Source organism: Streptomyces griseobrunneus (assembly GCF_046713465.1).
Classification (GTDB): domain Bacteria; phylum Actinomycetota; class Actinomycetes; order Streptomycetales; family Streptomycetaceae; genus Streptomyces; species Streptomyces microflavus.
Window position 1 is genome coordinate 1 of record NZ_CP177080.1, and the last position, 113,831, is coordinate 113,831.

Here is a 113,831-nt window from a genome sequence, read left to right on the forward strand (position 1 = left end):
GGGCGGTACACGCGAACGTGCACCACGCGCCATGGCCGATCTTGCCGGACCGTCATGGAGTGGCGTCGCCGCCTCGGTCGACATCTTTGAAGAACTCTCGTTGGCCGTCCAGGAATCCGTCCGCGAAGAGCGAGCGGGGCGAGAAGAGCGCAGTGAGCGTGATCTTGAGGTCCGACTGCTCGATGGACCGCTTGACAAGGGAATGCGTCGCGTCCGGGTAGCGCTTGGCCGTCAATGCACCGCCTGCGCCCAGCACCTCGCGGTAGACACGCTCGGTGTCGGCGGTGTCTACGTTGATGTCATGGCCCGCGAGGGCCAGCAGCACCGGTACGCCGCGCAGGGCGCGAAGGTCTTGCGTGGCGTCCGCGGTGTAGTTCTTGGAGATGAAGCCCCAGCGATCGGCGGTCATGCCGTCTGCGTCGCCGCCCATGGCTTTGACGTATTCCTCGAAGGTTGCGTGGCGTTCCAGGAGCCGTCGGGTGGCGTCGCTCTTGGCGATCGCCGCGTTGGTACGGCCTGCTGACGCGTCGTCGGCGCGCAGCTCGGCTAGGAGGTTGTAGCGACCCTGCTGGAGCCAGTTGATCGCGGGCGAGACGGCGATGACGAAGCTCACGGGCGTCTTGGCGGCGACCTTCGGCAGGACCCAGCCCGCCTGGCTGACGCCCCAGAGCCCGATCCGGTCGCCGTCGATGTCCGGGCGGGTGCGCGCCCAGGCGATGGCGGCGGCTGCCTCGTCGGCGCGGTCGTCCATGGACTGGCCGAGCCAGTTCCCGGGCGTGCCCGCGACGCCGGGCTTGTCCCATGACAGGGAGGCGTAGCCGGCCTCGGCGTTCGCTTCCCACATGGGCCTGTATCCGTCGTCGTGGGTGGCGTCGACGGGGCCGTCGCCGTGGACGTACACGACCAGGCCGTGGCGTTTGCGGCCGTCCTGGGGAGTGGCCAGTACTCCGGTGAGGGTGTGGCCGCCGTGGCGGATCGATACCCGCTGCTCGTCCATGGCGTAGGAGTGCTGCCACAGCACCACGCCGACGAGACCGGCGGCCACGACCAGGGCCGCGACGAGTGACCACACGGCTATGCGGAGCCCGCGCCGTCGGGGCTGGATCTTGGGATGCATGGGATCTGACCGCCTCTGTTCGGGTGAGCGAGCCCAAAACTATCAGCACAAGCACGATCGTCGCGAGAATGATAGTTTTGAGTTTCGGAGTGCAGTGAGAAAAGAGGGCACGGCATGGGACGGGACACGACGGACACCGGCACTGGACCGGTGACGGTCCGGCGGGGCCTTCCGGCCGGCGCCGAGCGGCGGGCGGCCGAGCTGTACTGGGACGCCTTCGGCCGCAAACTCGGCCCTGCCCTGAACCCGCCGGAAAAGGCGGTGCCCTTCATCGCCGCCCACCTGAACGCCGATCGCGCGGTGTGCGCGCTCCTCGACGGTCAGCTCGTCGGCCTCGCCGGCTACCAACTCGGCGGCCGCGCCCTCACCGGGGGACCTGCCTCCGCCGTGCTGCGCGCGTACGGACACCTGCGAGGACTGCACAGACTCCTGCTCCTCGCCCTGTTCGAACGCCACCCGGCCCCCGGACAGCTCGTCATGGACGGCATCGCCGTGGCCCCGGGCATACGCGGGCGTGGCGTCGGAAGCCTGCTCATCGAGGAGGTGGCCGCCGTCGCGGCAGAGCAGCACTGCCGGGAGATCAGACTGGACGTGATCGACACCAATCCGCGCGCCAGGGCCCTGTACGAGCGGCGCGGTTTCACGGCCGTGCGGACCGAGCGCACGCCCTACCTGCGCGGGCTGCTGGGGTTCGGCGCGGTGACCGCCATGCGTCGCGCCGTCGGAACGAGAGGGGCGAAAGAACTATGAGCACCGAGGCGGACCACATCGAGGTCCCCACCCGCATGCTCGTCCACGCGCTGATCCGCGAGGACGGCACCGTCGGCGCGGACGAGCTCTACACCGTCGCCAACACCCTGGGCATGAGCGACCAGCAGGTACGGCTGTGCGTCAAACGCCTCGTCGCCGAGGGCCGCTTCACCCAGGAGGGCCGCGGCCGCAAGGCGCAGCTGCACGCGACCGCGGACACCACGCGTGCCCTGGCTCCCAACACGGACTTCCTCCGGCACGCCTTCCAGCAAGACGCCGGGCTCGCTCCCTGGGACGGTGTCTGGCACCTGACCGCCTTCGCGGTGCCCGAATCGGCGCGCACGGCCCGGGACGTCCTGCGCGAGACGCTCGTCCACCTCGGCGGCGCCCCGCTCCAGGGCGGGCTGTACGTCTGCGCCAACGCCTGGGAACCGTACGTCGAAGAAGCGGCCCATCGCCTCGGCGCCCATGGTGCGCTCACCCTTCTCACCACGACCGACCTGCGCAAGGGCGACATCCACGAGCCTGTCGAACTCGCCCGCCGCCTGTGGTCCCTGCAGGAGATCGCCGACCGCTACCACCGCCTCAGCCGCATCGCCCAGCCCCGCCTCGCCCGGCTCACCGGCCCTGCCGCACTCTCCCCGTCCGAACTCCTCACCATCGCGGTCGAACTTGCCGCCGAACTCACCCGCGCCATGGAGCCCGACCCGCTGTTGCCTCCTCAGCTCCTGCCCCAGCCCTGGCCCGGCACCCAGGCTCGGGAGCTCATCGCCCGCTGCTGGGCAGTCCTGCAGGAACGAGGAGGCGGCGAAGCCCGCCCAGCCCTCTTCCGCATCTACGCCGACATCACCCGAGAAGCTGCAGATCGGACCGCGCGCTGAAGACGGGACAGAGGACGTGCACTTTGATGCGTACCGACCGGTGCATGTTCGGGTCTACGCCGACAGGTGATCGCCGAGGGCGGCAAGAGCGTGACGGATCCGGCGGGCTTCGTCGAGCCATTCATCATCGGACCAGTCGGCCCCGCGCCGTTCCATGACCAGCAGCCTGCCACACAAGGCCACCCCACCACGGAGGAGGCCACGGCGAGCGGCCCCGTGCATGGCGGCCGACCGGAGGGAGACGGCCCGTCCGGACGACGTGCGACGGGCGACCGGACGGGCTCCGCGAACCACGCTGCACCCTCCGGGCCACGGAACCAGGCAGACATGCCGCAGAGTCGCCGAACGGTCGCCCCGCTGTCCCTCGCCGCGAGAGGGACGCTCCGGCCTGATCTCACAGCGCGCTGGCGGAACGATGCAGGGCAGGCCCCAAACCTGCCGCCGATCGGGCGTGGCCCGGTAGGGGTGTCGCGTGCCGCCCGGCCTCCCAGATTCGAACAGACGTAGCATTAGAGATGTGACCAGGTACGACTTCCCCCAGGACTTGCGCGAAGCCCAGCTCGCCCGTCACCAGACCCAGGCCGAGTACGAGCAGTACGCCACGACTCTCCCGTGGTCGGCGGAGCCGATGGCCGGATGGGAGGGGGACAAGCAGCTCCACTCCGGCTACCGGTCCTCCAAGCCCGACAGCCCCGGCTACACCGAGGAGCAGCGCCAGCAGGTCGCCGCTTACCGGGCCCGGCTGCTGGAGCTCAGCACCCAGGTGCTGACCCACCCCTTCTGGGAATCGCTGAAGGGCAGCGACCTGTTTGCCGCCCGGATGCAGCTGAAGCACGTGCACGAGACCCCTGAGCCTCAGGGCGAGGCGGCGGCGTAGCCATGCCGGGCGGAGACATATCCGACCTGGACAAGAACCGGGCCCTGGTCGAGTGGCTCCGCTACCAGCTCCGGCACGCGGAGAGGAGGGTTCGCGAGCTGGAGAGCGCCGAGCAGGCCGAGCGGCGCCGGTCCGGGCGGGCCCGAGCCGAGCAGATGTGGAAGATCCAGCCCCAGCGCTCCGCCGAGACCGCCCTGCTGCACCGTGGCGGCTGCGGCCTCTACAAGTCCGGGGCGCTCATCGACCGTGAAGCGGCGACCGCGCTTTGCGAACCGGACATTGCCCCGTGCGAGGTCTGCGCCCCGGAGACAGGCCTCCGCCAGGAGTAGGCCGCGGCCCTGAAGCACACGGCTGCGGCGCTCTTCAGTCCGGCGAGCCGGAAGCGCGGGTGAGGCCGGTTGCCGGGAGGCTGACGGTCATGGTCTGGACGCTGCCCGAGCCGATGCTCGCCGAACCCGTGAACAACTCCGCCCTTGCCCCGGGCTGGGCGGCGGAGCCGAAGTTATGGACAGGGTTCAGGTTTGTCCGTTGTCCGCTGTGAGGCGGGGACTGATGAGGTCCCCGCTGTTGAGGCGGTGGGCCATGAGGTCGGTCAGGGCCATGTGGATTACGGTTTCGGAGCGGGTGAACCCCCTCCTGCCAGACCTGCGGGCGGTGATCTCCATGCCGATGCCGAGGGTGGCGGCATGCTCGGTGTGGTGCCGTCGATAGTCGCCGTCGCCCCACTCCTTGCGGCTGGCTGTGCGAGCAGGCGGATGCGGTCAGGACCGGCGAGCGGTGCTGCTGCTCTCCCGGGATTTGAGGGGGGAGCGCCGGTCCTGGCCGCAGAACGAGTAATGCTGCACTCTTGACTCTGCGGGAACACCTGTTCCCGCAGATTCGCGTCCAACAGCGCTGAGGAGCGGTCCATGCAGGACAGCAGTTCACACAGTGCTGAGAACCCGGTCCGGGTTTTCCTTCTTGACGATCACGAAGTGGTCCGGCGCGGAGTGCGTGATCTTCTCGGTGACGAACCTGACATCAGCGTCGTCGGGGAAGCGGGGACCGCGGAGCAGGCTCTGACGCGGATTCCTGCCCTGCGCCCGGACGTGGCGGTGCTCGACGTTCGGCTCCCGGACGGTAACGGTGTGGATGTCTGTCGCGAACTCCGCTCGCGCATGCCCGACCTCGCCTGCCTGATGCTCACGTCCTTCGATGACGAGGAAGCCCTGCTCGACGCCATCATGGCCGGGGCGTCCGGATACGTCCTCAAGCTAATCCAGGGCGGTGACCTCGTGGCGGCGGTACGCACGGTTGGCTCCGGCCGCTCGATGCTGGACCCCAGTGCGGCCGCCCGGTTGATGTCGCGGCTACGCGGGGACGACCGCGAGGAGTCCGAAGGGGATGCGCTGTACGGTCTCACCGACCGGGAACGTGACATCCTCGCGCTGATCGGCGAGGGTCTGACCAATCGTGAGATAGGACAGAGGCTCTTCCTCGCCGAGAAGACGATCAAGAACCATATTTCTCGCCTCCTGGCGAAGCTCGGAGTGGAACGACGGGTGCAGGCCGCCGTCATCGCTGCCCAGGTACCTAGGGGAGCGGACGGCGAGACACGCCACGGCGAGAGTCGGCCCAGACACGCTTAGCCGTCGCGGAGACCAAGCGGTACCACTGACCTGCCGGGTCTCGCCACGTGTCCGAGCGCCTGCGAGGTTCTCGTGCTACCCGCAGTTCCGAAATGAGTCTTCTCCCGCAGTCTGAGGAGTGTTGTCGGTGTCGTACACCCAAGACAGTTGTACCGAGGCGTGCGCGAAGCGACTCGCTCTCCTCCAGCACCGACTGGACGCGGCGCACAGCACCCGGGACCGGGTTCATGACTTGATGGAGGTAGTGACGTCCGTCGGCCGTGATCTGGACCTGGAACATGTTCTGCGGCACGTAGTGCAAGCGGCTACCACCCTGGTCCGGGCACGGTATGGGGCTCTCGGCGTCATCGGGCCCGATCATGAGAAGCTCGTCCAGTTCCTGACCGTCGGTATGGAAGATGAGGAGGTCGCCTCGATCGGCTCGTCGCCGTCGGGTCACGGCATTCTGGGTGAGCTGATCGCGCACCCCGAGCCCCTTCGTCTGGCGAAGCTCTCGGAGCATGAGTCCTCCTACGGATTTCCCGCCGGTCATCCCCCGATGGACAGCTTTCTGGGAGTGCCGGTTCGGATCCGTGACCAGGTGTTCGGCAACCTGTACCTCACCGAGAAGCTGGGCGGCGCCCAGTTCGATGCCGAGGACGAGTCGATCTTGACCACCCTCGCCGTGGCGGCTGGGGTGGCCATCGACAATGCCCGCCTGTACGAGAGGTCGCAGCAGCGGGAGTTGTGGGTGCAGGCGACGGCCGAGGTCACGCACAGTCTGCTCTCCGGCAGCCCGCGCGGCGCTGTGCTCGCTCTGATCGCCGACCGTGCACGTGAGATCTCCGGCGCGGACCTGGTCGTGGTGGCGTTGCCCACGCCTGAGCGAGACTCCTTCGTCGTGGAAGTGGCCAGCGGGCTGGAGTCCGAAACCTTCCAAGGCCCGTCTCCTGTGGTGACCGGCGGATTGATCGGTGCTGCGTTCGCCCGCGCGGCAGCAGTCACCAGTGAGGATGCGGACACTGTGCGGCTCGCGGCGGATCCGGCCTGGCCCGCAGCACTGGGGCCGGCCGTGGCGGTCCCCATCGGCACCGGCACCGGCGTGCGCGGTGTTCTGCTGCTTGTCCGCGCCGAGGGGCGTGAGCCTTTCATGGCCGAGGAGACCAGCCTCGTTCTCGGCTTCGCCGGTACGGCAGCTGTGGCGATGGAGCTGGCCGAACGGCGCAGGGACGCCGAGCAGATGGTGCTCCTGGAGGAGCATGACCGTATCGCCCGTGACCTGCACGACCTGGCTATTCAGCGGCTGTTCGCGACGGGGATGACGTTGCAGAGTGCCGGGCGGTTCATCGATCACCCTGAGGCGTCGGAGCGGGTGGAGCGGGCGGTCGACGACCTGGACGAGACCATCAAGATCATCCGTTCCACGATCTTCGGTCTCCGGACGGACGTGAGCGGAGACGGGGAGAGTCTGCGGGCCCGCACGGTGCGGGCTGTCGCCGGCGCGGCCGCCGCCCTCGGCTTCTCGCCGAGCCTGCGCAAGGAGGGCCTGCTCGACACCCAGGTTCCCCGGCCCGTCGCCGACCATGTCCTGGCCGCCCTCGGTGAGAGCCTGGCCAACGTCGCCCGCCACGCACGGGCGACGCGGGTGGACGTCATTCTTCAGACCGATGGACGTCAGGTGGCGCTGACCGTCAGCGACAACGGGGTCGGGATCGGTGCTGGCAGCCGCCGCAGCGGCCTGCGGAACCTGACCGACCGTGCCGAGGAATGCGGCGGCACACTGGAGTTGTCCTCACCGGAGGGGGGCGGAACCCGCCTGGTGTGGCGTGTTCCCGCGCTGAGTCGCTAGGGACGGGACACCCGTCCCCGCCACCCCCTGAGAGGAGCGGGCCGGCGTGCGGGCAGGTGACCAGCAGGGGTCAAAGACCCCGACGGTGCGCTCCACCATGGCCCGGGTCGGTGGGCCGACTACCGCAGTTCGGGTCCCGTGGTGGTGGATGCGAAGTGGGTGTTGCGGGCAGCGATCCGGCGGCCGGTGATCTGGGTGGGGACGACCGTGATCCACAGGCTGCGGTTGCCCCCAGCCCACGGCAGGGAGAGTGCCTTCTTGTCCAGCAGACTGACCTGGACGATGTCGGTGACCGCGCGTGCCACGCCGACCAGGAGGACGCTCCACCCTTGGCTGAGGGCGTCGTCCATGCGGTCCACCTCGAAGGCGATCCGGTTTCCCGCGGCGGCTGCGGGCGGGGTGTTCGGGGCTGTGCGGAAGGCGATCGCGTTTTCCAGGAGGGTGTAGTTGACCGGCAGTATGAGGGGCCCTTCGGGTGTGGAGATGCCCACCCGTCCGACGCCGTGCGTGCCCAGCAGCCGACGGCATTCTCCGGCACCGAGCTCGGTGAACTGCGGATGGTAGGGGGCCCTTCCGGTTCCGGGCGGGAGGTCTGCGGTGCCTCCCGTCAGTTCGGCCACCGTTGTCTCCAGGGCGTCGGCGAGGGTGATCAGGAACCCGATGCCGGGTGAGGTGACCGGTTGTTCCTCCAGGTAGCTGATGTACCCGGCCGCCGAGCGGCATCGGGCTGCGACCTCCTGGTGAGTCAGTCCGAGTTGCTCTCGACGTGTGGAGATGCGCCGGCCCAGGTCTCCCTGCCGGGAGTGGGACACGCTGGAAGGGGGACTGAGTGCTGTCGTGTGCGGCATGGGGCGGCCTGCCTTTCGTTGGCCGAAGCGCTGCTTCGGCGAGGTGGGGCGGTATCTGCCCCGTGCGGCATTCGACCTGGCGTCGGCCGCTGGAGTTCCCGTGCGGGATTGCGCCTGGTCAGGCGTGAGGTACTACGGCGACCGCGGTCTTGGAGTGGTGCAGCACCGCGTGTGCGACGGAACCGATGTGTATGCCGGGGGCCGAATAGCGCTCCTTGCGGCCGACGACGAGGAGACCGGCATCGAGGGATGCTTCCACGAGGTCGTGTGCGGGGTGACCCAGCTGGCATTGCTCGGTGACGCGGACGCTGGGGAACTTCTCCCGCCAGGGCGCGAGAGCCTCCGTGAGGGACTCGTTCGTCAACGTGTCCAGTTCGGTCTGGACGGAGAGCATCGCGCCTGTCGGGTCGCTGGCGAACACGGGGGACAGCCGCCAGCTGTGCAGCGCCCGCAGCGCGAGCCCGTGCCGCTCCGCGTGGGCGAAGGCGAACTCCAGCACGGCGTCGCACGGCTGGGAGGTGTCCACACCGACGACGACGTCGCCGGACGTCTGCCACTCCCGTGCGGAGGAGGTGTCCTCCGCACGGACGAGGACGACCGGTGTGGTGCTGTGGGCGATGACTGACAGCGAAACGGAGCCGAGAAGGAAACCCGCCAGTCGCCCCAGCCCTCGTGAGCCGAGCACGAGGAGTTCCTGGTCCCTCGCCGCCGCGCAGAGGACTTCGGCCGGCCTGCCGCAAACGTCATCGGTTTCCACTTCGAGGCCCGGATGCCGTGCCCGCAGGGCCTGCGCCGCCAACTGCGGTCCGCCGTAGGGCCACCCCGCCCTCTCGGAACCGGTGAGCGAAGCGCTCACCGCCGGTGATGCTTCCCGGACGTGGAGCAGCCGAAGCGGCAGCCCTCGCCGTGCTGCCTCACTGGCGGCCCATTTCACTGCTGCCAGACTCTCTCGCGAATGGTCGGTACCTGCGGTCACGGTACGGGGCATGCAAGCCTCCTGCTGGAGTCGTCTACGGGATGCCCCCACTCTTTCTCCGCCATGGGGCCTGGCAGCAGGGGCCGTTGGTCCCTGGCCACCCCCGAACGGCCCCTGCTGCCCGGTCCGCCGGGTCGCGCCCAGAGAGTGTGCGTCACCGGTCGTGTAGCGGCAGGGAGCAGGTTTCCCCCGGGGCGAGGGACCGCGTTGTGGTGGGAAGCCTGATGTCGATCGGTGACCGCTGGGACGCGGGTGCGCTGATCCGGAGGTCTCCGGCCCGCACCTGCACGGTGATCCCCACATGTCCCTGATAGCACAGGGAGAAGCCGTACTCGGAGAGCTGCGGCAGGGAGACCGGGTCGAGCCACAGCGCCCCGTTGCGTGTTTCGAGACCGGTGAGCCCGCGCTGGACCAGGTCCAGAGTGCCCGCCATGGCACCCAGATGAATGCCTTCCTGCGTGGTGCCGCCCTGGACGTCGGCGACATCACCCGCCAGGACCTCCTCGACGTACGTCCATGCATCCGCACGCCGCGCGCGGGCCAGTACCCAGCCGTGCACCAGTCCACTGAGGGTCGAGCCGTGACTCGTACGCCGCAGGTAGTAGTCGACGGTCCTGCTCCACAACGCGTCGTCCAGTTCGTAGCCCAGCCGGGCGAAGACCTGACGCAGTTCGGACGGGGAGAAGAGATAGCCGAGCATGAGGACGTCGGCCTGCTTCGACGCCCGGTAGCGGTTGACCGTGTCGCCCTCCGCCTCCAGGATCCGGTCGAGCCGGCGGATGTCGCCGTAGCGCGCCCGGTAGGCGTCCCAGTCGAGTTCGGCGAGCGTCTCGTAGCCTGCGAACTGGCTGATGACTCGATCGTGGAAGGCCACCCGAAGCTTTCGTGACACCTCGTCCCAACGGACGAGCTCGCTTTCCCGCAGACCGGTTCGCTCCCGTAGTTCGTCCTTGCGCACCTGCGGCAGTGAGCGCACCAGGTCGAGCGTCCGGGCGAGTACCCAGGAGGCGGTGACGTTGGTGTAGGCATTGTCGTCCAGGCCCGGCGCCGAGGAGCCGGGGAAAGCGTCGTGGTACTCGTCGGGGCCGACCACGCCACGGATCCGGTAGCGCCCGGTGCTCTCGTCGTAGGTCGCGAGATCCGCCCAGAAACGGGCGATCTCGGTGAGCATCTCCACGCCCTTGGTGTGCAGGAACTCGGTGTCGCCGCTGGCCTCGCAGTACTGCCACACGTTGTAGGCGATCGCCGATCCGACGTGGTGCTGGAGTCGTGAGTGGTCGGGCAGCCATCGCCCGGAGCGGGGGTTGAGGTGCAGCCGCTGGGTTTCCTCGCGGCCATCGCTCCCGCTCTGCCAGGGATAGCACGCCCCGGTCCGGCCGGCGGCGAGGGCCTCGTTCCGCGCCTGGCCGAGGCGCCGGTGGCGGTAGGTGAGCAGGGCGCGGGAGACCTGGGGGAAGTGCGAATTCAGGTAGGGCAGGACGAAGAGTTCGTCCCAGAAGATGTGGCCCCGGTACGCCTCGCCGTGCAGACCACGCGCCGGGACGCCGACGTCGAGGTCGGCTGTATGGGGGGAGAGCGTCTGCAGGACGTGGAAGAGGTGCAGCCGCAGGATGTCACCCGACTTGCCCGGCACGTCCAGCTCCGCGCTGTTCCACAGCTGCTGCCAGGCGGCGCGGTGCGAGACGAAGAGCTCCTCGAATCCCGGTGCCCGCCCGGCCCGCTCGACCGCAGCACCCAGGGGATCACCGATGGCGGGATCACGGGAGGTATGCAGAGCCACGACCTTGTCGACCGCGACCGGACGGCCCGACGCGAGGCAGAGGCCCAACACCTGGGTGACCCGTTGCGCACCAGGGTCGGTACGGCGGTGCTCGACGGAGCCGATGGTGGTGGTGAGGCGGGCGGCCATGCCGATACGGATATCGGATGTACGGGTGCGGCAGGTCAGCCAGGCCGAGTCCGCCGCGCCGCACCCGGTGCGGACATCGATCAGGTGCCTGCCGTCGAGCTGGGTGTACCGCGCCACACCGCTGTTGGTGACCGCTCCGTCCAAGGCTCCCTCGACCTCCACGACGCCCTCCCACCCGTCCGCGGTGAACTCGGTGCGCAGAGCGGCGAGATGAGGGTCACCCATGTGTACGAGTCGCAGTTGCCGCACGGACAGAACACGGCCGTCCCCCACCGCGTAGCGCATGCTCCGCTCCAGGGTGCCCGCACGCAGGTCCAGACGCTGGTGATGATCGAGCAGCGCCTCGCTGTCCGGCGTGAGCCAGGATCCGCCGTCGCTCTCCGCTTCGACCCTGAAGCGCAGCGGGAGCCAGTTGGGAAGGTTGACCATGTCCTCGTTGTCGACTTGCTGGCCGGCCACCGTGGAGGTGAGCCGGTCGTAGCAGCCCGCGGCGTACGTCCCGGGGTAGTGGAAGTCACCGGCAGGGCTCTCGGGCGCGGCGCCGCGGGTGGCGAAGTACCCGTTGCCCAGCGTGCACAGGGCCTCGCGCAGGCGTTCCGAGGCCGGGTCGTAACCGTGATACTCCCAGGTCCATCCCGTCACGGCTGACTATCCCCATCGTGGGACAACTCGGACAGGTCCCTGACCACGAGGTCGGCGCCGTGTCGCAGGAGCGCGGCGCCGGTGCCCTCGCCCGCGGTGCGGTCCACGCCGATGACGAGGCCGAAGCCACCGCGCCGTCCTGCCTCGACCCCCGCCAGGGCGTCCTCGATCACGGCGATGCGCTCGACGGGGATGGTGAGCCTGCGCGCCGCCTCCACGAAAAGGGCGGAGTCCGGTTTGCCCGGCAGCGCCAGCCGCCTGGCCTCGCCCCCGTCCACCAGCACCGTGAAGAACCCGAGGACCCCGGCGCGTTTCAGCAGTTCACCCGCGTGACGGGACGCGGAGACGGCAGCCATCGGCACGGCACGCTCGCGCAGGGCCCGCAACAGCTGGAGAGTCCCGGGATAGGCATTGATGCCGCCGCGGCGCAGGCGCTCCGTGAACATCTGCTCCTTGCGGGCGGCGACCGCCGCCACCGTGCCGGTCCCGGGGAGGTCGTCCGGGCCACCCGCCGGGAGGTGCAGGCTGCGCGATGCGAGGAACGACGCGGCGCCGTCGAGCCGCGCTTTACCGTCAACGAACTGCAGGTAGTCGTCCTGGACGTCGAAGGGCCGCTCCGCTCCAGGGCTCTCCGGCGGATGGGCGCGCAGGCACGCGTCGAAGGCGGTCTTCCACGCGCCCGCGTGGATCCTGGCGGAGTCGGTGATGACGCCGTCGGTGTCGAACACGACGGCTGCCGCATCCTGCACGGAGGCCAAATGCGGACGGCCCCGGGCCGACACGTGGCCTCGATCGGCGGCCGCCCGGCCGGGACCGGCGGCGTGGCCGAAGCTCCCCGTCGTGGTCTGCGGGTGTGCCGTCATGACGGTGCTCCTGTAGTCGATGGGCCGCAGGGCCCAGATGAAGAACGCAACAGTGATGCGCGGGCGCTGAGGGCAGGGGCTGGCACCGGGTCAGAGGAGCCAGCGGTTCTCGCGTACGAGAGGTAGGCGCGCCCAGGGCTGGCCCAGGCCCCAGGTCCGCCCGGCGAGTGACACGGCGACCAGGACGAGGACGGCGGCGTACAGCACGTGGTAGTCGATCACCGGATTCGACGACATGCTGGGGGACCCGTCGGACAGGTGCCGGGCGGGAGGCCATTCCGCCGCCCACATCAGCGCCATCATCGCCGTGCCGGCGAGAGCGGCCGGCCGTAGCGCGATTCCGCTCAGCAGCGCCACACCGATTCCCAGCAGTCCCAGCATGAACGCCCAGTCCGCCCAGGCGTCACCGGCCCAGGCATGGAAGGTGCTCTCCATTGGGCCGGCCGAGACACCGCTCAGGAAGCCCATGGTCGGCGAGCCGCCGTCCACCCACCCCTTACCGGCCCCGGTTGCGTATCCCCAGCCGAAAGCCTTGTCGAAGAACGCCCACAGGAAAGTGAACGCGGTAAGGATGCGGAGCACGGCTGCGGTACGCAGAAGAGCGGTGCCGGTCGTTCCGTCAGCGGGCGCTTGCTCCGCCGTGCCTCTGTGGGAAGCAGGGGGGTAGACGCCCGCGAGGGATCGGGGGTTTTGTTGCAGCGCCATGGTTTCTCGCCCTTGCTCGTGCCACGCGTGGATGCGTGTGCCCGTCCAGACTGTCCGGCGGCCCCGGCCCCGGCACCGGTCCGGTGGTCCTCGGACCCTGCCGAAGGTCCCTTCCCGGCAGGCCGGTTGGAGGTCGCCCGGCCGGAAGAATGGCCGAAGGGCGGTCCCCTGAGGACCGCCCTTCTCTCTTGTCCGGTCGGCTTGGTCCGGACTCGCTGATTCGGCGGAGCGGACCGCGTGCGGTCCGCTCCGGGCGAAAGCCCGCACGGGTATGTCCTCCGTAGGAGGGCGGGGCGGCCGACCGCCGGTCAGGCGTGCGGCACCACGGCTATCGGGCACCGGGCGTGATGCATAGCCGCTTGGATCACGGGCCCGGTGTACGGCCCGGGCCGTAGCCGGTTGTGCCGGCCGAGGACGAGAAGCCCTGCCTCGGACGCGGCGTGCAGCAACAGGCTCTGTGCACGGCCCGGCCGCACCGTTGCCGTCATTACTGTTTCCGGGTATTTCTCCCGCCATGGAAGCACCAGCGCGTCGAGAGCCGCCTCATACTCCGCGGGCACTTCGGACGCGACCGCGGCCCCGGTCCCCGTGGCCGTTACCGGCAAAGGACGGTAGCCGTGGAGGATGCGCAGCGGTGCGCCTCGCGAGCGTGCCGACTCGAAGGCGAAGGCGACGGCCTCGTCGCAGGGGTGCGCGAGGTCGACCCCGAGCACGATGTCACGGTACGGGGTATTCGTCGCGCTGCGGCCCTCGGCGTTCAACTGATGTGCGTCTTCGGCCTGTTCGCCTGCTCGTACGAGGACAACCGGGGTGGGGCACCGGGTGGTGAGGTGCAGCGCGACTGATCCCGCGAGGTAGCCGGTCGCCCCGCCGAGGCTCCTCGATCCGATGACCAGGTGCGCCCCGTCGGCCGACACTTCGAGGAGCACACTCGGAGCGGTCCCCTCCACGGCGTATTCCTCGACAGGAAGGTGCGGATACAGGGCAACGAGATGGTCATGGGCCTCGCGCAGGATGCGTCGCGCCCAGTGATGCTGGCTGGTCGTCGAAGGCAGAGCGGCGGAGGGGTGCGGGGACCGTGTCCAGGCGTGGACGAGCCGCAGTGCCACGTCGTGACGCTGCGCCTCCCGCGCCGCCCACCCGGCGGCGGCAAGGGCCTCGGGAGATCCGTCGATGCCGACGATGACGGGTCGGAGCATGACGTTTGCCTCCTGATAGGCGCTGGTCCGAGGGCGTGGTTTGTTCAGTTCAAGCTTCGCACCGGCCGCAGCGGGGCAAGAGAGGCCGCCCGGCTCCCGCACAGGGCCGACCGGCCCCTCTCTGCCGGCACGCCGAGGCGACCACGATGGAGAACAGCCCGAGGCCGCCCCCGACGGTCACCACGGCCGGAACCCTTGTCGGCGGGGCGGCGCCGCGTCGTCGTTGCGGCGGCCATCAGACACCGGCGGGCGGCCTGAACACCAAAGCCGGCTCGGCTCGGAATCAGTCAAGGAGCAAGACATGCCCACCCTTGTCCGGGGAGACGACCACTACCTCGACGACGCCACACTCACATCACTGGACGCGCACTGGAGAGCTGCCAACTACCTGGCCGTCGGCCAGATCTACCTGATGTCCAACCCGCTGCTCGAACGGCCGCTCCTCCCCGAGCACATCAAGCCGCGCCTGCTGGGCCACTGGGGCACCTCACCCGGCCTGAACCTGGTCTACACCCACCTCAACCGCGCGGCGCGGGAGCGCGACCAGGACACCGTCTGCGTCTGGGGGCCCGGCCACGGCGGGCCAGCCGTCCTGGCGAACTCCTGGCTGGAGGGCACGTACACCGAGACCTATCCCGATGTCAGCCGGGACGCCGACGGCATGGCCCGGCTCTTCCGGCAGTTCTCCTTCCCTGGCGGCGTACCCAGCCACGTGGCACCGGAGACGCCGGGCTCCATCCACGAGGGGGGCGAACTGGGGTACTCGCTGGCCCATGCCTACGGTGCGGCCCTGGACAATCCCGACCTACTCGTCGCCTGTGTGATCGGTGACGGTGAGGCGGAAACCGGGCCGCTGGCAGCCTCGTGGCACTCCAACAAGTTCCTCGACCCCGTCCACGACGGAGCGGTCCTGCCGATCCTGCACCTCAACGGTTACAAGATCGCCAACCCGACGGTGCTTGCACGTCTGCCCCGGGAGGAGCTCGATGCCTTCCTGCGCGGCGTGGGGCATGAGCCCCTCCACGTTGAGGGCGACGACCCGCTGCAGGTGCACAGTGCCATGGCGCACGCGATGGACATCGCGCTCGACCAGATCGAAACCGCCCAGCACAAGGCCCGCGAGGAAGGCGTGACCGGACGGATCCGCTGGCCGATGATCGTCCTGCGGACGCCCAAGGGATGGACCGGCCCGGCCGAAGTCGACGGACTGCCGGTGGAGGGAACGTGGCGCGCCCACCAGGTCCCGCTGACCGGCGTTCGGGAGAACCCCGACCACCTGCGGCAGTTGGAGCAGTGGCTGCGCTCCTACCGGCCAGAAGAACTCTTCGACCAGGCCGGACGGCCGGTGGAGGCCGTGCTGGAGAGTGTGCCTGTCGGTGCGCGGCGGCTGGGCGCGAGCCCGCACGCCAACGGAGGGCTGCTCGTCCGCGATCTGCCGGTCCCGCCGCTGGAGCAGTACGCCGTCGCCGTCGACAAACCCGGCACCACTCTGCACGAACCCACCCGCATCCTGGGGGACCTGCTCGAAGGGGTGATGGAGAACACCGCCCAGCGGCGGGACTTCCGTCTCGTGGGACCGGACGAGACCGCCTCCAACCGGCTCCAGGCCGTGTACGGGGCGACCGGCAAGGCGTGGCAGGCACAGACTCTGGACACCGACGAGTACCTGGACCCGCACGGCCGGGTGATGGAGATCCTCTCCGAGCACACCTGTCAGGGATGGCTGGAGGGCTACCTTCTCACCGGCAGGCATGGTCTCTTCTCCTGCTACGAGGCGTTCGTCCACATCGTCGACTCGATGGTCAACCAGCACATCAAATGGCTGCGCACCTCCCGCCGCCTGCCTTGGCGGCGTCCCATCGCCTCGCTCAATTACCTGCTCACCTCGCACGTGTGGCGGCAGGACAGCAACGGCTTCTCCCACCAGGACCCCGGCTTCATCGACCACGTCCTCAACAAGTCACCCGAGGTTGTCAGGGTGTACCTGCCGCCGGACGCCAACACGCTGCTGTCCGTGGCGGACCACGTCCTGCGCTCCCGCGACTACGTCAACGTCGTCGTGGCCGGCAAACAGCCGTGCTTCGACTGGCTGACGCTCGAAGAGGCCCGGGGACACTGCGCCCGCGGTGCGGGCATCTGGGACTGGGCCGGCAGTGAAAACCCCACGGGAGAGCCGGATGTCGTCCTCGGATGCGCGGGGGACGTCCCCACCCTGGAAGTGATGGCCGCCGTCCAGCTCCTGCGGCGTCACCTGCCCGACCTCGCCGTCCGGGTCGTCAACGTAGTCGATCTGGCCCGCCTGATGCCGCGGGAGGAACACCCGCACGGCATGCCGGACGCGGACTTCGACGCCCTGTTCACACCCGACAAGCCCGTCGTCTTCGCGTACCACGGCTACCCCTGGCTCATCCACCGCCTCACCTACCGGCGCACCGGCCACGCGAACCTGCACGTGCGCGGCTATAAGGAGGAAGGCACAACGACCACCCCCTTCGACATGGTGGTGCGCAACGACCTGGACCGCTACCGGCTGGTCATGGACGTTATCGACCGCGTCCCCGGCCTTGCCGTCCGCGCGGCAGCGGTCCGCCAAGATATGGCAGACGTACGCCTGCGCCACCACGCCTGGATCCGCGAACACGGCACCGACCTCCCCGAGGTCAGCGACTGGGCCTGGACCAACTGACGCCCACGAACGCGTGATGGCATTGCGCAGAGACCGGCAGCGACACGGCCTCTTTCGCCGCCCGGCCGGCCGCTCGCCGGACACCGCACCACGTCACCAAACCCTTGACGCCCAACCAGAGCCGTCGGAGCCGCCATGCCCGTATCGTCCGGTCTTCACCCCGAACCGACCCGCGAAGAGGGCCTGAGCCAGGAGGAGGCTGCCCGGCTCCTGGCCGAGCACGGCCCCAACGTTCTCGCTCCGCCCCCCGCGATCTCCCTGTGGTCCCGGGTTTTCGCGCAACTCCGCGACCCGCTGATCGTTGTGCTGCTGGCCGCGGTGGCACTGACCATCGCCACCGCGGACTACGCCGACGCGGTCATCATCAGCGTGGTCGTCCTGTTCAACACCACTGTCGGGGTGGTGCAGGAGGTCCGCGCCGACAACGCCGTCGCAGCCCTCTCCGCCATGACCGCCCCGACCGCACGCGTCCTGCGCGACGGCATGGAGCAGGAGACGCCCTCCGCCGACGTCGTACCCGGGGACGTCCTGATGCTGGGGGAGGGTGACATCGTGCCGGCCGACGCCACCCTCCTGCAGGCCGCAGCGCTCCTGGTCGACGAGTCAACACTGACCGGCGAATCCGTGCCGGCGGACAAAGACGCCCGGAGCGCGGACCCGGAAGTGGCACAGTTGCGGGCCGGCACCGTGGTGGTGCGTGGCCGGGCCATGGCCACGGTCACCGCGACCGGAGAGCACAGCGCCCTGGGCGTAATCGCAGCATCGATGCATCCCAGGCAGCAGATGACCCCCTTGCAGAAGCGTCTGGCCAGCCTCGGCAAGGTGCTGGCCCTCGTCACCGTCGGGCTGTGTCTCCTGGTCCTGGCCCTCGGACTGCTGCGCGGTCAGTCGCTGGAACTCATGGCCATCACCGCGATCAGCCTCGTTGTCGCCGCCGTCCCGGAGTCACTGCCGGCCGTGGTCACCCTCGGCCTGGCCCTGGGCGCGCGACGGATGGCCACCCGCAACGCGGTGGTCCGCCGCCTCTCGGCCGTCGAGACCCTAGGATCGGTCACCGTCCTGGCCACCGACAAGACCGGCACTCTCACCGAGGGACGCATGCTCCTCGAACGCGTCTGGACCCCCCACGGCACCGTCACATTCACCGGAACCGGGTACGAACCCGTGGGCGAGTTCCTGAACGACGACGTTGCTCCCGCTCCCGCACTGGCTGAGGCCGTGCGCGAAGTCCTCGTGGCAGGGGCTCTGTGCAACGACGCCTCGCTGGTACGGCCCACCGAAGAGACCGCACCCTGGGCCGCCCTCGGCGACCCCACGGAAGCCGCCCTGCTGACCGGCGCCGCGAAAGCAGGCTGCGCCCAGGAAGACCTCGCCCGCACCCGGCCCCGGGCCGGCGAAGTCCCCTTCGACAGCCTCCGCAAACGCATGACCACTCTCCACAGCACACCAGGAGGGCAGATCGAGATCTACCTCAAGGGCGCACCGGAAGCGGTCCTCGAACCATCACTGCTCGACGAGAAGCCCGACACGCTGGAACGGGCACGCAAGGAGGCAGCCGCCCTGTCCGCCGAGGGCTACCGTGTCCTGGCCGTGGCCGCCGGGTCTCGCGCCGACCTGCCAGGGCGCGTGGAGGAGGCAGAAAGCGGTCTGAAGCTGCTGGGCCTGGCAGCCATCAGCGATCCGCCCAAGGAAGCGGCCGAGGCGACCGTGCGCGCCTGCCGGCGCGCGGGCATCACCTCCGTCCTCATCACCGGAGACCATCCGGCGACCGCCCGCGCGATTGCGGCGCGCGTCGGCATCCTGCAGGGCGACGAAGCCACCCAGCCGGACCTGGTGGCCACCGGCCAGGAACTGGCGGCAGGCCAGGTCCCCGACCTCACCCGGATACGGGTCTTCGCCCGGACCACGCCGCAGCAGAAGCTCGACATCGTCGAAGCTTGGCAGGCACGAGGTGAGGTCACCGCGATGACCGGCGACGGCGTCAACGACGGCCCCGCACTCCGTCAGGCCGACATCGGCGTCGCCATGGGCCGCCGCGGCACCGAAGTCGCCCGACAGGCCGCCGACCTGGTCCTCGCCGACGACGAACTGACCTCCGTCATCGCAGCGGTCGAAGAAGGACGCCGGGTCTACGCCAACATCCGCCGCTTCCTCCTCTACGCCCTGGCCGGCGGGGCGGCAGAGATCCTCATCATGCTCCTGGGCCCGATGGTCGGCCTCGCACTACCCCTGCGCGCCGGACAGATCCTCTGGATCAACCTCCTCACCCACGGCCTGACCGGGGTCGCCATGGGAGCAGAACCAGCCTCCCCCGACGCGATGAACCGCCCGCCCCGCCGGCCGCAGCAACACGTCCTCGGCGACGGCCTGTGGCAGCGCGTCCTGCGACTGTCGATCTTCGTCACGATCCTGTGCCTCGGCATCAGCCTGTGGTCCCGGCACACCGGCGGACCCTGGCAGACGGTGCTGTTCCTGGCCCTGCTGGCCGCCCAGCTCGGAATAGCCCTGGGACTACGCGAACGAGTACTCACCCGCCTCAACCCCTCCCTCCCGGCAGCCATCCTGGCCGCAGCAGCTCTGGGAGTCGCCGCCGTCTACATTCCCTTCCTCTCACACCTCCTGGGCACCTCCGCCCCCTCCTTGCCGGACCTCAGCATCGCCACGGCGGCCGGCCTCGCCGCCTTCACCGCAGCACGCACAGAAAACCATTTCGCGAAAAGCACCAGCAACGCCTCGAACGCGACCACCACATCGCGCCCGGACCGCACCCCGGTCCGGTAGCAGCGTCCTGGGTGCACATGGCCAAGCCGAAGGCCGCCATTTCCGAAGCGCGCCTGTGCAGCGGAACGCGTTCAGCAAAGGTCTCCGTCAGTATGAGAAGGAGCGGCAATGAGCCTACGAAGCGAACCCCCACACGGCCACGTCGTGGTCGGAACGGACGGATCCCGAGTCGCAACCCACGCACTCGACCAAGCCGCCGGAGAGGCACACCGCCGCCAGGTGCCTCTCGAGATCGTCCACGCCTGGCCATGGGGCGGAGCCTACGAACCCTTGGACGATGATCCGCAAGACATCCTGGCGAAAGCCGCCCAGCACGTCACAGACCGTAGCCCGGGACTCCAGGTCACCACGACCGCCGTCCCGGACGACGCAGCGGAAGTCCTGGTCCAGCGGAGCCGCACAGCGGCACTCACCGTCGTCGGCACCCGCGGCAACGGGGGCTTCAAGGGCCTGCTCCTAGGCTCCGTGAGCCTACGGGTGGCCGCACACTGCCGAAGCCCGCTCCTCATCGTCCGGCACGAACCCGCGCCACAGCCGATCTCATCGCCCCCCACCGTCGTGGTGGGCCTACGGGGAGAAGAAGACGATCCGGCAGCGGCCTTCGCCTTCGCAGAAGCCCTTCGCCGGAACGCCAATCTCTCCATCGTGCACGCATGGACCTACAACCGAAACGACCGCACACACGGTGATCGTGCGTCCCGCGCGCGGCAGGAAGAGCTGACGGCTGCACGAGTGGTGAAAGCCCTCCACAGGGAGAACCCCTTTGTGCAACTGGACAGCCGATCGGTACGCGGCGCCCCTGCCCAGACTCTGATCGACGCCAGCACCACGAGTGCGGTCGTCGTCATCGCCGCACATCACCGAAAGTCCGGGCTAGGACTACAACTCGGACCGGTGACCCATGCGCTGCTGCACCACGCAAGCTGCCATGTCGCCCTCGTCCCCGTTATGGGCCTCACAGACGCCGAAGCAACTTCACCTCAGAAGCATCCGGAGGGGCCGGCGCAAGGCCACGCAGAAGAGGCCGACGGCCTCCCGTAATAGGGCGGCTCGTTCGGGCAGGACGAGGTTCACGACGTCTCGACCCGTACCTGTTCTCGTGTACGACGGCGACTGCGCCTTTTGCACGACCTCGGTGAACTTCCTGACGCGGTACGTGCGTCCGCGATGCACCGTGACCCCCTGGCAGTTCGCCGACCTGGACGCTCTCGGCGTCACCCAGGAGCGGGCCGAGCACGAGGTGCTGTGGATCTCGCCGCTCGGGGCGGTGTACGGGGGCGCGCAGGCCGTCGCCAAGTTGCTGCTGCGCGCCGGTGGGGGCTGGGCGTGGCTGGGCGGTCTGCTGACCCTGCCCCGGTGCGGTGGATCGCCCACGGCATCTACCGGCTCATCGACGCCAACCGCACCCGTATGCCGGGCGGCTCGCCGGCCTGCGCGCTGCCAGCGAGCCGCAGGCTGGGTGCAGGATTCGTGCCCTAGGTACGGTCGCGACGGGGGTGGCGGGGCTGCCTTGCTTCGGTACCGCACCACGTGGTGCCTCCGAGGCTTCGGGCGTCCTTGGGGTTGCCGCAGCCTCCGGCGCCTCTGGTGCCCCTGCCGGTGTCGGCTGCGGTTCTTCCGTACGTCCGAGTGCCCGGCGGGCCAGGCTTCCGGCCGCGGTCCAGAAGCGGTCGGGCAGGAACACCGCGTCGGCGATGATCATCGCGCCGGAGAACGGCGGTAGCCCCATGAGCATGGTCAGGACCGGTACTTGAGCCTGCCGAACAGCACGAACGGGAAGGCGACCTGGAGGAGCACGGTCAGGTAGCCGACGACCGCGATGGCGAGCGCCTGGTCGTCCGCCCAGTGGGAGAGCGCGGGCCACGGCTGGAACAGGTCGAGGTTGAGGACGTAGTGCAGCGCGGTTCCGGCTCCCCAGGTGCCGCCCTGCACCTTGTAGAGGCCGGCGGCGCCGTAGAGGAAGCAGACCTGCGCTTCCCCGGAGCGGCCCTTCCGGCCTCGGCCGTCCGTTTTAGCGCGAGGCCGATTTGGGGTTCCGTCGGGCAGCACGATCAGGGCCGCTCAGGCCGACACCAGGGACGATCGGCCCCATCGCCCTTCGCCGGCCACGTGTGAGGCTCACACCATCACGTCCGCTGGGGCCTTCCTTTCCCAGCGGCAGTATCAGGAGGCAACATGTCCGGCATCACCGTAGGACTGGACGGCACCGAACACGCTTCGGCGGCGGCCGACTGGGCCGCGGAGGAGGGGGAGCGCCGGGGATCGGCCCTGCGACTGGTCCACGCCTGGCTCTGGCGCCCCTCCGACGTGGCGTACGTCGGAGACCGGGCGGCCGAGGAGCGCTGGGTACGTAACATGCTCGACGAGGCCCGGTCCCGCGTGGCCGGGCAGCATCCGGGCCTGGACATCACGACCGAGCTGATCGTCGGTGACCCGGTGCCCACCCTCCTGGCCGAAGCCGCACGCGCCGACATGCTGGTGCTGGGGTCGCGCGGTTACGGCACCCTGACCGGCTATTTGATCGGTTCCATCTCGATGAAGGTGCTGCGCCATGCGGCCGGGCCGGTCGTCATGGTCGGGAAGCCGCATTCCGGCACGCCCCAGCAGGCTCCGGAGGTGGTGGTCGGCGTGGAACCTGGCCAGATCGGTGACGCGGTCCTGGAGTTCGCCTTCTCAGCCGCGGCCGAACGCGGAGCAGCCCTGCGTGCCGTACATGCCTGGAGCGTCCCGACGGCCCTCGCCTGGAGTCCGGGTTCGCTGTATCTGGTCGACGGGGCGAACGAGCTGGAGCAGATCAACAGAGAGGTCCTGGCCGACATCCTCAAGCCATGGCGGGACAAGTATCCGAAGGTCGAGGTCGTGGAGCAGTTCGAGATCGGCTCTGCCTCCGAGGTCCTGCTGTCCAACAGCGCCGATGCCGGCCTCGTGGTCGTCGGGCGTCGCAGCCACGAGGCGGGCCTGCGACGCCTCGGCCCGGTCACCCACGCCGTTCTGCACCACGCCACAGCCCCCGTCGCGGTCGTGCCTCACGACTGTCCCCCCGGGTAGGACTGCCACCCCCTCGCCGCGCGGCATCCGAGAAGACAGACGCGCGTGGGGAGAGATCTCATCCCCTGCTGCCTCATGCACAGGCGGGGAATGCCGGACGGTGCTCGCGGGCACCAGGGCCGTGCAGCAGCGGACCGAGCGGATTCCCGGCAGGGAGGTGCGGCTGCCGATCACCGACGACGGCGCCGGCGTACCGGCTGACGGACCGGACTTCTCTGTCACGTCGTGGTCGGCCCGATGCGGTGACTTCTCTCCCGCGTCGGCCGGAGCGGCCTGGGCGGACTGCTGGCTAGAACCGGGCCCGAGCGGTGCCTCTCCGGTGCCGCTCGGCCTGGCGCGGTTGTGGCCGTCCGTTTCCGGTCCCGTCCGCGGCAACGGAGGACCGTGGCTGAGCAACCGGCGCCTCGGACCGCCGCACACCCGCACTGATGGGGCCGGTCGGCCCCTGCCGGGGACCAGCGGCCTCTGCCCCGAGAGCCTGCCGAGCGTGAAGCTGGAATCAGAGCATCCGATACAGGAGGGGACCAATCATGGCCCGCACGATCACCGTAGGACTCGACGGATCGGCCGAGAGCGGAGCCGCTGCGGAATGGGCGGCGCGCGAGGCGAAGCTGCGTGACCTGCCGGTACGGCTGATCCACGTGTGGATGCCGGTGCCGGAACCGATGGCCCAGGCCCCTCTCCTGGGAGCAGAGACCCACCAGCACTGGACCGAGCGGGTTCCGCGCGAGGCCGCCGAAGGACTCAGGCTGCGCCACCCGGGGGTCGAGGTCAGCACCGAGCAGCGTACCGGGACGCCGGCCGAGGCCCTCGTGGAAGCCGCCCGTGACGCTGAGCTGCTGGTCCTGGGGTCCCGGGCGCTGAGCGGGCTCGGCGGCTTCCTCGTGGGCTCCGTCGGACAGGCCGTGATCGCCCGGAGCGAGGTGCCCGTGGTCCTGGTGCGCGCCGGGGAACAGGCCGTCGACGAGCACGTCATGGACCCTGCCGGCATTCCGTCCGCCGCCACCGCTTTCCGGCCCGTCGTCCTCGGCTTGGGCAGCCCCGACAACGCCGTCATCGCCTTCGCTTTCGAGGAGGCACGGCGCCGGGAGACCCCATTGTGCGTGGTCCAGGCCTGGGACACGTGGCCCTACGCCGTCTACACCATCGGGCCGGGTTTCGAGCACCACGAGGGATTCACCCGGCAGCGGGCCGACGCACTTGCCGACACGCTGCGTCCCTGGCGGCAGAAGTACCCGGACGTCGAGGTCGTCGAGATGTCCCGCCCGGGCAGCGCCGCCACTCACTTGATCGACGCCTCCCGGGACGCCTCCCTCGTCGTCGTCGGCAGACGTGTGCGCCGCAACCCCTTCGGCACCCACATCGGGGCCGTCACCCACGCGGTGCTGCACCACTCCACCGCGCCCGTCGCCGTCGTCGCACACGACTGACGCACATCCGTACACAAGAGAACGGGAACAACATGAAGGCAGCGGTCGTACGGGAATTCGGTCAGCCCCTCGTCATCGAGGAGCGCCCCGACCCGGAGCCCGGCCCCGGACAGGTCCGTGTCCGCGTCGAGGCGTCCGGGCTGTGCCACACCGACATCCACGCCGCGCACGGTGACTGGCCCGTCAAACCCACCCCGCCGTTCGTGCCCGGTCACGAAGGTGTCGGACTTGTCGAGAAGCTCGGCGAGGGGGTCACCCATCTCGCCATCGGTCAACGGGTCGCCGTGCCGTGGCTCGGCCGCGCGTGCGGACGGTGCGAGCACTGCCTGTCCGGGTGGGAGACGCTATGCGAGAGCCAGGTCAACACCGGTTACGGCTGCGACGGCGGATACGCCGAGAAGATGCTGGCCTGGGCCGACTTCGCCCAGCTGGTGCCCGAGGGCGTCAGCGCCATCGACGCCGCCCCGCTGACCTGCGCGGGCGTCACCACCTACAAGGCCCTGAAGGTCGCAGGCGTCCGGCCCGCACAACTTGTCGCCATCTCCGGCGTGGGCGGTCTCGGCCACCTGGCGGTGCAGTACGCGAAGATCGCCGGCGCCACCGTCGCCGCCATCGACGTCACCGACGAGAAGCTCGAACTCGCCCGGGAACTGGGCGCCGACATCCTCATCGACGCCCGTACCCAGGACGTCGGGGCGGAGCTGAAGCGGCACGGCGGCGCCCACGCCGCTCTCGCTCTCGCCGTCAGCCCGGCCGCCTTCGAAGCCGTGAACTCGGGCCTGCGGCGCGGCGGGAAGCTCGTCATGGTGGCCCTACCCGCGCACGGCACCATCCAGGTGCCCATCTTCGACACCGTGCTCAACGGCACCTCAGTGATCGGCTCCATCGTCGGCACCCGCCAGGACCTCGCAGAGGTCTTCCAGCTCCACGCGGACGGCCGGACGAAGGTCATCCAGGAGACCCGACCGCTCACCGCCGTCAACGAATCGATCGACGAGGTCCTGCACGGCAAGGTCAAGGCCCGCATCGTCTTCGACCTCGGCGCGGGAGGCTGAGAGCGATGAACCTGCCCCTGATCGTCGGCGTCGACGGCTCCGAACCCAGCCTGCGGGCCGTCGACTGGGCGGCCGACGAGGCCGCCCTGCGCCGGGTGCCCCTGCGGATCGTGTACGCCTCCCTGTGGGAGCGCTACGAAGGGCCCGCACTCGCGCCGGAGGTCGGCAGCACGTCCGGGCGTGTCACCGCGGCGGACATCCTAGCGGCCGCGGCCATGCGGGCACTGCGCCATCATGCCGAGCTGCCCGTGACGACCGCCGACGTGCTGGAGGAGCCTGAGCACGCCCTCGTGCGCGAAAGCCGCGACGCGTCCGCCGTGGTCGTCGGCACCCGTGGACGCAGCGGTCTCGCCGACCTGCTCCTGGGCTCCGTCAGCCTGACCGTGGCCGCACAAGCGCACTGCCCCGTCATCGTGATCCGTGGCAACCACAGCAACCGCGCTGTCGGCGGACGTCAGCACCACATCGTCGTCGGCGTGGCCGACGCGCCGACAGCGGCCGTGCGCTTCGCCTACGCCGAGGCGAAGCGACGCGGTGTGCCGTTGGAGGCGGTACGCGCGTGGCGGTGCCCCATACACGAGACGGTGGACCACCCTCTACTCGCGGGTGGTCCCGAACGGCTGCACGAGGAAGGGGCGGCCAAGGAGCTGGAGGAAACTCTCGCCGACGCCCCCATGGAGGTTCGGTTGAGGCGGCGCACAGTGGAGGGCCCCGCCCGCAGGGTCCTCCTGGCCGCCTCGCGAGACGCCGACCTCCTCATCGTCGGCCGACGGCATCCCGGCCGACTGGGGCCTCATCTCGGACGGGTCGCCCACACGGTCCTGCACCATTCCGGCTGCCCTGTCGTGGTTGTGCCGGAACCGGAGTGAAGGCACAGGCTCCGACGCCGGACGACGGGAACAGCGGACCGGCTCCTACCAGGCGGTAGGGGCAGCCCCGTTACCCGCGACACGCGGGCAGAGCACATACCGGAGAGTTCGCGGTGACGGGACAACTGGCGCGCCGGGCTGCGCGGGAACTGCTGGACGCAGGGCGCGGCAGGGGTGACGTCGGGAGGCACCACGGCGCTCAAGAAGCGCGCTCGGTCCGGACAGCGGCCGACGTCGCGGGCTCTGCGGTCACCACGAGGTTGGAACGGTAGGTGTGGCGTTCGTCGTCCCACTCGGCGCAGGTGCTCCACCGCACCATCATCGTCAACGACGAAACCGCCAAGAGCCTGCGGAACGAGAACGCCGTCGGCAGACCATCGGTCGTGTCTAGGCTGAGCCGGCCGTTGGGATGCTTGGCCGCGGAGGCCGCTGGTGAGAGACGCGGTAAGGGGTTGGGGTGGGTGTTCGCTGGGGCGCGGGCCCGGGCAGGTTGGGGCGGGTGGTGCCTACGTGGCCGCGCAGCATTTTCCTGGCCCTGGTGAGGTCCGCCCGGCGGGCTCGATGCGACCGCGGATACCCGTGCGGCGGGATCGGCCGTGAAGTTCCGGTGAACTCTCCCGTCCTAAGGGATCGGCCCTTTTGCCCAGGTCGGAGCCGGTGTTCGCTGCCTGGATGCTGAGTGTTGCGAAGGTTCAGAGGGCCAATGCGTGGCGGTACTACGTGCGCGGGGTCGCGTTTGGGGACGGTCGGCGTCCGGTGGGCCAGTCGTTGAAGGACGCCCAGGAGATGGCGGGCCTTCCCCCGGGGAGGTGGTGGGGGCGTGGCCTGGCCGCGCTCGGGCTCACCGCCGGGCAGACGGTGACCGAGCGACAGATGGAGCTGGTCTTCGGGCAGCTCCGCCACCCGGACTCCGACCGGATCGAGCGCGAGCTCCTGGACGACGGCGTTGACCCGGAGGCGGCCCGGCTGGCGACCGTCCTGGGGCAGCCGGTCGAAGAGATCGAGCGACGCAAGGCGACCCCCTTGTTCGCGCTCGACTACACCTTCCGGGCGCAGGCGTCCCTGATCGTGCTGTGGGCGCTGGGAGATGCTCACACCCGGCGGGTCATCGAGCGGGCGCACGAGCGGGCCATCGCCACTGCGCTGCGCTGGCTCGAGGACGAGGTCGCAGAGACCCGGTGGTCCTCGGGCCGTCAGAGCGCGAAGGCACCGGCCCTGGTGGTCGCGAAGTGGCGGCACTTCGACAACCGGGACGGCTTCCCTCTGCTCCACGACCACTGTCTGGTCCTCAACCGGGCCCAGCGCCCGGGAGGCTCCTGGTACGCGCTGGACACGGTCCGGCTCTTCCAGAACGTGGTGGCGGCCGGGACGCTCTACACCCTCACGATGACGACCGAGGTGTGCGAGGAGCTCGGGCTTGCAACGGTGCCCCGGGAGGTGACGCCGGGCCTGCGCCCCGTCATGGAGATAGCCGGCGTCGACCAGGAGCTCATCGACTGGTCCGCCACCCGCCGCGAGCAGATGGCGCCGGTGCTGGAGCGCATCACCGACAAGTACGTCAAGAAGCACAAGCGGCTGCCCGGCGAGCGCGGCCGCAACGGACTTGGGTGGTGGGCGGCGCAGGAGACCCGCCGGGTGAAGAAGACCCCCAAGCCCTTGCAGCAGCTGCGCGCGTGGTGGCGCACGTCCGCGGTCCTGCGCTTCGGCGAGGCGATGGTCGACGGGCTGCTGGAGCGGTGCCGTGCGGCCGGGAAGGCGATCCGGGCCCGGGTCGGCCCGGTGGTGGACACCGCCCTCGCCGCTGTCGACGTCGCCGCGGTCGTCTTCACCGTCCGCAGCTCCTTCGCTCGCCGCCATGTCCTGGCCGAGGCGCGCCGGCACCTGCTGGAGACCCTGCGCGGGCGCGCCTACGTGCCCGGCATCGACAGCTACATCGCCGAGCGGGCTCTGGAGCGCTATGGCCGTCAGCTCACCGTGCCGCAGAAGGGCCGGCGGGCCCCGGCTGCGGATCAGCTCTCCTACACAGCCGAGTTCACCTCGCCCAGCCGCTGGTGGATCGCGGGCGCCGATGGGAAGCCGCCCCGGGAGTCGACCCGGTACGAGCGGGCCCGGGTCGCCAGCCTCGCCCTGCAGAACGCGATCCGTACCGCCCTCACCGAACCGCCCGCACGGGACGAAGCCCCGGCCGCGACCGCGTCGGCCGCACTCCCGCCCACCGGCGACCACGACCAGGCCGCGCCGCACGGCGTCGACCATCCCGGCCGGGCTGCCGCTCAGGCCCCGGCACAGCGGGCCGCCGCCATCCACGCCCACCAGCAGGCCGCGATGCCGCAGGAGTACCTGGAGGGCCGCACCACGGACCCCGAGACGTGGATCACCTCGCCGCAGAACCTCGCCCACCTAGCCGCCCTCACCCGTGCCGCCGAGGCCCGCGGCCGCACGGTCGAAGAGCAGGCGGACCAGACCAAGCACGCGCACCAGGCGAAGCAGGCTCCGGCCGCCGACGCACAGCAGCAACAGCAACAGACGGCGCAGCCCGGCCAGAGCAGGGGAGCCGGCCCCGACCTGTGAAGGCCGGGCGGCGCGCGTCGGCCGGAGTGGACTCCACCCTGATGTCCATCGGCGAGGGTGGAGTCCACCGTGGCGCGCATCGAGTGGGAGTGGAGCCCACCGTGATGTCCACCGAGTGGGAGTGAGCCTCCGCCAACCTGAAGAAGCAGGTCAGAGGTCTGGTGTGACTGGTCCTCGGCATACTCCCGCTGGTCGTGGGCGGCAGTCTGCGGCGTAGATCGTCTGTCAGCGGTTGACTTCGAGGTTCGTCAGCACGAGGAGCGCCCTCAGGAGGTGGGTGGCACGGGCAGGATCGGTACGGAGTTTGGTGAGGACCCGCCAGTTCTTCAGGTGGGCGAATCCGTGTTCGACCGGTGCGCGTCCCGTGGCGAGGACCTGATTGGCGTCCTTCTGGCCGGGAGTGAGCTTGTGGGTGCGGCTGGCCATGAAGCCGGTGACGATCACAGGGTCGAGCACGTCGTTGTCCAGTCCGCGGAATCCGAGGTCCGCGAGGGCACCGAGGCCGGCGGCTCGCAGGTGGGCCACGACGTGGTCGTGGCGGGCGGCGGTGATGTCGTGAGTGCGGCCGGGGCGGGCGGCGGATATCCAGATCAGGCGGCCTCTCTCGTCGGTCAGGGCGAGGAAGTGCAGGCCGTGGTTACGGTGTTTGCCGGAGTAGTTCCGCCGGTCTGCCTTGCCAGTGCGACGCTGGGTGCGGATGAGGGTGCCGTCGATCAGGACAACCTCCCCGCCCCGTTTAGCGACCTTCTTCAGGGCGCGGTCCAGTCGTGGGGCCTGCGTTGCGAGCAGGGTGATCAGTTCGTCGCGCCAGCGGCGGACGGTGGACTCGGACACGTCGTTGCCGCCGGCCATGTCGGCCAAGCGCTGGTCGTGCCGCAGCACGGCCAAGACGATCACCGCGATCCTTCCGGGCGGCAGGATCCGCCACCTGGACCGGATCACCTTCAGATGGCGTCGCAGTAGCCCGGCGAGGTGGCTGACGGTGCGCGTGGACAGCGGTAAACGGCACTGGTAAGTGAGTGCGCAGGATTTGTCGGCAGGCTCTTCGGTTTTCGTCACACAGCCTCAACGCCATCCGGAGGGACCCCAGTTACGCCACATCTCGCCGGCCCCGACGTGGGAGAGTGACCTTTGGCCGCGTCCCGGTGTCTGCTGAAGCCGTTGAACAAGAGGCGGGGCACGATTGGAGGCGTGAGTGAAGGGCCCTGATATGTCCCGCGATGCTCGTCTGGCCGCCCACGGCGCTGTTTCCACATCGCTGGCGCTGCGCAGTGACCACAGTCTGCGCGAGTTCGTCGACGCCGGCGCACCGCTGGGGTCAGGCATCGGCGGGAAGACGGTCCTGCTGGAGGTCGAGGGAAGCCAGGTCTTCGTCAAGCAGGTACGGCTGACCGACCTGGAGCGATGGCCGGAGCATGTTCACTCCACCGCGAATCTGTTCGGACTCCCGACCTTCTGCCACTACGGCATCGGTACCATCGGCGCCCCGGGGTTCGGGGCCTGGCGGGAGCTGTCCGCGCACACCATGACGACGAACTGGGTGATCGCCGGAGACCACGAGGGCTTTCCCCTGATGTACCACTGGCGGGTGATCCCAGACTCTGGCCAGCCGCTTCCCGAGGAACTGGCCGATGTGGACCGAGCTGTCGCCTACTGGGGAGGCGGACCAGCGGTACGCCGACGGATCGAAGCTCTCCAGCACTCCACGGCAAGCCTCGTGCTGTTCCTGGAGTACATCCCGCAGAACCTGCACGACTGGCTGGGCGCCCAGATCGGGGCCGGCGACGAGGCAGCCGAGCGGGCCTGCGCCATGGTCGACGACGAGCTGAAAGCCGGAATCGCGTTCATGAACGACCGCGGGCTTCTGCACTTCGACGCCCACTTCGAGAACATCCTCACCGACGGCCGACAGCTCTTCTTCACCGACTACGGCCTCGCGATCTCCTCACGCTTCGACCTCACACGGGACGAGGCCGACTTCTTCGACCAGCACCGCACCTACGACCAGTGCTACGCCGTCACCCACCTGGTGAACTGGCTGGCCGTCGCTCTCTACGGATACACACCGGAAGAACGCAAGACGTTTGTGAATACGTGCGCCCAAGGGATGCCCCCACAGGAGGTTCCCGCGTCGATCGCGTCGCTCCTTGTCCGTTACGCGCCGGTCGCCGCGGTGATGGGCAACTTCTATCGCGAGTTTCAGCAGGAGAGCCGAGCAGCTCCCCCTCCGCTGGCAACGATCTGTCGAATGGGGCGAAGTACGTGATCAGCAGCCGGTCACAGACGGGTGGTGAACCGGCCGTCGGGTAGCTTCCGCAGCCAGCCGCGGTCGACGAGTCTGACCAGCTTCCCGCGCAGCGGTTCCAGCTTGGCCCGGACGCTGACGTCCACTCCCAGCAACTCGCCGACCTGCCGAGCCATGACCGGTCCCGCGGCCTGCCGCACGCTGGCGAGAATGCGCTGATAGTCCGGCGGGAGCACGCTCTCCTCCACATCGGAGGTGCGGTGTGGGATCAGCATGACCGCCCGCCCGCCCACCTGCGCGGGCACCGGCGAGGCCGAGACGCGCTCATCAGCGATCTGTTCGCTCACCCGCTCAAGGACCCGTTCGGCGACAGCAAGTTCGTCGCGCTCGGCCCGCACCTCCGTCAGCTGCTTGGTCAGCCGTTCTTCGAGTTCGTCCAGTTCCGCGCGTCGCGCGGTGATCCGCACCAGCAGCTCGGGATCCATGCACGGATCGTAAATGGCCGCTTGACCCCAGCGAGTAGAAACCAGCGAAACGTCCGGCTCCGTCAGATGATCTACTCCGCAGACAGCCGCCCACGACCAGCGTAAGCACTTCGAGAGCCGGTCACACCAGACCGCTGACCTGCGACTTCAAGTTGGCGGAGGCTCACTCCCACCCGGTGGGACGCGCCTCGATACGGCGCTGCGCGGCATCGTCCGCGCCGCGCACCGGCCTACGGACGGTGACGGTGCGCGGTGTGCCGGGAGGGAGACATCTCCCCTCCGCCACCAGGCATCGAGGGCCCGGTGTGTCCCACCTCCGAAGAGGTAGCGGACAAGGTCAAGGGGAAACATCGAAGGTCACGTGGAAACGCGTAGCTGGACAAGGGTTGCTTTCCACCCGATGGGCTGGGTGGAATCCGGCGGCACACCTGGTCAGGGGGGTGCATCGAGTGCACCGCATCCGATGCACCGTCACCCTCCGTACGCGCACCGGGTGGAGCGGGGTGTGGTGTCCACTCCCCTCCGTGCGGTGCGGTGGTGCGGTGGAAGTGCGTCGTCGGGCACACCGGTGCGCCGCTGAAGCGCACCGAGCCCGCCGGATGCCGGGGCGTCCCGCACTCCCTCACCCCGGTGGGGCGCGGTGGGCGCGCCGGAGTGGACCAGCCGATCCGCACCACCGTGGTCGCCACTCATCTCCGGCGGCGGCCCCGCCCGCTCCGCCACCAGTTCGGCCGTCCTCCGGGGTACTGCCGCGTACGGGAGCGGCGCCGGGCTGGTGGCGGCTTCGGCACCGGGTAGAGCGCCGTGCGCAGCCGGGCCGCGTCGGCGAGCTGCTCCAGGCGCTCGCGCTGCGCCGGTGACAGGTGCGGCAGCGTCGGGGCAACCATGAGGCCTCCGTGCTCGAAGGGAGCGGTCCCCCGCACTCTCGCTGCCCCCGGTGATCTCGGCGGTGAGGGAGCCGGTCGCGTCCCGGCGTCTGGCCCGGTGACTTCGGCGCCTGTCCCGCCCGACGGGCCCACGCGGGCTGTCACGGCTGGAAGCCTGGGCCGTGGTCCTGGCCGGACTGCCGGTGCTGCTGCTCGTGCTCCTGGCGGTGCCGGTCGATCGGACTGCCCGAGTCAGCAGCCGGGTGCTGTCGCTCCTCAATGGCGCGGCGGCGGGCGTTGGCCGCGCGGGTGAAAGCGGCGAAGCGCTCCAGGCTCTCCGGTGTGCGCAGCCACGTCGCCGGGTCGGTCGTCCGGCCTCCCAGGTACACGTCGGGCATCGCGGCCTGCTGGTGGGCGTGGACGGCGGCTGTCCGCTGCACCGAGGTGAGGGCGGCGTCCCGGCCGGGGTAGTCGACGGCGTGCGGCGGGGCTGACGCCGGGTCGTGGTGCTGCTCGCCGGTGCGCGCGGCGCGGATCACGTTGCGTAGGGCGAGGCTGGCGACCCGGGCCCGCTCGTACCGGGACGACTCCCTGGGCGGCCTGCCGCCGGTACCGGCAATGAACCAGGGGTCGGGCTTGGTGAAGTCGGCGGTGTAGAAGATCTGGTCGGCGGCCGGGGCACGCCGGCCGGGCTGGGGCACGGTGGTCTGACGGCCGTGTTCGGACAGGGCGCGGTTCGCGATGTCGTCGTCCAGGCCGAGTGTGAACGCGCGGCCGCGCAGGGTCTCCAGGAGGTGCCGGCGCGCTTCGGCCAGGACGTGGCGGCGGGCAAAGTTCCTGCGGACGGTGAAGACGACCGCGGCGACGTCGACAGCGGCGAGCATCGTGTCCACCACCGGGTCCACCCGGGCCCGGATCGCCACCCCGACCGTACGGCAGCGGTCCAGGAGCCCGTCGACCATCTGCTTGCCGAACTTCAGCACCGCAGAGGAGCGCCACCACGCGAGGAGCTGCTCCAGCGGGCGCGGGGTCTTCTTCTCGGGGCGGGTGTCCTGCGCCGCCTGCCACCCCAGGCCGTGGCGGGCCTTCTCGCCGGGCAGCCGCCCGTGCTCCTGGACATACGTGTAGGTGAGGCCCTCCAGGGCGTCCTCGATCCGCTGGCGGCGAGTGGAGGACCAGTCGATGAGCACCTGGTCGACGCCGGCTATCTCCATCACCGGGCGCAGGCCCGGCGTCACCTCCCGGGGCACCGTCGCGAGCCCGAGCTCCTCGCACACCTCGGTCGTCATCGCCAGGGTGTAGAGCGTCCCGGCGGCCACCACATGCTTGTAGAGCCGCGTCGTGTCCAGCGCGCCCCACTTCGGCTCGCCGTGTTCGTCCAGGCGCTGCACGCGGTTGAGGACCAGGCAGTGCTCGTGCAGGAGCGGGAAACCGTCCCGGTTGTCGAAATGCCGGAACGCCGCGACCACGAGAGCCGGTGTCTTCGCGCGGCCGCGGCCCGAAGCCCACCGGGTCTCCGCGACCTCGTCCTCGAGCCAGCGCAGCGCAGTGGCGATGGCCCGCTCGTGCGCCTGCTCGATGACCCGCCGGGTGTGAGCATCTCCCAGCGCCCACAGCACGATCAGGGACGCCTGCGCCCGGAAGGTGTAGTCGAGTGCCAACAAGGGGGTCGCCTTGCGTCGTTCGATCTCTTCGACCGGCTGCCCCAGGACGGTCGCCAGCCGGGACGCCTCCGGGGCAACGCCGTCGTCCAGGAGCTCGCGCTCGATCCGGTCGGCGTCCGGGTGCCGGCCCTGCCCGAAGACCAGCTCCATCTGCCGCTCGGTCACCGTCTGCCCGGCGGTGAACCCGAGCGCGGCCAGGCCGCGCCCCCACCACCTCCCCGGGGGAAGGCCGGCCATCTCCTGGGCGGCATTGAGGGACTGGCCGACCGGGCGGCGGCCGTCCCCGAACGCGACTCCGCGCACGTAGTACCGCCACGCATTGGCCCTCTGAACCTTCGCAACACTCAGCATCCCGGCAGCGAACACGCGCTCTGACCTGCGCAAAAGAGCCGCCCCCGTAAGGCGGGAGGGTTCACCGGAACTTCACGGCCGATCCCGCCGGGCGGGCATCTGCTGCGACGTCATGCCCGCCTGGCGGACACCGCCTGGGCCAGGCAAATGCTGCGCGGCCGCATGCACCACACGCCCCAAGTCGCATCAGTAGACGCCTCTATCGCCACCACGCGTACCTCTACGAACCACTCCCCCACCGACGGCCGAGAACGCCGCGCCCTGCACGACGTCACCGACTCTCCGCCCCTGGCTGCGCTGGGGGCTTCTTGCTGCCTGGAGGACCGACGTGCCGACCTTCGAGACGCTGCCCCGATTCACCACCGACCTGGAACACCTCACCCCGCAACAGCGCCGCCGATTCCGCCGGACCGTGGCGGCCTTCGTCGATGACCTGCGCACCGGCCGCCAGTTCCGCCAGGGTTTACGCGTCAAGCGCGTCCAACGTGCGGCCGGGATCTACGAACTCACCTGGTCCATGGGGACCGGGCCCGCGGGACGCGCCACGTTCGAGTACGGGACCGAGGTCCGTCCCGGCACACCGCACGTGATCTGGCGCCGCATCGGCACCCACGACATCCTCACCGGCCCGTGATCACTGGAGGAGCCGGAGGCACGGCATCGTGACTGGATGGTGGCTCTGAGCTTGCACGCCCAAGCCCCGTACGGCGGTTCAGTGCGCCGGCGAGGGCGGTCCGACGGGATGCGCCGGCGTTCGGGGGACACCCAGGCGGGGCGGTTGGCGCCTTTCGCGCGTGTAGGCCTTCTTCGGCGACCGCGGCACCCGATGGTGGCCTTCGCTGGCAATACCAAGATCACGTTCCGAATGGGTGCTCTTATCGGAATTGCATGCGGATTGCCCGTCCGATGGCGACGAAAGTGTCCGATCAGCCCGGACTTGTATAGGCAATGGGCGCATATGCCCGAATGGCGTTGGGCAGAGCGTGTCATTACGCTCACGGAGCGCGAACCCGCTCTTCTCACGGACCCGGGCTCGCGCTCCTCATGTGACGCCGACCCAGGAGGTCTCTATGCCTACGTCCCCGGATCGATCTCGAATCAAACGCCTCTGGCGCCGACTCGCAGGTGACAGTAACAAATTGGTCGCGGACAACAACATGTCTGTCAACAACTCAGAGGCCCCGGGCAACACCGCGCAGGCTTCGCCCGGTGCCGCGGCCGTCGCCTTTCCCCCGCTGATCGTGGTTCCCGGGTCGCCCGGGTACGCGGCCCTGGCCATCATGGCGGCGCCCGTGGCTCTCTGGGCGCTCATGGTGTGGCTGAACACGAAGCGCCGCTGACTGCCCTTCAGACAACACCGGGTCGCTTCTCTGACGAAACGGCCGGGCGAGCACCCGTTTTCATCACGATTCCCCGGGCGGCGGAACCCGTTTCGTCGCCCGGGGGGCGGACATGGCAGAAAGCGAAAGCAGCATGGTGGGGAACACATTTTCGCCTGACAACTGTAAATGGTGTGGGGGCCTGCGAACGGTCCGGCGCACCGGCCGGCCGGGCGAGTACTGCAGCACGAAATGCCGGCAGACTGCGCACACCCAGCGGCAGAAGCCGCCCCCCGACACCAGCCAGTTCGACACGTTCCTGCGCATCGAGCTCAGCGCGGTGCAGGCAGAGGTCCGCGACCTGCAGCGCGCCCTGAATACCCCGACGCCGGATGCCGAGCAGCCGCTGGAGCGCCTGCTCCAGCTTCAACGGCGCATCGAGCAGCTCCTGCCGCCCGTGGTCGGCCGCACGAAGCGCATGGGCGCGTCGTGGGAGGTGATAGGGCGGCTGCTCGGCATGAGCAAAGACACTGTGCGCAAGAAGTACAGCTCCTCGGTGGTGCAGCGGGCCCTAAGCCGCGCTCACGTCAGGGTGCCCGCGCCCCGTCCGGCCCCCCGGAGCTCTCCGTCGGCTGTGCTCTCTCCCTCCTCTCCCTTCGCTGTGCCAGCAGACCCCACCAAGACTTCCGAGGAGGAGAGCCCAGACCCGTCGCCGGAACCCTGTGCTCCCGGGCCTCAGGACTTCGCCTGCGTGCTGAGCAACCTTCAGCGGGCATCAGGCCACAGCCTCCGAGCCCTCAGCAAGAGAACGTCGCTCTCTCCCAGCTTCCTGTCGAGAGCGATGAACGGAGAAAGGTTCCCCAGCTGGGAAGCGACCGCAGCACTCGCCCGCGCCTGCGGCGCGGACCCCGAGGTGCTCAGAAAGGTCTGGGAAGACGCCGAGGTCCGCCGCAGCCGCAAGGCGACAAAGCCCGAAGGACTTGCCTCCGCTCTGCGGCATCTACACCTCCGGGCCGGAAGCCCGACCCCGTGGTCGGTATACGTGAACAGCGGCTACGCCCTCTCCCAGGATCTCGTCACCGCGCTGCTCGAAGGAACTACCGCAGGGTCCTGGGAAGACGTCCAGATCCTCGTCCAGACGCTCGACGGCGAGTACACCTACTTCGAACCCCTGTGGCACCAGGCCCTCAAGGCCTCGCCCGGGACCGGGTCCGAGACCGCGCCTGCGGCACTCCCACCAGTCCCCGGCTCGGGGCCCGCCGCCCGGGTCGAAGACCTCATCGCCGCCTTCGGGAAGGTCCTGAGCACAGCCGGCAACCGCACCCCCTCCCCCGGACGTCCCCGACCCGCCCCCATCCAGGCCGCAACCACCTGGACCAGCAGCTGATAAAGGAACGGGGCACCATAGCGCCCCCGCCGCTTTCACCTCCCAGAGGCGGGCCGGCCCCCGTGGCGGGAGCATTCCAAGGCCGATGCCGGGATGCGGCTGCCAGGAGTCGGTCCCAGAGGCAGGGACCACGCCTTGCGGATGGTGTCGATCAAGGACCGGGCGCTGTAGGGCGATATCCCGAGTTCCTGGCGTGCGTCGGCCAGCCGTTCAGGATCGCCGTCCTGGCCGTGCTCGGCTGCCAGTTGCGTGCGGCGTTCAAGTCCTTCGGTGCTGAAGATGTCGAGCAGGGTGAGTGAGAAGTAGGCGTATGCAGAAGCTTCGTCGATCAGTTGACGTGCGTCTTGGTTGAGGTCGGGGTCGTCCGGTGATCGGTGCGGTGAGTCGCCGGCGTTCATGGGATGTGGTTGAGGGCCGTCAGCGTAGAAGGCGAAGTGGTCCAGTGTGCGCAACACATCCGCTTCTATGCAGGGGCAGGGGTCGCGCAGGTAGCTGCTGAGAGTGCGGAAGGACGCGAGGACGCGGTTGTTGTCGTGCGTCCACTGCTGCTTGCTCAGCAGCGTCCGGAAGCCGGCGAAGGTTTCCGCGAGCTCTTCCAGGATGAGATGACGGGAGATGTCTGTGAGTTCGTAGGACTGGGCCTTCTCCTGTGTCTCGCGGAGCTGCAGTCCGTAGCGGAGCAGGTCGCGCAGGATGCCGCCGGACAGAGCGTGAGCGAGCAGGATGTGAGGGTCCTTCAGGACCTGGGAGCGTTTGGCGAGGATGGTGCGTGAGTCGCTGAGGGTGCTCGGTTGGACGTGGATGATGTCGTCCAGGGAGCTGTCGGTGGCGTCCCGGTGTGGCAGACCTCTGCGGACGAAGGCGGCTCCGACGTCTTCGGCAACGGAGATCAGGTAGTGGACCAGGGGAACGCCCAGGATGGCTTTGATCTCTCGGAGGAACGCCAGGGCATCGGTGTCCGCGCCCAAGCGGTCCACTTCGTCGATAGCGATCACGACGGTCTTGCCCGCCTCGGTTCTCTCGATGGCGATGCACCTGAGCAGGTCGCGGAATTCTGCGACAAGTTCCGGGTAGTTCGGGGGAAGTGTGGAGACGGACGCGGAGTGGTTCGTACCCAGACTCATGATCTGGGCAGTGCCCCCGGTGGTCAGCCCGTGGGTGGCCTGCTGGATCGTCTGCAGGCGGTAGAGGTGGTTCTGGCAACGCGTGACCAGTTCGGGTTCCTCCGCCTGCGGGCGCCAGTCCCCTGCCTTCGACAACAGGACTCCGGCGATGACGCCTGCCAGCCGCAGCGGGTTATCCGGATCCGCGAGAAGGGATCGTGTCTGCGGGTTGTCGATGAGCAAGAGCAGCAGGCAGATCCCGGCAAGGGCTGCGGGCAGGCGGAAGACGCTCTCCAAGGAGATGCGCCACCGTCCTAGGGGGAGCTCGACCTCGGAATCACGGGCGATACGCAAGGCCCACCACACAACCAGCAGCACTCCTGCATAGGCGAGGGTCTTGTAGAGGGTCTCGGCCTGGGTGTTGTGGAGGTGCCGGACCTGCTGGCGGATCTGTTCGTCCAGCAGGACCGTGGCGGCGGATGCGCACGCCAGGAGCAGGCCTACGGGTCTGATGCCACGCATCCACAGGCGGCCCAGAGTGCGCGGTAGCCAGGCTGCGTGCCTCGACCTCCACCAGACGATCCCGGCGATCGTGACAGTCAAACTCGCGATGACTGTGTGGCCCTGCCAGATTGCCGTCATGTCGTCGCGTATCGCGTTGGTGAAGGTGCGCACGTCGTCGGCTACAGACGGGGCGTATTGCTCGTACAGAGAGTGCACCGGGGAGGACAGGCCTAGCACCACCAGGGCGGCGGCGGGCACGGCGAAGGAGCTCCATCGGCTCAGCCGCTTTGCCCGGAGCCGCACACGCCGCAGCAGCCGGCGTGCTGGCGAGAGTCGCGCGAAGCTGGTGGGTTCGTAGTCCTGGCCGCGCATGTACTTCTCGCACAGCTGCACCGACAGTGACAGCAGGAAGTCGTGAGGTGCGTAGGTGGCTGGCGCTTGGACGATCACGCCGAAGCCGGCCTTTTCGACGCACTGTTCCAGCAGCGTCGTCTTGCCTGCACCTCGTGGCCCGCAGACGGCGATGGTGCCGTCCTCGAGATGCGACAGCTTGCCCTCCAGCTGCCGCCGAGCCACGTTCTCAACGATGTATCCCGGGGACCGGGGCGCTCGCAGGCCCCATTCGTAGTCGTCAGGGATGAAGAGAGAATCAGGGTCATCGCCCAGCAGGTGGCGGACAAGATCGGCCACCACCGGCTTGGTCCCTTCCTCCTGCAGTTCCTCACCCCACCGAGCGGCGCACGCCCCTACCTCTACGCGCTGAACCAGCCAGCCGACCCCCAGTCCCGCAGCGATCAGGCACTGTCTCAGGTCGGTCCACGCCGAGGAGCCACGCCAGGCCAGCGTGATCATCGTGACCGCTGCTACCAGAGCCGCTAGAAGCAGGACGAAAGGGCCCCCGAAGATCAACAGTGCTAGGACACTGAGAAGGGTCAGGGAGCAGGCCACCCGCCAGTCCCACTGCGTCGCACGCGCCGCTCTCTCGTGCTTCTCCCGAGCCTGATCCAGAGCCTCGATCGCTCTGTCGAAGGCGGGCGATGGGCAACGGATGGTGGTGTACCGGTGATACCGCGCTGTCCTCATGTGCCGCAGGACGGCCCTGCGGTCTACCCCGTCGCGTACATCAAGCAGTCGCTCCGTCTCGTGCGCGCTGAGTGCGGCTAGCACACACCGGTTATAGATCTCCGCCTTGTCGTCACCACTGCGGAAGTCGAGGGCCCTCGCTCCCCATAACTCCAGCCACGCCCGGAACCGCATACGTTCGCCTTCCCCCGAGTTCAGAACCTGCGGATGCTAACCCTGAGGCCTCTGCGCCGGGGAGCGTTCCGTCGAAGGTGGCCTACTTCGTGCGCTCGCTGCGGTCGACAACAGAAGTTGGGCACCCTCGGCACCACGTCCGATCGGGTGGCGCGCCCCTAGGTTCTCGGCGCGGATCACGCATCCCAAATTCGAACAGCCGTACTATTAGGTTGTGGCCACGTACGACTTCCCCCAAGACCTCCGCGACGCCCAGCTCAACCTCCACCGCACCCGTGCCGCGTACGAGGAGTACGCCCGTGCCCTGCCGTGGTCGGCGGAGCCCTTGCCCGGCTGGGAGGCCGAGAAGCAGCTGCACTCCGGCTTCAGGTCTGTCGACGATCAAGTTTTTCCCCAGCAAGGGTGGTTTGACGATCACGTAATTCCCCAGGCCGCGTTCACCGAGTTGGCCATGGGTAGCGCGGAGGCCGGGACTGGTGGACCTGGTCGTCGCGGAGGCGGCTGAGGGCCGTCGTCTCGTTGTCGGAAGGCTGATGGGCAGCCCGGATGGCGAGGAGAACGTTCGTAGTGGTCGACATCACCGAGATCTACGTCCACTGGTACGCGGGCCGCTCGAAGAGCGCTCTGGCCGCGTCCCTGGGACTGGATCGCAAGACGGTCAGGAAGTACTTGGCACCGGCGGAGGCCGCGGGGATCGCCCCGGGTGGTCCACCGATGAGTGAGGCCGACTGGTCGAAGTTGATCAAGGGATGGTTCCCGGGATTGACCGACAGACGGCTGCGGCAGCTGACCTGGCCGGACATCGATCAGCACCGCGACTACATCAAGGACCTGCTGGGGATGGTCACGGTCTCCACCATCCACCAGCGACTGCGGGACGAGCAGAAGCTGGAGGTCTCCATCTCCTCCTTCCGACGGTGGGTGCACGCGACGCTGCCGGACGAAGTCACCCGCTCGCAGGTCACCGTGTTGCGCGATGAGATCGTGCCAGGCGACGAGGCCCAGATCGACTACGGCTTCCTGGGGCACTGGACCAACCCGCGCAGCGGCAAGCGCCACCGCGTCTGGGCGTTCGTGATGGTGCTTCCCTGTTCGAGGCACATGTTCGTGCGGCCCGTGCTGATGATGGACCAGCACAACTGGACCGAGGCCCACGTCGCGGCCTTCCAGTACTTCGGGGGCGTCCCGCGCCGGCTGGTTCCCGACAACCTCAAGACGGGGGTCGACAAGCCCGACCTCTACGACCCGAAGATCAACAAAGCGTATGCCGAACTGGCCACGCACTACGGGGCGTTGGTCGATCCGGCCCGCGCCCTGAAGCCGAAGGACAAGCCGCGGGTCGAGCGTCCGATGCCCTACGTCCGCGACTCGTTCTGGCGGGGGCGGGCCTTCACCTCGCTGGAGCACATGCAGGCCGAGGCCGTCTCCTGGAGCCAGCAGGTCGCCGGCCGGCGCCAGTGCCGGCCGCTGGAGGGGGCCGCACCCCTCACGGTGTTCGAGGCCCTGGAGTCCGCGGAACTCCTCCCCCTGCCACCCACCCCGTTCGTCCTGTCCCGCTGGTCGACGGCCACCGTCGGGCCGGACATCCACATCAAGGTCGGCCGCACCCTCTACTCGGTCCCCTGGAAGCTGATCGGCCGCAAGGTCGACGTCCGCTCGACGGCCACCATGGTCCAGGTCTTCCTCGACGGAGAGCTGGTCAAGACCCATGTCGCCCTCGACCAGGGGAAACGCACCGACAAGCACGACTATCCACCCGAGAAGATCGCCTTCCAGATGAGGACGCCGGTCTGGTGCCGGAGCCAGGCATCCGAGGTCGGGGACGCCTGCCGCGAACTGATCGACGACCTGTTGGAGGTCAGCGCTCTCTACCGGCTCCGCGCGGCCCAGGGGGTGCTGGGACTGCGCAAGAAGTTCGGCGACTCCCGCCTGGAGGCCGCCTGCGCGAAGGCGATCACCGTCGGGGATCCCTCCTACCGCACGGTCAAGGGCATCCTCGTCGCCGGCACCGAGACCGATCCGGAGCCGGAAGCCAGCGGGGACGCGGGCGCTGCCGCGTTCCTCCACGGCCCGGACCGGCTGTTCGCGGCCACCGCCCAGATCCCGTCCCCGACGGGCGGCCGCCTTGACGACCAGGACCACGACGAAGCCGAGGTGGATGCGTGATGAGCGTGATGGACACCGCCCTGCGGGAATCCCTGAAGAGCCTGAGGCTCTCGGGCATGCTCGAGACCCTGGACGCCCGGCTGAACCAGGCCCACGGCGGAGAACTCGGCCACTTGGACTTTCTTCAGGTCCTCTGCCAGGACGAGATCACCCGCCGCGAGACCGTCGCCTTCCAACGACGCCTGCATCGAGCAAAGTTCGAGCAGCAGGCGACCCTGGAGGAGTTCGATTTCACGGCTTCCTCGAAGCTGCCCGCAGCCCAGATCCGAGACCTGGGAGCCCTGCGCTGGCTCCATGCGGGCGAGTCGGTGATCCTGTTCGGTCCCGTCGGCGTCGGCAAAACCCACATCGCCCAGGCACTCGGCCACCTCGCCGTCCGCCAGGGCGCCCACGTCCGCTTCACCAAGACCAGCCGCGTCCTGGCCGACCTCGCCGGCGGCCACGCGGACCGCACCTGGGACAAGCGCCTGCGCGAGCTGGTCCGCTTCGACGTCCTGGTCCTCGACGATTTCGCCATGCGCCAGCTGAACGCCACTCAGGCCGACGATCTCTACGAACTCGTATCCGCCCGCCAGGGCAGATCTCTCATCATCACGAGTAACCGGGCACCCAGCGACTGGTATCCCCTCTTCCCCAACCCCGTCGTCGCCGAGTCCCTCCTCGACCGCGTCATCAACACCAGCCACCAAGTGATCATGAACGGCCCCAGCTACCGCCCGAACAAGCGGCCCAAGAACCCCACCGACAAGCCCGTCAAGCCACTCACCTGACGACCCGACCGGTCAGGATCCGGCGTCGACAGGCCGCTGATGCCCGCACGGCGCCGGATTGCCGTTCTTGTCGAAGACCTCGGCGTCACTTCCCGCATTCACCCACACCGTGACGCCCTGATCATGAACGACGACGTTGAACGGCGACTCCTCGGGCTCCCTCTCGGTCACGACGGTGAACTCCTCACCCGGACGCATCCAGTGATCAGTTCCCCACGGCTCCACCCAGAGGCAGAGCAGGCTGCCTGTCTCGTTACTCACGCTCGTCTTCGACACGTAAGGCACTCTAACGAGCGGCGTCAACGGCCCGAGACGCCTGGACCACACCAGGAGCCTGGGGAATTACGTGAACTCCTGCCTGGGGAATTACCCGAGCGTCCACAGCCATCCGCATATCCTGCCGCCCGTCGGGCGGGAGCGGAGAGACAGGGCCGTCCTATTCACGCAGTAGCTGTCGCTGCTGGCTGGGGCTCTGATGGGAAGGCGATTGCTTCATCGAACGGGGTCCGTGCCAGGAGGCAGTGGTGGAGCTGGCCGAGCATCCGGTTGAACAGGTGCCGCAGGGCCTGCATGTGCCAGTCGCCTCCTGCCCGGCGGCGCCGGTAGTGGGCGTCCGCGCCACTTGAACCGCTGAGGGAGGCGAAGGCCCACAGGTGGCCGACGTGGTTGAGCCGGTTGTTCTTGACGAACCGGCGTCCGACGTAGCGACGTTTGCCGGAAGCCCGGGTGATCGGGGCGGATCCGGCGTACGCCTTCAGCCCTCCGGCCGTGGCGAACCGGCTCCTGTCATCGCCGATCTCGCCCAGAATGCGGGCACCCACCTGGGGACCGATCCCGGTGTCGGCGTACTTGCCTATGTGCAGAGGTGCGTACGGATGAACGTGCAGAGCAAGTAGCCGCCCGCTGCGCTCATCGCCATGCGAGAGGATGGTGCGGTGGACCTTCGTTACTTCAATCAGACCGGCTGGACCGCGATCTTCAATGGCACCGAGACCGAGATCGGCCGCATGGTGCGGGTGGAGGCATGGGACCCGGCAACTGGAACGGCGCTTGTCGTCGACCCGAAGCGAGGCGCCATGCGTCCCGTCACGGACTACGAGGACTTCTCCCACCTTGAGAAGGCCGACCAGGTCGTAGCCGCAGTGCCTGGTGGCGGGTGGCGGGCCCACTGGAAGGACGAGGGCCCGGGGAACACCCCGCTGACGGAACAGGTACTCGCGTGGCTGATCACCTCGCAGGGCCGGGCAACGGCCATCACGATGGATGCTCACGGGCATGTTGACGATGCCGACAGCGCCGACGCCTTCATCCCGCCGGGCGAGGAACTAAGCCAGGATTGAACTCCCTTATCAGGCCACTTCCGTCTCGCGCTCGATGGCCTTGAGACGGTTCTTCAGCCGGTAGCTGGGGCCGTTGATGGCGACGACTTCGCAGTGGTGCAGGAGGCGGTCGAGGATGGCGGTGGCGAGGACTTCGTCGCCAAAGACCTGGCCCCATTCGCTGAAGGTCTTGTTCGAGGTCAGGATGATGGAGCCCTTTTCGTAGCGCTTTGAGATGACCTGGAAGACCAGGTTCGCCTCGGCGCGTTCGAGGGGCTGGTAGCCGACTTCATCGACCACGAGAACGCTCGGCCGCAGGTAGGAGCCCAGTTTGCTGGTCAGACGTCCGGCCGCCTCGGCGGCTTTGAGGTTGCGGACCATGTCGTCGAGGCTGGTGAAGTAGATCGAGTAGCCGGCCCGGCAGGCCGCGACCGCCAGCGCGATCGCGATGTGGGTCTTGCCGACGCCGGGCGGCCCCAGCAGGGCGGCATTGGCCTTTGCTTCGACGAAGGACAGGGTGGCCAGGTCTTTGATCTTGCGCGGGTCGAGCTCGGGCTGGAACGAGAAGTCGTACTCATCCAGGGTTTTGTGGTGCGGCAGCCGGGAGAGCCGCAGGCCCTGGCGGAAGCGGCGGTCGTCGCGGACGGCGAGTTCTTCGGAGAGGACCAGGTCGAGGAAGTCGAGGTAGCCCATCTTCCCCTCGTTCGCCCGCCGCGTGTACTCGTTGATGGTTTCCGCCAGGTGGGGCAGGCCGAGCTTGGTCGCCGTGGTGCGGATGCGGTTGCCGGTCAGCTCGCTCAAGACGGTTCCTTCGTCGCTCGGTTACTGGTGAAAGGGCGGGTCCCGGTCAGTTCGTCATAGACCGACAACGGTCGGCGGCCGACCTCGACGCGGGTCGCCGCAGCCCGGTTGAGGAGGGCTTGCAGCGGTCCGCTCTCCTCGCCCGGGGGGCGATCGTGACGCGGCCCGGGCAAGGCGTCGCCGGTGGTGGTCCGGCGTCCTTTGCCGGTGGGCAGGCCGTCCCAGTGGTGTTCTTCGACGACACGGATGCCGCGTCCGACGGCCCGTGGATGCCTGGCAAGCAGCGTCTCGCCGCTGGAGTCGGCAATGGTGGAATGCAGCGTGACCTGCGACTTCGTGGCTCTGATCTCCACCAGCTGACGCGGTCGGACCTTGGTGGCGGGGACTGAGTAGAGGTTCCCTCCGAAGGCGACCAGGCAGTCCTTGCCGACCGGCCGCAGATGACGTTCGGCCACCAGATACGGAGTGGGTGGCAACGGCTTGAGAGCCGCGTGGTCACGAGCTGCCCGCTCGCCGATGATCTGCTGGTGAGTTCGGTGCGTGTGGGTTCGTCGTTTTGGCACCCAGGCGGTGAAGGCGGCGTCCATTTCCTCGATGCAGGAGAAGGCCCGGCCCGAGAGAACGTGGTCGCGGACGATCAGGACCTGGCGTTCGACGCGGCCCTTGCCCTGGGGCCGGTAGGCCGCCAGGACATCGATGTCGAAGTCGTAGTGGCCGGCGAACCCGACAGCCTCCGGATGCAGGGGAACCGCCTCACCTGGGGCGACGTGACGGCGCACGACCGTCTTGGTGCGGTCGTAAACGATCGTCATCGGGACCCCGTTGAAGTGCGCGAATGCCCGCCGGTGGCAGTCGAAGAACGTCTGCAGGTCCAGGCTGGTGGTGAAGCAGCAGAACGGATCGCGCGAGTACGACAGCACCATGTGGAAGGAGTAGACCTTCGGGACGCCCATGTGGGCGAGGAGCTTGCCTTCATCGCCCCAGTCCACCTGAGCCTGAGCACCCGGGATCACCTCGAACCTGCGATGCATCCCCGCCAGCTCCCGCGGAGCGATCCCCAGTTCCTCCGCGATTCTCGGGCGGGCCTCCTGCACGTAGAGCTTGACCCGTTGGTAGTTCCCGGTGAACCCGTACTCCGTGGCCAGCCGCTCGTGAATCACCGCGGCCTTCATCAGGATCTCCGCCCGCAGCATCGCGTCGATCAGCGGAGCGATCTCGTCGACCACCCGCTTGCGCGGCTGACCACTCGCCATCCGGCGCGGCGGCGCGGACGAGTCGGCAGACAGGTACTTGCTGACCGTCCGCCAGTTCAGCCCGGTCTCCTTGGCGACCTCCGACAGGCTCATCGCCCCGGACTCCACCAAACCGCGAAAACGCCGGAGCTCGAGCCAGCGCTGCGGATCCAAGACCATGGCCCACCCCTCTCTGCGACCTTCGACAACAGGCAGCAGCGTGCCGGGGGCCGGCACTCAGCGCATCAAGAACTCTGCACGTTCATCCGTACGCGGCTATGTGCGTTCACGTGTACGCCGACACCCGGGAAAGCTCAGCATGATCGCCGCGTCCGGATGAGCCCGAAAGGCCTCCTCGGTCGCCCGTGCCAGGTCATCGACCGCCTCGCAGGCCGCGTCCAGTTGCAGCAGCAGGGCCAGTGCCTGCTTGCCCATGGCGTCCTCCACCAGGGGCAGCTGTCGAGGGGCTTCCTGGCGGAAGAGCTGCTGGATTCGCTCAGCGTCGGTTTCGATGCCGCGGCGGCGGCCGGCTCGCCGGAGCATGGCGGTCAGCTTCCACATCGGCAGCTTGGCGGCCAGGGCAGGTGTGGGTGCGACGGCGAGGATGCGGCGGGCATCGGGGCGGGTCAGGGTTCCCGGCTTGTCCCTGAACGCCTCGATCATCGCAGGGAAGTACTCCCTGAGCAGGGACCGCAGCTGATTGGCGACCTGCTGCCGGTTCCAGACCGCGTCCTGCTGTGCGCGGGCCAGGACGGCGACCGCTTGGGCCAGGTCGGTGTCGGCGGGCAGCGGGCGGTGCATCGGCGCGTCGGTGCGGATGATGTTGGCGAGGACCAGGGCGTCGCCCGGGTCTGACTTCTTGCGGCTGACTCCGTGCCGGTCGCGGTAGCGGGAGGCGGCCATCGGGTTGACCGCGTAGATCTGCCGGGGGCCCTGCCGCAGCGTGGCGACCAGCAGGCCGCGGCTGGTCTCGATGGCCACCGGGATCGGCGTCTCGGCGGTGTCGCCGTGCTCGGCCAGAAGATCCAGCAGCAGCCGGTAGCCGTCCAGATCGTCGTTGTTCCGGCACTTGGCCAGCAGCCGGCCGGTGTCATCCACGAGCGCGACGTCGTGGTGTCCCTCCGCCCAGTCGATCCCGCAGAACACGTCCATGGATCCCGCCCCTTCTCCTGTGCCGTTCTCGAAGGCGAGCACGCGGGGCCGCACGGCGCACTAATTCCAGGACTCTGTGGTCCGCCACCTCATCAGCCGTGCGCGGCACCGCCGGACCGCACGGGCGCACGCCGTGTCCAGAGCTCGGAGCTCGTGAGGAGAAACGCGTCACCGTGCGGCAGCTCATCCAACGAGGATCCCGAACCAGACGGGCCCGTGGGGGCAGAACGTGCGAGGACCGGCCGGCGCCCAGCGCCACCAGTCTTTTCAAAGACCTCGCACGGTCGGAGGTGTCGTAGGGGTCACCACGGCACCGACCGGACCACACACGTCCTGCCCCAGGCCGGACAACGCCGCCCCGGGCCCCTCAGAGATCCAGAACCTCTAATTACTAACGAATTAGAGGTGTCGGCGAAGGAAGTGGGCTTGCCCACAGGGGCTGACCTGGGCAAACGATGAGATTGGGAAAAGGGGGGTTCACACCTCCGGTGCAACGCCCGGTGCAACTCTGGGGGCACCTGCGTCAACAACCGTGCAGGCAACCGCCGGAGCAACTTCCATATGACTCGCCCGGGGCAACCGAAGGGCGCTCCCCTGGAGCTCGTTACTGCTCTGAGGGACAGGTGCTTGCTCAGCGGACGCGGCTTACCGGTCGGGGGAGCAGGTTCCTCAGCAGTTCCGCCGTTTCGGTCTCCATGTCGACGCCGCCCATGAGCTCTTCGTTGATGCGGGTGAGACGGGCGGCTGCCTCGCGGAGAGCGTCGATGTCGTCGGCGGCGTGGTGAGCGAGGAACACCTGGCGGTGGAGCACCTCGCTCTCTTCGGCGGCCAGAAGGCCGCGGCGGGCGGCCCACAGTGCGCCGGAGATGTCGCCTGCTTCGCGGCACCGCTCGGAAAGCTCGTGGGCGGTGTCCACGATGGCGGAGACCATTTCCTGAATCGTCGGCTCTGCCCAGGCGTAGCGCTGGGGGGCGATGCCGGTGAAGGGGCGTCCGCGGACCAGTGCGAGGGCGCGGCGGAGAGCGAGGCCGCCGTCTTCGTCATAGCGAGTGAGGCCCGTGCGGGCGAGCTTTTGGAACTGGGACCAGTCGCAGGTGACAGCGGTGGAGAGGCGGTAGCGGCTGTCGGTGGTGTCCTGAACGCGGGGCAGGTAGGCCTGTCCGTCGGTGTTCTTGCCGAGCCAGGAGCGGGTGCGCGAGATGACGGCGTTGCGCATTTGCTTGCCGACCATGCGGCCGGGCCAGAGTGCGTCGTCGACGGCGTGGTGGTCGGCACCTGGGTTGAGCGCGAGGAAGGCGACCAGTTCGGTCGCGGCGCTGAGGCGGTTGGAGTCGATGCGCCCGTCGACAACTTCGATGCTGATGGGGCCGAGGAGAAGGACGGTGGGGGTGCGGTCGGGTGCCGTCGGTTCGTCTGACGCGACGGTTGCGGTGTCCTCGGCGGGTGCGGACTCCGTGGTGATGGTGGGGGTGACAGGCTTCGTCATCGTGATGACGCGTGGCGTGAACTGGGCGGTGGGGTTCGCCGGCGTCGCCGGGGCTTCGTCTTCTTCCTCGGTGTCCAGGTCGAGGTCGGAATACTCGGCTGGGAGCCCTTCCTCTTCATCCTCGGTGCTCTGGTCCGCCGCCCAGGCTCCCTGGTCCGCCGCCCAGGCTCCCTGGTCCGTCGCCTTTTCCTCGGGGAGCAGTACGTCCGGATCCTCCCACGATTCGCCTTCTTCCAAGCCGGTGTCGCTCTGGCTCCAGGAGTCGGGAGCTGGGACGTCGGCGTGGCTGCTGGAGAGGACCAGGAGCTCGATAGCGTCGGTGAAGTGTTCGTCGGACAGGCCCTGTAGCCGGATGGGCAGGCGGGAGCCGGGCAGGACGACGGTGTGGTCGGCGTCCACGCATTCAAGTGTCCAGGCCGACTTCGGGAGGCTGGTGGCGTCGGCTGCCGTGATGACCGCGCCAGCGGTGCGGGGCTCCTGGACGATCGTGTCGAAGAGGGCGCTGCTGTCGGGCCCGTCCGGCAGGTCTTCGGCGAGCAGTACGTGCGGGGTCCAGGTGCCGGTGCCTTCGTCCGTGAGGCGGGCTGCCCTCAGTGTCCTGGCCCCGATGTCGTGGAGGGCGTCGCGTTGTTCGGCGGTGTGGCCGGCCAGCTCGGTGACGGCTTCGGGGAGCCTGGCGATTCGGGCGACGCGCTCGGGTGCTGCGTTATCGAGGCCGGGTGCGGTATCGGCGAGGGCGGTGATCTCGATGTGCCCCGGCAGTGGAGTGCTGGCGAGTTCGATCGCGATGGCCTGCAGGACCTGTCGGGAGTAGTCGGTGCCGCCACCGAGGTTCAGGATGCCGACGTGTTCCAGGTCGATGAGTACGAGGTGTCCGGCGTCGTCCCAGCCGATCGAGACGAGCGCCGGGTAGGGGGCGCTGGTGTCCAGCAGCTGCTCGTCCTCGCTGAGGTCGGGGCTGGAGGCTGGGCAGGTCCAGAGGTCGCGGCGGCCGGGGGCTGCGGCGAACGGCTTCATGGGGGTGGTGTCCTCGGCGAGGTGCAGTTCGACCTTGGTGTCGTGGAGGACGACGGCGTGGACGACGGGCAGGTCCCGCTCGGCGGCCGCGAGGTTGTAGGCGAGGGAGCGGAGTGTGGTGTCGAGGAGGTCGAAGCCGGTGGGGTGCTGGGCTGCGCGCAGGCCTTGTTCGGTCGCTGCCGCGCGGCCCTTGGGCATGGGGATGCGGCGGCCTGGCCGGCGGCGGCGTTGCTGCAGAATCCGGCGGGTGGCGACGGTGCCGAGGAGCGCGGCCGCGAGCGCGCCGGCCCCGGCCCATACGGCGGCTGGGGCGAGCGTCTGCTCGTCGCTGGTCGGCCGCTGGTCGGCCCGTTCTCCGGTGGTGTCTGGCTGAGGCTGGGCCGTGGTGGGGGCCGGTGAGGGCGCCGTCGGCAGGGCCGGGCCGGGGGCGGGTGTTGCAGTTTCGGCCTGGTCGTCCTGGTGCTTGTCCGGGGTCTTGGCGTCGTCGTTCCCCGGGGCCTTCCCGGTCTCCTGATCGGTGGCCTCGTCCGCGTCCGGAGCGGAGGGGGCAAGCTCTTCCTGGTCGTCGTTCTTCTCGGCGGCAGGGGGCTGCTCTGCGAGGGGGGCGGGGATGTCGAGCTCCTGGCCCGGGTGGATCACGTTCGGGTTGGTGAACGTACCGCCGCCCGGGGTGGCTTCGCCTCGGTTCTCCTCGTAGATGGCGGGCCACTGCGTGGGGTCGCCGTAGGTGCCGGCGATCGACCAGAGGCTGTCGCCCTGCTGCACGGTGACGCTCCGGGAGGTGTCCCCTTGCGCCGTCTTCGGCGGCTGGGGCGCATCGGCTGCGTCTTCCCGTGCGGTGCCGCTCTCCGGACGGTCGGTCTCGGCCTCGGGGGTGGCAGCCGTGGGGGCGGTGGTGGGGGCCGGACTGGTGGCGGGTGCGGTGGGCCGGGCGTCGGCGGGCAGCTTGACGACTGCGCCCTGGGGGAGGAACTGGTCTCCGGCGGCGAGCTGCGGGATGTCCGGGTTGAGCGCGGCGATGTCCTTCCACCGCTTTCCGTCGCCGAGGTACTCCTCCGCCAGGTCCCACGGAAGCTCGGAGGCGGTTTTGACGGTGTGCTGGGGCCAGTCGGCTTCGTCAGCCGCCGTGGTGTCCGCGGCGTCAGGGGTGGAGCCGGTGCTGTTCTCCGCGACGGTGTGGACGGTGCTGACCGCTACGGCCGGTGTGCTGGTCGCGGCCGAGGCCGCGGTGGGGGCCAGGAGCACGATGCCGCCGATGAGGAAGGAGGCGAGCGACTGGACACTGCCGAGCCCTTTGATCCGGGGGGCGGAGCGGCGGCGGAGCACGGCGACGAGTTCGACCAGGGCGGAGAAGGTGAACAGGGCCCAGCCGGCCCAGCCGAGGCAGGTGAGGACGACGAGGAAGAGGCTGCCGTCGTCCTGTTCCATCAGCAGGTCCAGCCCGCCGGAGAGCTCGGTGGGCTGATGACCGACGGCCAGGAGGAGGTAGGGGGCTCCGGCGATGAGGGCCAGGAGCAGTGCCAGGCCGAGCATGGCCCGCAGCAGGGCGCCGACGGTGCGCAGCGGGGCGGGGGTGCGGGGCATGGTGCTCAGCCTCCAGCTTGAGTCATGAGTCGGGCGGTGGCGGTGCCGGTGACCTGGATGGTGCCCTTGCCCACGAACTGGGCGAAGACGGTGTCGTAGGTGTCGTGGACGGTGACGCTGAGGCTCTGCCCGCCGTCGGTGATCTGCACATCGCCCTGGACGTCGGCGGCGGCGAGGTAGTCCTGGGCGGCGCCGACGGCGGCGTCCGGGTCGATGGTGATGGCGGTGCCTTCGACTGCCTGGGCGGGGTCGAGTTGCTGCCCTGCGGTGCGGGCCGCTTCCTGGGCAAGGGACGTGGCACGGTTCGCGGCGTTCAGTGCCCCGCCGCCGTCGACGAGGAGGCCCATGACCATCAGGATCGCGACGGTGAACAGGGCGAAGAAGACCGCCACTGATCCCTGGTCGCGACGGCGGCGGCTCACGATCGCGGTGATGCGGCGGCGCGTCCGGCGGAAGGGCAGGCTGGTCATCCTCGCCCCCGGTAGGTGTCGATGGGGCTGGACCAGGAGGCGGTGAGCGTCTTGGAGCCGGGCAGGCCCGGCAGCCCGATGTCGGAGAGGTTCGCCGTGCACGCGATCGTCGCCTGGACCGTCGCGTCCACGCCGAGGTCGAGGGAGAAGCCCCCAGTGTCGATGTCGACGCTGGAGGCGGTGCAGGTGATGCCCTCTCCTTGCAGGCTGCGGTCTGCGGCCGCCTGGGCTGCGCTCTGCGCTGTTCCCGCGTCGCGTTCCAGGGACGCGGCGCGGGCTGCGGCACGGGCTGCGGAGTCGACGGCTCCGTCGGCGTCGATGACACGGCCGAACGCGATCATCAGAAGAAGCAGGCTGATCATGGCGGGGGCGAGGACCGCCGTCTCCAGGGCGTAGGACCCTCGGTCTTGGCGTGCGGACCGGAGCTGGGTGCGGATGCTCATGGGGTCGTCCACCGTTCGGTCGGGCCCTCCGCGTGCTGGACGATCTCCAGCGTCAGGCCGGGCACGAGCGTGGCGACCTTCCCGCGGACCGTTATGCGGATCTCCTCCGCGCTGCTGCCGGCCGAGGACACGCTGGCCCCCTGCACGCTGCCGCCGAACCGGGCCAGGAACGCCTGGGCCTGTGTGACGCCGTCTCCCGCGCCGGCACCGAATTGCCGCCCGGACTCCACTCCGTGACGGGCAGCGGACTGCGCGGCCCTGTTCCCGTGGTAGTACAGGCCCACCTGGAGGGCGGTGAACCCCAGAGCGAGAAGGACGACGGCCAGGACCGCGAACTCCACACTGCCGAAACCGCGGTCGCCCCGGGCGCTCAGCCGTCGGATGAAGCTCCGCACGCCTCCCCGCTTTCCTGCCACCACTTCGTATCCCCCTGTCATGTGCGTTGCCCCTCGTCGACGGGGGGTCAGCCGCCGTTGATGATGCCGATCTTCTCCATCAGCTTCGTGCGGATCGCGAGGACGAGGAGGCCCGCACCGACCAGGAGCGCTCCGGCGATCAGGGCCAGTTCGGTGGAGGTCTGCCCGGCGTCCTTGCCGGCCTTGAGCGCCGCGTAGCGGCCCTGGATCCACAGGGTCAGGGTCTGGATGTCCATGGGTGTTTCCTTTTCAGCTTCCGAGAATGGTGATCGTGACGGGGATCATCACGAAGACGAGCATGAGGATGACGCCGAAGGTGACGGGCAGGATCATGGCCGCGCTGGCCTCGTTGGCCTGGGCCTTGGAGTCCGACAGCAGGGCGATGCGCAGCTGCCGGGCCTGGGCCTGGAGCGTGGTGTAGACGGCGGCGCCGTCCCCGGCGAGGGCGAGGGTGTCGGCAGGGCGGGTCAGCTCGGGAATGTCGAGTTCCTCACCTAGCTGCTTCAGCGCGTCCCAGACGGTGACGCCCGAGAGGTCGGCCTGGTGGAAGACCTGCCGCATCCGTACGAAGATCCACCCGTCGCCGACCTCTGCGGTCTGGGTCAGGGCCTGTGCGGCACCGCTGTTCGCGATACGGGCGAGCGCTACCCGCTCCAGGTAGGAGGCGGCGGCGTGACGGACGATCAGCCGGGCGGCAGCAGCCTCCTGGGCAATCTCCTTCACCGGCCAGAACCAGAACAGGCCGGCGAGGGCGAGCGAGAACAGGACCGGCACCGCGTAGGGGAACGGCGTTCCGGCCGCCGCGAGGAGGGCCTGGAGCAGCTGCGGGAGCAGCAGTCCGTAGAGGGCGAACAGGAACCGTTTGCCGAGGTGCGCGGCCGGGCTGATCCGCAGGAGGTTCAGGTCCTTGTACGGCAGGGTGATGCGGGCGCCGAGCTCGCCCAGGAGCCGGGTGCCGACGCGTTCCTGGAGTGTCCCGCCTCCTGTCGGGGCGGTGACCGGCAGCAGGGGGGTGCTGGTGGTGGAGACGTCCAGGCGGTCCAGGGCGGAGGTGAGGTCGCGCCGTACGGGCAGGATTGCGCGTACGGCGAGGCCGATCATGGCTCCGGCTGCGGCTGCGGGGAGTACCGCGTCCATGGGGATCACCGGATGTCCTCCAGGGCGAGGTGGGAGGGCCGGGTGGTGGGCTGCCCGGGGCCGTACTGGGTGGCGGAGAGCAGGCGGAGGCGGCGGTCCTCGGGCAGCGGGTCGATGAGCCGGGGGTCGGGCTGGGTGCGGGCGATCTTCCTCAGCCAGCGCAGGGTGTAGGCGAACAGTGCGCCGAGGAGGGCCAGGACGAGCTGTCCGGTCGGTGACTGGTACCAGCCGGACCAGGCGTCGTTGAGCATGCAGCCGACCACGACGACGCAGATGACCATGGAGACCATCCGGGAGCTCTTGCGGACCTTAGCGCGGTCGGCCTCGATGTCGCGGGCGTCGGCGGCCTGCTGGTGGATGGTGAGGGCCAGGGCTTCCAGGGCGTCGGACAGGCCGGGCCCCTTGTAGACGGCGTGGGACTGGAAGAGCAGCACGACGTGGTCGGAGACGCCGTCGGTGAGCTCGTCGGCGAACAGGGCGAAGGCGTCCTGTGCTTCCATGCCGGAGCGCAGCCGGTCGGCCAGGGCCCGCACGTTCGGGGCGATCGGGGCGGGTGCGGCCTTCGCCGAGGCCCGGATCGTCTGCGGCAGGCTGATACCGGCCTGGTGGACACCGGCCAGGTGGTTGAGCCACTGGCCGAGTGCTTCGAGGCGTTCGATGCGCAGGGTCGCGGCGGTGCCGGGGTTGAGGACGTAGGGCAGACCGAGGACGGCAGCTCCGGCGAGGAGGCCGTGGACGGGCCAGCCGGTCCACGCCCACACCGCCAGCGTGGCGATGCCTGCGGTGACGACGAGGTGGCGCCACTTTCGCTGCCACGCGGCGGGCAGCTCCGCCTTGGCGCGCTGGATACGGCCCGCGGCGCGGGACTTCGGCTTGGCCGGGTCCGGGAGGCGGCCGCGGAACTCCCGCACGGCGGCGAGGAGCCCGAGCAGGGCGAGGACCGTGCAGCAGGCGGCGACGAGGGCGAGCTGGGAGGACGTCATCGTGCCCCCACTGTCTGCAGGGGGCCGAGCCACGCCCCGAAGGGGTTGTCGGTCAGCCACTGGCGGTGGAACTGGCCGGTGCGCTCCAGGTCACCGATGAAGGTGGGCATGTTCTTGTAGACGGCCCGGGGTTCGGGCCCCTGGGGGGCGAAGAGTTCGGTGGTGACCGGGCGGCCGCCTTCGCCGACGATGTCGTGGACCTCGTAGATGTTGCTGACGAAGCGGTGCTTGCGGCCGCCGATCGCGGTCTCGTCCAGGTAGGTGAGGTAGACGACGAGGTCGATGCTGGAGGCGATGAGATGGTGTGCGGCCTCGGTCTGCATGCCGGCTTCGGTGCAGAGCTGGACGAGGCGGCTGATGATGGCGTGCGGCCGCCGTACGTGAAGGGTGCACATGGACCCGGATCCGCCTGCGGACATCGCCTGGAGCATCGGCACGATCTCGGTGGAGCGGACCTCGCCGACGATGACGCGGGTGGCGTTGTAGCGCAGGGCGGTGGCGAACATGTCGCTGATGGTGACTTCGCCCGCCTTGTCGCCGCTGCCGCGTACCTCTCCGTTGGACTGCCGGGCTTCGAACGCGTAGGTGACCGGGCCCGGCTTGGGGCCGGGCTCGTCCAGGTAGAGCTCACGGTCGGATTCCAGGGTGACCAGCCGTTCGGCCGGGGGGATCTCGCGTCCCAGCGCGCGCAGCAGGGACGTCTTCCCGGCGCCCATGTCTCCGACGACGAGGATGTTCATCTTGGCGTGGACCGCGGCGGTCAGGAAGCGTTGCAGGACGGGGTTGATGGAGCCCCACTGGACCAGTTCGGCGATGCCGTGCTGCCGGATGCGGTGGCGGCGGATCACGACGGAGGGCCGGGTGGTGAGGAGGGAGGCGGTGACGCGGGAGCCGTCGGGCATGCGGAAGCCGACCATCGGTGTCGCTTGGGTCAGGGACCGTTCCCCATGCCCGGAGAGCCTGGCCATGCGGTTGACCCAGGTGATCAGTTCTTCATGGCTGTCGGCGACCTTCTCGATCGTGCGCCGCGGGCGGTCGTGGTACTCGACGTGGGCTCGCAGGCCGTCGACCATGACGTCCTCGACGCCGTCCTGGTCCAGCAGCGACTGCAGGCGCCCGCCGCGGTACATGGAGTCGAAGACGGCGGTGCCGATCGTGGTTTCCTGCTCGGCCGTCAGCGGGGTGTTGCCCTGGGCGTACTTGGTGGCCCAGTCCGCGACCGCTGTACGGACCAGTGACTTCGCCTGGGCGCGGCGGTCGGCCTCCTCCAGGAGCTTGTCCGGGTCGCTGGCGCTGAGCTGCTTGGAGACCTGGGCCTGGAGGTCCTCGATGACCTCCCAGCCCACCGGGATCTCTCCGGGCAGTCCGGCCAGGCGCGGAACGGCGGTGGCGTCCGCCGAGCCGGACGAGGTGACCGGGGGTCCGGTCGCGGGCGCGGGCGCGGTGGCTGCCTGGGCGGGAGCAGTCCGCTGGCCGATCCTGCCGCTGAGGAGACCTGCGATCTCCTCGCGGCCCATCGGGGCCGGCCGTCCGCTGCCGGGACGCTGCTGGAGGTCAGCCACGCGGTCCACTCCTCTCGGTCAGCCGCTGCAGAACTCCGGCGAGCTGCGGGTTCGCAGCCCGGGGCGGGTACTGCCGCTGGATCTGCCGACGGGAGACGGCGGCCTCGAACTGCTCGGTGGCGGTACGGGCGTGGCGCAGCAGCGGGCTGCGCCCGTAGCCGCGCGGGGGCCGGCCGCCGGTGGTGAAGTAGTCGGCCGTGGCCGGGTCGGCGGGGAGGGCTGCGAGCACCGGGACTTTGAGGGCGTCGGCGACCTGGTGGGCGCGGTAGGGGCCGTCCTCGATGAGGAGGAGTCCGAGCGCTTCGGGGCCGTTGCCGCGCTCGGTGAGTTCGGTGCGCAGGGGGTCGATGAGGTGGCGGGCCAGGGTGAGGGACTGCTCGGTGCCTCGGACGACCAGGAGGACGAGGTCGGCCTGGTGGAGCAGGGGGGCCGGGGTGAGGGTGGGGTGGAGGTGCCCGGATTCCAGGGCGAGGCGTCCGGCGTCGATGAAGACGTCGTATCCGGCGTCGTCCGCCAGGACGTGCAGCACGTCCGACAGGGCGGGCCAGGTACGGGTGAGGGCGGCGGCCTGGCCGGGGTCGGTGAGGCCGGGCAGCAGTTTGCGGTGTCCGGCCTGGTCCATGGACCACAGGTGGCTGGCGAAGGCGTGCGCGAGGGCGTCGGGGCCGGTGCGTTCGGCGGTGGCCAGGTGGTAGAGGCCGAATCCGGCGGTGGCCTCGCCCTGGAGGAACCCGGCGCGGATCGTGCCGCCGGCCGGGTCGCACTCGGCCAGCAGGGAGGGCCGCTTCGAGGCGAGGGTGAGCGCCAGGGCGGCCGTGGTGACTCCGCAGGATTTCGCGGAGACGAGTGCGGTGACGGGCATGATCACTGACCTCGCGGTTCACGCACGAGAGCGATGCGGCCCTGGGCGGCCCGGGTGGCCAGCAGGGGGCCCTTCTTGTTGGCGACTGCGAGGTTGACCACGACGCTGCCCGACGCGTCCGGCCGGGACACCGTCACGACCACCGCGCTGATCGTGGAGGGCGGTGCCTCCGCTTCCCCTGCCTGCTGCTCGCCCTGCGCCGGGGTGGTGACGGCGAGAACCTTGTCGCCGGGGGCGAGCGTGCCGGCCGGGGCCTGGCCACGCTTGACCTGTACGCCGACCTGCTGCTGGTCGTCCCCCAGGCCCGTGCCGGTGGCCAGCTGCGAGGCGGTGAGCAGACCTCCCTTGCGCAGGTCGACGGCGGCACGCTTGCCGACCATCGACGCCTTCTGCCCTGCCGTTACCGGGGTCAGGGCCGCGTCCGCGCTGACCTCGGCGACGACCAGGTCCGCCGCAGTGAGCGCCTGCCCGGCGGGGACGTCCCGGGCGACAGCGAGAACTTTCGTGCGGTCGCTCGCCGAGGTGACGGCGGCCGCTGCCCCGAGACCGGCTACGGCCGCAAGGACGACGCAGAGGGCTGCGACCGACCAGCGGCGCTCCCGCTTGACCGGTGCGGTGGTCGTGATGGGGAGGTCGGGACGGGACGCCGCCGGGGCAGCCGGGCGCGGAACCGTCGGCGCGGCAGGGGATTCCATGAGGGTTCGTGCCTCTCGAAGGTGCTGAAGCGTGCGGTGTGCTGAAGCGTGCGGTTAGTTGAGGACCTGGACTTCGGCGACGGTGATGTCCACGGCGCTGTCCCGGACTTCGGTGAGCTGGCCGGTCTGCCCGCTGGTGGCTTCCCACGCGATCGTCCACGTGGAGGTGGCGCTCACGTGGTACCGGCCGGTGCTGGTGGTCGAGGACGGGGCGTTGTAGCGGTGGCCGCAGTCCGGGGAGGGCTTCTTGCCGTACGCGGCCTGGTACGGGGTCCCGGCCGTGGTGCAGGTGACCGTCTTCCCGTCGCCCATCTGCCAGACGATCCGGCTGACCTTCGCCGTCGCGGTCACAGTGATGCCGCCGGCTGATGCGCTCGCGGTGTTCGGCCCGTACGTCTGCGGGCTCCTCTCGGTCCAGAGGTAGACCGGCATACCGACCACCCCTTTCCCGCCCGGCTTCGGCGTGATGCCGATCTGCGGGGCCTTCAGGAGCATCTGGTCGACGGCCCGCTGCGCGAGGACCTCCGGAGCAACGCCCGGCGGGGGCTGGTCCTGCGCCCAGAAGGCGAGCCCGATGGTGCCGTCGTTGCCTGCGCCCATTCCGGAGTCGGCGCAGGTGTTGACGTAGATCGCGCCGTCGCCGGGCTTGTGGCCCTCCCAGAGGTCGCTGTCGGCACCCGGTTGCGGATCGAGCTTGCGGATCTCGCACGGCACGGACCCCACCGGCCTGGTGCCGACCGGGGCGGTACCGCCGTCGCCGCTCGTACCACTTCCAGGCCCGCTCCCGCCGCTGCCGGGCTTTGATCCGCCCACCCCGACGTCCAGGCAGACGAAGTCGTTGTCGCATCCGCCGACGTCGATGTCGGGGCCGTCAGCGAGGGCCATGGGGGCGGCGGCCAGGAGCGCGGCGAGGGTGAGTGCGGCGATGGCGGGCGTGCGGGTCAGCATGGCTGTCCCGACTGCGGGGTGTTCGTCAGTACCCTCCAGCCGTCCGCCCAGCGCTCCATCGTCGCCGTGACCACGTACTTGGTCAGCCGCGTCGAGGGGAGGGCAACGGGCTTCTTGTCCTTGTCCAGGACGACCCACTTCGTGACGTCCAGGCAGCTGGACAGCTTCGCCTTGAGGAGCTTCTTGCTGTCGTCGAGCTGGGTCACGGTCGAGTCGGTGAGAGTGACGCCGCCGCTGAAGCTGCTGCCCTTCTTCTTCATGCGTTCCGTGTCGACCTGGGTTTTCACCAGGGCGACGCCGCTCGCGTAGTCCTTGAGCTTGGAGGCATCGACGTCGGCGGCCGCGTAGGCGCGTTCCATCTCCCGCCAGAAGGCGGAGTAGGCCGTGACCGCTTCGGCTTCAGCAGCTGCGGAAGGGTCCACCGACTTCGTGGCGGTGGGGGTCGCGGACGGTGTCGGTGTGGCTTTGGCGTCCGTGTCCGCAGTGTTCTTCGCTGAACAGGCCGACAGTGCGAGCAGCGTGCAAGTCACGACTACCAGGCTGGCCGGTCCGTTTCCCTTCCGGTTTCGCTTCCTCGTCCGCTCTGCATGTGCTGCGTGAGTCACTGCGCCCCCTCCAGTTCACGGGCCACACCGACCCTCGATCTTGGTGCCGCGGCTGAGTCTGGCCAGTTCACCGGAAACAGACCCAGCGGTCTGGTCTCACCCTATGCAAAGAACCAGTCTCAACCCACCCAGTTCCAGCCACAGTTATTCACTACATAGATGGACGAACCATGTCTCATCTGCCGCTATCGGGCTTGGTACGGCAGCAGGGGTTTCGGTCCGCCGACCAGTCAGCAGGCGGGCGGCCCGGGGACGGGGTCGCAGGCGAAGGGATGGGGGCGGGCCTCGCCGGGACTCCTCGGGCACGAGCCCGAGGTGACCTCGCACCAACGCCACCATTGCCGATCTCCAGGCCTGAAGTCCCTGTCGCAACAGGAGGGTGGTGGAGGCGGACATGAGAGTGTGAGGATTTCGGACTGATCGGAAAGGGCCAGCGGGTGGGCACGGGGAACAGTGGCAGGGCACAAATCCAGCTGACGCGTACGCACCGGATCCTGATCGGGATTGTCACTGCCGGTGCGGTGGTCATCGCCGCGATCGGTTTCGCGGGCTCCTACGCGGCCGTGCGCGAGCTGGCCGAGGCCAAGGGGTTCGGCCAGTTCTCCCTGGTCTTCCCGATCGGCATCGACGCGGGCATCTGCGTGCTGCTCGCGCTGGACCTGCTGCTGACGTGGATGCGGATCCCGTTCCCGCTGCTGCGCCAGACGGCGTGGCTGCTGACCGCCGCGACCATCGCGTTCAACGGCGCCGCCTCCTGGCCCGACCCGCTCGGCACCGCGATGCACGCGGTGATCCCGGTCCTGTTCGTCGTTACTGTGGAGGCCGCCCGGCACGCGGTGGGCCGGATCGCGGACATCACGGCCGACAAGCACATGGAGGGCGTGCGCCTCACCCGCTGGCTGCTCTCCCCCATACCGACGTTCAAGCTGTGGCGGCGCATGAAGCTCTGGGAGCTGCGCAGTTACGAGCAGGTCATCAAGCTCGAACAGGAGCGGCTGATCTACCAGGCCCGCCTCCAGGCCCGGTTCGGCCGCAACTGGCGCCGCAAGGCCCCGGTCGAGTCGATGATGCCGCTGCGGCTGGCGAAGTACGGCGTCCCGCTCGCCGAGACCGCCCCGGCCGGCCTCGCCGCCGCCGGCATCGAGCCGGCCCTGCTGCCGCCCGCCCCGAAGGCCGAACTGCCCTACGAGCCCCAGCGGGAGCAGGGCCGGGAGCACGGGCACGAGCTGGGCCGCGAGGAGCGGGAGCCCCAGCAGGAGCAGGCCCATCAGCACCCGCAGCAGCAGCCGATGCCGCTCCAGAAGCAGGCACCCCAGCCCCAGCCCCACCAGTCCCAGCTCCAGCAGCAGGAACAGCCTCCCGCCCCGTCGCCGCAACAGTTCCTGGAACTCAGCCCGAAGACCCTGGAGACCACTCCGGTCGAGATTCCGGCGGGGCCCGGCCGGACGAGGCCGCTGCGCATGACCACGGAAGATCAGCCCAGTGCCGCGGCCGCCGTCCAGGCCCAGGCCCCACCAGCGGAACCGGCACCTTCAGATCAACAGCACGCGGAGGCTGAAGCCGAGTTCGTGCAAGGCCTGAACAGCGGCCGCCTGGGCGAGACCGAGGTCGAGGCCGCGCCGCGCCCGGCTGCCATGACCGAGGCCGCTCCCGCGGCTGCGCACCCATTCTTCGGACCGGCCACACCCGGGCCCGCAGCCGCGCCCACGCTTCCGGTGACCCTCGACATTCCCGTGCGGGAGCCCGCCGCAGCGCCGAGTGCCGAGGTGGCGGACGAGAGCCGTGCCGGGGCCGTGCCGCAGCAGGCATCGCTCGTCTTGCCGACCACGCGGCTGACGGAGCCATCCAGCGACGGCACGGTCTGGGAGGCGGCCACCGCCGACGAGCAGGGAGCGGCGACTGCTCGGCTGCCGGAGCAGCAGTCTGCCGAGCCGGACCTGGATCCTGCCCAGCAACAGATTGTGACCGTGGCCGGGTGGATCGTCGAAGCCGAGGAGAGCGGAGGAAAGCTGTCCGGTGCTGAGGTTGCACGGCGTTTGGGCCTGTCTCCCCGGACCGGCCAGCGGCGTCTCGACAAGGCGGGCGAGTACCTGGAAGAGCAGCGGCGGCAGCAGGGGCGCGCGCACCTGCGGTCTGTCCGCAGCTGACCGGCGCTCACCTGATGGTGACCGATGGCCGATCTGGTCATCGGCCACCTGCATGCGCACCCCGGCCCGGCCCGGCCGGAGCGGGCCGGACATCAGGCTGGCGCACGTGGCCGATGACCGTTCCACGCGGTGACCGATGGCCGATCGGGAGAGGGTGGCTGGTGACCGGTCACCGCCCGCGTCGGCCACCGGCCATGACCGATCCACGCGCCTCGGCCACCGCCGGACCGTGACCGGACCTCCGGACTGCTGCCCGTTTCCCGTTCCGGGGAAGGCGGCTTGCCCACTGCCCCGGAGGGCTTGCCCGCAGTTGCACTGAGCGGCCATGGAGGCTTGCCCACTGCCTCGCACGGCTTGCCCGTTCACCCCCCAAGGGCTTGCCCGGACGATGGGCAAGCCTGTCACCTGGTCTTTTTGAGGGCTGGGCAAGCCTTCGGGCAAGCCGGTCTGAGGAGAGTTCACGGCACGAGATCCGAAAGGAGACGTGCCGTGCTCGACGTACAGCACCCCGCCCTCGCCGGCGGAATCTTTCACCGCCTGGACGCGGAGTGGTCAGCGCTGTGCGCCGACCCTGCCGTCCAGAGCGCCGTGGCCGACTGGCTGGTGGCCGACGGGCTGGCCGACGACGTCGCCGCCGTGACCGGTGGCGTGGCCGATGCCTGGGTCCGCTCCCTGGGTCCGGCCCAGCTGCTCGCCGCGCTCCGCCCGGGTGATGGCCGACTGGCCGACGAGCTGACCGACGCCGTTCTCCGTGCGCTGCTGCGCCGTGCGGCCGGGCATGACCGATCGGCCGTCCTCGCCGCGCGAGTGATCGTTCAGGCGATGATCCCGGCCGCCGTACGGATGACCCGCGGGCAGGTCCGTGGCTTCGGTGGCCGGTCCTTCGACGAGGTCGGCCACATGACGGTGGCCGCCCTCTTCGAGGTGGCCCGCTCCGGGCGCATCCATACCCGGCCTGGCCGACCCGCCGCGAACACCGCTCTGGACACGCTGCGTCACCTCTGCCGTGCTCTGTCCGCCGACCGCGAGGAGCTCGGCGACGACCTGGCCCTGGCTGAACTCCTCGCCGACTCCCGCCCCGGGCCCGCCGACTACGCGCAAGCGCGGTCCGTACAGCGCGCGGCGGCCGCCGCCGGGCTCCAGAGCTGCATCCCCATGAGCGAGGGGGAGGTCGGCGGAGCGCGGCTGGAGCTCCTGGACCTGGTCCTGGAGGCAATGGAGAGCGGCGCCCTGTCCACGCCCGACGCCCGGTCCATCGCCTGGCACTACACCGCGGCCGTGCCCGACCAGGACGCCGCCGCTATCGCCGGTGCGACCCCCGGGGCCTGGCGGCGGCGCCGCTCGCGTGCCGTCGCCCGCCTCTCCGCCTCACTCCAGCGCACCGCCGCATGATCCGGCCCCTTCTTCTGGCCCGTCCGCTCTCACCCAAGGAGACCCCAATGCCCCGGACCACCCGAGTGCCCCTGGACGTGGACGAGGAGCGCGTGGCGCGCGCCCAGCGCCTGCTCATCCAGCTGGGCGCCGCCCTGGTCGTCCAGCCCTTCGACACCCGCACCCACGACGCGCTGGTCCGCTTCCTGAGCGAGGACGCCGCCCAGGCCCTCACGTCCCTGGAGGCGCTGCGCCGGCGGCCCGAGTCGCACCTGCGGCGGCGGATCAGCGACCTCACCGGACACAGCCTCCGTTCCGAAGGAGGCACGGCATGAAGTCGCTGATCCGTCGCCGCCCGGCCGGGCCCGAGGACACCGTGCCCGGGGACGGGCAGGACTGGGCCGTCGACAGCCGGCCCGAGGATGTCGGCGGCTGGTCCAGCGGGGCCCAGGCGAACACCTCCGCCCTGCTGCGGTGGTGCGCGTGGGCGCTTCTGATTCTGGGGCCCCTGCTGGCCGGTGCGGCTTTGGTGGCCGCGCCGTCCGGTACGGGCACGCCCGTAGCACCGGCGCCCTCCGTACCGTCGACCGCCGGTTCCCAGGGATCGGCCGGCTTCGCCGTCCTGTTCGTCGACGCCTACCTGAGAGCGGGGGAAGGCGACCAGGAGCAGCTCGCCGCGTACTACCCGGACGCGACCGGCATCCGGCTCGAAGGAGAACCAGGCCGACGCACCGGGCAGCAGCTCACGGTCGTGCGGCTGCGTCAGACCAGCCCCGGTATCTGGTCGGTGACGGTCGCCGCCCGGGTCCGCGAGTCCGGTCCGTCTGCGGCACCGACGCCGAAGAGCCCCAGTGCCGAAAAGCAGCAGGAAGCGGCTCCGGCGGTGGAGCGGCTGCGGTACTTCCAGGTCCCTGTTGCCACCACGGTGACGGGCGGGACCAGTGGGTACGTCGCCCTGTCCATGCCGGCCGAGGTGGCCGCTCCCCCGCGAGTCGCCTCACCGGAGCTGCTGTACGGGCCGCAGCGCCCGGCCGCGCCGGGTGATCCCAGGACGCAGGCCGTCACCGAGTTCCTGACCGCCTACCTCACCGGCCGGGCCGGTGACATCGACCGCTACCTCGCCCCCGGTACCCGCATCACCCCGATCAGCCCCGCCCCCTACAGAGGTATCGCCGTCGACCATCTCGCCGTCGAAGGCGAGCGGGGCGGCGAGGCCACCACCACGGTGCCCGCCGACGGGACCCGGCTGCGCCTCCTGGTGTCCCTGCGCGCTACCGGCAACGACACCGTCCGGCGCCCGCTCACCTACGCCCTGACCCTCACCGCGCGCGCCGGGCGGTGGGAGATCGCGGAACTCGACGGCGCACCCACCCCCGCCCCCGCGCCCTTGGCCACCACGTCATCCGCCGCACCCACCACCTGACCTGAAGGAGCATCACTGTGGAGACCACCACCACGCTCGCCGCGAACTGGTTCGGCATCGGTCAGAGCTTCGGCTCCGACCTCCTCACCCTGATCTACGACTACGGGATCCCTGTCCTGTGCGGCCTCTTCATCATCGTCGTGGGCTACAGGACCCGAGAGCCCCGCGCGACGATCGTCGCGGTCATCTTCGCCGGGTTCGTCGCCGGTCTCGCCTCCCAGATGGACTTCCTGTCCACCACCACCGCGGAGACGATCACCAACTACGACGGCGGCTCCCTCAGCCAGATGGACGGCGACCAGTGACCGCCGTACTTGAGGGCCTTGCCGTCGAGGAGGAGCTGATCGGCCGCTGCTACACCAAAGCCCGGCGGCGGCCGCTGGTCACCGGCACCGTCCCCGGCGGCACCGGACGCAACATCCGTCTCATCGGCGGCCCGTACACGTTCACCGAACTCGCCACGCTCGTGGCCGTCTTCGTCGGGCTGCTGCTGTCGCGGCCCGTCTGGGGCGGGCACGGCGTCACGGACCTGGTGGTCCTGGTCGGCTGCTCGATGGGTGCCGCGTTCGCGCTGCGCTACGTGAACATCGACGGCCGCAACCCGCTCGCCGTGCTGCTCAGCGTCATGGCGATGCTGGCCGGCCCTGCCGGTGGCCGCCTCCAGGGCCGCGCCCACCGGCCGGCCCCGGCAGCCCGGACCAACGCCCTGATCACCGTTGCGGGAGCGGACGCCCCCGCTCCTGCCATCGCCACGGTGGCCCCGTCCCGTACCCGTAAGCCGGTCACGCCCGCACCCGCGCCGGGCCCCGCCGCCCCGCAGGCGCCCGTCGGCACGCCGGTGCTGTCCGGCGTCCAGACGCTGCTGGCCCACCGGGCGGCCGCCGACCACCACTACCTGGAGAACTGAGATGCGCCTGCCGATCCGGCACGTCGCCGGGAACCTCGTCTTCACCACCCACGGCACCGTCTGGGCCGTATGGCGGGTCAAGGCCGAGAACTACAGCCACGCCCCCTCAGCGGCAAAGAAGAACCGGCTCCAGGCTCTTGAAGCACTGTTCAAGTCGCTCACGGGTGAGCCGATGCTCCTGTCGCTGTGCCCGCAGGTCGACCCCGCTGCGATCGTCCGGGCGATGGTCGCTGACGTCGACCTGGCCCGCTCGCCGCGCTATGAGCGGCTCGGCGCAGCTGTCCTGGACCAGCTCGGGCACATGGAACTGACCGGCCGCACCGACTGGCTCGCCGTTCCCCTGCCCGCGGGTTCCGCTCAGCAGGCGCTGCGGTCGGCTCTCTCCGCCGCGCAAGCCGACATCGCCCAGCACCTCGGGCTGATGCCCGCCCCGATCACCGCGTCCGAGGTCACCGACCGCACGCGGCAGGCCGCGGCCATGCAGGCCGCGTGGGCGTCCGGGGTGGGGATGCGGCCGGCCACCGAGGCGGAGATCCTGTGGATCTACGGGCACAGTGCCCGCCGGGGTCTGGCCGAGCCGTTCCTGCCCGACGGCTCGGAGCCGGCGGTCCGCGGCCGGGGACGGACCGTTGCCGCGCTCGGTGAAGTCCTCCTGGCCGAAGGCGGCACCACCTTCGACCGCCCCCGGGCTCTGCCGGGAAACCCGTTCAAGCGCCGATACCTCCAGGCGTCCAGCGAGTGGGGCGACTCCTACCAGGCGCTCCTCGCCCTGTCCGAGATGCCGGCCGCTTTCGCGCTGCCCGGCGCCGCCTACCTTCAGCAGCTCGACGACCTCGCCTACCCCGTCGACTGGACCGCGCGCCTGGTCATCACCCCGGGCGTCAAGGCCGCCCGGAAGAGCCGCAAGCGGGCCGGGCACCTGCGCAACCAGGCCGAGGAGTACGCGGGCGACCCGGCCGGGCCCCCGCAGTCGATCGAGCAGGACCGTGCCGACAACGAGGAGTTCACCGACCGGCTCGGCGCCTCGGCCCGTGAGGTCGAGATCCGGGCCATGGTCACCCTCGCCGTCTGGGGTGACAGCCCCCAGGACGCCGAAGGGCGGGCGGCCGCGCTGGCTTCCGACTTCGGCGCGACCGACTACACCTTCGCCCGCCCGGTCGGGAAGCAGCAGGACCTCTGGCACGCCATGCTGCCCGGCTGCCGCACTCCCCCGGTGATGACCGGCTACGCCCAGATCCTGCTGGCGAGAGACTTCGCGATGGCCATGCCCTGGTGCGGATCCCAGCTCGGCGATGACCGCGGCGCCCTGTACGGCATCCAGGTCGCCTCCGGTGGCGCCCGACCGGTCTTCCTCGATCCCAGCCGTGGCCCCCGCGAGAACACCGACGCCTCCATGGCGTTCATCGGCGAGAAGGGCGGGGGCAAGTCCGTCGCGATGAAGACGGCCGTCTACCACGTCCTGGCCCGTGGACCTCAGCCAGGGAAACCCCGCAGCCGGGGGCGGGCCGTCATCGTCGACCGCACCCGCGATCAGGAGTGGGCACGTTTCGCCGAGTCCTGCCCCGGCACCACTCAGCTCGTCCGCATCGACGAGCAGGCTTCCTGCTCCCTGGACCCGCTGCGCATGTACGCCGACAGTCCGAAGACCGCAGCCCGCTGCACCAAGTCGTTCCTCACGCTGCTCCTGGACGTCAAGCCGATGGATGTGGAGGGCATCACCCTGTCGGCGGCGGTCAAGGCGGTCCTTGGCCGCCCCGCCCCGTCCATGAGGGCGCTGACCGCCGAACTCGCGGCGCGGGGCGAGGGCGATCCGGTCGCCGCGACCCTGGCGCTCAAGCTGGAGGCCACCCAGGAGGGCGACCTGGCCGGCGTCATTTTCGAGGACACGTTTCCCGTCCTGGACACCGGCCGGGCCGACTCCGTGGTGTTCCTCGTCAACTCCCTCGCGCTGCCCAAGAAGGAGGAGCTCGCCTCCGAGCACCGTATCGAGCGTCTCGAATTCGAGAAGGTCCTGGGCCGTGCCCTCATGTACCTGATCGCCGCCGTCGCCCGCGAGACCGTCATGAAGTCGAAGGACGAGTTCGGCGTCGCCGTGTTCGACGAGTGCTGGTGGCTGACCTCTTCCGACACGGGCCTGGATCTCCTCCTGGAGCTGCTGCGCGACGGGCGCAAGCACAACGCGGCCGCCTACGTCGCCTCCCACGACCCGAACGACATCGGCCCCCTCAACACCGCCAAGGGCGACATCGTCCGCGGCGCATTCCCCCACCGTCTCGTCTTCCGTCAGACAACCCGGCCCCTGGCCGTGAACGCCCTCAGCTTCCTCGGAGTCGACAGCAACGATTCCGAGCTCCTGGACCTCGTCACGACCCAGCTCTCCCCGACGCAACCCCCAGAGGAGCGTGCTGCCAGGGCGGGTGAGTGCCTCTACTGCGATCTGGCCGGGCGCATCGGGATGATGCGGGTGCTGATTCCCAGCGACCGCGCGGTGCACAGCACCATCCACACCACACCCGGCGACTACCAGGCCGCGGCATGAACTCCCTCACCGCCTGGGCCACCGGCCTGCGCCGGCTCGGCCGCACCCGCCTGCGCCTCGCGCTCCTGACCGCCGCGCTCGCCTCGACCGTCCTCACGCTGTTCACCTCCCTGCCCGCCCACGCCGAACCCACCGCACCCGCACCCAGCCCGACGCCGACAGCCCCGACAGCCCCGGGTGCCGGAGGGCAGCGCACACCCACCCCCGAAGAACAGGAGCTGCTGGAGGAGATCCTGCGCGAGCAGGGCGAGCAGCTCGCCAAGGACGTACAGAAGGGGCTGCTCGACTCGGCCAAGGAGGAGCTGCGCAAGGTCCTGCCCGACGAGGGAGGCGTGCTGGGGGTCTTCAACGTCACCGACGCCAACGGGCTGCCGATCAGCGTCTACAACGTCAAGTCCGACACCGGCGACCTGATCGAGTGGGAACTCGGCGTCCAGAACCTGCTGACCGAGTTCACCTTCCTGGGCACGAAATGGCTCATCGCGTTCTGCTGCTGGCTCATCGCCTGGGCTCTGTCCTTCGGCCTGGCCAAGCTCCTCCTGGTCCCGGTCCTGGCCGTCGCCGACTCCCTGCACACCCGGGTGATCCTCGAACTCGGGCTGCCCACCCTGTTCCTGGCCGTGTGCGCCCTGATCTGCGTCTGCCGCATCCTTTTCGGGGACCGCGCCAAAGGGTGGGGCGACGCCGCCCTGTCGATCCTCCTGGCCGCCCTGACCACCACGCTGCTGGCCTCACCCCCAGCGGCCCTCCTCGGCGAGGAGAGCGGTGCGATCGCTGTGACCCGGGGCCTGGCCCTGGAGGTCGCGGACGTGATCCTTGACGCTGGCCCCGTACTGGACGTGGACCAGGAGCAGAACGGCGCCGCGACCAGTGCGTCCCTGGCCCGGCCGCTCACCGACGCCCTCACCGACGCGTTCATCGTGCGCCCCTCCATGCTGCTGCAGTACGGACGCGTCTTCGAAGGTGCCTGCGCACGCAAGTACGCCGAGACCCGCGTCGAACAGCTCGTCTTCGACCGCAAGGTCCAGTCCCGTATGGACAAGCTGAAGAAGGCCACCGCCTACGCCGACTACCTCAGCCCCATCGGTGTGCCGGTCTCCTCCTGGTACGACACCTCGATGGACATGTCCACCCGGTGGGCCATCGACCACTTCGGTGACCCGCCCGCCGAGCGCTTCGAGGCCGAATGTGTTCCCGGTGACGTCGCTGCGGCCAAGCGCGCCTCGCTGGACAAGCTCGGGGGCGGCATCTTCCTCTTCCTTGCCGCGCTCATCGTCACCCTGCTCATCGTCCGCCTGGCGGGGGGTTTCCTCGTCGCGCAGTGCCGTATTGCCTGGGACGCCGTACGGGGCGAGCCCGCCCTCATCATCGGCACGATCCCCGGAGCGGGCCGCGGCTACCTGTGGGACTGGGCCGCATCCGTCCTGCGCTCCCTCAGCCAGATGCTGACCTCGGTGGTCTCCCTGGCCGTCTTCATCATCATCCTCCAGGCCGTCCTCGACCCGGCCCAGGAGGAATGGGGCAACGAGCTCACCCTGCGCTTCGTCGTCGTCGACCTCCTGTGCATCGGCGCCTTCATCAAGCGCAAGAAGCTCATGGCCCGCTCCAGGCAGACCGCGGCAAACGTCCGGACGAAGCTGTCCAGCAGCCGCATCGGCGGCACCTACGGCTCCGTCTTCGCTCCCCCAGCCTCCGCCCCCGTCACGAAGAACCACCACATCGCCCGGAAGGTCGCCCGCGGGGCCGTACGCACCGCCATGGTCGGCGCCGCCCTGGCCCATGGAAACCCGCTGGCAGCCGCCGGATACGCGATGCCGCGCACCGTGGGAGCCACGGCCCTCATCAGCCAGATCAACGCAGGCTCCCGCACCTCCAGGACCGCAGCCCGCTCCCAGGCCCGCCCGGCCGGCCGACCCGCGCAGCACTCCACATCCACGCCCCGCCCTTCCGGCCCGACCCAGCCCTCCACAACGAACGTGTCACCTCGTCCCGGCCAACCTCCGCGCCCGGGTCACCCTCCGCGTCCCGGCCAACCTCCGCGCCCGGGTCACCCTCCGCGTCCCGCCAACCGGCCTGCCCGCCCCGCTCGCACCCCAGGTGCTGTCCGTCCCGCACGGCCCGGCACCCCCCAGCGCCGCAACGCCGCCGCCCCCACGAAGCAGGCACCCGCTGCAACACCGCCGGGCAGTCCCATGCCCCCCGCCGCCCCCGGCCTCAACACGGGAAGCACCGCAGGACGGCCCCGGCCGCCTCGCTCACCCCAGCGCAAGGCGGTCATCCCTACCAGGCCATCGCCCCCTGCTGCCCCGGCCCCGGCCCGCCCGGCGCTTCCGTACCCGGAAGAGTCAGACGCATCAGCCCCCTCCGCCAGGCCGAGCCGCACTCCGCGAAACGTCTCATCGTCGCGGGCCATCAACAACGGCGGCCGTCCGGCAACCACTTCCCGACCCGAGCCGAGCGGCACCGACGGGGCGGACAGCCGCGCCGGGGACCTCCCCCATCGCCCGGCCCCCGATGCCCCGGACACCGGCGCGGCACCGCCCCCGAGCGGCGCATGACCAGCAGCCGCAAGAAGCAGGCGTTCGCCGGAGGGATCGCGGCCCTGGTCGTCCTGACCGTGGTCGGCCTCGCCTTCATCGCCGCCCACGTCACCGGCCTCGCGCGCAGCGAAGCCGAGGCCGCCTCCCGTACCCAGTGCACACCGGGTACGGGAGGCGACACCGCCCAGATCACCCGGCAGGTACAAGAGGTCCTCGCCGGCAGCCCCGCCCCGGCATCCGTACCGGGCCTCAGCGTCCCCAAGGAGCAGATCCCCAACGCCCGCACCATCGTGGCAACCGGCATCACCATGAACATCCCCGCCCGGGGCCAGGTCGTCGCCCTCGCCACCGCCTTGCAGGAGTCGACCCTGCGCAACATCGACTACGGCGACCGCGACTCCGTCGGCCTCTTCCAACAACGCCCCTCGCAAGGCTGGGGCACCCGGCAGCAGATCCTCGACCCCGTCTACGCGTCCACGAAGTTCTACAACGCGCTCACGTCCCTCAAGGACTGGGAGAGCATGCCCGTCACCATCGCCGCGCAGAAGGTACAGAAGTCCGCCTTCCCCGACGCCTACGCCAAGCACGAGCCCCTGGCCACAGCCCTGCAACAGGCCATCGCCCCGCCGCTCGGCGGCGGCCAGCCTGCGGCCGCAGGCCCCATCGGTCTCGGCATTGCCGCCGTCTGCCCCGCCGATCCAGCGGCCGCCGACTACGGCAACATCCCGGCCGGCTCCCTGCCTCCCGGCTTCCAGATCCCGGCCAACGCCTCCCCCCAGGCCCGCAACGCGATCCGCTGGGCCCTGGGACAGCTCGGCACGCCCTACCAGTGGGGCGGCACCTGCACCAACCCCCACGGCGACAATCCCCGGGACCGCTGCGACTGCTCCTCCCTCATGCAGCGCGCCTACGGCGTCGCCGGGGTGACGATCTCCCGCACCACCTACACCCAGATCCACGACGGCCGGACCGTACCGGCAGCCGCAGTACAGCCCGGCGACCTCGTCTTCACGGTGGGCACCGCATCGAGGCCCGAGCACGTGGCCATGTACATCGGCAACGGCCTGGTCGTGCACGCACCAAAACCCGGCCGGGTCGTAGAAGTGGCCGAACTCGCCAGCCACGGCTCTGTGCTGCTGACCCGCCGGATCGCTGGCTGACCTCCGTACCGCTGCGCGGCCGGGCATCGGGCTCGGGACGGTTGAGCGCACTGATCATTTCAGCGCCCGATGTCCGTGCCCTCATGTCTGCTGTTGTGGGACTGGCTGCGTTCAGCGTTTGACGCGGTTGCGGACTGCCAGGACCGCCAAGCCCAAAAGAATGGGCTCGGGGATGCGTGAGATCATCTCGATGTAGGTTCCGGCGGTGGTCAGGTCCTGGTCGGCGGAGCGGAAGACAACCGAGTTGAGCGTGACGTTCAGGGCCTTGTCGAAGCGTTCGCCGGTGAAGCGTTCGTCTGTGGGGTTGCGCGGGTCGTCCTTGTGGATCTCGAAGGTGACTTTGCCTCCTCCGGCCGGAACGATGCCGATCGCGGTCTGTTTCGGGGTGTCCTGGGGAAGTCCGAAGCCCATCAGTAGCACGACGGTGATGAGCATGGCGGCCGCGAGCCAGCCCAACGCTCGTGAGGCGCGAAGGCCGTAGCCAGACAGGGCCCAATAGCCGTGCAGCAGGCCGCGCTCAGCACGCGTGGTCTGGGTGCGGTCCTGTCGGCGCATCTCCATTTCGCCGTAGTAGAAGTCCGCCGCGCCCGGCTCGTACTTGCCGTCCTCGAACGCCTTGCGCAGCGCCCGGTACACCGGTGCCAGCTGTGCTGGCCCCGCACTGCCGATGTCGGGCATCGCCGCGGTCCAGCCCGCGGCCGCGGTCGGCTGCCGAGCGCGCCAGTAGTGCTCTTCGGCAAGCGTGCGGCGCCGAGTGAACCGCACCGGGCGCCCTCCCTGCCAGAGCGTGCCGGACGGGGTCGTGGCGAAGGAGCAGAGGCCCTCTAGGCGTATTTGGTCCAGGTGCACGGTCCCGGTGAGCAGACAACTTGAGAGGTCGACGTCGGCGAGGACCAGGTGGGCCGCATCGACCCCGCGCAGTGACATCATCCGTACCGCGGCATCGAGCTCACTGTCGAAGGGCGCTTCGGACATCATGTGGCCGTCTGCAAACACGAAGGGTGCCTGCTCCGCGGCGATCGTGAGGGGGTACTCGAAGACGGCGTGGGCGAAGTCCACCGTGGCGTAACGCAGACGCAGCTCGGCCGTTGACGACCAGCGGGTCCGTCGACACTCCACATGGTATGCGGCAAACGAGAGGGTCACTGGGCCGCCGAATGCTGCCCCAGACAACACAACCCGCTTCGCGCATACCAACGGCCCGAGAGCTGAAGCGCTTTCGAAGGTGGCCGAGCCGAACCGGGCATCGCCCTCGAAGGTAGCCAACCCGAACCGGGCATCGCCCTTGAAGACCACCGACCCGAACCCGGCGTCGCCCTTGAAGACCGCCGACCCGAACCCGGCGTAGCTCTCAAAGGTCGCCGACTCGAACCCGGCCGCGCCCTCGAAGGTCGCCGACCCGAACCCGGCGTCGCCCTCAAAGGTCGCCCACCCAAACTCGGCGTCGCGCTTGAAGACCGCCGACCCGAACCCGGCGTAGCTCTGGAAGCTTGCCCCCTCGAACAGGGCGCCGCCCTCGAAGACGGCTGCATTGAACTGGGCGTCGCCCTTGAAGACGGCCGACCCGAACCCGGCGTAGCTCTCGAAGTTTGCCGACCCGAACCCGGCGTCGCCCTCGAAGACGGCCGTCTCGAACCTGGTGTCGCCCTCGAAGATCGCCGTCTCGAACCTGGTGTCGCCGATGTGGGGACGCCCGGTGGCGGGGTCACGGAGGGCGGCGAGGAGGGCATCGAGAAGGGGTTCGGTGAAGGAGGTACCGCGGTGGTCGATGTCAGAGGGCGGTACGTGACGTGATGCCCGTTTCGGGCTTTCGGGTGGGGCTGTCGGGCTGGTCGTGGCCTGACCAGGCGGCTACGACTGCGGCTTGGTGAACAAGCCCTGTTCGGGCTCGATCAGGATTCCGCGTTCGGCCAGCCGTTTGAGCTTGAGCCGGACGTTGTTGACGTTGTTGGGTGCGATCTCCAGGTCCAACGCCTCGCAGACCGCCCGTGCCCGCAGCGGGGCGTCGGCTGCGGCGAACACCGCCATGATCTGCTGGTAGGCCGGATGGTCCGGCAGCTTCGCGGGCGGCGGTGTCGGCGAGGCCGGCTCGGGCAGTGCCAGCAGTGTCTTGCGGGTGATGCGCACCTCTTCGGCGACTCGGCCGAACTCCTCCAGTTGCGCGGTGAGTTCCGTGATGCGCGCTCGCGTCGCTTCGGCCTGCGTGGCGATCTCGCGCTCTTGCTCCTCCAGGCGGGCGAGGACCGCCCCCAGGGTGAGCCCGTCGTTGTTCATGCGCCGCGCCAGGTGGGGGTGGAGGTCGCAGTGACCATCCTGGACATCCGGTCGCTTATGGCCCAGTACACCCTCGACTCGGCCGAGGCGGGCCGGTGTTCGTAGTCGCGGACCAGTCTGCGGTGCAGCATCATGATCCCGTTTACCTGCTCCACCCGCCACCGGATCGGTTGCGGCACGAACCCGCTGGTCGTTGGGTTGCGCTCGACGACTTCGACGTCGATGCCGACCTTCCGCCCGTGGTCGATGACAGCGTTCTTGAACCCCTGGTCCACCAGGGCCTTCTGTACCGTGTCGGTGTCGGCGGCGACCTTGTCCAGCAAGGCGATGCCAGCGGCGTTGTCGTGCGCGGACGCGGCCAGCACCACCACCGCGATCACCAGACCGAGAACATCAACTGCCAGGCCGCGCTTGCGGCCCGGGACTTTTTTTGCCGCGTCCCTTCCGGTGGTGCCGGCGGGCACCCCGACGGCCGCGTGCAGGCTCTGGGTGTCGAGCACCACCAAGCTCGGGTCGGCCTTGCGCCCCCGGCTCTCGCGGACCTGCCAGCGCAGCAGGTCGTGGATGGTCTGGTCGGTGCCGTCGTCGCGCCACTTGTAGAAGTAGTACTTCACCGCGCCGACCGGGGGCAGGTCGTGGGGGAGGTAGTCCCACTGGCAGCCGGTACGGGACTGGTAGAGCAGGGCGTTGACGATCTCCCGCATCTCGTAGGCGCCCTGGTGGCCGCTGACGGAGGGATGCTGAGCCTTCCAGGAGGCGATGACGGGCTCGATCAGGGCCCACCGCTCGTCGGACAGGTCGCTCTTGTAGGGCTGGCGGTCGCTCACGAAGAACACTCCAGCACGACAAGACCCCCTGATCAGCCCCGATACGCCTGTGCCACACGTTCCAGCGACAACAAACGCGGCACTACGTCACATACCGCCCTCTCAGACCGCCAGACGTCGCTCCCCGACGGCTTGACCTCGTGCATCAGCTTCGAGCCCTATTCCATGGCACGCTCCCTCGCCAACGCCATCACCGCACGGCTCTCCCTCGGCGACACCGCGCAGGTCCTGGCCCACGCCGACCAGATCGAAGAACTGGTGGAACATTCACAGTCCGAGTGGAGCCGTGCCCTGGTCGGGCTGGATGTGGCATCGGCGCTGCTGAAGCAGGGATCACCCGAGATCGAGCACGCCATGACGCTGGGCCGTCGCGCATTGAGATCTGGCACCGGGCGGCCGATCAAATCCGTCTGGGCAAGGGCGGTCGAGCTGTACCAGAACGCTGAGCAGTGGCACAAGGAAGCTGAGGTGGGGGACTATGCCGAGGAACTGCGGACGTGGCGATCGCAGCCGCAGGTCGGCATGATCGCCGTCGGCTCGCTGTCGCAGATCACACCCTGACTTCCGAGGAGCCCTGTGTCACCCGAGCTGGACACCGATCCCAGCGCCTTTCCCAGCGCGCCTCCTGCCAGCCTCGACGATCCCGGAGTGATCGTGGAGCACGACTGGCGCGCGTTCCAGCAGGTCGAGCGAATGGCCGATCACTGGGACCGGCCCGGGTGGTCGGATCAGCAGCGCTCGTACTACTGGATGCACACCTTTCCAGACCCCGGAGAACTGCTTCAGCGGGCGGAGCACTGCCAACGAGCCCTGCAGCACTTGGCCTTGGACCCTGTCCCCGCCGAGGGTCTGCACGTGACCCTGCTGCGCGTCGGGGCGGTCGACCAGGTATCGACGGCTCAGGTGGAACACCTCCTCGGACTGGCGCAGAAGCTGTCCGTTGAAGCTTTTCACGCTCTCGCCCATCCTCTGGCCGGCTCGCGGGGCGCCGTTCGGTTCAGCCTCACCCCCTGGACCCCGCTGGTGCGCCTCCACGCAGCTCTGTCCGAGGCAGGGAAGCAGGCCGGGGTTCCCGGCGGCTCTCCCACGGCCGCGTTCCGCCCGCACCTGGGTATCGCCTACAGCAACCAGGTGCGATCCGCGGCCGCGGTCGTCGACGCCGTCGCGCCTTTGCGGTCTCTCCCATCTGTACCGCTGCACTTCACCACCGTCGAGCTCGTGGAGCTGCGCCGTCAGGACAGGGCCTACCGGTGGCGGACCGTCCGCTCGGTTCCGCTGCGCGCTGCCGCAGCGTCGCGGTCTACTTCCGCCTAGAAGGCGACCGCAAGGTTGATGTGCGAGAGGTCGGCGGCGCTCACATGCCGGTGACGGCCGACAGCCTTTCCCTCGGTTGCAGGCACTCCTTCGCACGAACCTGTGCATACGCGTCCTCGAGGAGTCGCAGTTCGACGGCGGTAAGGGCAGGTCCAGCCAGAGACCGGAAGCTCTCCTCGACCTGGTCCTTGTTGCTGTACCCCACGACCGTCACGCAGTGGTCGACGCGCTGAAGGCTGGACAGCAGAGCAAGGCGGGTCAGAGTTCCCGGAGTGTCCCCGAATCGTGCGCGCAGCGACTCCATCCCGCCAGATACCACTTCGATGCTGGCCTGAGAGAGAACCGATCGGAGGCCGAGGTCTCCCGGAGCCGCGAGTATTACGCCCACACCGTGACGTGCCGTAAATGTAAGGAGATCCTCGCCCTCCAGCGTGATGGCCGGCGTGAGGGCGTTGCATCGGGTCCAGATGACGTTCGGTCTGATCAGTCGGAAGAGGTAGAGGAATCGTTCGGCGCAGGCGGCACGTTCGGCGGGCGCCGCATTGGTAGGGACATACGGTCCCCGCATCCCAATGGCTCTGATAGCGCCGACCTCCCGCAGGGCGCGCATCTGCTCGATCGCGGGGCCCAGGTAGCGGTCCTGGGGGCCGAAGTCCCAGGAGGCCAGGGTGTACAGGTCCAGCGCCTCGACATAGAGGTTCTCCAGCGTCTGCTGCAGCTGGTGGTGGATGTGCCGGTCGGCGTAGGCGTGCGGCGCGGAGCCCCGGATCTTTCCGACCTTGCTGCTGGTCAGGAGAGCTCGGTCCGGGTACTCCCGCAAGAGGCGCCCCAGAAGTCGCTCAGCTCGCCCGGCGCCGTAGTAGTCGGCTGCGTCCAAGAGGTTGGCGCCGAGTTCCACGGCGCGGCGCAAACCGTCAAGGAAGGGGCCGTCGTCCTCGTCGCGGGTGCGACCTCCCGGTAGCCCGCAGGCGCTGAGATTGACACCCAGAGGGTGAGCCAAGAGACCCAGTCCCAGATGGCGACTCGTCAGGTCCAAGTCGGCCATCAGCGAGATCCTTTCCGGGCCAGCACAGCAATGACGATCTTTCCGTTCGATGTCTCCTCGACCGACCAGGTGTCCGCGAGGTTCTGGATGATGAACAACCCGCGGCCGTGTGTGGCTACGGTGTCCGGCTCCACGGAGGAGTTGCACGGGTGCGGGGGGAGAACGTCGGTGTCACGGCCTCGGTCGACGACACCCAGTGCTGTGCCGAGCTCGTAGACCTCGATCCTTATGAGGACCGCGCCGCAGCTGTGCTGGATGGCGTTGGCAATGAGTTCACTGGCGATCAACGCGGCATCATCGACCTGGTTCTGATCGGTGTCGTCCAGGAGGCTGGCGAGCGCACCGCGTGCAGCGCGTTGCGGGGCTGGAAGCCCGGCGAGCTCGACGTCGCAGTGATCCAGCAGCTTCCCGAGGCTCTGATCATGGACCAGCTCGGTGGTAGTGGGAGGCAACCTCGTCTCCTCATGATCGAGACGCCCTGCGGCGCGGCCGGATTCGACCCACCTCCACCGTGACGGAACACCGCAGGCAGCGATACGCCAAACCGTGGCCACTTCTGTGTCACTTCGCCCCACAGCTGTCGCGCCACCACACCGATGAAGACGGGCAAAATGTACTAAAAGGCCCCTGGATTGTGTTCACGTCTCACGCCAAGTGACACAGAAGTGACCACGGTTTGGCATATCGCTGTCCCCCGACTTCCGTCACCGTTGAGTGAGCCAGCAACCACGGCGCCGCAGCCACCGGATCGCGGGCCGCTATCTGCTACCTGCGCGGTCACACATTTGGGGCGCTGCCCAGATTGGTACCGCGCACGCCGGAAAGCCGCGGGATCGGTTCCCGTCCTCACCCACACCTGCTGTGCCCGCTCGTCGGGCGTCGAAAGAGATCGGATCCCATGAACAGCCGTCTCCTCCCCGTGAGCAGAGCCCTCCCTCAGGTGGTCGCTACCCAGGGAGGGCCTATCCCCTCCCCCAGAGCGACCGGTGCGGACGCTTCTTTGGGGCGGCCCGGCACAATGCAGCGCGCAACGCGCATCGAGGACTACGGCCTGATCGGGAATCTCCGTACGGCCGCACTGGTCGACCGGGCCGGCAGCATCGATTGGCTGTGCGTGCCCAGGTTCGACTCAGCTGCCGTCTTCGCTCGCCTCCTGGGCTCGGAGAAGCACGGACAGTGGACCCTCGGACCCGTGGGCCTCAACGGGACCACGCCGACGGTGAACCGCCGGCGCTACCTCGACGGCACGCTGATCCTGGAATCCACCTGGCTCACCCCGGCCGGCACCGTTCAGCTCCTGGACTTCATGCCCGTCCACGACGAGACCGCCCAGCTGGTCCGCATCGTGAAGGGCATCAGCGGGTGCGTACCGATGCAGTCTCTCCTGCGCGCCCGCCCTGGCTACGGCTGCCGGGTGCCGGACCTGGCATCGGACGGGGTCAGGGCCAGTGTCGACCTCGGCGTCGGCGGTCTGTGGCTCGATGCTCCCACTCCCGTTCTTATCCGTACGGACAGCGGAGATCTGAGCTCGGAGTTCACTCTCTCGGAGGGGGAGACGCTTGTCTTCTCGCTCTCCTGGCAGCCGGGGACCGACGCCCCTCCCGTGCCGGACGGCAACCGGCTGCTGAATCAAACGCAGGTGTTCTGGCAGAACTGGATCTCGCGGAGTACCTACGCCGGGCCCGACGGTGACGCTGTCGAACGGTCGCTGATCACGCTCAAGGCCTTGCAGTACGCGCCGACCGGGGCGTTCGTGGCCGCGCCCACGACGTCGCTGCCCGAGGAGCTTGGCGGAGTGCGCAACTGGGACTACCGGTTCTCCTGGCTCCGCGACTCCGCGCTGATGGCAGAGGCCCTCCTCAGCTGCGGCTACATCGATGAGATCAAGGCCTTGATCAAGTGGCTCCAGCAGGTCATCAACGGCCGCCCGGAGAGTCTCCAGATCATGTACGGGGTCGGTGGCGAGCGTGACCTCACCGAGAAGGTGCTCGACTGGCTGCCGGGGTTCGCGGGCTCCGTGCCCGTACGGATCGGGAACGCCGCAGCTGGACAGCTCCAGATCGACGTCTACGGCGAAGTCGTCGATGCCCTCTTCAATGCGCAACTGCACGACCCGAACCTCGCGCCTGTCGTCGCTCCGCTCGTCACCGGACTGGTCACCTGCCTGGAGGACGTCTTCGAGAAGCCGGACATGGGGATCTGGGAGGTCCGCGGGCCCCGCAGGCACTTCGTCCACTCCAAGATCATGGCGTGGATCGCGTTCGACCGCGCCGTCCAACTGATAGCAGCTGGCCACGGTGACGGTCCCGTCGAGCGGTGGGCGCGGATCCGCGACCGGCTGCACACGCAGGTCTGCGAGCGTGGCTACGACCGGGACCGGAAGACCTTCACCCAGTCCTACGGATCGCGGGAGCTCGACGCCTCGCTGCTGCACATCGTCACCAGCGGATTCCTTCCGCCGGACGACCCGCGGATCGTCGGAACCGTCAAGGCCATCCAGAAGGAGCTGTCAACCCAGGGCGGGTTCCTCCTGCGCTACCCCACCGAGGGCGATGACAAGGGCGTGGACGGACTGCCGGGAGACGAGGGCGCGTTCCTCATCTGCATGGGATGGCTGATCGCCGCCCTGGCCGCGATCGGCCGCCCGGAGGATACCGAGATCTTCAAGCAGCAGCTGCTCCAGATCCGCAACGACCTCGGCCTGCTCGCGGAGGAATGGGATCCGGAGACCTCCCGGCAGCTGGGGAACTACCCGCAGGGCTTCTCACATGCCGGGATAGTCCTCGGCGCGATCGCAACCGTCCCTCGTCCGGTCAGCAGCGGGACGAGGTGATCAGGGGCATGAAAGTCGGCGACTCGATCGATGACCTTTTCCCGCTTGCTCGTACGGCCACCATCCCGTTCGAGATGCCGGTCGGCAAGGACTTCACCGCGCTGAGGCTGCCCCCGGCTCTGGCTCTGGACCTGTTCACCAACCCCAGCCCCACGCGCGACCAGTACCTGGGAGCGGCCATCTGCGAGGGTGACGCCTGGACTCTGATCCTGCCCCCTTCCTCCCACCTCCTCATGGACTGGGGCCCGCGGGTGGAGATCCGGAGCAGCGGGATGCTGTTCGTGCCGCCTTTGAGGTTCACCGACGAGCACGCGATGTATTGGGTGAGGCGCGGGAATCTCCACGGCCGCGCTTTCAGCGCTCCGTTCTGCCTCTACCCCTTGGTGGGCGGTGTCGTTGAGCACGTCCAGAACGTTCCTGGTGTGCGGCAGTCGACTCGGTCGGCCGATGGGCCCTTGCCGGTGGTCTCCGTACTGCGGCCCCAGTCGGAGTCGGAGTCGTGTGACCTGGCGTACTCCCCCAGCTTCGGTGCTCTTGAGGTGGCCGAGATGTCCGTCGGCGGGTTACCGGCTGTCGGCGTCGGCCCAGTAGTTCCTCAGCATCTCGCCGGGCCAGGCAGGTTCCCGCACCGGACCGCGCGGGCCCATGTCCGTGAACCAGGGGGCGATGTCGATCACGGGGGTGCCGTCGACGGCGTCGAGATCGGTGACGAGCAGGTCGCGGCCGTCGATGCCGATCAGGCGCGGGTAGCTGATGGCGAGCTGGTTGGGCCTGCGGTGGTTGCGGTGGGCGAGGGGGCCGGTCGCGGGCCAGCGGGGGTTGTTGCGCGGGCTCCGGGCGTGGAGATGGACGTCGTCGGGGCTGGCGAGGTGGAAGTGCCAGGTCACCGTGAGGTGGCTGAACTCCCCAAGTCCTTGGACCATCTCGAGCGGGTAGGCGTCGTGATAGCGGATGACCGACTGGACGCCGCCCTGGTAGTCGTCGAGGACCTCGGTGTGCCCGCCGACGACGGTGGCGATCGGGACGATCTGGAGCGGTTGCTGCGCGGTCAACTCGGAGCTCTCCCTGCTTCAGCCCTTGCCGCTCCCGTAGAGCTGGCACGGGGTGCTGTTTCCCGGACTCGGTCAGCCTATGGTGCGGAGCATCTCGCGGGCGCGCTGTTCGAGTTCGGTGAGCTGCCGTCCGCCTCGGCGGCGGACCGGGGAGAGGTCGCGCTGCATCTGGACGATGACGTCCTTGGCGCGGCCGGAGCTGATCCCGTCCATGGCGTCCAAGGCTTGGCCGTAGGTGCTGCACCCTTCATCGACTCCCCCTCGGCGGATTTGGACGGAGCCGAGGTAGCCGAGGGTGACGCTGTGGGTGCGGGCGAACTGCTGCTGGCGGCGTGTGGCGACGCTCTCCTTGAAGTGGGCTTCGGCGTCGCGGAGGCTGCCGAGGTCGCGCAGGGCGCAGGCGGTCTCGTGCGACAGCGAGGCGCTGGCGAAGAAGGAGACGCGGTCGGGGGCATCGCCGGTGTCGCGGCTGAGGTCCCGTTCGGCCTGGCTGATCGCGGCGAGGGTTCCTCTGCGGTCGCCGGTGGCCGCCAGAGCCCGAGCGTGGACGATGCCCAGCAGAGCCTTCTCCCGCCAGCTGGCCCGCCCGTACCGGTCGGCGGCCATGGACGCTTCGGCGAGGTCGAGTGCCTCGCCGGGGTGCTGGAGGTCGACCGCTTGGTGGGCCATCGCCCGCAGAGTGTGTCCGGCGAGCGGACCGTCCCCGGCCTCGGCGGCGAGTTTCACCGCGAGAGTGAAGTACCGCTGGGCGCGGCGGTGTTCGCCCGCGTCGAAGGCCATCCAGCCGGCGAGGTAGGTCATCTCGGCGGTGGCGGAGTACAGATCCCTGCGCAGCTGCTCGCTGGGGAATCGGCTGGAGAGGAGCGGGGCGGCTTCCAGGCTGAGGTGGGCGGCGAGCGCCGAGCGGCCGGCGGCGCCCCCGCGGCGCTGGTCGCGGGCGGAGAAGAACGCGGTGGTCTGGCGGATGTCGTCGACGTCGGCCGGGGTGACGGTGGTCTGGGAGTGGACGCGGCGCTGCGCGGCTACGGAGGGGGCATCCTTCCACCAGGAAGCTGCCGGGACGGCGAGTCCGGCGACGGAGTAAGCGGTGTCCGCCAGGAGTTGGCGTCGGTGGAGCATGTCGAGGTCGTCTCTTCCCAGCTCGGTCAGCGCGGTCAGGGTGTCGGCCTCCCAGTCTCCTTCCCCGGTGACGTCCTGGCCCTGCGCGCCGGGCAGCCCGATGTCGGTGAGGGTGATGGTGCGGCCGAGCTTCCGCGTCAGCGTCTCGCAGAGGATATGCGGCGCCTGTCCGCTGGGCCGCGTGCCCAAGATCCACATAGCGATGTGAGAGCGGCTGACCGCGGCAAGATCCCGGGCTCCGACCTCCTCGGCGACCCGGCGGACGGCCGCCGCCGCCCTGGGCTGTGTCCAGCCGGCCTCGGCAATCCGGGCGGCCAGCGCCTCATTGCGCATGCGAGCCATGGACGATCCCCGACCTCGAAATGATCTTTGACGCCTTTGACGGGGTCGACCCACCACGAAGGCTGTTCGCCAAGGGTAGTTGGCGGTTTCCTCAACGTAGCCGGTGCGTGCAACCCGCGCTGCTGGACATGATCGCCCGCCGTCGCCCGTCCTCTGGACGTTTCCCGTTTCCTTCACCTCTTGGAGTTGCCGTGTTGTTCCCCAGCCATCAGGCCCACCCGGGCTTCCCGTGGGCGATCTGCACCGGGCAGGTGGGCTGATGTTGGTCCACGTCGTCTACGCCGCTCTCGGGCTGGCCGTTCTCGCAGCGGTGGTGTTCGGGATACTTCTCCGCCGTGCCCGCGCGCAGGCGGTACGGGCCAAGGCGGACGCGCAGGCTACGCGACAGACGATGGAAGCCACCGCCCAGACTCTTCGCAAGGCGGCCGAGCAGGCCCAGGAGCATGCGGCCCGAGCGGAGCAGCACAGTCGGGCTGTGGTGACTGAGGTACGGCACCTTGCCGCTGTTCGTCTTCCTGCGGCGGTCGAGGGGCTGCGACGCCCTGGTGTGCCGGTGCCCGGCGTGGCCGATGAGCGTCTGCTGGCCGACCCGGTGGCCCGGGCGTGCGAGCAGGTCCTGGCCGTGGTGACCGAAGCGGTACTGGAGGACCGGATCCGCACCGATCAGTCCGCCCAGGAGGTCGTTCGGTCCGTGATGGGCACGACGCGTGCCCTGGCAGCCCAGGCGGTACAGCTCGTGGAGCAGGCCCAGTACAAGGCGGTGAACGCCCCGGACCTTCTGCAGGACCTGTACGGGATCGATCACCGGCTCGTGCTGCTGCACCGGCAGGTACAGCGCACTGCGGTGGTCTGCGGTGACCTCCCGGGCACCGCGCGGGAGGACACCACGATCATGACCGCCCTGGAGACGGCCCGCTCGCGGATTGTGAAGCACCAGCGGGTGTCGGCGGTCAGCCACGTCCCTGCGGAGCCCGACGGCCGGGACCTGGGTCTTCAGGCTCCGGTTGCCGAACCGCTGATCATGGCGCTCGCCGAGCTGTTCGACAACGCGGTCTACTGCTCGGTCGGGTCCGGGCTGGTCAGCGCCGAGGCCCACCCGACCGCTACCGGTGTGCTGATCACCATCGCCGACAGCGGCCCGGGGCTCGACACGGTGGAGAAGCAGCTGTTCGTCCGGCAGATGCTGGAGTCCCCGCGCCTGCTTCTGCGGGATGCCGGTTCCCCGCCGCGTCTGGGACTGGCGGCGGTCGGCCGTCTCGTCAGCCGGTTCGAGGGGCTGACCCTCACACTGGACCCCTCCCCGGCCCGCGGCCTGCGGGTGAACCTGCACATCGACGCGAGTCTTCTCGTTGCGGTGAGCGGGCGGCAGCGCCCCGAGGGGTCCGGTGTCCGGCTGGACCCGCTGCCGCAGCCGGAGCCGGCAATCGCCCAGGCGCCGCAACTCCAGCAGCCGGCCGGCCCGTCCCGTACCGCGCTTCCCACGCGCGACGGGTTCCCCCAGCGCCAGCGCAAGAGCCCCGGCGCGCCCGTGGGCCAGGAGCCTGAGCCTGTGCCGCTCCGGGATGCCGTGGCCGTCCGGTCCGTCTATGCCTCCCTCCAGTCCGGAACCCAGCGGGCCCGTCAAGAGCCCTCCCCCCACACCGCTCACCCGTCCGACAGCGCTTCTTGGGAGTCCTGATGAACACCAGCCCGCGGTTCACCGCGTCCACCGGCCAGACACCCCTGCAGAGCAAGTACAACGGCCACGCCCAGCGTCTGCTGGAGACGACCGATGCGCGGCACGTGGTGCTGTGCTCCGGGGACGGTCTGCGGCTGGGCACCGACGCGGGCGCCGACCGGGACCCGTCCGATGGTGCCTCCGCCTTGGGCGCCTCGGTCTTCGGCGCCGTGCAGGCCCTCGCCGAGCTCTTCCCCGCCTCGGACGGCGAGCAGACGGCGGGGCAGGTGACCGTCGAACTCCATGGTGGCGGCGGCGGATACCTGATGCTGGCGCAGGTCGGCCCGGGAGTGCGGGCCTTGCTGTGGCTGTCGGCGGGAGCGGACCTCGGCAAGGTGGCGTACGACATCGTCAAGTTCTCCGAGTGGTTCGCCCCGGAAGTAGCGGGCCGTGCCAAGGCGTGAGCGTCCCCGGGAGATCCCCACCTACCTGGCGACCGAGGGGCGCACGCAGCCCCGCAGGGTGATCAAGGGCTTGGAGGACCTGCTGACGCGCCTGGTGTGGCTGCGGGTCCAGCCCGGACCGGACCAGCGCCTGAGCCCCGCGCAGCAGGACCTGTTCGACGCCGTGCGGGGCGGCTCGCTGACGCTGGTCGACGCCGCGGCGTATCTGCGCCAGCCGCCCCTCGCGATCCGGATCCTCGCGTGCGACCTCGCGGACCTGGGCCTCGTCCAGGCCGCCCCTCCCGCCGCCCGAACCGACATCGATCTCATGGAGAGAGTCATTCATGGCCTCCGCAAGCTCAAGGACGCAGCCGCCTAGTGTCCCCGGCTATGTGCCGGAGGAAGCGCCCTTGGTCAAGATCGTTGTGGCGGGCGGCTTCGGGGTCGGCAAGACCACCATGGTCGCGTCCGTCTCGGAAATGCGGTCGCTGCACACCGAGCAGCCCCTGACCGCCGTCAGCGCTTCGGTCGATCTCCTCGACTACACCCCGGAGAAGACCACCACGACCGTGGCCACGGACTTCGGACGCCTCACGCTGGACCCTCACGATCCCACCGCACCGGTGCTCTACCTGTTCGGCACCCCCGGGCAGGAACGCTTTAAGAGCGTGTGGGACGACGTGGCCTACGGGGCGCACGGGGCGCTTCTGCTGCTGGACCTGCGGCGCCCCGCGGCGTCGTTCGAAGCCATGGACCTCGTCGAGCGCTCCGGCCTCCCCTACGTCGTCGCTGTCAACGAGTTCCCCGGGGCCCCGTACATCGAGGACTCCGCGGTACGCGCCCGTCTCGACCTGAGCGAGGAGACCCCGCTCATCCACTTCAACGCCCGCGACCGCAATTCCTCCATCGACGCGCTCATCCAGCTCGTCGAGCACGTCATGACCACCTACCCCCGGGACGCCGCCCGATGAGCACACCGCCCCCGCCGCCGTACTACAGACTGCACACCGACCACTTCGCCCAGGGCGGCAACCGGCCCGCCTACTACTCCAGCATGCGCGAGCACTACGGCCCGGTGGCCCCCGTGGAGATCGTGCCGGGGATCCTCGGCTGGCTGGTCGTCTCCTACGAGGCCGCCCAGGAGGTGCTGCTGGACAAGGAGAGCTTCAAGAAGGACCCCACCGACTGGGCCGCACAGCTCCCCGCCGACCACCCGGTGCTCGGCATGCTCGGCCCGCGACCGAATCCGCTGTTCACCGACGGCGCCCAGCACGCCCGCTACCGGCGGGTCGTCTCCGACGCGCTGGCTTCCGTCGAACCCCATCACCTGCGCGACTTGGTGCGGGTCGTGGCCGACCACCTCATCAACCAGTTCGTCGACGACGGCACGTGCGACCTGATCCGACAATTCGCGCGGCCGCTGCCCAGCTACCTGTTCAACCGGCTCTTCGGACAGCCCGACGAGAAGGCCCCCCGGCTGGTGTCCTCCCTGGCAGGACTCATGGAGGGCGTCGGCGCAGAAGTCGTCGCCGCGACCCGGGAGTTCGAGGGCTACATGGGCGGCCTGCTCGCCTCGAAGAAGGCCCAACCCGGCCCGGACCTCGCCACCGCCATGATGCAGCACCCCGCCCGGCTCAACGACGGTGAACTGCAGCACCACTTCGTGCTGACCGTCGCCGCCGGGCAGGAACCCACCACCAACCTCCTCGGCAACAGCCTGCTGGAGTACTTCGTCGACGACGACATCTACACCGAAGTCGTCAACGGAACCCTCGACGTCATGCCCCTCATCAACCGCGTCCTGGCCACCCGCCCGCCGATGGCGAACTACGGGGCCCACTACGCCCGCCGCCCCGTGACGTTCCACGGCCGGCAACTCGTGCCCGGGGTGCCCATCCTCATGTCCTACGAGGCCGCCGCCCAGGACCCCGCCGTACTGGGCACCGGCGCACACATGGCCTGGTCGCTGGGCCCGCACACCTGCCCGGCGAGCAGCATGGCACTCACCATCACCACGATCGCCCTTACCCAGCTCATCCACCGGCTCCCCGATCTCCAGCTCAGCGTCCCCGCGAACGAGATCCGCAACCGGCCCGGCCCCTACCACCACGCGCTCGAAGCCCTTCCCGCCCGCTTCACCCCCGTGACGGCGACCACCCGCAGCGAACCGCCGTGGCCGTCGAACCCCTACACCACCGCGCCCCAGCCCAGTCAGCTCCATCAACCGGCGTCCACTCCGGCGAGCTGGCAGAGCTGGCTGCCCGCCGCGGCCTGTCCCGCTGGACACTCCCCCGGCGTGCCCGCGTAGTCCTTCGCCCCGTTCCTTCCGCTCCCCGAGCAGCACTAGTAGGAGGCCCACGATGAGCATCACCCCGCTGGTTCTGGACCCGAAGGCCCGTGACCGTGTCGGCGAGGATCGCGAGCTCCGCTCCCGCGGTCGCGTCGCCCGCGTCGATATTCTCGGCGTCGAAGCATGGGCGGTCAGCCACCCCGACTACCTCAAGCGGCTGCTGGTCGACAACCGGGTGAGTAAGGACTCCCGCCGCCACTACCCCGACTTCGAGCAGACCGTTCAGCGGTGGCCGCTCTGGTTGTGGATCGCCGTCGAAAACATGTTCACCGCCTACGGCACCGACCACCGGGCCCTGCGCAGGCTGGTCGGCCCGGCCTTCAACCACCGCCGCACCCAGGCCATGCGCCCGGTCATCCAGACGATAACGGACCGCCTGCTTGAGCGGATGCTGACCAAGCAGCGGGCCGGCGACTGGGTGGACCTGCGCGCGGACTTCGCCCACCAGCTCCCCATGGACGTCATCCACCACCTCATGGGCATGCCGCGTGCGTGGCAGGAGGCCATGGCCGAGCCGGTCGGCAAGGTCTTCGACACGTCCCTCGACATGGCCGCAGCGCTCCAGAACGGGGAAGCCCTCAAAGCCCTGCTCGGCCGCTTCGTCAAGCACAAGCGCGAGCACCCGGGCGACGACCTGACCACCGACCTGATCCGCGCCCGCGACGGCGAGATGCGGCTCAGCGAGGAACAGCTGGTCGACACGCTCCTCCTCGTCTTCTCCGCCGGCTACGAGACCACCGTCGGGCTGATCGTCAACACCCACCGGAACCTCCTCACGCACCCGCGCCAGTTGGAGATCGTGCGCCGCAACCCCGAGGAAGCGACGGTTGCGGCGGTCCAGGAGACTCTGCGCCGCGACGCGTCGGTCGCCTTCCTCCCCCTGCGCTACGCCACCGAACCCATCGACCTGCCCGAGATCGGGGTACGCATCGAGCAGGGCGAGCCGATCCTCGCCGCCTACAGCGCCGCCGGCCGCCACCCCGACATCTTCGACCAGCCCGACGCCTTCGACGTGCTGCGGTCCAACGCCTCCGCGCACCTCTCCTTCGGGCACGGCGCCCACATGTGCCTCGGCGCCCCGCTGGCCGTCGCGGAGGCCGAGATCGCCACGCGGTCCTTCCTGAAGGCCTTCCCCGACGCAGTGATCGCCGTCGAGGAGGAGCAGCTCACCCCGGTGGAGTCGATCATCTCCAACAGCCTCAGCGCACTGCCCATCACCACCAGCGGCCGCATCCCGTCAGGGGCAGCAGCATGAGCCCGCGGGCGATCCACCGCCCCCCGGAGCTGCCCCCCATAGCCCTGGGCACCGGTCATGTGAAGGCGGCGGCAGCGGTGCGGGCCATGCGCTGGTTCATGGGCGAGTCGTGCCAGACCCTTCCTGCCGACCGTGAACTCGCTGGCCGACTGCGCAAGGCCCTCCCCTGGCTCGCCAGGTCGCTGGAGATGCAGCGCGGCTTCCTCTTCCACAGCACGGAGCTCTTCTACCGGCGATTGGGCATCGACCAGTTCGTCATGTTCAGCGCGGGCCCCTACCGGCCTTGGCCTGGCCTGGCCGCCGACCTGCAACCCCCGTGCGCAGCGGTCCCGCACGCCTCCTTCGTCCACGTGAACGTCCTGACCGCGACCGGCGAATCCGGGCCCCCCTGCGGCCACCGGCACACCGGTGCGGGCCTCGCGGAGATGCTCCAGCTGCTGCGCCACCCTGCTCTGAATGATCTCGACCGCCGCCGTCCTGTCGGTGTCCTGGTCGACGACATCGGTCCGCTGACCGACAGCACGGCCGATCTCCGGTTCGGGCTGGACAGGCTGCGGGAGTGGCTGCCGCCGGGCAGCGCGATCGCCCTTATCCACTCCACCGCCGACCTGCTGCCCACCGGACGACAGGCGGCAGTCCGCTCCCGTCATAACCTCGCGGCGCGCCTGCTCATCCAGGCAACGGGCCGCCCTTTCCAGCCCCGCTCCCGTACAGAGATCGCGAAGCTCCTCGCCCGCTGGCCACTGTCCAACGTGGACGGACCCGTCGCCACCGGCAAGTTCTTCCCCGAACACGCCCACGCCCAGCTGCCCGAACACCACTCCGGTGCCTACGCCGCCATCGCCCTGCACCCCTCTCACTCCGACTACGCCAAGGACCCGAACTACACCCCGGGCGGCCCGACGCGCGGGACCGCCCGTTCGGTGCCGGAGCAGGGAACGGGCGAAGAACAGGCGGGCACCTCGTGACGTACGTAGAGCTCGTCACGAAGCCGCACCTGGACGCCGCGTACTACCAGAGCGCTAACGCCTCGCGGGTGTACGGGTGGTACCTCGGCGACTCCCAGAACTACCCAGCCGACCGGGAAGCCGCCCGCGCCGCCCTGGCCGTGGCCCCGTGGGTGCAGCAGTCCGCCCGGATCAACCGCGCATTCCAGCGGAATTCCTACACCTGGGCCCGGGACATGGGGGTGCGCCAGTTCCTCGACCTCGGCTGCGGCTGGCCCCACCATCCCGTCCTGTACGACGTCCTGGGCCGGGAGCTTCCCGTCGTCTACGTCGACCATGACCCAGGGGTCGCCGCACATCTGTCGGCCGAGCTGGACCAGGGGGACGCGACCACGGTCATCCGCGCGGACATCATGCCCATGGGCTCGTTCCTCACCAGCACTCCGATACGGGGTGCGATCGACCTGGACAACCCTGTCGCCGTGTTCCTGGGCGACGTCCTCCCTTGGTGGCCCGACGACACCGTGGTGCAGCAGGCGATGAGTGAGCTGCGGGCGTGGATGCCGGCCGGGAGCATTCTGGCCATCACTCACCTCACCGGCGACTTCACCCCCGAAGCGGTGGCCGCTCTCGTGGATACCTACGCCGCGCACGGCCTCACCGTACGCCCGCGCTCACGTGAGGAGATCGAGTCCCTGTTCGGCGACTTCGTCCATCAGGGGCCGGGCCTGTGCGCGACCGGCCAGTGGCACCAGTCCAGTTTGGGCGCCCGCCGCCCGCCCGAGCATTCCGCCGCTTTCGCCGCGATCGCCGTGAAGTCCCCGGCCCAGGGGAGGGACGCATGACGCCGCCCGAGAGCACGTCGGCCCGGCCGGTGGCGGTGCTGGCCCACAACGTTCTGTCGTGGATGAGCCTCGTCGAAGCGAGGAACACCGCCCGGGGGCTCAGGGAGGCTCTGTCGTCGGGCAGGGCACTGTCGATCACCGACCTGACCGAGGACCTGGTCCAGCCGATGTCGAAGCTCACGCCCTTGTGCGAAGAAGCAGGCATCGCCTACCAGCCGCGGTCGCAGGGGCACATTGAGGCGCTCCTCGGCGGCTGGCCGCTGCTGCAGCCCGGCTTGGTGCCCACCGGCATTTGTTCACCCCGCCTCGAGAAGTGCGAGGCGCCGGGGGACCACTCCGGGGCCTTCGCCGGCGTCGCGGTCAAACCGGTCCGGCCCACCGCACGCGTCTGATCACGCTCACGCTCAAGGAACTGGGAGAGCAGCATGTCCCGCACAGATCTCGTCGTCGCCACCGGCAGGACGGGCCGCCGCACTGCAGATGGTCCCGCACCGCATGTCTCCCGCGTCCTGGACTACCTGAGCGGTGGGTCGGACTACAGCGGACCCGACAAGGAGCTGGCCGTCCAGCTCCTGGGCGTGTCGCCCCGGTTGCGCGAGGAGGTCCGCGCCCACCGGCGGCACACCACCCGGGTCGTCAAGTGGCTGGCCAGGGAGGGCTACACGCAGTTCCTCGATCTGGGCTGCGGCTGGCCCTACGACCCCGGCCAGGACGAGGTCCTGCACGCCCACGACGCCGCCCGCACCGTCCACGAGCGCGTAAGCACCGTGTACGTCGACAATTTCGGTCCGGCCCACAGTCGCGCCGAGATGTCCCTCACCAACGACCCGGGAGCCGCCGCCGTCCGAGCGGATGCTTGCGACGTCGCCGCGCTCCTGGCCGGGGCACCGGTCCGGGCCCGGTTCGACATGAAGCGGCCCATCGCGGCCTTGGCCCACGGACTGCTGGAGTGGCAGGACGACCACCAGGCCCTCGACCTCGTCAACGGCTTGCACGCCCATCTCCCGCCTGGAAGTGCCGTGTCGGTCACCCACACCGCCACCAGTACGCAGGACGAGAGGAGTGTCCTGGCCGAGCGGTACGTCTATGCCGCCTCCGGCATCGCCTATCACCCGCGCTCCGCCGGGCACATCCGGGCGCTCCTGGGCCGGTGGACCGTGCAGAGCCCGGGTGTGGTTCCCACCGGGCTGTGGGGCTCGGGCTACGGAGAGTTCGCCCAGCGCCTCCCCGACAACGCACACGACCTTCGCGCCAGTTACGCCGCCGTCGCCCTCAAATCCGCCTGACCAGCCACAACCGGAGAACCCTATGGGACCCCTACCGAAGAACACTCCCGGTGTATGCGCCCACAAGCCGCCCTGCCCCGCTGCGACCGACTCTGACCACGGGGCGGCAAAGGTGCGGATGCACGTGCCCGGTCAGGGATATGTCGTGCTGTGCAACGGGGTCCTGCGGATGGAGGACACCGGAGAGGTGCTGCCCAACGGGAATGCCGTGGAGCCGCACCGCATAGCGCTGACCGTCGCTGGCGGCCGGCCTTGAGTTCGCTGATGTGACAGCCGCTCCGTTCCTGGAGCCGCCCTCGCCGCAAGTCCGCGCCCTGCCAACGAACCAGTTTGCCCTGGTCGCTCCCGCGCCGAAATCGGCCGGGCCGATGGCCGGGCAGCCTGCCGCCGTCCGCCCTGGTCTCCGCCGCCCACGTATCGCTCCTACCTGTCCCGAAACGGATCTTCGCCGATGTTCACCTCCCTCACCCCGAGCGCCGCACACGGCCCGGTACCAGCGGCGCCCCCTGGGGACCCGCTGGCGGTCTCGGCTACGCATATGCCGTTCATGGCACTCACGACCGGCGAACGAGGTCTGCACGTGCCGTCGCTGACGACCACGACAGACGGCTGGCTCAGCTACTGCGACTCTTCCCCACAGGACCGGTACCCGGGCTTCGATGTCCTGCTGATGCGGACGGTCGGCTCCCCCTCCGGGCGGCCGGTCGGCGCCCAGGTCTCCCCGTACCGGCAGGCGTTGTGCATGGTCGAGTTGGCGTGCCAGGGCTGCCGGCGGCCCGCAGCCCGCAACGATCAGGGGCATCCGTTGTTCGTACTTCCCCGGTGGCGGGCGGACGGCACGACGCAGTACCCGGCCCAGGGCCGGACCGACATGCCGCCCTCGTGCGCGGGGTGTGCCTTGAGCTGGTGCCCTGTCCTGAAGGACCGGGGCCGGCAGGGGCTGTGGGCGGGGCGGGCGGAGCTGGTGGGTGTCTACGGCTCGCTGTTCGTGCCCGGTACCACCGGCGCGCTGGAGGAGCAGTACGTGGAGCTGGCCCAGGATGAGGGCGACGCGGAGGAGGAGCCAGCGCTGGACGAGGGCGAAGGCACCAGGCCGAACCTCTTGTCGGCCGTGGTCGCGGAACGCTTCGTACGTGACCTCCAGGACGTCACCCCCGCGACTCCCGACCAGATCCGGAAGCTCGCTGCCCAGCAGGGCCGTGCCGCAACGCTGGTTCTCCCTGACTCTGCCCCGGCCGGGAGGCCGTGATGGGCAGCGAGAGGCTCAGTGAGCGGCACCTGCTGGCGGCCGAGCGGATCACGGCCGGGCTGTCTCCCCTGGACGCCGCCACAGCCCTGGGCATGGCGCCTAGGTCGATGGCCGCGGCCGTGGACGACCTCCAGCGTGCCCTCGGTGTCTTCACGCTGCGCTCCCTGTCCTTCCAGCTCGTGGCACAGGGCCTGGTGCCCCGCAGGCCCTGCCCGGGCCCGCTGCTGCCGCGAGTTACCCCCCTGACACGGCAGGTCTGGGCGGCCCTGCACTGGGACATCCTGGACGTCGATCTCATCCCGGTGCTGGCCACCGCGATCGGGGTGGGCCGTGACCACATCCAGTCCGTCATCGACCAGCTGTGCCAGACCCACGCCACCAGCCTCCACGGGCTGATCCAGGTCGGTCTCGCCCACGACGTGCTGAGCGTCGATCAGACTGTGATTCCCCCGCAGACCACGGCGGTGCGCCCCTCTCCCGCGGGGACCGGCGCCTGGGATCCGGCACCGGCTCAGCGTCGGGTGCTGGCGCTGATGGCCTCGGGGCGGGACGCTGCCGCGTGCGCCCGGGCGGAAGCCACGACCACCAGCACCATCGCCTGGAGGACCGACCGCTGCAAGGATCTGGCGGGCGTCGCCACCGGCCGGGCTCTGATCCACGAGTCTCTGCGCGGCGAGGTGCTGCTGCGTCCGGAACTCTCCGGCGATCGCGCAACGGCAGGCGAGTTGTGGGCCGTGTGGCGTTGCCTGCCCCTGGACGTGCCCGATTCCCGGCTTCCCGCGGCGATCGCCAACCTCACCGGTCTCAGCATCAACGCCGTCAACGGGTATCTGCACCATCTCCGCACCCGCCACCGCACCCTTGAGGGCGCCGTCTACGCAGGATGGAAGCTCGGCGTGATCAGAGCGGACACTCCAGTCGACCCGCCGGATCAGCAACCTTCTCCGGCATCGTCAGCCCCCGCCCCACGGCCGGTTCCTCGGACGGCAGCGGGCACGCCGACGAAGCTGAGCAAGCGTCAGCACACCGTCCTCACCCTGCTCACCGTGGGCGGCATGACCCTTCCCGAGGCCGCCGCGCACCTGAAGGTACGGCCCGCCTCGGTGAGGGCGAACGAGCGATCCTGCCATCGGCGGGCCGAAACCGGAACGCTGCGTGCCCTCGCCCACCGGTCCCTGAGTCTCGGGCTCCTCGACCCGTTCGACGCCGGTGACCGTGACCCGGGGGCGGTGGCCGACGACGTCGAGGCGGTGTGGCGGTGCCTGCCGGTTGACGTACCCGACGACAAGCTGGTCGCGCGGATCTCCCGCATGACCACCCTCAGCGAGGCACGTGTCCAGGAGTGCCTGGACCTGCTGCGTGCCTCCGGCCTGACCGATCCTCAGCTCATAGCCGCAGGCTGGCACCGAAAGCTCCTCGCCGCCGATCCCCCCGCAGCTACCGCCGCGGCGGCCGGAAAATTGATCGCCCAACAGCCCCCGCCGGTCCGCCCGGACGACCCGGCCGGCACTCGGCTCGATCCGCTGTTCCTGCTCCCCGGTGCCCCTCCCGCGCTCGACGGCGACGTGCCGCCGTGGGGCACGGCTGCCGTCGCCGGCCGGGGGCTGGACTTCGTACGGGTCAGCCCGTCGGTCTGCCGCTCCTTCCTCTCCCGGATACCTGTCACCCGGTGGGGCCCGGTTATCGGCCTCCCGGAGACCAGGGCGGCGCTCCTGGTCACCCAGGCCGGGCCCCGGCCGGTACGCCGCAGCGAGACAGCGCGCCTGATCCGCCCGGGCAGCACCGTCCACCTCCCCGGCCCGCAGGCTCGGACCGGGCCGGGAGACTACTGGGCCATCGGCCCGCAGGCCCCGCTCTGGGACCAGCGGGACCTGGCCTGGCTGTTGGAGAACAGCCGCCGTCCCATGCCCGCCCTTACCGACGAGGCGGTCCGATGACCGGCCAAGTGCACCCGGTCGCCCACGTCGTCGGCGCGATCCTGAGCGACGCCCGCCAGCACGCCCGGCTCAACCTCGGCGAAGCCGCCCACCGCCTGGGCATGCCAGCCGAGCATCTCGACCACATCGAATCCGGACGCATCCCCGCCACGAGCGGCGACCTGCCCCGCTTGTGCCGTCTCTACGGGATGCCCGACGAGGCGCACGCCCTAGACCAGCTCACCGCAGGATCATCGGCAGCCGGTGCCCGCGGTGTATGGGAGGTGCACCGGCACGACCGTGCCGGCGGATTCGCCGGGCGGCTGGCCGCAGTTGCACGCCAGTCGGTTCGGGTGCGGTGGCTGTCCACCCACCTCGTCCCCCCACCCCTGCACACCTCCGCCTACGCCGCCGCCGTCCTCCAGCCCGCCCCCAGCAGGCCCTGGCCCCAGCTGCGCGGTCAGGATGTCGTGATCCTGGACGAGAGCGTCGTACGGCGCGGCGCCGCCTCGGCCGCCCTCATGTGCGAGCAGATCAGGCACCTGCTGAACGTCCAGCACGACGGAAGCCAGGTCCACGTCGTCCCGGATCTCTTCCCTCCGGGGTCGTACGCAGAGCTGACGCTGGCCGACGACGTGAGTGTCGTGGTCACCGGTGGCTTCGCCGATGCCGCCTACCAGGCCACCACCGCCCTCGCCACCCACATCGACCACGCACTCGACCAACCCGACACCGACCGCAGCCGCCGCCTGCTCACCGAGGCCTACGCACACCACCACTCCCACCGGGACGCCCGATGACCAGAGCCAAACGCGTCGCGTACGGGGTGACGCTCCTAGCCGTCCTCGTGGCGATCATCGCGGCCGCAACCTTCCAGCCCCGACCCTCAGATCGGCACTTCATGACCCCCTCCTCCCCAGACCACGCCCCGGGCCACGGTTTACGAGTCCGAAGTGACCAGCGGTACACCGCACTTGCCGGCGATCTCGACGAGCGCATCAGAGCGGGCCGCCTGGGAGCGGGCGGTCAGATCCTGGACCCGGCCGACGTGGCCCTGCGCATCGGCCGTACCCCCACGGCCGTCCGCCATGCCCTGCAGCAACTCGCCCTCACCGGCACCGTGGAGAACCTCGGGCGGCAGTGGTGCATCCCCGACGACCACTGCACCATCCGCGCCGCCCGCCGCGCGCACCACCTCCTCGACGCGATGACCGCCTCCGGCGGATACCCCTCGGCCAGCTTTCTTCCTCCAGCTGATCAGCTCGCCGAGACACTCCTCACCCCTCCCGACGCAATCGCCCTTGCCCTGCACACCCTGACCACCACCCAGGCCCGTCAGCAGGCGAAGCCGAGGCCGGCCGCACCCGAGGGCCGGTCCCCCGCTCCGTCACGAACCGGCGCGCGGACGGTGCCCCTGGGGGCGGACACCGCGTGGGACCCGCACGCCATCCGTCACCTGCGCAACCGGGCGTACGAGCAGTGGCACCAGAGCCACTGCCCCTCCCACCACACCATCACCCACACCGAGACCCTCCAGAACGACATCCTGCACCGCCTCACCCTGACCGCCGCCCGCCTGGACGCCACCTCGCCAGCCCGGACCACCGCAGTACGCGCCGCGGCCGCCCGTGCTGCCGCTGCCCGCGACACCAGCGTCATCAGCCTCGGCGAACGGCACTGGCGCTCCGCCGTGCTCGCCGGCCTCCTCACCGACCTCGCCGACAGCCTCACCTCCGCCCGGCCCTGACCAGAACGGAACGCCGTGTCCTTAAGCGTCCGCCCCTCCCCGAACCGGCCATCACCGGACGCCCCGCTGCCGGTGCAGATCCGCCACCGCCTCGCCACCGGCGGCTACCGGCCCGGCCAGGCCCTGCCCACCGGGCTCATCGCCCACTACCTGCGGACCACCCCCGCCGCCGTGAAGGCGGCGCTGGCCGAACTCGCCCAGCGAGGCGACGTCGAGTACCGGGGCGCCGGAGAACACGGCCCCGCCTACTACCTGCCCGGAAGCCGCCGATGACCCCGTGGACACCGGTGACCCGCGTGGTCGGCGCGTACCTGCGAGTCGTCCGGGAGCAGCGCATGATGCTGCCGGAGCAGCCTGCCGAGATGCTCGGCGTCACCCCCCAAGCGCTACTGGCCCTGGAGGAAGGCCGACTCGAGATCAGCACCGGCACCCTTGTCGACCTCACCGGCCTCTACCGGTGCCAGGCCGACGAACCGGGGCTGCGGCGCCTGCTGGCGCAGCGGCCCGAGTGGAACGGCATGACCCGCGACCGGGAGCCGGGCCACGCCCGCCGGCTCGCCGCGTGCACCCAAGGCGCCGCCAGGGTGTGCTGGCTCTCCTACGAACACCTCCCCGCCCCGCTGCAGACCCCGCACTACGCCCAGGCCGTCGCCGAGCCGGACGCCTACCTGCCCGGCGGACCCACGCCCCCGGCCGCAAGCGCGGTGTACGTGCTGGACAACCGTGTCCTCCACCACGGCAGCGGCACCGCCCGGCTGATGGCCTCCCAACTCGACCACCTCCTTCACCTCACCGAGCAGGGCACCGACATCCGCGTCCTGCCCTCACCCCTACCTCGCCCGCACCCGGCCGGGCACATCGTCGACATCACCCTGCCCGCCGGGCGCGTCCTGGCCCGCCCCGCCCCCGAGGGCGTCGAATACTGCAGAACCCTGCGCTTCGCTGCCACCATCGACACGGCCCTGGGCAGCACCGACCGGCGCTCATCCCGCGAAGCCTTTGGCTGGGCAGCCGCCTCCCACCACGCACGCGCGGGGACCTCTACCGCGCACCGTGCCGCTCTGGCCCATCCCGCCCGCACCACCGACGACGGACCACTCCGAACATCCGGTCCGGCGGAGCACTCCGCACCCGCGGAGCGCCCCGGCCACTCGGTACCGCACGCCTCCGTGGCCGCACGCGACCGGCACCTCACGCTCGCACCCTCAATGCCCCGGTGGCGGCCACCCGGCCCCCGCTGGGCCGCATTTCGGAACGCCGTGCGCGCCTCCTCCCGGACCCGCGGTAAGGGGAGCCACTCCGGTAGTGCCGCGGCCCGCACGGGCGAGGGACCTACCTCCTTCTTCCGCTTCTGACTGCTGACGCACCCGCTACGCACAAGTCCTCGCGGCCCGGCCGCGCCGATGACGACGAACGGACATCCCATGGCCTCCTCCCGCTCTGGCCTCGCGAAACTGCCGGTCATACCAAAGCGCACCCAGCTCGCAGGCGCCAAGCGAGACAAGTTCCTCCAGCAGATCCTTCCGGTCTACAACAGCGGAGCGTCCGTCAGAGCCATCAGCGAACACACCCAGCGGTCCTACGGAACGATCCAATCGCTCCTCCGGCACGCGGGAGTCCTGCGCGGTCGGGGAGGCGACCAACGCCGAAACGCCTCCCCAGCTTCCGGCAGCTGACGGCCCCGGCGAACAGCCTCTTCCCTGGCAGTCACCGGGCCCGCGCTGGGCCGCGTTCCCTGCCGCTGCACGCACCTCCCGGCCCCTCGACGACAAGCGTCGGCCGGTGCTCCCGGTGTCCGCGAGGGGCACCGTTCGCACGTCCGCGCCAACGACTCGTTTCGCTCCTGGCCTTTCCGTCCGCACAGCTCGTGCCCTGTCTCTGCACTTCGGAGCCCTCCTATGACCACGGCACCACCGGCCCTCACACGGTTAGACCAATCCGCCCGCACGTCACGCCGGTACTTCCTGGCCGGCGAAGGCCTCGGGCATGCGGGGGCCTGCGTCCACGGCATCGCGCTGCCCGCGCTCGCCGTACTCCAACTCGACGCCAGCCCCGGGCAGGCCGCGCTGCTGACCTTCGCCGCGACCATCCCGGCGCTGGTGGTATCCCTGCCTGCCGGGGTGCTGCTCGGCCGGTACCCCCTGCGCACCGTCATGATCACCACCGATCTCGCATCGGCAACCGTCGTCCTGGCCATCCCGGCCGCCGCGCTTCTCGACTCCCTGTCGATGCCACTCCTGTACGCGATCGCCCTGGTGGCCGGGTCGTTGGCCACCCTGCGCAAGGCGTCCGCGATGGCCGCCGTCCCGCTCCTGGCGGACAAGGAGCAACTACACCGCTCGAACGCCCAGTTCACCGGGGTGATCACAACTGCGGGGATCGTCGGGCGGACCCTGGGGACGGTCCTCATCGCCCTGGCCGGCCCCGCCCGCACGCTGATAGCCGACGCCGTGTCACTGATCCTGTCCGCCTGCTGTGCATCCCGCGTACAGGGCCTGCCGGTACCCGACCGAGCGGTCCGGCGGCCGATGCAGGAGGAGATCCGCGAAGGCCTCGCGTACTCGGGCCGGGATCCGGTTCTGCGGCCGCTGGTCGTCGCCCTGTATGCGACCAGCGTCGGCTCCGCGCTGACGACGACGCTCCTGCCCTATCACCTCCTCACCACCCTCAAGACGGGCACAACCGGCCTGGGTATGGTCATGGCCGCGGGCAGTCTCGGCGGTCTCACCGGAGCCTTCATCGCGCCCCGCCTGGTACGGCGCTTCGGCTCCGGCCCCGTCCTGACCACAGGCTTCTGCCTCCACGCCGTGGTGCAGATACCCCTGCTCCTCGCTGCGGCCGGGCCCACCTGGCTCATCGCTCTCCTCCTCGCCGCCTGCGGACAGTACGCCGCCGCCACCGTCGTGGGCACCACCCAGCGCTCCGTCCAGCAGTGGCACACCCCGCCCGAGCTGCGCACCCGCGTCCAGCAGACCGCCCTGTGGCTCGGCACGGGATTGATGCCCTTGGCCGCCCTGGCCGCCGGCGCCCTCGCCACCCTCACCAGCGTCCGCACCGTCATGGCCCTCGGCATCCTTGTCCTGATCGTGGCCGCCGGAGCGCTGTGGCGCTCCCCCATCCGCGCCCTGACCTCCCGGGACGAAGCCACCGGAGCAGCCCGGTGACCCCATCTCACCGCGACGGACTCACCGCACCCGACACCCTGGGACACCCGGGGGCCGGTGAAGGGCCGCCCGAACCGTCATCCACCACGGCTTCCCAGCGGAGCGACGCACCGTCCGGCATCCCAGGACCGGGCTCGACATCGGCGACCGCGGCCTGGGCGGCAAGCAAGGTCCCCACCGTTCCCAAGCCGGGCACCCTGAGGCGCCGGGTCTACGACGGGCTGGAAAGCCTCCTCGCGGACACCGATACCTACCCACCGGGCACCAGACTGCCGACGTACAGGGCGTTGCGTCAGCGGTACGGCGTTGCTCAGGCCGTTGTGGGTGCTGCCATGGAAGCCCTTGCGTCCCAGGGGCGGGTGTGGATCCGCCCCCCGCAGGGTGTCTTCGTGCGCGGTGAGGGCGATGCGCCGACCCAGACCAAGGCCGTGCTCATCGCCACGGCAGCGCGAGAACGCATCGCTGACGGCACGCTCAAACCCGGCACACCGCTGGTACCCCTGTTGGCGCAGGAGTTCGAGACGAACGGGTCTGTCGTATCCAGTGCTCTTCGCCCGCTGGCCGCCGAAGGTCTCCTGGTCGCCGAGCCCTTCTCCGGCACGTACGTGTCGCCTCGCCCCGCTCCCGCACCGGACCACCGCGTACTACCGCCGAACCCCGGCGCCACGCAGACGACGACCCCCGCAACCGCGCCCCTTGCCCCCCGCGCCCCGTACGACCGAGACGGACGACGCGCCATCTCGTCGGAGGACATCCCCGCCGTCAGCCCGCACCAGATCGGCACCTCATCGAGGGCGCACGCCGTCCGCGCGGCCAACCGAGGGGTCGTCGACCTGCTCGCGGACACCGACACTTACCCGCCTGGCAGCAAACTCCCGGCGCAAAGTGTCCTGGCAAACCGGCTCGGCGTCACTTCTTACGCACTGGGGAAGGCCATCCGCGCCCTGGAGGCCGACGGGCGGGTGCTGCGGCGCAGCTCCAGGACCATCGTGCTGGGCAAGGACAGCGTCCAGGTCCCGGTGACCACGACGGCCCGCCTGACCGAGATCGCGCGGGAACGCATCCAGGACGGCACGATCAAGCCCGGCGAGCCCGTCATCAAACAACTGATGGACGAGCTCGGGGTCGGCAGGACCACGCTGCAGAGCGCGCTCAGCCCCCTGATCGCTGAAGGGCTCCTGGTCGTCAGACAAGGAATCGGCACCTGCGTGCCGCATCCACCCACTGAGGCCACCGCCCGCACCCGCCAGAGCAAAGCCGACACGACGCCCCACACCACGGATGCGGCACAGCCGCGGACCCGGGCGGCGAACCGGTGAGCCAGGAGTCCGGACCCAGCAGCCGGCCCCCAACCGGGCCAGGCAACCGAACGCCTGGTCGTGTCCGAGGGTGGACTGCGGTGCTCACCCTTCCGCGCTCTGACCTACCGGGACGAGACCGCTGGAGCAGCCCGATGACGCCTTCCCACCGCGGCACCCGTACCGCGCCCAGCACCCCGGGATACCGATGACCCAAGCGCCCCGAGCGTGGAACAGCCACGCCACCGAGACCCGAAACAGCATCAGTGGCGGGACCGTCCACGGCCCCGTTGTACAGGCGAACCGCGTCACCGGTCTCACGTTCACCACCACCGCCGTCCCCGAGCCGCCACCGCCCCGGCAACTGCCCCTGCCGCCCGCCTGGTGGGTCGACCGGGATACCGACCTGACACTGCTGCAGCGGCGGGCGCTCGGTCCGGACGCCGCACCCGGCACCCGGCTGATCGCCCTCCACGGGCCTCCCGGATCGGGCACCACCGCCCTCGCCGCCCGATTCCTCCACGGGCTCCACCACCTCCACCCCGGAGGGGAGCTGTACGTGGACTTGCGGGGCGGTGAACCCGATGGCCCGCTCCCCGCCCGCAGGGCCCTGGGGTACCTGCTGCGGTCCGTGCGCCCCGGCGCGCCACCCGTCGGCGCCGAGGAGCGGGCTTCGTGGTGGCGGTCCGCGACTGCCACACGGGCCCCGATGTGTCTGCTCCTCGACAACGCGGTGCACGCGACGGACGTCCGCGCCTGCCTGCCGGCCGGCAGCGGCCACCTGGTCCTCACTACGAGCCGGAACCCGCTCGTCGAACTCGGTGCAGACGGCGCCCACTTCCACGAGGTCGGTCCGCTGCCCCGTGGTGCCGCACACCGCTACCTGGCGCTGCGCGCGCACGAAGAACGGCTGCGTACCGAACCGGCAGCCGCCGAGCAACTGGTCCAGCTGGCGGCCGGGCTCCCCGCCGCATTGTCGATGACCGCCGCGCAACTCGCCCTCCACCCACAACGACCCCTGTCCGCACTGGTCCAGGCACTCACCGGCAGCCGTGACGCCGCACAGCCTGAGGCTGACCACCACCGCCCAGGAGCAACCATGACCACTCACTTCGACGCCGCGTATGCAGGACTGGACCCGGCTACCGCCCGGGGCTACTGCGATCTGAGCCGCCTCCCGGTCCACGACATCGACGCCACCCTCGTGGCCGCCGTCTGCAAGGCCTCCCCCGAGGACGCCACCAGCCACCTCACGGCACTCGCCGCAACCTCACTGCTGGACAACCTGAGCCCTCACGAACTGAGGGGACCGGTCTACCGATTCGCCTCCCCAGAGTTCCGGGAATTTGTCCTGGGACTTGCCCGCGAGCGCGAGACCGACGGCGACGACCTCCTCGGACGGGCACTGGGATGGGCGCTCGCCGCCGCGGCGGCCGCCGACGCCCAGGCCACCGACAGCCACTACCGCACCCTCAACATCAACCCCGTCGACCTGCCGCACCACCCGCAACACCCCGTACGGCACGCCCATCCCGAAGCCGCGATCGAGTGGCTGACCGTACAGAGCGAGAACCTCCTCGCTCTGGTCCGGGCCGCCCATCAGAACGCCCTGCATGCCTACGTGTGGCGCCTCGTCTACAGCATGTGGCCCTGGTGGCGGGCAGCGGGCCGCAGCGAGGACTGGATCGAGATGCACGCGCTCGCCCTGGTCTCCGTGGGCCACGACCATAGCGCCGGCGAGCTGGAAGAACGCCACCTGCTCAACACCTACGGGCTGGGGCTGCGCCTGGCCGACGATCCGATCGCCCTGCGCACCTTCACCCGCGTCCGGGAGATGGCCAGCCTGGCGGGCGACGCACTCGCAGAGGGCCAAGCCCTCTACGAACTGGGCGCCACCCATCTCCAACGGGGCGACGCGGTGGAGGCGGTGCCGTTCCTGCAGCGGGCGCGGAGCATCCGCGCCGAGCACGACTACACACGAGGTGTGGCACTGGCGGACATCCTCCTCGGCCAGGCCGCCCTGCTCATGACCCCCGCCGACACCGCACAGGCACTGCGCCGGTTCCGGGACGCACGAAACGCTCTGGAGGGAGTCGATCCTCACGATGCCGCCCGGGCCCTGGCCTGGCAGGGCCGCGCCCAGACCCAGACAGGTGATCTCGAGGCGGGTGAGAGCGCGCTATTGGCCGCCGCGCAGGAGTTTTTGGACGGCCACACACCGCGCCAAGCCGCTCGGACCCTGGAGTGGCTCGGCAACGCCGCTGAGGACGGTGGCCGCCCCACCGAAGCCCGGACCTTCTACTCCCAGGCACTGTCCCACTACCTGGCGGAGAACGGCGCCGACGCCGACCGCGTCCGCGACCGCCTCGGCCGCCTGAACTGACCCCGGCCGCGCCAGGCGCCGCACCGAGGACTCCGGACAGCATGCCGCGGAGGCCCACCACCCCCTCGCACCTGCACACCCGTATCCCGTCGGCACGACTGCGCCACAGCCGGCAGGCGCCGTCGGAAGAGCAGTACCTAAGAAGGGACAACACCATGCGCTCGCACACCCAGCCCCGTCCGTCCGCTGACCAGCCGGAGAGCGAGGGGCCCATGACCGTCGCCAGCACGGCAGCTGCCGCTTCCCATGCCAACGAACTGGCGGTTTGAGATGACGACAAAGTTCCAGGTGGCGGACGAGACCGGTAGGCACGACGAACTGCGTCGGCAAGTCGAGGACATCCTGATCCGGGTCGCCCCGCTGGTGCAACCGACGACAGGACTCGATCTCCCAGGCGTCGTGAATTTCCCTATCGTCACCGTGGAGACCGCTCGGGCCACCATGAGCGCTGATATGGCCCACCTCATGCGGCTCTACGCGGATCTGGTGCCACGTTGGCGGCGGCCCTTCATCACGCTGACGTCGGCCGTGCTGCTGCGCTTCCTGCACTCACGCACTCCGGTGCTGTGCGAGTTTCTGATGATGGCAGCCACCACGACGGTTCCGGGGACCAAGGAATCCGTGACGGTGTTCGTCCCGGAGGCCCTGCACCACAACGGGATCCTGACCGACGAGAAGTATCTGACCGCGCTGGTCTTCCATGAGCTGGTGCACCAGGTCCAGAACCGGGCGTCCAGGCACCGAGAGAACTGGATCACGAACAAGGCGATGACTCTGCTCCACGCGGGAGGCATCGACTTCCTGGAGGAGGGGCACGCCGTCTGGGCGGAAAAGATCGCCACCCGGGAGTTGTATGGAACGCCAGTCGATGTCCGCAGGGCACCAACATCCGAGCAGTACAAGAAGCACGCACGGCGCGGTGCCAGCACCGCTGGCCCCGTCGGCCCAAGCCTTGCTACTTATCAGGTAGGCCACTTGCTCGTCGCTTCGGCGGTCGAGACGGTAGGCCTGGAGTCGTTCAACCTGATCTGGGCCGACCACCAGATGCTGCCCAACAAGGACGAGGTGGCCGAGGCTCGCACCTGCCTTGCCGCGGAAGAGCCCACACGGCCTCAAGGTTGGGCCTCCCGCCTGCAGCGGGAGGCGTCCCGAAGGGTGTCAGCTACGGACTGACCACGTCCTTCACCGAAAGCGGTGCGCCGGCCTGCTCCTAGCGGGCCGGGGCCCTCTCCCACTCTGCAAAACCACCACAGAGGAATACAAACCAGCGGCCCGGCAGCTCGCCGCCAGTACGGCCGTCCGGCCGGAGTCACGCTGGTACGAGCCCGTGGCCACCACCCCGCGCCACACGTTCGTGCCCCACTGGTGGGCCAGAAAGACCAGCGACGGCGAAGGACCCGTGTGGGTCCGGCGCGAGGGAGCAGCCGAGCCCGAGGCGTGGGTGCGCAACGCCTACGCCGACACCACCCTCGTCACCCGTGTCGGCAACAGCCACGCCGACCACGCGGACACGACCGCGACGCTGCCCCGAAGCAGAGACCGACGGTCGACCTCATCCTCCACACTGCCCTCCCTGATCCTGACGATGTACCGGGAGGCATGGATCCAGGACTCCTCCCGTCTGCTGGTGACCTGCGGCAGTGGGTACGGAACGGCCCTGGCCTGCGCACGTGTCGGCGAGGAGCGGGTCACCAGCGTGGACGTCGACGCCTACCTGGTGGAGTCCGCGCGTGCTCGGCTCGCCGAAGCCAGCCACCACCCGCGGGTCGAGGTCTGCGACCTCACCGGGGACCTGCCCGACGGCGGATACGACCGGATCATCTCCACCGTCGCCCTGCCCACCGTGCCCGCCTCGTGGCTCCAAGCGCTCGCACCCGGCGGGCGGCTGGTGACCACCATCGCCAACACCGGGCTCGTCATCGTCGCCGACCGCACCCCCGAGGGGGGAGCCGTCGGCAGGGTGGCGCCGCAGGTGGCCGGGTTCATGAGCGTCCGGCACGGGGACGACTACGACGACACCCTCCTCGAGGACTCGCCGCTGTGGGAGACGGCGCAGCATGCGGAGGGCGACAGCGTCACCACCAGCCGGTTCCCCCTGACGTACGTGCCCGATACCTGGGACGTCCGCTCCACGCTGGAGCTCCGCGCCCCGGGCATCGACCACCGCCAGCACCAGGGCCCCGGCGACAGCCGCACGCTCTACATGCTCCACGCCGACGGCTCCTGGGCCCGTGCCGCAGCCCCGGACCGCCGGACTTCTCCCACCGTCCATCAGGGAGGGCCGCGCCGGCTGTGGGACGAACTTGACCGCGTACGGACCTGGCTCACCATCGACGGCGACCTCCCCGTCCGCAGCGCCGAAGTGACCATCACCCCCGAGGGAGTCACGACGCTCTCCCGCCGGGGATGGTCCACCACGATCGACTGACGTCAACAGGCCTTATCGGGTTACGGATTGCCCAACCGACGTGAACGGCACAGCTCGTCACGGCAGGGTGGGAGCACTGAGCTTCTTCGAGTGGGAAGGAAAGAGGAGACGTCGATGTCGCACCCTCAACAGCACCAGCGTCCTGGGCGTTTGTTGCCGATGCGGTTCGGTCCGCAGATCGTGCCGCCCCTGTCCGATGCCGGGGTCGTTGCGGTGGCCTGCGGTGTGGCGGCCGGGCGACCCGTAGCGCTCACGTGCGCGGGCGACCATTCTTCGCTCCGCGTGTGGGACATGGCGGACCATCAGGAGGCTGGCACCCCGATCACTGTGGAGAATGCCCGGCCCTTCACCAGCGTCACCCACGCGTTTCTGGAGGGGCGTTCCGCCGCGGTCGTGGTGGGCAGCGACCTGCGGGTGTGGGACCTGGACGACCGTCAGCTGATCCGCCACGTGACCCTGCCGTACTTCCCGCCGGACAAGGACTTCGGTCACGGACTCAGGGACGTGGCCTGCACCCGCGTGGACGGTCGGGTGGTGGCCGTCACGGGCGGATACGACAAGACCGTCAGGATCGTGGACCTGCTCGCCGGCGAGCAGGTGGGAGCCCCCCTGACCGGCCACCAGTCCATGATCTGGGCCGTAGCCTGCGGAAGCCTCCACGGCACCCCGATCGCTCTCACCGCGGGAGACGACACGACCGTGGGGCTATGGGACCTTCGACAGCGCCAACCCATCGGGCGACCGCTCACCGGTCACACCAAGGCCGTGCGCAGCGTCGCCTGGGGCCGGGTCGACGGACGGTCCGTCGCCATCTCCAGCGACAGGGACACCGTGCTCCTGTGGGACCTGGAGGCGTCCCCGCCCACCTCCCGCCCGCTGGAGGACCTCGGCGGCGAGGTCCGGGCGGTCGCGCTCACCGCCGTCGGCGGACGCCCGGTCGCGGTCACCGGCGGAAAGGACGTGCGGTTGTGGGACCCTCTCACCGGCCGGCCCGTCGGACCACCGCTCTTCGACGGCCGCGACACCTTCATCTCATCGCTGGCATGCGGCACTCTGCACGGCCGCCCGACCGTGCTCGCCGCGATCGACGGGCAGCATGTGCGGGTGTGGGACCTGGAGGAACACCGGCGGATCGGACCCACCCCACCAGGGCGGTACGCCGACGAAGTCCCGGCCTACTGGACCGATCCGGCCACGGGCGATGTCTACGACCTGACCGGACACCTGGTCGACGACGACGGCGACCGGTGGAAGGTCGTCGACTACGACGGCATCGAGCCGATCGTCTGCGAACTCCCGATCGACCCCACGGTCGCATTCGGCATCGTCGATGCCCATCAGGAGTTCGGACTGAGTTCCGTCATTACACCCGGTCGTCATCGCTGAGCAGACGGGGGCGCCTCCTAACTTGATCTTTAACCTGTGCGGCGGGGCGAGGGGTTGTTGACTCGGCGGTGCTGAAGCCCCTGCGAGTGCCGCCCTTGGTCCCGCCCCATCGCAAACGGGGAGCCCCGACAGGACGATGTCCTGCCGGGGCTCCCCGGGCTGCGCCGTGCAACTACTTTACGTCGAGGTAGTCGCCCTTGGCCGAGACGGCCGGGGTGCTCGGCGTGCCGGCGAAGCTGTAGCGCCAGGTGCCGTCGGCCGAGGCCTTGACGGTCGTCTTCAGGGTGCCGGTCGAGCTGGTCTTGACCGTCTTGACGGTCGTGTAGCTCTTGGCGCCCTTCTTCTTGAACTGGAGCTTCACGGCCTGCTTGCTGTAGCCCTTGTACGTGCCGGTGTCCCAGTTCGCACGGGTCAGCTTGCCGGTGACCGTGATGGTCTTGCCCTTCTTCACGGGCTCCGGGGAGGCGTTCACGGTCAGCTTCGAGAACCGCTGGACGCGGACCTTGGACAGGACCGCGCTGTCGAACTCCTCGCCCTCCTCGGTGACGGCCGAAGCGCCGACGCGCCACCAGGTGGCGTCGGTGCTGATCATGTCCTTCGGGTCAAGGGTGATGGTGCCCTTGCAGGTCGTGGTGGTGGCGTTGACGACCTTGCAGGAGATCGACGTCCCGTTCGGGCCGAAGCCGAAGCTGTCCTTGTCGTCGATGGACTTGCCGATCCAGATGAACGCGGCGACACCGCCGACACCGGCGTCGGCAGTGGCCGTGGCGGAGAACGAGACCGTCTTCTTCGACTTGGTGCCGACCACGATCGGCTTCCCGCCGTTGACGACCGCCGAGGTGATCTTCGGGGCAGCGGCTTTCGCGGTCGCGCCGAGCGCTTCCTTCGACTTGGTACCGGGCTTGGGCTGGACGGCGGTGAAGCCGGGCTCCGGAGTCCAGTTGCGGCCCTCATCGGCCTGCGCGGCCGGAACAGCGAGAGCGGAAAGAACGATGGCACCGGAAACGGCGGCCACGGTGGCACGAATTCGCATGTGTCCCCAACGAGAAGGGGTCCCAGGGCAGGGCCCCTCAGGACCCGAGTGATCCACGAGCCGATCGGCTCACCAGAACAGACACGCGAATACACCCGATGGTTGTACGGGCCCAACGCCCAATGGCGGGCTTTCCCGATCGCTCTCAGCCCCGTCCCTCGTTCGGGGGATACCGCCCTGGCCAAAGGCGTCCACTTCGCGCCAGAGTCAGCGATCCGTCTCGAACGCTGGCCGGAGCGCGATTCGCATTCCGTAGAGTCACGCATGTGGCTGCTCAGTTGCAGGGGCTCCCGGCCGTCGTGGCTCTCGCAGCGCCCCTGATCCTCGTCTCCTCTCTCCCCTCCGATCTGACCGCGGACCAGCAGAGACGTGCCGCCGTGGCTCCGGCTCCGTGCATCGGCGGCGAGCGCGAGCGCCGCTCCGAGTCGTCCGTAGACGACGGCGAGATCCGGTGGACGGACAACACCCGCTACGACACAGCCCGAAAGCACGCCCTGAAGGTGTGGCAATTCACCGGGGCGCGCATCAAGCTGCGCCCCGACTCCGCTACCACCGTCAACGACGTGGAATTCCGGGACTACAGGGGAGGCACCGCCGACCGGGCGGCGGTGGCCCAGTATGTACAGGACTCCGGCACCGCAGCGACCGACTACGTGCGCTTCAACCGGGACAAGATGAGCGGGCGTAGCCGAGCCTTCATGAATTCCGCCGCCGCGCACGAACTGGGCCATGCTCTCGGCCTGTGCCACAAGTCCGGTCGAGTCCTGTCGCTGATGTGGACCGACATCGCCTCACCGCCCATCACCTCGCCCCAGGCCCTCGACAAGGCCAACTACAACGCCCTGTGGAGATAGCCCGTGCGCACCAGGACCCGGATCGTCATCGCAACCATCTGCCTCATCTCCGCCGTCGGCGCCAGCGCATACGTCCTCACCGACGGCGGCGAAGTCACCATCTCGTCGGTGTGCACCCCGCCGTCCAGCACGCCTGAGTACGTCGCCGCCTACGCCCCCACCGTCCTCATCGGGACCGTCACCGGCCCCACCCACTACACCCCCGACACCGGCGACCCCAGCACCGGCGTGCAGGAAGCCACCCTCACCGTCGAGAAGACCCTCAAAGGCCCCCAGCAGCGCGATCTCGACCTCTCCCAGTCCGTCACCCGCACCGCCCAGGGCACCTACACGACCGCTGAACCCCTCTACCAGCCCCTGGTAACCGGTCAGCGCTACGCCGTCGCGGTCCTCGACCGGGCGCAGGACGGAGGCCGATGGGTCTGGGGCGCGGAGCGGGCACCGGACGAGACCGCCGACGAACGGTGGACCGCCGCCGTCGCCGCCAAGGCGATCCTGCCGACCGCCACCTGCGACGACACCCGCACCATCACCTCGACACCCGACCCGGCATAGGGCAGCAGGTCCCGCTAGGGACGCGGGTACGGCGAATCGCCGCGTGCCCCGTTCCGATCCGAGCAATTGGCCAGGCTTCCATCACCCGGCAACGGGCGCCGGACGGGGCGGTCCTCCGGCTATCGCGCTGAGCTGCTGCCGAGGGACTTGGCCATGGCCCGGTTGACTCGGGGGTCGCGTCCGGCGACATAGGAGGGGCAGGGCAGGTAACCGGCGCGGTTGTAGAGGGCAAGGGCGGCGGTGTTGCGCCGTCCGGTCTCCAGCATGATCCGCGTAGCCCTGCGACTGGCGGCGTACTGTTCGAGGTGTTCGAGGAGGTACCGGCCGATTCCGTGGGCGCGGGCCACGCCAGAGACATACATGCGTTTGATCTCCGCGGTGTGCTCATCGAGAAGGCGTACGCCTCCGCACCCGACCGGCTTGTCGCCGACGTGCGCGATGAGGAACAGGCCGACGGGCGGGTCGAAGTCCGCCTCGGGGGTGGCGTCCGGGTCGTCGGCGAACCCATAGAGGCCGAGTTGCTCGGCGCGCAGGGCCTGCGTGAGTCGGCGGACGTCCGGGTGGTTGTAGGGCACGGCAGTCACGGAAGGCGCCGGGCGTATCCAGGCTGGGGCGCCGGGGGCGGTGGGCACGGACGTCATGCAACGGATCGTGCCCTATCGACGGCTGTGGCCGCACGGGCGAAGGGATCTCGAAGCGCGTGTCTTCCGACAGCGGCCGGGCACACAGTGTCCACTACGAGGAGCGGTTCCTGCGTTGAGCTGCGGGGAGATCCCCGCTCTGGTGGAGGAGTGCCATGTCGTCCGTGGGCCGGAAGCTGTTCGATCTGGAAGCTTACGAGGCCAGGGCCCGTCTCGGGCCATGCTTCGTCTGCGCGTTCTTGAAGGGAGAACCCGGCTACGAGCACGAGCTGGTCTATGAGGACGCGGACCATGTGGCGTTCCTGGACCGGTGGCCGACGCTGCCGGGCAAGGTTCTCGTCGCACCCAGGGAGCATGTGGAGGATGTGGTCAGCGGGTTCTCGGACGACGGTTACATGCGGATGATGCAGGCCGTACGCCGTGTGGCGCTCGCGGTCGAGGCGGTGCTCGCGCCGGAGCGGGTGTATCTGCTGTCCTTGGGGTCCCGGCAGGGAAATCCGCATGTGCACTGGCACGTCGCTGCCCTGCCGCCTGGGACCCCGTACGAGCAGCAGCAGTTCCATGCGCTCATGGCGGAGCATGGGGTCGCCGATGTGGCGCCGGACGAGACCGCGAGGATCGCGGCGGAGTTGCGGCGGCGCCTGGCCTGATGTCCGGTGTTCCGGGTCAGCGGCCCTGTCGGCTGGCGGTGATAGCGCTCTGGGCTGCGAATGCGGCCGTGTCGCCCGCACGGATCGGACTCGCCTGCGGTCCCTTCCCGGCTCTCGTCGCTTCGCCAGGGCGACGGGGCTCGTCAGATGTCGAAAGTGCCTGCCCTGACAGCCGCCATGAAAGCCGCGAAGGATTCCGCTGGAATGAGCAGCGCGGGGCCGCCGGGGTTCTTGGAGTCCCGGATGCCCCGCTGGCCGGCGAACGGTGTGACTGCGAGGTCGGCGAGCTCCACGCATTGGCCTTCGTTGCCGCCGCTGTAGGACGACTTACTCCAGACGGCTCTCGGGAGTTCCGGGGTCGTCCGGTTGCTGTTGGTCACTGGTTCAGTCCTTCCAGGTAGTTGTTGAGGACATCCCGCGTTCGTCGACGGGACCCGCGATGCCCGACGATCGCCGCTGTACAGCCTTGAACGTCCCGTCTACGAATCATGCTGCACAAAGGGCTGGTTGCCTCGCTTTCACCGATAACGTCCGTGCGGGCAAAGTGGCGGGCCTAGAACATCGGTGCATCACCGGGTTCGGCGACGTCACCGGCTGGCGTGCCGCCTGTAGCCCGGGAAAGCGCGGGCGACGCCTGGAGCGGTTGTTGCCGCGGCCCAGTGGCCGCTGGGTTCCACCGCCGTGCCGGCAGGCCCGGGGTGGCAGCAACCTGGCAGCCCGCAGCCCCGACGGGGCCTCTATGCAGCTATGCAGCCGTGCGTGCGAGGAGTTCGGGAACGCCTTCAGCCGTCGGAAAATGTCCGAACCGCGGTGTCAGTTCACGGACGAGCTGCACACACCGCGGTGCGCCGATCCGCAGCGCCAGGTCGAGGGCTTCGGTCGCCGCGGCGGCGGCCTGCTCCGGTTCTCCCAGTTCCAGGTAGGACCGGGCCTGATAGATCTGGAAGACGCCGTACGTCTTGATCCGGGCTGCGGGAAGTGCCGCTTGGCCCTCGCGGATGAGCTGGTGAGCTCGGCGTGTGTCACCGAGGTCCAGCAGCGCTTGTCCGGAATCGACGGCGAGGTCGGCGGTGGACAGCCACTTGCACCAGTCGGGCACCGGATCGGCGCACGGCGCGCCGAGGAGGTGGTCCGCGGCCGCGAGGGCGCGCAGTGTGGCACCCCGTTCACCGCGTACGGCGAGCGCTCGGGCCAGGCGCAGTTGGAGAAGCGATTGGGCGGCGGGGTGCCTGGTGCGGGTGAGGGCCCGGCGCAGGATGTGCGCGGCGATCTCGGGGCGGTTGCGCCAGGACGCCTGGTAGGCGAGGTCGCTGAGGATCCCGGCGCCCAGGTCGCTGTCGCCGAGTGCGTGGGCGCTGTGCAGACCACCGATCCAGTATCGGGCAGCTTCTTCGTGCCGGTAGGTGTCGAACCGGTGCCAGCCGAGTTCCTGGGAGAGTTTGGCGGCCAGGACGTGCAGCCGCCTTCTGGCTTCGCCCCGGTGGTGTCCCTCTTCCAGCAGGTCGCTGACCGAGGTGAGGAGGGCGTTGAGGACGTGCGCGGTGTGCTGCCGGGCCTCGGTGGGCTGGCTCGTGAACAGGTTCGTCGCCTGCTCCAGGGACGTCAGCAGATCATCGCCGGGCGCCAGGGGAGCAATCCGGTCCCCCTTTGATGCGGGAGTGTGCGGCTCGGCGTGGGCCCAGGCGCCGGCCAGGCCGAGCAGTGCGGTACTGGAGATCGCGGAGACGACGACGCGACGTGAATGGTCCATGGTGGCTTGGAGAGCCTCTCGCAGAGCGGGAACAGTGGTGGTGGAGCCAAGCTCGACGACACCCCCGTGTGGCCGGTCGCGGCCGCCGGCGCCCGGGAGCCAGTGCGGCCAAGGCGCGGATGCGGGCCCTGGGGCGTCAACTTCGAGCGCTTCGGCGATGTAGGTCTGGGAGAGGTCATCGGGTGTGACGCCGTCTACCTCCCACTTCCGTACGCGGGTCTTGTCCGTACCAGATCGCATGCCACGGCGTTTGGCGGCGGCCTGAATACGGTTCGCGAGTTGCACGCGGTCAAGCCCAAGGGCTCTTCGTGCCGCGGCAAGCGGGTGCGGTGCGATCTCGTCCACCCTCAAATCCTGGCAGAGGCGGCTCCGTTGTGTACGAGAGTGCACGGACCGGGACTCCCGCGGGACTCCCGGAACTCTCTATCCGGTCTGGCACTTCTGATCGACACTCGTGCACATCAGCGAGCGGTCCCATGTTTCGCCTGTGTGGCCCCTGCCGCTACTGCTGCTTCCTTCATTCACGCGCTCCGGTCCGCCGCTGTGCGCAGATGTGTCACGAAAGGAGTTCCGCAGATGCAGAAGTCGCTTCCGCAAGCATCAGCGGCCCCACACGCGCCCGTCGGGCCCGGGAACATGACCTGGCTGGTGACTCCCGGAGTCGCGTCCGCGCGGTTCAGGACGGCTTTCGGCTCCGGCGCCCATGTCGTGCTGCTCGACCTGGAGGACTCGGTGCCGGCCGATGCCAAAGCAGATGCCCGGGATGCCGTGCTCGGCTTCGCCGGGGCCCATGCGGGACGCGCCGGAGGGCCGCTGCTGGGCGTGCGGATCAATGCTGCTCACAGCGCCGAGGGGCTGCGGGACGTCGTCGCCATGGCCGACTTGAGTCTGTGGCCGGACCTCGTCGTGGTGCCCAAGGTCGAATCGGGCCGTGACATCGCCGCCGTGGTGCGGGCCGTACGCAGGGCAGGCTCGGCGACGAAGGTCTGGGCGCTGGTCGAGTCCCCGCAGGGTGTTCTGGCTCTGCCCGGCATCGTGCGTACCCCGGGGCTGGCGGGTGTGCTGTTCGGCGCCGCCGACTACGCGGCGGCGGCCGGGTGTCGGCTCACTTCTCGGGCGATGTGGTACCCGCGCTCCCAGCTGGTGACAGCGGCGGCCGGCGCTGGGCTCCCGGCCGTGGATTCGCCGTACTTCTTCCTGGACGACCCGGACGGGCTGCGCCGGGACGCGCTGGAGGCGGTCGAGCTGGGCTTCGCGGGCAAGGTCGCCGTCCACCCGCGTCAGCTGAACACCATCGCTCAGGCGTTCACTCCGAGCCCCCACGAGGTCGCGGAGGCCCGGGCGGTACTCGCCGCGGCCGAAAGGGCGGACGGCGCCATCACGACGGCGGTAGGCGCGATGGTGGGGCCGCCTCTCATCGAGGCAGCCCGCACCGTCGCCCGCCGGGCCCGCCCGAGCCACAACGTCACCACCTCCCTGACGCCGAAGGCGAGTTGATATGCAGAAGCAGCAGCCCTTGTCCGTCCCGGCCGGGTTCCGTCCGGTGGAGGACGGCCGGATCAGGGAGGTCGTCGGCCTGGGCCTCAACGACCTCGTCCCCGGCCTGGTC

The 113,831-nt window shown here is 69.7% G+C and carries 102 protein-coding genes and 4 pseudogenes (1 of these 106 running past the window's edge); 64 read left to right on the top strand and 42 right to left on the bottom strand.

Annotation, left to right across the window (positions count from 1 at the left end; genetic code table 11):
* Positions 1 to 52 precede the first annotated feature (52 nt).
* Positions 53 to 1,117 carry an alpha/beta hydrolase family protein gene (locus tag ACK8N7_RS00005; RefSeq protein WP_500440260.1) on the bottom strand — a complete coding sequence of 355 codons (1,065 nt, stop codon included), beginning with the start codon at positions 1,115 to 1,117 and terminating at the stop codon, positions 53 to 55.
* A 114-nt stretch (positions 1,118 to 1,231) separates the two neighbouring features.
* On the opposite strand from ACK8N7_RS00005, the gene ACK8N7_RS00010 reads away from it, so the two are divergent.
* From ACK8N7_RS00010 to ACK8N7_RS00035, 6 genes are all read left to right on the top strand, one after another.
* Complete coding sequence (locus ACK8N7_RS00010; RefSeq protein ID WP_371237536.1) at positions 1,232 to 1,867, top strand: GNAT family N-acetyltransferase; 636 nt, start codon at positions 1,232 to 1,234, stop codon at positions 1,865 to 1,867.
* Positions 1,864 to 2,748, top strand: coding sequence for a PaaX family transcriptional regulator C-terminal domain-containing protein (locus ACK8N7_RS00015; RefSeq protein ID WP_500440261.1), 885 nt, complete (start codon positions 1,864 to 1,866; stop codon positions 2,746 to 2,748). The genes ACK8N7_RS00010 and ACK8N7_RS00015 overlap by 4 nt, the downstream gene beginning before the upstream one ends.
* Positions 2,749 to 3,265: 517 nt before the next feature.
* Positions 3,266 to 3,625: a DUF8825 domain-containing protein gene (locus ACK8N7_RS00020; RefSeq protein WP_500440262.1), complete on the top strand. Its 360-nt coding sequence runs from the start codon at positions 3,266 to 3,268 to the stop codon at positions 3,623 to 3,625.
* Between the two features lie 2 nt (positions 3,626 to 3,627).
* Positions 3,628 to 3,954: a DUF6233 domain-containing protein gene (locus ACK8N7_RS00025; RefSeq protein WP_500440263.1), complete on the top strand. Its 327-nt coding sequence runs from the start codon at positions 3,628 to 3,630 to the stop codon at positions 3,952 to 3,954.
* A 579-nt stretch (positions 3,955 to 4,533) separates the two neighbouring features.
* Positions 4,534 to 5,253, top strand: a complete 720-nt coding sequence (locus tag ACK8N7_RS00030) for a response regulator (RefSeq protein ID WP_500440264.1) — start codon at positions 4,534 to 4,536, stop codon at positions 5,251 to 5,253.
* 127 nt (positions 5,254 to 5,380) lie between these two features.
* Positions 5,381 to 7,081 carry a sensor histidine kinase gene (locus tag ACK8N7_RS00035; RefSeq protein WP_500440265.1) on the top strand — a complete coding sequence of 567 codons (1,701 nt, stop codon included), beginning with the start codon at positions 5,381 to 5,383 and terminating at the stop codon, positions 7,079 to 7,081.
* A 119-nt stretch (positions 7,082 to 7,200) separates the two neighbouring features.
* Here ACK8N7_RS00035 and ACK8N7_RS00040 read toward each other — a convergent pair whose 3' ends face one another.
* From ACK8N7_RS00040 to ACK8N7_RS00065, 6 genes are all read right to left on the bottom strand, one after another.
* Positions 7,201 to 7,893 (bottom strand): helix-turn-helix domain-containing protein, encoded by a 693-nt coding sequence (locus tag ACK8N7_RS00040; protein ID WP_500440266.1) that lies wholly within the window; start codon positions 7,891 to 7,893, stop codon positions 7,201 to 7,203.
* 154 nt (positions 7,894 to 8,047) lie between these two features.
* On the bottom strand, positions 8,048 to 8,917 hold the full coding sequence (locus ACK8N7_RS00045; RefSeq protein WP_403218629.1) for a universal stress protein: 870 nt from the start codon (positions 8,915 to 8,917) through the stop codon (positions 8,048 to 8,050).
* 142 nt (positions 8,918 to 9,059) lie between these two features.
* A complete protein-coding gene (locus ACK8N7_RS00050; RefSeq protein WP_500440267.1) occupies positions 9,060 to 11,456 on the bottom strand; it encodes a glycoside hydrolase family 65 protein in 2,397 nt (798 codons plus the stop codon).
* Positions 11,453 to 12,319, bottom strand: a complete 867-nt coding sequence (locus ACK8N7_RS00055; RefSeq protein ID WP_500440268.1) for an HAD family hydrolase — start codon at positions 12,317 to 12,319, stop codon at positions 11,453 to 11,455. The genes ACK8N7_RS00050 and ACK8N7_RS00055 overlap by 4 nt, the downstream gene beginning before the upstream one ends.
* Positions 12,320 to 12,409: 90 nt before the next feature.
* Positions 12,410 to 13,024, bottom strand: a complete 615-nt coding sequence (locus ACK8N7_RS00060; RefSeq protein ID WP_500440269.1) for a hypothetical protein — start codon at positions 13,022 to 13,024, stop codon at positions 12,410 to 12,412.
* 308 nt (positions 13,025 to 13,332) lie between these two features.
* Complete coding sequence (locus ACK8N7_RS00065; RefSeq protein WP_403218622.1) at positions 13,333 to 14,223, bottom strand: universal stress protein; 891 nt, start codon at positions 14,221 to 14,223, stop codon at positions 13,333 to 13,335.
* 301 nt (positions 14,224 to 14,524) lie between these two features.
* On the opposite strand from ACK8N7_RS00065, the gene ACK8N7_RS00070 reads away from it, so the two are divergent.
* The 4 genes and pseudogenes from ACK8N7_RS00070 (at position 14,525) to ACK8N7_RS00085 (ending at position 21,169) form a co-directional block, all read left to right on the top strand.
* On the top strand, positions 14,525 to 16,909 hold the full coding sequence (locus ACK8N7_RS00070) for a phosphoketolase family protein (protein ID WP_500440270.1): 2,385 nt from the start codon (positions 14,525 to 14,527) through the stop codon (positions 16,907 to 16,909).
* Between the two features lie 135 nt (positions 16,910 to 17,044).
* Complete coding sequence (locus tag ACK8N7_RS00075; RefSeq protein WP_500440271.1) at positions 17,045 to 19,690, top strand: cation-translocating P-type ATPase; 2,646 nt, start codon at positions 17,045 to 17,047, stop codon at positions 19,688 to 19,690.
* A 108-nt stretch (positions 19,691 to 19,798) separates the two neighbouring features.
* Positions 19,799 to 20,731, top strand: coding sequence for a universal stress protein (locus ACK8N7_RS00080; protein ID WP_500440272.1), 933 nt, complete (start codon positions 19,799 to 19,801; stop codon positions 20,729 to 20,731).
* Positions 20,732 to 20,789: 58 nt separating this feature from the next.
* Positions 20,790 to 21,169: pseudogene (locus ACK8N7_RS00085) on the top strand (thiol-disulfide oxidoreductase DCC family protein).
* On the opposite strand, the pseudogene ACK8N7_RS00090 reads toward ACK8N7_RS00085, so the two are convergent.
* A pseudogene (locus ACK8N7_RS00090) lies at positions 21,078 to 21,664 on the bottom strand (HTTM domain-containing protein); the annotation flags it as partial. The pseudogenes ACK8N7_RS00085 and ACK8N7_RS00090 overlap by 92 nt on opposite strands.
* 201 nt (positions 21,665 to 21,865) lie before the next feature.
* On the opposite strand from ACK8N7_RS00090, the gene ACK8N7_RS00095 reads away from it, so the two are divergent.
* The 5 genes from ACK8N7_RS00095 (at position 21,866) to mobF (ACK8N7_RS00115) (ending at position 28,663) form a co-directional block, all read left to right on the top strand.
* Complete coding sequence (locus ACK8N7_RS00095) at positions 21,866 to 22,738, top strand: universal stress protein (RefSeq protein WP_500440273.1); 873 nt, start codon at positions 21,866 to 21,868, stop codon at positions 22,736 to 22,738.
* Between the two features lie 530 nt (positions 22,739 to 23,268).
* Positions 23,269 to 24,168, top strand: coding sequence for a universal stress protein (locus tag ACK8N7_RS00100; protein ID WP_500440274.1), 900 nt, complete (start codon positions 23,269 to 23,271; stop codon positions 24,166 to 24,168).
* A 32-nt stretch (positions 24,169 to 24,200) separates the two neighbouring features.
* Positions 24,201 to 25,223 (top strand): alcohol dehydrogenase AdhP, encoded by a 1,023-nt coding sequence (adhP, locus tag ACK8N7_RS00105; RefSeq protein ID WP_500440275.1) that lies wholly within the window; start codon positions 24,201 to 24,203, stop codon positions 25,221 to 25,223.
* A 5-nt stretch (positions 25,224 to 25,228) separates the two neighbouring features.
* Complete coding sequence (locus tag ACK8N7_RS00110) at positions 25,229 to 26,092, top strand: universal stress protein (RefSeq protein ID WP_500440276.1); 864 nt, start codon at positions 25,229 to 25,231, stop codon at positions 26,090 to 26,092.
* A 672-nt stretch (positions 26,093 to 26,764) separates the two neighbouring features.
* On the top strand, positions 26,765 to 28,663 hold the full coding sequence (mobF, locus tag ACK8N7_RS00115; RefSeq protein ID WP_500440277.1) for a MobF family relaxase: 1,899 nt from the start codon (positions 26,765 to 26,767) through the stop codon (positions 28,661 to 28,663).
* A gap of 225 nt (positions 28,664 to 28,888) precedes the next feature.
* Here the strand turns inward: mobF (ACK8N7_RS00115) and ACK8N7_RS00120 are convergent, their stop codons facing one another.
* Entirely contained in the window at positions 28,889 to 29,722 is an 834-nt protein-coding gene (locus ACK8N7_RS00120) for a transposase family protein (RefSeq protein ID WP_500440278.1), read from the bottom strand.
* Between the two features lie 151 nt (positions 29,723 to 29,873).
* Between ACK8N7_RS00120 and ACK8N7_RS00125 the strand changes: the two genes are divergently transcribed.
* Complete coding sequence (locus ACK8N7_RS00125) at positions 29,874 to 30,929, top strand: protein kinase family protein (protein WP_500440279.1); 1,056 nt, start codon at positions 29,874 to 29,876, stop codon at positions 30,927 to 30,929.
* A gap of 11 nt (positions 30,930 to 30,940) precedes the next feature.
* Here ACK8N7_RS00125 and ACK8N7_RS00130 read toward each other — a convergent pair whose 3' ends face one another.
* The 3 genes from ACK8N7_RS00130 to mobF (ACK8N7_RS00140) form a co-directional block, all read right to left on the bottom strand.
* A complete protein-coding gene (locus ACK8N7_RS00130) occupies positions 30,941 to 31,393 on the bottom strand; it encodes a hypothetical protein (protein WP_500440280.1) in 453 nt (150 codons plus the stop codon).
* Positions 31,394 to 32,082: 689 nt separating this feature from the next.
* Positions 32,083 to 32,280: a hypothetical protein gene (locus tag ACK8N7_RS00135; RefSeq protein ID WP_500440281.1), complete on the bottom strand. Its 198-nt coding sequence runs from the start codon at positions 32,278 to 32,280 to the stop codon at positions 32,083 to 32,085.
* 140 nt (positions 32,281 to 32,420) lie between these two features.
* Entirely contained in the window at positions 32,421 to 34,274 is a 1,854-nt protein-coding gene (gene mobF, locus ACK8N7_RS00140) for a MobF family relaxase (RefSeq protein ID WP_500440282.1), read from the bottom strand.
* A gap of 328 nt (positions 34,275 to 34,602) precedes the next feature.
* On the opposite strand from mobF (ACK8N7_RS00140), the gene ACK8N7_RS00145 reads away from it, so the two are divergent.
* The 3 genes from ACK8N7_RS00145 to ACK8N7_RS00155 all read left to right on the top strand — a co-directional run bounded on the left by ACK8N7_RS00145 (position 34,603) and on the right by ACK8N7_RS00155 (position 36,980).
* Complete coding sequence (locus ACK8N7_RS00145) at positions 34,603 to 34,908, top strand: hypothetical protein (RefSeq protein WP_500440283.1); 306 nt, start codon at positions 34,603 to 34,605, stop codon at positions 34,906 to 34,908.
* A 523-nt stretch (positions 34,909 to 35,431) separates the two neighbouring features.
* On the top strand, positions 35,432 to 35,614 hold the full coding sequence (locus ACK8N7_RS00150) for a hypothetical protein (protein ID WP_143194893.1): 183 nt from the start codon (positions 35,432 to 35,434) through the stop codon (positions 35,612 to 35,614).
* 496 nt (positions 35,615 to 36,110) lie between these two features.
* Positions 36,111 to 36,980: a helix-turn-helix domain-containing protein gene (locus ACK8N7_RS00155; protein ID WP_500445633.1), complete on the top strand. Its 870-nt coding sequence runs from the start codon at positions 36,111 to 36,113 to the stop codon at positions 36,978 to 36,980.
* Positions 36,981 to 37,015: 35 nt separating this feature from the next.
* Here ACK8N7_RS00155 and ACK8N7_RS00160 read toward each other — a convergent pair whose 3' ends face one another.
* Positions 37,016 to 39,439, bottom strand: coding sequence for a P-loop NTPase fold protein (locus ACK8N7_RS00160; protein WP_500440284.1), 2,424 nt, complete (start codon positions 39,437 to 39,439; stop codon positions 37,016 to 37,018).
* 619 nt (positions 39,440 to 40,058) lie between these two features.
* On the opposite strand from ACK8N7_RS00160, the gene ACK8N7_RS00165 reads away from it, so the two are divergent.
* The 3 genes from ACK8N7_RS00165 to istB (ACK8N7_RS00175) all read left to right on the top strand — a co-directional run bounded on the left by ACK8N7_RS00165 (position 40,059) and on the right by istB (ACK8N7_RS00175) (position 42,780).
* Positions 40,059 to 40,349 (top strand): DUF8825 domain-containing protein, encoded by a 291-nt coding sequence (locus ACK8N7_RS00165; protein WP_500440285.1) that lies wholly within the window; start codon positions 40,059 to 40,061, stop codon positions 40,347 to 40,349.
* Between the two features lie 62 nt (positions 40,350 to 40,411).
* Entirely contained in the window at positions 40,412 to 42,010 is a 1,599-nt protein-coding gene (gene istA / locus ACK8N7_RS00170) for an IS21 family transposase (RefSeq protein WP_500440286.1), read from the top strand.
* Complete coding sequence (gene istB, locus ACK8N7_RS00175; RefSeq protein ID WP_500440287.1) at positions 42,010 to 42,780, top strand: IS21-like element helper ATPase IstB; 771 nt, start codon at positions 42,010 to 42,012, stop codon at positions 42,778 to 42,780. The genes istA (ACK8N7_RS00170) and istB (ACK8N7_RS00175) overlap by 1 nt, the downstream gene beginning before the upstream one ends.
* A gap of 12 nt (positions 42,781 to 42,792) precedes the next feature.
* Here the strand turns inward: istB (ACK8N7_RS00175) and ACK8N7_RS00180 are convergent, their stop codons facing one another.
* Complete coding sequence (locus ACK8N7_RS00180; RefSeq protein WP_500440288.1) at positions 42,793 to 43,056, bottom strand: hypothetical protein; 264 nt, start codon at positions 43,054 to 43,056, stop codon at positions 42,793 to 42,795.
* Positions 43,057 to 43,220: 164 nt separating this feature from the next.
* Positions 43,221 to 43,616, bottom strand: a pseudogene (locus ACK8N7_RS00185) (transposase); the annotation flags it as partial.
* Between the two features lie 99 nt (positions 43,617 to 43,715).
* Here ACK8N7_RS00185 and ACK8N7_RS00190 point away from each other — a divergent pair.
* The gene (locus tag ACK8N7_RS00190; RefSeq protein WP_500440289.1) at positions 43,716 to 44,120 is read left to right on the top strand and encodes a hypothetical protein; all 405 of its coding nucleotides are present in this window, start codon (positions 43,716 to 43,718) and stop codon (positions 44,118 to 44,120) included.
* Between the two features lie 9 nt (positions 44,121 to 44,129).
* Here the strand turns inward: ACK8N7_RS00190 and istB (ACK8N7_RS00195) are convergent, their stop codons facing one another.
* From istB (ACK8N7_RS00195) to ACK8N7_RS00265, 15 genes and pseudogenes are all read right to left on the bottom strand, one after another.
* On the bottom strand, positions 44,130 to 44,900 hold the full coding sequence (gene istB / locus ACK8N7_RS00195; protein WP_500440290.1) for an IS21-like element helper ATPase IstB: 771 nt from the start codon (positions 44,898 to 44,900) through the stop codon (positions 44,130 to 44,132).
* Complete coding sequence (gene istA, locus ACK8N7_RS00200) at positions 44,897 to 46,312, bottom strand: IS21 family transposase (RefSeq protein ID WP_500440291.1); 1,416 nt, start codon at positions 46,310 to 46,312, stop codon at positions 44,897 to 44,899. Before istA (ACK8N7_RS00200) ends, istB (ACK8N7_RS00195) begins: the two co-directional genes overlap by 4 nt.
* 123 nt (positions 46,313 to 46,435) lie before the next feature.
* Positions 46,436 to 47,284 (bottom strand): annotated as a pseudogene (locus tag ACK8N7_RS00205) (IS110 family transposase); the annotation flags it as partial.
* Between the two features lie 631 nt (positions 47,285 to 47,915).
* On the bottom strand, positions 47,916 to 51,371 hold the full coding sequence (locus ACK8N7_RS00210; RefSeq protein WP_500440292.1) for an AfsR/SARP family transcriptional regulator: 3,456 nt from the start codon (positions 51,369 to 51,371) through the stop codon (positions 47,916 to 47,918).
* A gap of 5 nt (positions 51,372 to 51,376) precedes the next feature.
* Positions 51,377 to 51,841 carry a TadE/TadG family type IV pilus assembly protein gene (locus ACK8N7_RS00215; RefSeq protein ID WP_403218272.1) on the bottom strand — a complete coding sequence of 155 codons (465 nt, stop codon included), beginning with the start codon at positions 51,839 to 51,841 and terminating at the stop codon, positions 51,377 to 51,379.
* Positions 51,838 to 52,284, bottom strand: a complete 447-nt coding sequence (locus ACK8N7_RS00220; protein ID WP_403218273.1) for a TadE family protein — start codon at positions 52,282 to 52,284, stop codon at positions 51,838 to 51,840. Before ACK8N7_RS00220 ends, ACK8N7_RS00215 begins: the two co-directional genes overlap by 4 nt.
* Positions 52,281 to 52,679, bottom strand: coding sequence for a TadE/TadG family type IV pilus assembly protein (locus tag ACK8N7_RS00225; protein ID WP_403218274.1), 399 nt, complete (start codon positions 52,677 to 52,679; stop codon positions 52,281 to 52,283). The genes ACK8N7_RS00220 and ACK8N7_RS00225 overlap by 4 nt, the downstream gene beginning before the upstream one ends.
* A gap of 68 nt (positions 52,680 to 52,747) precedes the next feature.
* Positions 52,748 to 52,936 (bottom strand): hypothetical protein, encoded by a 189-nt coding sequence (locus ACK8N7_RS00230; RefSeq protein ID WP_327391115.1) that lies wholly within the window; start codon positions 52,934 to 52,936, stop codon positions 52,748 to 52,750.
* A gap of 13 nt (positions 52,937 to 52,949) precedes the next feature.
* Positions 52,950 to 53,837: a type II secretion system F family protein gene (locus ACK8N7_RS00235; protein ID WP_403218275.1), complete on the bottom strand. Its 888-nt coding sequence runs from the start codon at positions 53,835 to 53,837 to the stop codon at positions 52,950 to 52,952.
* 5 nt (positions 53,838 to 53,842) lie between these two features.
* Entirely contained in the window at positions 53,843 to 54,820 is a 978-nt protein-coding gene (locus ACK8N7_RS00240; protein WP_403218276.1) for a type II secretion system F family protein, read from the bottom strand.
* Positions 54,817 to 56,382: a TadA family conjugal transfer-associated ATPase gene (locus ACK8N7_RS00245; RefSeq protein WP_403218277.1), complete on the bottom strand. Its 1,566-nt coding sequence runs from the start codon at positions 56,380 to 56,382 to the stop codon at positions 54,817 to 54,819. The genes ACK8N7_RS00240 and ACK8N7_RS00245 overlap by 4 nt, the downstream gene beginning before the upstream one ends.
* A complete protein-coding gene (locus ACK8N7_RS00250) occupies positions 56,375 to 57,244 on the bottom strand; it encodes a MinD/ParA family ATP-binding protein (protein WP_403218278.1) in 870 nt (289 codons plus the stop codon). Before ACK8N7_RS00250 ends, ACK8N7_RS00245 begins: the two co-directional genes overlap by 8 nt.
* Positions 57,245 to 57,246: 2 nt before the next feature.
* Complete coding sequence (locus tag ACK8N7_RS00255; RefSeq protein WP_327391110.1) at positions 57,247 to 57,939, bottom strand: SAF domain-containing protein; 693 nt, start codon at positions 57,937 to 57,939, stop codon at positions 57,247 to 57,249.
* Between the two features lie 54 nt (positions 57,940 to 57,993).
* Positions 57,994 to 58,887, bottom strand: coding sequence for an ATP/GTP-binding protein (locus ACK8N7_RS00260; protein ID WP_500440293.1), 894 nt, complete (start codon positions 58,885 to 58,887; stop codon positions 57,994 to 57,996).
* On the bottom strand, positions 58,881 to 59,417 hold the full coding sequence (locus ACK8N7_RS00265; protein WP_327391108.1) for a hypothetical protein: 537 nt from the start codon (positions 59,415 to 59,417) through the stop codon (positions 58,881 to 58,883). Before ACK8N7_RS00265 ends, ACK8N7_RS00260 begins: the two co-directional genes overlap by 7 nt.
* 512 nt (positions 59,418 to 59,929) lie before the next feature.
* Between ACK8N7_RS00265 and ACK8N7_RS00270 the strand changes: the two genes are divergently transcribed.
* The 9 genes from ACK8N7_RS00270 to ACK8N7_RS00310 all read left to right on the top strand — a co-directional run bounded on the left by ACK8N7_RS00270 (position 59,930) and on the right by ACK8N7_RS00310 (position 71,579).
* On the top strand, positions 59,930 to 61,639 hold the full coding sequence (locus ACK8N7_RS00270) for a DUF2637 domain-containing protein (protein WP_500440294.1): 1,710 nt from the start codon (positions 59,930 to 59,932) through the stop codon (positions 61,637 to 61,639).
* Positions 61,640 to 62,128: 489 nt separating this feature from the next.
* Positions 62,129 to 63,031 carry a hypothetical protein gene (locus ACK8N7_RS00275; RefSeq protein WP_500440295.1) on the top strand — a complete coding sequence of 301 codons (903 nt, stop codon included), beginning with the start codon at positions 62,129 to 62,131 and terminating at the stop codon, positions 63,029 to 63,031.
* A 47-nt stretch (positions 63,032 to 63,078) separates the two neighbouring features.
* A complete protein-coding gene (locus tag ACK8N7_RS00280) occupies positions 63,079 to 63,345 on the top strand; it encodes a hypothetical protein (protein WP_382077852.1) in 267 nt (88 codons plus the stop codon).
* Positions 63,342 to 64,433: a conjugal transfer protein gene (locus ACK8N7_RS00285; protein WP_500440296.1), complete on the top strand. Its 1,092-nt coding sequence runs from the start codon at positions 63,342 to 63,344 to the stop codon at positions 64,431 to 64,433. Before ACK8N7_RS00280 ends, ACK8N7_RS00285 begins: the two co-directional genes overlap by 4 nt.
* A gap of 17 nt (positions 64,434 to 64,450) precedes the next feature.
* Positions 64,451 to 64,738 carry a hypothetical protein gene (locus tag ACK8N7_RS00290; RefSeq protein ID WP_403218282.1) on the top strand — a complete coding sequence of 96 codons (288 nt, stop codon included), beginning with the start codon at positions 64,451 to 64,453 and terminating at the stop codon, positions 64,736 to 64,738.
* The gene (locus tag ACK8N7_RS00295; RefSeq protein WP_403218283.1) at positions 64,735 to 65,340 is read left to right on the top strand and encodes an alpha/beta fold hydrolase; all 606 of its coding nucleotides are present in this window, start codon (positions 64,735 to 64,737) and stop codon (positions 65,338 to 65,340) included. The genes ACK8N7_RS00290 and ACK8N7_RS00295 overlap by 4 nt, the downstream gene beginning before the upstream one ends.
* Position 65,341: 1 nt before the next feature.
* Positions 65,342 to 67,879: an ATP-binding protein gene (locus ACK8N7_RS00300; protein WP_403218284.1), complete on the top strand. Its 2,538-nt coding sequence runs from the start codon at positions 65,342 to 65,344 to the stop codon at positions 67,877 to 67,879.
* Entirely contained in the window at positions 67,876 to 70,437 is a 2,562-nt protein-coding gene (locus tag ACK8N7_RS00305) for a hypothetical protein (RefSeq protein ID WP_500440297.1), read from the top strand. The genes ACK8N7_RS00300 and ACK8N7_RS00305 overlap by 4 nt, the downstream gene beginning before the upstream one ends.
* Positions 70,434 to 71,579 carry a C40 family peptidase gene (locus ACK8N7_RS00310; protein WP_500440298.1) on the top strand — a complete coding sequence of 382 codons (1,146 nt, stop codon included), beginning with the start codon at positions 70,434 to 70,436 and terminating at the stop codon, positions 71,577 to 71,579. Before ACK8N7_RS00305 ends, ACK8N7_RS00310 begins: the two co-directional genes overlap by 4 nt.
* Positions 71,580 to 71,690: 111 nt before the next feature.
* On the opposite strand, the gene ACK8N7_RS00315 is transcribed toward ACK8N7_RS00310, so the two are convergent.
* From ACK8N7_RS00315 to ACK8N7_RS00325, 3 genes are all read right to left on the bottom strand, one after another.
* Positions 71,691 to 72,875 (bottom strand): pentapeptide repeat-containing protein, encoded by a 1,185-nt coding sequence (locus tag ACK8N7_RS00315; RefSeq protein ID WP_500440299.1) that lies wholly within the window; start codon positions 72,873 to 72,875, stop codon positions 71,691 to 71,693.
* Between the two features lie 555 nt (positions 72,876 to 73,430).
* Entirely contained in the window at positions 73,431 to 73,853 is a 423-nt protein-coding gene (locus tag ACK8N7_RS00320) for a hypothetical protein (protein ID WP_500440300.1), read from the bottom strand.
* Positions 73,850 to 74,680, bottom strand: coding sequence for an IS5 family transposase (locus ACK8N7_RS00325; protein ID WP_500440301.1), 831 nt, complete (start codon positions 74,678 to 74,680; stop codon positions 73,850 to 73,852). Before ACK8N7_RS00325 ends, ACK8N7_RS00320 begins: the two co-directional genes overlap by 4 nt.
* A 165-nt stretch (positions 74,681 to 74,845) precedes the next feature.
* Between ACK8N7_RS00325 and ACK8N7_RS00330 the strand changes: the two genes are divergently transcribed.
* Both ACK8N7_RS00330 and ACK8N7_RS00335 read left to right on the top strand, forming a co-directional pair.
* Positions 74,846 to 75,241, top strand: a complete 396-nt coding sequence (locus ACK8N7_RS00330) for a hypothetical protein (RefSeq protein ID WP_500440302.1) — start codon at positions 74,846 to 74,848, stop codon at positions 75,239 to 75,241.
* Between the two features lie 15 nt (positions 75,242 to 75,256).
* Positions 75,257 to 75,994, top strand: coding sequence for a 2'-5' RNA ligase family protein (locus tag ACK8N7_RS00335; protein ID WP_500440303.1), 738 nt, complete (start codon positions 75,257 to 75,259; stop codon positions 75,992 to 75,994).
* A gap of 40 nt (positions 75,995 to 76,034) precedes the next feature.
* Here ACK8N7_RS00335 and ACK8N7_RS00340 read toward each other — a convergent pair whose 3' ends face one another.
* Both ACK8N7_RS00340 and ACK8N7_RS00345 read right to left on the bottom strand, forming a co-directional pair.
* A complete protein-coding gene (locus ACK8N7_RS00340; RefSeq protein ID WP_500440304.1) occupies positions 76,035 to 77,039 on the bottom strand; it encodes an aldo/keto reductase in 1,005 nt (334 codons plus the stop codon).
* Positions 77,039 to 77,491: an ATP-binding protein gene (locus ACK8N7_RS00345; protein ID WP_327391412.1), complete on the bottom strand. Its 453-nt coding sequence runs from the start codon at positions 77,489 to 77,491 to the stop codon at positions 77,039 to 77,041. The genes ACK8N7_RS00340 and ACK8N7_RS00345 overlap by 1 nt, the downstream gene beginning before the upstream one ends.
* Before the next feature lie 566 nt (positions 77,492 to 78,057).
* Here ACK8N7_RS00345 and ACK8N7_RS00350 point away from each other — a divergent pair.
* On the top strand, positions 78,058 to 79,872 hold the full coding sequence (locus ACK8N7_RS00350; protein WP_500440305.1) for a glycoside hydrolase family 15 protein: 1,815 nt from the start codon (positions 78,058 to 78,060) through the stop codon (positions 79,870 to 79,872).
* Between the two features lie 563 nt (positions 79,873 to 80,435).
* Here ACK8N7_RS00350 and ACK8N7_RS00355 read toward each other — a convergent pair.
* The 3 genes from ACK8N7_RS00355 to ACK8N7_RS00365 all read right to left on the bottom strand — a co-directional run bounded on the left by ACK8N7_RS00355 (position 80,436) and on the right by ACK8N7_RS00365 (position 82,830).
* A complete protein-coding gene (locus ACK8N7_RS00355; RefSeq protein WP_500440306.1) occupies positions 80,436 to 80,924 on the bottom strand; it encodes a TrmO family methyltransferase domain-containing protein in 489 nt (162 codons plus the stop codon).
* A 72-nt stretch (positions 80,925 to 80,996) separates the two neighbouring features.
* The gene (locus tag ACK8N7_RS00360) at positions 80,997 to 82,385 is read right to left on the bottom strand and encodes an NsdA family TPR-like regulatory protein (protein ID WP_500440307.1); all 1,389 of its coding nucleotides are present in this window, start codon (positions 82,383 to 82,385) and stop codon (positions 80,997 to 80,999) included.
* Positions 82,386 to 82,593: 208 nt separating this feature from the next.
* Positions 82,594 to 82,830 (bottom strand): hypothetical protein, encoded by a 237-nt coding sequence (locus ACK8N7_RS00365; RefSeq protein ID WP_500440308.1) that lies wholly within the window; start codon positions 82,828 to 82,830, stop codon positions 82,594 to 82,596.
* A 117-nt stretch (positions 82,831 to 82,947) separates the two neighbouring features.
* On the opposite strand from ACK8N7_RS00365, the gene ACK8N7_RS00370 reads away from it, so the two are divergent.
* From ACK8N7_RS00370 to ACK8N7_RS00485, 24 genes are all read left to right on the top strand, one after another.
* On the top strand, positions 82,948 to 84,063 hold the full coding sequence (locus ACK8N7_RS00370) for an ATP-binding protein (protein WP_500440309.1): 1,116 nt from the start codon (positions 82,948 to 82,950) through the stop codon (positions 84,061 to 84,063).
* The gene (locus tag ACK8N7_RS00375; protein WP_500440310.1) at positions 84,063 to 84,506 is read left to right on the top strand and encodes a roadblock/LC7 domain-containing protein; all 444 of its coding nucleotides are present in this window, start codon (positions 84,063 to 84,065) and stop codon (positions 84,504 to 84,506) included. The genes ACK8N7_RS00370 and ACK8N7_RS00375 overlap by 1 nt, the downstream gene beginning before the upstream one ends.
* Complete coding sequence (locus ACK8N7_RS00380) at positions 84,493 to 84,864, top strand: DUF742 domain-containing protein (protein ID WP_500440311.1); 372 nt, start codon at positions 84,493 to 84,495, stop codon at positions 84,862 to 84,864. Before ACK8N7_RS00375 ends, ACK8N7_RS00380 begins: the two co-directional genes overlap by 14 nt.
* A complete protein-coding gene (locus tag ACK8N7_RS00385; RefSeq protein WP_500440312.1) occupies positions 84,830 to 85,456 on the top strand; it encodes a GTP-binding protein in 627 nt (208 codons plus the stop codon). Before ACK8N7_RS00380 ends, ACK8N7_RS00385 begins: the two co-directional genes overlap by 35 nt.
* The gene (locus ACK8N7_RS00390; RefSeq protein ID WP_500440313.1) at positions 85,453 to 86,793 is read left to right on the top strand and encodes a cytochrome P450 family protein; all 1,341 of its coding nucleotides are present in this window, start codon (positions 85,453 to 85,455) and stop codon (positions 86,791 to 86,793) included. Before ACK8N7_RS00385 ends, ACK8N7_RS00390 begins: the two co-directional genes overlap by 4 nt.
* A 52-nt stretch (positions 86,794 to 86,845) precedes the next feature.
* A complete protein-coding gene (locus ACK8N7_RS00395) occupies positions 86,846 to 88,090 on the top strand; it encodes a cytochrome P450 family protein (RefSeq protein WP_500440314.1) in 1,245 nt (414 codons plus the stop codon).
* The gene (locus ACK8N7_RS00400; RefSeq protein ID WP_500440315.1) at positions 88,087 to 89,058 is read left to right on the top strand and encodes an SAM-dependent methyltransferase; all 972 of its coding nucleotides are present in this window, start codon (positions 88,087 to 88,089) and stop codon (positions 89,056 to 89,058) included. Before ACK8N7_RS00395 ends, ACK8N7_RS00400 begins: the two co-directional genes overlap by 4 nt.
* The gene (locus ACK8N7_RS00405; RefSeq protein ID WP_500440316.1) at positions 89,055 to 89,882 is read left to right on the top strand and encodes an SAM-dependent methyltransferase; all 828 of its coding nucleotides are present in this window, start codon (positions 89,055 to 89,057) and stop codon (positions 89,880 to 89,882) included. Before ACK8N7_RS00400 ends, ACK8N7_RS00405 begins: the two co-directional genes overlap by 4 nt.
* Complete coding sequence (locus ACK8N7_RS00410) at positions 89,879 to 90,274, top strand: SAM-dependent methyltransferase (protein ID WP_500440317.1); 396 nt, start codon at positions 89,879 to 89,881, stop codon at positions 90,272 to 90,274. Before ACK8N7_RS00405 ends, ACK8N7_RS00410 begins: the two co-directional genes overlap by 4 nt.
* A 33-nt stretch (positions 90,275 to 90,307) precedes the next feature.
* Complete coding sequence (locus tag ACK8N7_RS00415) at positions 90,308 to 91,168, top strand: SAM-dependent methyltransferase (RefSeq protein ID WP_500440318.1); 861 nt, start codon at positions 90,308 to 90,310, stop codon at positions 91,166 to 91,168.
* A 22-nt stretch (positions 91,169 to 91,190) separates the two neighbouring features.
* Positions 91,191 to 91,424 (top strand): DUF5999 family protein, encoded by a 234-nt coding sequence (locus tag ACK8N7_RS00420; RefSeq protein WP_500440319.1) that lies wholly within the window; start codon positions 91,191 to 91,193, stop codon positions 91,422 to 91,424.
* Between the two features lie 291 nt (positions 91,425 to 91,715).
* Positions 91,716 to 92,417 carry a hypothetical protein gene (locus ACK8N7_RS00425; protein WP_500440320.1) on the top strand — a complete coding sequence of 234 codons (702 nt, stop codon included), beginning with the start codon at positions 91,716 to 91,718 and terminating at the stop codon, positions 92,415 to 92,417.
* Entirely contained in the window at positions 92,417 to 94,354 is a 1,938-nt protein-coding gene (locus ACK8N7_RS00430) for a hypothetical protein (protein WP_500440321.1), read from the top strand. The genes ACK8N7_RS00425 and ACK8N7_RS00430 overlap by 1 nt, the downstream gene beginning before the upstream one ends.
* Positions 94,351 to 95,133, top strand: coding sequence for a Scr1 family TA system antitoxin-like transcriptional regulator (locus ACK8N7_RS00435; RefSeq protein ID WP_500440322.1), 783 nt, complete (start codon positions 94,351 to 94,353; stop codon positions 95,131 to 95,133). Before ACK8N7_RS00430 ends, ACK8N7_RS00435 begins: the two co-directional genes overlap by 4 nt.
* Complete coding sequence (locus ACK8N7_RS00440; protein ID WP_500440323.1) at positions 95,130 to 96,080, top strand: hypothetical protein; 951 nt, start codon at positions 95,130 to 95,132, stop codon at positions 96,078 to 96,080. Before ACK8N7_RS00435 ends, ACK8N7_RS00440 begins: the two co-directional genes overlap by 4 nt.
* A gap of 15 nt (positions 96,081 to 96,095) precedes the next feature.
* The gene (locus ACK8N7_RS00445) at positions 96,096 to 96,353 is read left to right on the top strand and encodes a hypothetical protein (protein ID WP_500440324.1); all 258 of its coding nucleotides are present in this window, start codon (positions 96,096 to 96,098) and stop codon (positions 96,351 to 96,353) included.
* On the top strand, positions 96,350 to 97,435 hold the full coding sequence (locus ACK8N7_RS00450) for a Scr1 family TA system antitoxin-like transcriptional regulator (protein ID WP_500440325.1): 1,086 nt from the start codon (positions 96,350 to 96,352) through the stop codon (positions 97,433 to 97,435). Before ACK8N7_RS00445 ends, ACK8N7_RS00450 begins: the two co-directional genes overlap by 4 nt.
* A gap of 69 nt (positions 97,436 to 97,504) precedes the next feature.
* Positions 97,505 to 97,756, top strand: a complete 252-nt coding sequence (locus ACK8N7_RS00455; protein WP_500440326.1) for a helix-turn-helix domain-containing protein — start codon at positions 97,505 to 97,507, stop codon at positions 97,754 to 97,756.
* 222 nt (positions 97,757 to 97,978) lie between these two features.
* Entirely contained in the window at positions 97,979 to 99,244 is a 1,266-nt protein-coding gene (locus tag ACK8N7_RS00460; protein ID WP_500440327.1) for an MFS transporter, read from the top strand.
* Positions 99,241 to 100,563, top strand: a complete 1,323-nt coding sequence (locus ACK8N7_RS00465) for a GntR family transcriptional regulator (protein WP_500440328.1) — start codon at positions 99,241 to 99,243, stop codon at positions 100,561 to 100,563. Before ACK8N7_RS00460 ends, ACK8N7_RS00465 begins: the two co-directional genes overlap by 4 nt.
* A 187-nt stretch (positions 100,564 to 100,750) precedes the next feature.
* Complete coding sequence (locus ACK8N7_RS00470) at positions 100,751 to 102,925, top strand: hypothetical protein (RefSeq protein ID WP_500440329.1); 2,175 nt, start codon at positions 100,751 to 100,753, stop codon at positions 102,923 to 102,925.
* Positions 102,926 to 103,213: 288 nt separating this feature from the next.
* On the top strand, positions 103,214 to 104,098 hold the full coding sequence (locus ACK8N7_RS00475) for a hypothetical protein (protein ID WP_500440330.1): 885 nt from the start codon (positions 103,214 to 103,216) through the stop codon (positions 104,096 to 104,098).
* Between the two features lie 154 nt (positions 104,099 to 104,252).
* On the top strand, positions 104,253 to 105,353 hold the full coding sequence (locus tag ACK8N7_RS00480) for a methyltransferase domain-containing protein (RefSeq protein WP_500440331.1): 1,101 nt from the start codon (positions 104,253 to 104,255) through the stop codon (positions 105,351 to 105,353).
* Positions 105,354 to 105,644: 291 nt separating this feature from the next.
* Positions 105,645 to 106,739, top strand: coding sequence for a WD40 repeat domain-containing protein (locus ACK8N7_RS00485; RefSeq protein WP_500440332.1), 1,095 nt, complete (start codon positions 105,645 to 105,647; stop codon positions 106,737 to 106,739).
* A gap of 172 nt (positions 106,740 to 106,911) precedes the next feature.
* Here ACK8N7_RS00485 and ACK8N7_RS00490 read toward each other — a convergent pair whose 3' ends face one another.
* Positions 106,912 to 107,772 carry a DUF5707 domain-containing protein gene (locus ACK8N7_RS00490; protein ID WP_500440333.1) on the bottom strand — a complete coding sequence of 287 codons (861 nt, stop codon included), beginning with the start codon at positions 107,770 to 107,772 and terminating at the stop codon, positions 106,912 to 106,914.
* A 266-nt stretch (positions 107,773 to 108,038) separates the two neighbouring features.
* On the opposite strand from ACK8N7_RS00490, the gene ACK8N7_RS00495 reads away from it, so the two are divergent.
* Together ACK8N7_RS00495 and ACK8N7_RS00500 are read left to right on the top strand one after the other, a co-directional pair.
* Complete coding sequence (locus ACK8N7_RS00495; RefSeq protein ID WP_500440334.1) at positions 108,039 to 108,626, top strand: zinc metalloprotease; 588 nt, start codon at positions 108,039 to 108,041, stop codon at positions 108,624 to 108,626.
* Between the two features lie 3 nt (positions 108,627 to 108,629).
* Complete coding sequence (locus ACK8N7_RS00500; protein ID WP_500440335.1) at positions 108,630 to 109,181, top strand: hypothetical protein; 552 nt, start codon at positions 108,630 to 108,632, stop codon at positions 109,179 to 109,181.
* A gap of 119 nt (positions 109,182 to 109,300) precedes the next feature.
* Here ACK8N7_RS00500 and ACK8N7_RS00505 read toward each other — a convergent pair whose 3' ends face one another.
* On the bottom strand, positions 109,301 to 109,822 hold the full coding sequence (locus ACK8N7_RS00505; protein WP_500440336.1) for a GNAT family N-acetyltransferase: 522 nt from the start codon (positions 109,820 to 109,822) through the stop codon (positions 109,301 to 109,303).
* Positions 109,823 to 109,977: 155 nt separating this feature from the next.
* Here ACK8N7_RS00505 and ACK8N7_RS00510 point away from each other — a divergent pair, with 155 nt between their 5' ends.
* Positions 109,978 to 110,472, top strand: coding sequence for an HIT family protein (locus ACK8N7_RS00510; protein WP_500440337.1), 495 nt, complete (start codon positions 109,978 to 109,980; stop codon positions 110,470 to 110,472).
* Positions 110,473 to 110,615: 143 nt separating this feature from the next.
* Here ACK8N7_RS00510 and ACK8N7_RS00515 read toward each other — a convergent pair whose 3' ends face one another.
* A complete protein-coding gene (locus ACK8N7_RS00515) occupies positions 110,616 to 110,852 on the bottom strand; it encodes a DUF397 domain-containing protein (protein ID WP_500440338.1) in 237 nt (78 codons plus the stop codon).
* 365 nt (positions 110,853 to 111,217) lie between these two features.
* Positions 111,218 to 112,612 (bottom strand): NsdA family TPR-like regulatory protein, encoded by a 1,395-nt coding sequence (locus ACK8N7_RS00520; protein WP_500440339.1) that lies wholly within the window; start codon positions 112,610 to 112,612, stop codon positions 111,218 to 111,220.
* A gap of 186 nt (positions 112,613 to 112,798) precedes the next feature.
* On the opposite strand from ACK8N7_RS00520, the gene ACK8N7_RS00525 reads away from it, so the two are divergent.
* On the top strand, positions 112,799 to 113,719 hold the full coding sequence (locus ACK8N7_RS00525) for an HpcH/HpaI aldolase/citrate lyase family protein (RefSeq protein WP_500440340.1): 921 nt from the start codon (positions 112,799 to 112,801) through the stop codon (positions 113,717 to 113,719).
* A 1-nt stretch (position 113,720) separates the two neighbouring features.
* On the top strand, positions 113,721 to 113,831 hold the 5' portion of the coding sequence (locus tag ACK8N7_RS00530; protein ID WP_500440341.1) for a MaoC family dehydratase. Its footprint extends 432 nt past the window's final position; only the first 111 of its 543 coding nucleotides appear in the window; it begins with the start codon at positions 113,721 to 113,723; the stop codon falls past the right edge of the window.

What these genes read in the sequence shown, in the direction of transcription:
- ACK8N7_RS00285 (WP_500440296.1), top strand. Translation starts at nt 63,342, where the DNA reads ATGAAGTCGCTGATCCGTCGCCGCCCGGCCGGGCCCGAGGACACCGTG.
- ACK8N7_RS00485 (WP_500440332.1), top strand. Translation starts at nt 105,645, where the DNA reads ATGGCGGACCATCAGGAGGCTGGCACCCCGATCACTGTGGAGAATGCC.
- ACK8N7_RS00470 (WP_500440329.1), top strand. Translation starts at nt 100,751, where the DNA reads ATGACCCAAGCGCCCCGAGCGTGGAACAGCCACGCCACCGAGACCCGA.
- istA (WP_500440291.1), bottom strand. Translation starts at nt 46,312, where the DNA reads ATGGTCTTGGATCCGCAGCGCTGGCTCGAGCTCCGGCGTTTTCGCGGT.
- ACK8N7_RS00055 (WP_500440268.1), bottom strand. Translation starts at nt 12,319, where the DNA reads ATGACGGCACACCCGCAGACCACGACGGGGAGCTTCGGCCACGCCGCC.
- mobF (WP_500440277.1), top strand. Translation starts at nt 26,765, where the DNA reads ATGCTGAGTGTTGCGAAGGTTCAGAGGGCCAATGCGTGGCGGTACTAC.
- ACK8N7_RS00230 (WP_327391115.1), bottom strand. Translation starts at nt 52,936, where the DNA reads ATGGACATCCAGACCCTGACCCTGTGGATCCAGGGCCGCTACGCGGCG.
- ACK8N7_RS00460 (WP_500440327.1), top strand. Translation starts at nt 97,979, where the DNA reads ATGACCACGGCACCACCGGCCCTCACACGGTTAGACCAATCCGCCCGC.
- ACK8N7_RS00305 (WP_500440297.1), top strand. Translation starts at nt 67,876, where the DNA reads ATGAACTCCCTCACCGCCTGGGCCACCGGCCTGCGCCGGCTCGGCCGC.
- ACK8N7_RS00395 (WP_500440314.1), top strand. Translation starts at nt 86,846, where the DNA reads ATGAGCATCACCCCGCTGGTTCTGGACCCGAAGGCCCGTGACCGTGTC.
- ACK8N7_RS00420 (WP_500440319.1), top strand. Translation starts at nt 91,191, where the DNA reads ATGGGACCCCTACCGAAGAACACTCCCGGTGTATGCGCCCACAAGCCG.
- ACK8N7_RS00100 (WP_500440274.1), top strand. Translation starts at nt 23,269, where the DNA reads ATGGCCCGCACGATCACCGTAGGACTCGACGGATCGGCCGAGAGCGGA.
- ACK8N7_RS00365 (WP_500440308.1), bottom strand. Translation starts at nt 82,830, where the DNA reads ATGCTCCTGGGCCTGCTCGGCCGCCTTGCGAAGAGTCTGGGCGGTGGC.
- ACK8N7_RS00310 (WP_500440298.1), top strand. Translation starts at nt 70,434, where the DNA reads ATGACCAGCAGCCGCAAGAAGCAGGCGTTCGCCGGAGGGATCGCGGCC.
- ACK8N7_RS00220 (WP_403218273.1), bottom strand. Translation starts at nt 52,284, where the DNA reads ATGAGCATCCGCACCCAGCTCCGGTCCGCACGCCAAGACCGAGGGTCC.
- ACK8N7_RS00045 (WP_403218629.1), bottom strand. Translation starts at nt 8,917, where the DNA reads ATGCCCCGTACCGTGACCGCAGGTACCGACCATTCGCGAGAGAGTCTG.
- ACK8N7_RS00440 (WP_500440323.1), top strand. Translation starts at nt 95,130, where the DNA reads ATGACCAGAGCCAAACGCGTCGCGTACGGGGTGACGCTCCTAGCCGTC.
- ACK8N7_RS00065 (WP_403218622.1), bottom strand. Translation starts at nt 14,223, where the DNA reads ATGCTCCGACCCGTCATCGTCGGCATCGACGGATCTCCCGAGGCCCTT.
- ACK8N7_RS00430 (WP_500440321.1), top strand. Translation starts at nt 92,417, where the DNA reads ATGGGCAGCGAGAGGCTCAGTGAGCGGCACCTGCTGGCGGCCGAGCGG.
- ACK8N7_RS00160 (WP_500440284.1), bottom strand. Translation starts at nt 39,439, where the DNA reads ATGATCACGCTGGCCTGGCGTGGCTCCTCGGCGTGGACCGACCTGAGA.
- ACK8N7_RS00125 (WP_500440279.1), top strand. Translation starts at nt 29,874, where the DNA reads ATGTCCCGCGATGCTCGTCTGGCCGCCCACGGCGCTGTTTCCACATCG.
- ACK8N7_RS00025 (WP_500440263.1), top strand. Translation starts at nt 3,628, where the DNA reads ATGCCGGGCGGAGACATATCCGACCTGGACAAGAACCGGGCCCTGGTC.
- ACK8N7_RS00015 (WP_500440261.1), top strand. Translation starts at nt 1,864, where the DNA reads ATGAGCACCGAGGCGGACCACATCGAGGTCCCCACCCGCATGCTCGTC.
- ACK8N7_RS00235 (WP_403218275.1), bottom strand. Translation starts at nt 53,837, where the DNA reads ATGGACGCGGTACTCCCCGCAGCCGCAGCCGGAGCCATGATCGGCCTC.
- ACK8N7_RS00070 (WP_500440270.1), top strand. Translation starts at nt 14,525, where the DNA reads ATGCCCACCCTTGTCCGGGGAGACGACCACTACCTCGACGACGCCACA.
- ACK8N7_RS00130 (WP_500440280.1), bottom strand. Translation starts at nt 31,393, where the DNA reads ATGGATCCCGAGCTGCTGGTGCGGATCACCGCGCGACGCGCGGAACTG.
- ACK8N7_RS00340 (WP_500440304.1), bottom strand. Translation starts at nt 77,039, where the DNA reads ATGGCCGACTTGGACCTGACGAGTCGCCATCTGGGACTGGGTCTCTTG.
- ACK8N7_RS00320 (WP_500440300.1), bottom strand. Translation starts at nt 73,853, where the DNA reads ATGAACAACGACGGGCTCACCCTGGGGGCGGTCCTCGCCCGCCTGGAG.
- ACK8N7_RS00450 (WP_500440325.1), top strand. Translation starts at nt 96,350, where the DNA reads ATGACCCCGTGGACACCGGTGACCCGCGTGGTCGGCGCGTACCTGCGA.
- ACK8N7_RS00080 (WP_500440272.1), top strand. Translation starts at nt 19,799, where the DNA reads ATGAGCCTACGAAGCGAACCCCCACACGGCCACGTCGTGGTCGGAACG.
- ACK8N7_RS00210 (WP_500440292.1), bottom strand. Translation starts at nt 51,371, where the DNA reads ATGCCCCGCACCCCCGCCCCGCTGCGCACCGTCGGCGCCCTGCTGCGG.
- ACK8N7_RS00260 (WP_500440293.1), bottom strand. Translation starts at nt 58,887, where the DNA reads ATGCTGACCCGCACGCCCGCCATCGCCGCACTCACCCTCGCCGCGCTC.
- ACK8N7_RS00375 (WP_500440310.1), top strand. Translation starts at nt 84,063, where the DNA reads ATGAACACCAGCCCGCGGTTCACCGCGTCCACCGGCCAGACACCCCTG.
- ACK8N7_RS00150 (WP_143194893.1), top strand. Translation starts at nt 35,432, where the DNA reads ATGTCTGTCAACAACTCAGAGGCCCCGGGCAACACCGCGCAGGCTTCG.
- ACK8N7_RS00075 (WP_500440271.1), top strand. Translation starts at nt 17,045, where the DNA reads ATGCCCGTATCGTCCGGTCTTCACCCCGAACCGACCCGCGAAGAGGGC.
- ACK8N7_RS00155 (WP_500445633.1), top strand. Translation starts at nt 36,111, where the DNA reads ATGAGCAAAGACACTGTGCGCAAGAAGTACAGCTCCTCGGTGGTGCAG.
- ACK8N7_RS00390 (WP_500440313.1), top strand. Translation starts at nt 85,453, where the DNA reads ATGAGCACACCGCCCCCGCCGCCGTACTACAGACTGCACACCGACCAC.
- ACK8N7_RS00280 (WP_382077852.1), top strand. Translation starts at nt 63,079, where the DNA reads ATGCCCCGGACCACCCGAGTGCCCCTGGACGTGGACGAGGAGCGCGTG.
- ACK8N7_RS00330 (WP_500440302.1), top strand. Translation starts at nt 74,846, where the DNA reads ATGGCACGCTCCCTCGCCAACGCCATCACCGCACGGCTCTCCCTCGGC.
- ACK8N7_RS00455 (WP_500440326.1), top strand. Translation starts at nt 97,505, where the DNA reads ATGGCCTCCTCCCGCTCTGGCCTCGCGAAACTGCCGGTCATACCAAAG.
- ACK8N7_RS00505 (WP_500440336.1), bottom strand. Translation starts at nt 109,822, where the DNA reads ATGACGTCCGTGCCCACCGCCCCCGGCGCCCCAGCCTGGATACGCCCG.
- mobF (WP_500440282.1), bottom strand. Translation starts at nt 34,274, where the DNA reads ATGCTGAGTGTTGCGAAGGTTCAGAGGGCCAATGCGTGGCGGTACTAC.
- ACK8N7_RS00400 (WP_500440315.1), top strand. Translation starts at nt 88,087, where the DNA reads ATGAGCCCGCGGGCGATCCACCGCCCCCCGGAGCTGCCCCCCATAGCC.
- ACK8N7_RS00110 (WP_500440276.1), top strand. Translation starts at nt 25,229, where the DNA reads ATGAACCTGCCCCTGATCGTCGGCGTCGACGGCTCCGAACCCAGCCTG.
- ACK8N7_RS00030 (WP_500440264.1), top strand. Translation starts at nt 4,534, where the DNA reads ATGCAGGACAGCAGTTCACACAGTGCTGAGAACCCGGTCCGGGTTTTC.
- ACK8N7_RS00490 (WP_500440333.1), bottom strand. Translation starts at nt 107,772, where the DNA reads ATGCGAATTCGTGCCACCGTGGCCGCCGTTTCCGGTGCCATCGTTCTT.
- ACK8N7_RS00510 (WP_500440337.1), top strand. Translation starts at nt 109,978, where the DNA reads ATGTCGTCCGTGGGCCGGAAGCTGTTCGATCTGGAAGCTTACGAGGCC.
- ACK8N7_RS00385 (WP_500440312.1), top strand. Translation starts at nt 84,830, where the DNA reads ATGGCCTCCGCAAGCTCAAGGACGCAGCCGCCTAGTGTCCCCGGCTAT.
- ACK8N7_RS00095 (WP_500440273.1), top strand. Translation starts at nt 21,866, where the DNA reads ATGTCCGGCATCACCGTAGGACTGGACGGCACCGAACACGCTTCGGCG.
- ACK8N7_RS00300 (WP_403218284.1), top strand. Translation starts at nt 65,342, where the DNA reads ATGCGCCTGCCGATCCGGCACGTCGCCGGGAACCTCGTCTTCACCACC.
- ACK8N7_RS00215 (WP_403218272.1), bottom strand. Translation starts at nt 51,841, where the DNA reads ATGACCAGCCTGCCCTTCCGCCGGACGCGCCGCCGCATCACCGCGATC.
- ACK8N7_RS00135 (WP_500440281.1), bottom strand. Translation starts at nt 32,280, where the DNA reads ATGGTTGCCCCGACGCTGCCGCACCTGTCACCGGCGCAGCGCGAGCGC.
- ACK8N7_RS00360 (WP_500440307.1), bottom strand. Translation starts at nt 82,385, where the DNA reads ATGGCTCGCATGCGCAATGAGGCGCTGGCCGCCCGGATTGCCGAGGCC.
- adhP (WP_500440275.1), top strand. Translation starts at nt 24,201, where the DNA reads ATGAAGGCAGCGGTCGTACGGGAATTCGGTCAGCCCCTCGTCATCGAG.
- ACK8N7_RS00250 (WP_403218278.1), bottom strand. Translation starts at nt 57,244, where the DNA reads ATGCCCGTCACCGCACTCGTCTCCGCGAAATCCTGCGGAGTCACCACG.
- ACK8N7_RS00410 (WP_500440317.1), top strand. Translation starts at nt 89,879, where the DNA reads ATGACGCCGCCCGAGAGCACGTCGGCCCGGCCGGTGGCGGTGCTGGCC.
- ACK8N7_RS00435 (WP_500440322.1), top strand. Translation starts at nt 94,351, where the DNA reads ATGACCGGCCAAGTGCACCCGGTCGCCCACGTCGTCGGCGCGATCCTG.
- ACK8N7_RS00240 (WP_403218276.1), bottom strand. Translation starts at nt 54,820, where the DNA reads ATGACGTCCTCCCAGCTCGCCCTCGTCGCCGCCTGCTGCACGGTCCTC.
- ACK8N7_RS00255 (WP_327391110.1), bottom strand. Translation starts at nt 57,939, where the DNA reads ATGGAATCCCCTGCCGCGCCGACGGTTCCGCGCCCGGCTGCCCCGGCG.
- istB (WP_500440287.1), top strand. Translation starts at nt 42,010, where the DNA reads ATGAGCGTGATGGACACCGCCCTGCGGGAATCCCTGAAGAGCCTGAGG.
- ACK8N7_RS00060 (WP_500440269.1), bottom strand. Translation starts at nt 13,024, where the DNA reads ATGGCGCTGCAACAAAACCCCCGATCCCTCGCGGGCGTCTACCCCCCT.
- ACK8N7_RS00350 (WP_500440305.1), top strand. Translation starts at nt 78,058, where the DNA reads ATGCAGCGCGCAACGCGCATCGAGGACTACGGCCTGATCGGGAATCTC.
- ACK8N7_RS00425 (WP_500440320.1), top strand. Translation starts at nt 91,716, where the DNA reads ATGGCACTCACGACCGGCGAACGAGGTCTGCACGTGCCGTCGCTGACG.
- ACK8N7_RS00525 (WP_500440340.1), top strand. Translation starts at nt 112,799, where the DNA reads ATGCAGAAGTCGCTTCCGCAAGCATCAGCGGCCCCACACGCGCCCGTC.
- ACK8N7_RS00010 (WP_371237536.1), top strand. Translation starts at nt 1,232, where the DNA reads ATGGGACGGGACACGACGGACACCGGCACTGGACCGGTGACGGTCCGG.
- ACK8N7_RS00415 (WP_500440318.1), top strand. Translation starts at nt 90,308, where the DNA reads ATGTCCCGCACAGATCTCGTCGTCGCCACCGGCAGGACGGGCCGCCGC.
- ACK8N7_RS00005 (WP_500440260.1), bottom strand. Translation starts at nt 1,117, where the DNA reads ATGCATCCCAAGATCCAGCCCCGACGGCGCGGGCTCCGCATAGCCGTG.